Source organism: Corynebacterium sp. KPL2895 (assembly GCF_040225815.1).
Classification (GTDB): Bacteria; Actinomycetota; Actinomycetes; order Mycobacteriales; family Mycobacteriaceae; genus Corynebacterium; species Corynebacterium rhinophilum.
In genome coordinates, this window is the sequence record NZ_JBEHFY010000011.1 from 1 (window position 1) to 86,940 (window position 86,940).

At 59.3% G+C, this 86,940-nt stretch carries 84 protein-coding genes and 7 tRNA genes; 30 read left to right on the forward strand and 61 right to left on the reverse strand.

Features of this window, described 5'->3' with window-relative positions:
* Nucleotides 1-108 precede the first annotated feature (108 nt).
* From ABRP95_RS06280 to ABRP95_RS06320, 9 genes are all read right to left on the reverse strand, one after another.
* The gene (locus tag ABRP95_RS06280) at nt 109-363 is read right to left on the reverse strand and encodes a hypothetical protein (protein WP_284770209.1); all 255 of its coding nucleotides are present in this window, start codon (nt 361-363) and stop codon (nt 109-111) included.
* A 160-nt stretch (nt 364-523) separates the two neighbouring features.
* Complete coding sequence (locus ABRP95_RS06285; protein ID WP_284785765.1) at nt 524-814, reverse strand: hypothetical protein; 291 nt, start codon at nt 812-814, stop codon at nt 524-526.
* A gap of 3 nt (nt 815-817) precedes the next feature.
* Nucleotides 818-2,122, reverse strand: coding sequence for an inorganic phosphate transporter (locus ABRP95_RS06290; protein WP_296090952.1), 1,305 nt, complete (start codon nt 2,120-2,122; stop codon nt 818-820).
* A gap of 323 nt (nt 2,123-2,445) precedes the next feature.
* Nucleotides 2,446-3,948, reverse strand: coding sequence for a peptide MFS transporter (locus ABRP95_RS06295; RefSeq protein WP_284853605.1), 1,503 nt, complete (start codon nt 3,946-3,948; stop codon nt 2,446-2,448).
* 271 nt (nt 3,949-4,219) lie between these two features.
* Complete coding sequence (locus tag ABRP95_RS06300; protein WP_349839131.1) at nt 4,220-4,846, reverse strand: ATP-dependent Clp protease proteolytic subunit; 627 nt, start codon at nt 4,844-4,846, stop codon at nt 4,220-4,222.
* A gap of 17 nt (nt 4,847-4,863) precedes the next feature.
* Nucleotides 4,864-5,475, reverse strand: coding sequence for an ATP-dependent Clp protease proteolytic subunit (locus ABRP95_RS06305; RefSeq protein WP_023023580.1), 612 nt, complete (start codon nt 5,473-5,475; stop codon nt 4,864-4,866).
* A gap of 190 nt (nt 5,476-5,665) precedes the next feature.
* Nucleotides 5,666-7,021: a trigger factor gene (gene tig / locus ABRP95_RS06310; protein WP_349839110.1), complete on the reverse strand. Its 1,356-nt coding sequence runs from the start codon at nt 7,019-7,021 to the stop codon at nt 5,666-5,668.
* A 94-nt stretch (nt 7,022-7,115) separates the two neighbouring features.
* Nucleotides 7,116-7,189, reverse strand: a tRNA-Pro gene (locus ABRP95_RS06315).
* Between the two features lie 133 nt (nt 7,190-7,322).
* A complete protein-coding gene (locus ABRP95_RS06320; protein ID WP_284796440.1) occupies nt 7,323-8,171 on the reverse strand; it encodes a DUF1542 domain-containing protein in 849 nt (282 codons plus the stop codon).
* Between the two features lie 121 nt (nt 8,172-8,292).
* Between ABRP95_RS06320 and ABRP95_RS06325 the strand changes: the two genes are divergently transcribed.
* Together ABRP95_RS06325 and ABRP95_RS06330 are read left to right on the forward strand one after the other, a co-directional pair.
* Nucleotides 8,293-8,364, forward strand: a tRNA-Gly gene (locus ABRP95_RS06325).
* Nucleotides 8,365-8,516: 152 nt separating this feature from the next.
* Nucleotides 8,517-9,350: an aldo/keto reductase gene (locus ABRP95_RS06330; protein WP_284796441.1), complete on the forward strand. Its 834-nt coding sequence runs from the start codon at nt 8,517-8,519 to the stop codon at nt 9,348-9,350.
* An 88-nt stretch (nt 9,351-9,438) separates the two neighbouring features.
* On the opposite strand, the gene ABRP95_RS06335 is transcribed toward ABRP95_RS06330, so the two are convergent.
* Entirely contained in the window at nt 9,439-9,918 is a 480-nt protein-coding gene (locus ABRP95_RS06335) for a ribose-5-phosphate isomerase (RefSeq protein ID WP_005277878.1), read from the reverse strand.
* A 120-nt stretch (nt 9,919-10,038) separates the two neighbouring features.
* On the opposite strand from ABRP95_RS06335, the gene ABRP95_RS06340 reads away from it, so the two are divergent.
* On the forward strand, nt 10,039-10,440 hold the full coding sequence (locus ABRP95_RS06340; RefSeq protein ID WP_284796444.1) for a hypothetical protein: 402 nt from the start codon (nt 10,039-10,041) through the stop codon (nt 10,438-10,440).
* Here the strand turns inward: ABRP95_RS06340 and ABRP95_RS06345 are convergent, their stop codons facing one another.
* Nucleotides 10,441-11,064, reverse strand: a complete 624-nt coding sequence (locus ABRP95_RS06345; protein ID WP_284796446.1) for a mycothiol-dependent nitroreductase Rv2466c family protein — start codon at nt 11,062-11,064, stop codon at nt 10,441-10,443.
* Between the two features lie 98 nt (nt 11,065-11,162).
* On the opposite strand from ABRP95_RS06345, the gene pepN reads away from it, so the two are divergent.
* The gene (gene pepN / locus ABRP95_RS06350) at nt 11,163-13,679 is read left to right on the forward strand and encodes an aminopeptidase N (RefSeq protein ID WP_349839111.1); all 2,517 of its coding nucleotides are present in this window, start codon (nt 11,163-11,165) and stop codon (nt 13,677-13,679) included.
* Between the two features lie 4 nt (nt 13,680-13,683).
* Here pepN and ABRP95_RS06355 read toward each other — a convergent pair whose 3' ends face one another.
* The gene (locus tag ABRP95_RS06355) at nt 13,684-14,373 is read right to left on the reverse strand and encodes an SDR family oxidoreductase (RefSeq protein WP_349839112.1); all 690 of its coding nucleotides are present in this window, start codon (nt 14,371-14,373) and stop codon (nt 13,684-13,686) included.
* Between the two features lie 79 nt (nt 14,374-14,452).
* Between ABRP95_RS06355 and ABRP95_RS06360 the strand changes: the two genes are divergently transcribed.
* On the forward strand, nt 14,453-16,324 hold the full coding sequence (locus ABRP95_RS06360) for an FAD/NAD(P)-binding protein (RefSeq protein ID WP_349839113.1): 1,872 nt from the start codon (nt 14,453-14,455) through the stop codon (nt 16,322-16,324).
* Nucleotides 16,325-16,344: 20 nt separating this feature from the next.
* On the opposite strand, the gene ABRP95_RS06365 is transcribed toward ABRP95_RS06360, so the two are convergent.
* Entirely contained in the window at nt 16,345-17,502 is a 1,158-nt protein-coding gene (locus ABRP95_RS06365; RefSeq protein ID WP_284796450.1) for a cystathionine gamma-synthase, read from the reverse strand.
* Nucleotides 17,503-17,656: 154 nt separating this feature from the next.
* Here ABRP95_RS06365 and ABRP95_RS06370 point away from each other — a divergent pair, with 154 nt between their 5' ends.
* Nucleotides 17,657-18,661 carry a mechanosensitive ion channel family protein gene (locus tag ABRP95_RS06370; RefSeq protein WP_284852541.1) on the forward strand — a complete coding sequence of 335 codons (1,005 nt, stop codon included), beginning with the start codon at nt 17,657-17,659 and terminating at the stop codon, nt 18,659-18,661.
* The gene (locus tag ABRP95_RS06375; protein WP_005277863.1) at nt 18,662-19,045 is read left to right on the forward strand and encodes a globin; all 384 of its coding nucleotides are present in this window, start codon (nt 18,662-18,664) and stop codon (nt 19,043-19,045) included. It begins immediately after the preceding gene.
* A gap of 135 nt (nt 19,046-19,180) precedes the next feature.
* Here the strand turns inward: ABRP95_RS06375 and ald are convergent, their stop codons facing one another.
* The 6 genes from ald to ABRP95_RS06405 form a co-directional block, all read right to left on the reverse strand.
* Nucleotides 19,181-20,272 (reverse strand): alanine dehydrogenase, encoded by a 1,092-nt coding sequence (gene ald, locus ABRP95_RS06380; protein ID WP_284771296.1) that lies wholly within the window; start codon nt 20,270-20,272, stop codon nt 19,181-19,183.
* Between the two features lie 258 nt (nt 20,273-20,530).
* Nucleotides 20,531-21,169, reverse strand: coding sequence for a DUF8185 domain-containing protein (locus ABRP95_RS06385; RefSeq protein WP_284771297.1), 639 nt, complete (start codon nt 21,167-21,169; stop codon nt 20,531-20,533).
* A 42-nt stretch (nt 21,170-21,211) separates the two neighbouring features.
* Nucleotides 21,212-21,625: an acyl-CoA thioesterase gene (locus ABRP95_RS06390; protein WP_284771298.1), complete on the reverse strand. Its 414-nt coding sequence runs from the start codon at nt 21,623-21,625 to the stop codon at nt 21,212-21,214.
* 11 nt (nt 21,626-21,636) lie between these two features.
* Nucleotides 21,637-23,307, reverse strand: coding sequence for an energy-dependent translational throttle protein EttA (gene ettA / locus ABRP95_RS06395; protein ID WP_005277855.1), 1,671 nt, complete (start codon nt 23,305-23,307; stop codon nt 21,637-21,639).
* Nucleotides 23,308-23,416: 109 nt separating this feature from the next.
* On the reverse strand, nt 23,417-24,013 hold the full coding sequence (locus ABRP95_RS06400; RefSeq protein WP_284852644.1) for a single-stranded DNA-binding protein: 597 nt from the start codon (nt 24,011-24,013) through the stop codon (nt 23,417-23,419).
* 192 nt (nt 24,014-24,205) lie between these two features.
* A complete protein-coding gene (locus tag ABRP95_RS06405) occupies nt 24,206-26,257 on the reverse strand; it encodes a bifunctional copper resistance protein CopD/cytochrome c oxidase assembly protein (RefSeq protein ID WP_485875695.1) in 2,052 nt (683 codons plus the stop codon).
* Between the two features lie 66 nt (nt 26,258-26,323).
* Here ABRP95_RS06405 and ABRP95_RS06410 point away from each other — a divergent pair, with 66 nt between their 5' ends.
* The 3 genes from ABRP95_RS06410 (at nt 26,324) to cmrA (ending at nt 28,284) form a co-directional block, all read left to right on the forward strand.
* Nucleotides 26,324-27,247, forward strand: a complete 924-nt coding sequence (locus ABRP95_RS06410) for a LysR family transcriptional regulator (RefSeq protein ID WP_349839115.1) — start codon at nt 26,324-26,326, stop codon at nt 27,245-27,247.
* A 40-nt stretch (nt 27,248-27,287) separates the two neighbouring features.
* Nucleotides 27,288-27,361: transfer RNA gene (locus ABRP95_RS06415), tRNA-Arg, on the forward strand.
* Nucleotides 27,362-27,483: 122 nt separating this feature from the next.
* Nucleotides 27,484-28,284: a mycolate reductase gene (gene cmrA / locus ABRP95_RS06420; RefSeq protein ID WP_284796695.1), complete on the forward strand. Its 801-nt coding sequence runs from the start codon at nt 27,484-27,486 to the stop codon at nt 28,282-28,284.
* Here the strand turns inward: cmrA and ABRP95_RS06425 are convergent.
* Nucleotides 28,281-29,825, reverse strand: coding sequence for an alanine/glycine:cation symporter family protein (locus tag ABRP95_RS06425; RefSeq protein WP_284785846.1), 1,545 nt, complete (start codon nt 29,823-29,825; stop codon nt 28,281-28,283). The genes cmrA and ABRP95_RS06425 overlap by 4 nt on opposite strands.
* A 161-nt stretch (nt 29,826-29,986) precedes the next feature.
* Between ABRP95_RS06425 and orn the strand changes: the two genes are divergently transcribed.
* Nucleotides 29,987-30,628, forward strand: a complete 642-nt coding sequence (gene orn / locus ABRP95_RS06430) for an oligoribonuclease (RefSeq protein ID WP_284785848.1) — start codon at nt 29,987-29,989, stop codon at nt 30,626-30,628.
* Nucleotides 30,629-30,677: 49 nt separating this feature from the next.
* Nucleotides 30,678-30,753, forward strand: a tRNA-His gene (locus tag ABRP95_RS06435).
* A 27-nt stretch (nt 30,754-30,780) separates the two neighbouring features.
* Here the strand turns inward: ABRP95_RS06435 and ABRP95_RS06440 are convergent.
* The gene (locus ABRP95_RS06440; RefSeq protein WP_349839116.1) at nt 30,781-31,725 is read right to left on the reverse strand and encodes an MsnO8 family LLM class oxidoreductase; all 945 of its coding nucleotides are present in this window, start codon (nt 31,723-31,725) and stop codon (nt 30,781-30,783) included.
* 20 nt (nt 31,726-31,745) lie between these two features.
* A complete protein-coding gene (locus tag ABRP95_RS06445) occupies nt 31,746-32,951 on the reverse strand; it encodes a L,D-transpeptidase (protein ID WP_349839117.1) in 1,206 nt (401 codons plus the stop codon).
* 209 nt (nt 32,952-33,160) lie between these two features.
* On the opposite strand from ABRP95_RS06445, the gene ABRP95_RS06450 reads away from it, so the two are divergent.
* Nucleotides 33,161-33,233 (forward strand) — tRNA-Lys (locus ABRP95_RS06450).
* A gap of 100 nt (nt 33,234-33,333) precedes the next feature.
* Here the strand turns inward: ABRP95_RS06450 and ABRP95_RS06455 are convergent.
* The 6 genes from ABRP95_RS06455 to ABRP95_RS06475 all read right to left on the reverse strand — a co-directional run bounded on the left by ABRP95_RS06455 (nt 33,334) and on the right by ABRP95_RS06475 (nt 38,045).
* Entirely contained in the window at nt 33,334-34,095 is a 762-nt protein-coding gene (locus tag ABRP95_RS06455) for an ABC transporter ATP-binding protein (RefSeq protein ID WP_349839118.1), read from the reverse strand.
* Nucleotides 34,086-35,141: a FecCD family ABC transporter permease gene (locus ABRP95_RS06460; protein WP_005284482.1), complete on the reverse strand. Its 1,056-nt coding sequence runs from the start codon at nt 35,139-35,141 to the stop codon at nt 34,086-34,088. The genes ABRP95_RS06455 and ABRP95_RS06460 overlap by 10 nt, the downstream gene beginning before the upstream one ends.
* Nucleotides 35,141-36,013 carry an ABC transporter substrate-binding protein gene (locus ABRP95_RS06465; RefSeq protein ID WP_502880363.1) on the reverse strand — a complete coding sequence of 291 codons (873 nt, stop codon included), beginning with the start codon at nt 36,011-36,013 and terminating at the stop codon, nt 35,141-35,143. The genes ABRP95_RS06460 and ABRP95_RS06465 overlap by 1 nt, the downstream gene beginning before the upstream one ends.
* Complete coding sequence (locus tag ABRP95_RS12080) at nt 35,985-36,347, reverse strand: hypothetical protein (protein ID WP_502880364.1); 363 nt, start codon at nt 36,345-36,347, stop codon at nt 35,985-35,987. Before ABRP95_RS12080 ends, ABRP95_RS06465 begins: the two co-directional genes overlap by 29 nt.
* A gap of 83 nt (nt 36,348-36,430) precedes the next feature.
* Nucleotides 36,431-37,708, reverse strand: a complete 1,278-nt coding sequence (locus ABRP95_RS06470; RefSeq protein ID WP_284854047.1) for a glutaminase — start codon at nt 37,706-37,708, stop codon at nt 36,431-36,433.
* A 58-nt stretch (nt 37,709-37,766) separates the two neighbouring features.
* Nucleotides 37,767-38,045, reverse strand: a complete 279-nt coding sequence (locus tag ABRP95_RS06475; RefSeq protein ID WP_239269889.1) for a DUF3618 domain-containing protein — start codon at nt 38,043-38,045, stop codon at nt 37,767-37,769.
* Between the two features lie 97 nt (nt 38,046-38,142).
* On the opposite strand from ABRP95_RS06475, the gene bcp reads away from it, so the two are divergent.
* From bcp to ABRP95_RS06490, 3 genes are all read left to right on the forward strand, one after another.
* Nucleotides 38,143-38,610, forward strand: coding sequence for a thioredoxin-dependent thiol peroxidase (gene bcp, locus ABRP95_RS06480; protein ID WP_349839119.1), 468 nt, complete (start codon nt 38,143-38,145; stop codon nt 38,608-38,610).
* 4 nt (nt 38,611-38,614) lie between these two features.
* A complete protein-coding gene (locus ABRP95_RS06485) occupies nt 38,615-39,232 on the forward strand; it encodes a TetR/AcrR family transcriptional regulator (RefSeq protein WP_284771061.1) in 618 nt (205 codons plus the stop codon).
* Between the two features lie 84 nt (nt 39,233-39,316).
* Nucleotides 39,317-40,303 carry an HNH endonuclease signature motif containing protein gene (locus tag ABRP95_RS06490; protein ID WP_349839120.1) on the forward strand — a complete coding sequence of 329 codons (987 nt, stop codon included), beginning with the start codon at nt 39,317-39,319 and terminating at the stop codon, nt 40,301-40,303.
* Between the two features lie 21 nt (nt 40,304-40,324).
* Here the strand turns inward: ABRP95_RS06490 and bioD are convergent, their stop codons facing one another.
* Together bioD and ABRP95_RS06500 are read right to left on the reverse strand one after the other, a co-directional pair.
* A complete protein-coding gene (gene bioD / locus ABRP95_RS06495) occupies nt 40,325-40,999 on the reverse strand; it encodes a dethiobiotin synthase (protein WP_349839121.1) in 675 nt (224 codons plus the stop codon).
* Nucleotides 40,996-42,270 carry an adenosylmethionine--8-amino-7-oxononanoate transaminase gene (locus ABRP95_RS06500; RefSeq protein ID WP_284771070.1) on the reverse strand — a complete coding sequence of 425 codons (1,275 nt, stop codon included), beginning with the start codon at nt 42,268-42,270 and terminating at the stop codon, nt 40,996-40,998. Before ABRP95_RS06500 ends, bioD begins: the two co-directional genes overlap by 4 nt.
* A gap of 41 nt (nt 42,271-42,311) precedes the next feature.
* Here ABRP95_RS06500 and ABRP95_RS06505 point away from each other — a divergent pair, with 41 nt between their 5' ends.
* A complete protein-coding gene (locus tag ABRP95_RS06505; RefSeq protein WP_284771058.1) occupies nt 42,312-43,706 on the forward strand; it encodes a peptide MFS transporter in 1,395 nt (464 codons plus the stop codon).
* Nucleotides 43,707-43,710: 4 nt separating this feature from the next.
* On the opposite strand, the gene ABRP95_RS06510 is transcribed toward ABRP95_RS06505, so the two are convergent.
* Genes ABRP95_RS06510 through pflB form a run of 5 tightly spaced genes read right to left on the reverse strand, consistent with a single transcriptional unit; the run spans nt 43,711 to nt 49,157 of the window.
* A complete protein-coding gene (locus ABRP95_RS06510; RefSeq protein ID WP_284771057.1) occupies nt 43,711-44,616 on the reverse strand; it encodes an SPFH domain-containing protein in 906 nt (301 codons plus the stop codon).
* A gap of 56 nt (nt 44,617-44,672) precedes the next feature.
* Entirely contained in the window at nt 44,673-45,911 is a 1,239-nt protein-coding gene (locus ABRP95_RS06515; RefSeq protein WP_284771056.1) for an alpha/beta fold hydrolase, read from the reverse strand.
* Between the two features lie 11 nt (nt 45,912-45,922).
* A complete protein-coding gene (gene pflA, locus ABRP95_RS06520) occupies nt 45,923-46,792 on the reverse strand; it encodes a pyruvate formate-lyase-activating protein (protein ID WP_005277788.1) in 870 nt (289 codons plus the stop codon).
* Between the two features lie 2 nt (nt 46,793-46,794).
* Nucleotides 46,795-47,046: an autonomous glycyl radical cofactor GrcA2 gene (grcA2, locus tag ABRP95_RS06525; RefSeq protein ID WP_255716700.1), complete on the reverse strand. Its 252-nt coding sequence runs from the start codon at nt 47,044-47,046 to the stop codon at nt 46,795-46,797.
* A 23-nt stretch (nt 47,047-47,069) separates the two neighbouring features.
* Nucleotides 47,070-49,157 (reverse strand): formate C-acetyltransferase, encoded by a 2,088-nt coding sequence (gene pflB / locus ABRP95_RS06530; RefSeq protein ID WP_284850420.1) that lies wholly within the window; start codon nt 49,155-49,157, stop codon nt 47,070-47,072.
* 310 nt (nt 49,158-49,467) lie between these two features.
* On the opposite strand from pflB, the gene ABRP95_RS06535 reads away from it, so the two are divergent.
* A complete protein-coding gene (locus tag ABRP95_RS06535) occupies nt 49,468-51,375 on the forward strand; it encodes a solute carrier family 23 protein (RefSeq protein ID WP_284771054.1) in 1,908 nt (635 codons plus the stop codon).
* Between the two features lie 52 nt (nt 51,376-51,427).
* Here the strand turns inward: ABRP95_RS06535 and ABRP95_RS06540 are convergent.
* A tRNA-Leu gene (locus ABRP95_RS06540) sits at nt 51,428-51,509 on the reverse strand.
* Between the two features lie 96 nt (nt 51,510-51,605).
* Here ABRP95_RS06540 and ABRP95_RS06545 point away from each other — a divergent pair.
* Nucleotides 51,606-52,118 carry an MreC domain-containing protein gene (locus ABRP95_RS06545; protein WP_284783362.1) on the forward strand — a complete coding sequence of 171 codons (513 nt, stop codon included), beginning with the start codon at nt 51,606-51,608 and terminating at the stop codon, nt 52,116-52,118.
* A gap of 3 nt (nt 52,119-52,121) precedes the next feature.
* Nucleotides 52,122-52,472: a DUF3817 domain-containing protein gene (locus ABRP95_RS06550; RefSeq protein WP_284783350.1), complete on the forward strand. Its 351-nt coding sequence runs from the start codon at nt 52,122-52,124 to the stop codon at nt 52,470-52,472.
* Here ABRP95_RS06550 and rdgB read toward each other — a convergent pair whose 3' ends face one another.
* The 8 genes from rdgB to clpS form a co-directional block, all read right to left on the reverse strand.
* Nucleotides 52,473-53,075 (reverse strand): RdgB/HAM1 family non-canonical purine NTP pyrophosphatase, encoded by a 603-nt coding sequence (gene rdgB, locus ABRP95_RS06555; protein WP_284864796.1) that lies wholly within the window; start codon nt 53,073-53,075, stop codon nt 52,473-52,475.
* Nucleotides 53,069-53,797 (reverse strand): ribonuclease PH, encoded by a 729-nt coding sequence (gene rph / locus ABRP95_RS06560; protein WP_237801525.1) that lies wholly within the window; start codon nt 53,795-53,797, stop codon nt 53,069-53,071. Before rph ends, rdgB begins: the two co-directional genes overlap by 7 nt.
* A gap of 15 nt (nt 53,798-53,812) precedes the next feature.
* Nucleotides 53,813-54,574 (reverse strand): MBL fold metallo-hydrolase, encoded by a 762-nt coding sequence (locus ABRP95_RS06565; RefSeq protein ID WP_284785554.1) that lies wholly within the window; start codon nt 54,572-54,574, stop codon nt 53,813-53,815.
* Between the two features lie 72 nt (nt 54,575-54,646).
* Complete coding sequence (gene murI / locus ABRP95_RS06570) at nt 54,647-55,426, reverse strand: glutamate racemase (RefSeq protein WP_284785553.1); 780 nt, start codon at nt 55,424-55,426, stop codon at nt 54,647-54,649.
* Complete coding sequence (locus ABRP95_RS06575) at nt 55,426-56,058, reverse strand: rhomboid family intramembrane serine protease (RefSeq protein ID WP_349839122.1); 633 nt, start codon at nt 56,056-56,058, stop codon at nt 55,426-55,428. The genes murI and ABRP95_RS06575 overlap by 1 nt, the downstream gene beginning before the upstream one ends.
* A gap of 13 nt (nt 56,059-56,071) precedes the next feature.
* Nucleotides 56,072-56,986 (reverse strand): P1 family peptidase, encoded by a 915-nt coding sequence (locus ABRP95_RS06580; protein WP_284785550.1) that lies wholly within the window; start codon nt 56,984-56,986, stop codon nt 56,072-56,074.
* Nucleotides 56,986-57,522 (reverse strand): DUF2017 domain-containing protein, encoded by a 537-nt coding sequence (locus tag ABRP95_RS06585; protein WP_284783340.1) that lies wholly within the window; start codon nt 57,520-57,522, stop codon nt 56,986-56,988. The genes ABRP95_RS06580 and ABRP95_RS06585 overlap by 1 nt, the downstream gene beginning before the upstream one ends.
* 4 nt (nt 57,523-57,526) lie before the next feature.
* Nucleotides 57,527-57,826, reverse strand: coding sequence for an ATP-dependent Clp protease adapter ClpS (clpS, locus tag ABRP95_RS06590; protein ID WP_034654354.1), 300 nt, complete (start codon nt 57,824-57,826; stop codon nt 57,527-57,529).
* 143 nt (nt 57,827-57,969) lie between these two features.
* On the opposite strand from clpS, the gene ABRP95_RS06595 reads away from it, so the two are divergent.
* Nucleotides 57,970-59,298, forward strand: coding sequence for a nicotinate phosphoribosyltransferase (locus tag ABRP95_RS06595; protein ID WP_284783339.1), 1,329 nt, complete (start codon nt 57,970-57,972; stop codon nt 59,296-59,298).
* 18 nt (nt 59,299-59,316) lie between these two features.
* On the forward strand, nt 59,317-61,278 hold the full coding sequence (locus tag ABRP95_RS06600) for an ATP-dependent DNA helicase (protein WP_349839123.1): 1,962 nt from the start codon (nt 59,317-59,319) through the stop codon (nt 61,276-61,278).
* Here the strand turns inward: ABRP95_RS06600 and ABRP95_RS06605 are convergent.
* The 4 genes from ABRP95_RS06605 to nrdF all read right to left on the reverse strand — a co-directional run bounded on the left by ABRP95_RS06605 (nt 61,244) and on the right by nrdF (nt 66,175).
* Entirely contained in the window at nt 61,244-61,966 is a 723-nt protein-coding gene (locus ABRP95_RS06605; RefSeq protein WP_284783334.1) for a peptidyl-tRNA hydrolase, read from the reverse strand. The genes ABRP95_RS06600 and ABRP95_RS06605 overlap by 35 nt on opposite strands.
* On the reverse strand, nt 61,959-63,080 hold the full coding sequence (serB, locus tag ABRP95_RS06610; protein WP_349839124.1) for a phosphoserine phosphatase SerB: 1,122 nt from the start codon (nt 63,078-63,080) through the stop codon (nt 61,959-61,961). The genes ABRP95_RS06605 and serB overlap by 8 nt, the downstream gene beginning before the upstream one ends.
* A gap of 81 nt (nt 63,081-63,161) precedes the next feature.
* Nucleotides 63,162-64,856, reverse strand: coding sequence for an aa3-type cytochrome oxidase subunit I (gene ctaD / locus ABRP95_RS06615; RefSeq protein WP_284771047.1), 1,695 nt, complete (start codon nt 64,854-64,856; stop codon nt 63,162-63,164).
* A 329-nt stretch (nt 64,857-65,185) separates the two neighbouring features.
* Complete coding sequence (gene nrdF / locus ABRP95_RS06620; protein WP_239269910.1) at nt 65,186-66,175, reverse strand: class 1b ribonucleoside-diphosphate reductase subunit beta; 990 nt, start codon at nt 66,173-66,175, stop codon at nt 65,186-65,188.
* A 130-nt stretch (nt 66,176-66,305) separates the two neighbouring features.
* On the opposite strand from nrdF, the gene ABRP95_RS06625 reads away from it, so the two are divergent.
* Nucleotides 66,306-66,992 carry a FadR/GntR family transcriptional regulator gene (locus tag ABRP95_RS06625; protein WP_349839125.1) on the forward strand — a complete coding sequence of 229 codons (687 nt, stop codon included), beginning with the start codon at nt 66,306-66,308 and terminating at the stop codon, nt 66,990-66,992.
* On the opposite strand, the gene nrdE is transcribed toward ABRP95_RS06625, so the two are convergent.
* The 5 genes from nrdE to ABRP95_RS06650 all read right to left on the reverse strand — a co-directional run bounded on the left by nrdE (nt 66,989) and on the right by ABRP95_RS06650 (nt 71,870).
* The gene (gene nrdE, locus ABRP95_RS06630; protein ID WP_284771045.1) at nt 66,989-69,151 is read right to left on the reverse strand and encodes a class 1b ribonucleoside-diphosphate reductase subunit alpha; all 2,163 of its coding nucleotides are present in this window, start codon (nt 69,149-69,151) and stop codon (nt 66,989-66,991) included. The genes ABRP95_RS06625 and nrdE overlap by 4 nt on opposite strands.
* Nucleotides 69,152-69,205: 54 nt before the next feature.
* Nucleotides 69,206-69,637 carry a class Ib ribonucleoside-diphosphate reductase assembly flavoprotein NrdI gene (gene nrdI, locus ABRP95_RS06635; RefSeq protein ID WP_284771044.1) on the reverse strand — a complete coding sequence of 144 codons (432 nt, stop codon included), beginning with the start codon at nt 69,635-69,637 and terminating at the stop codon, nt 69,206-69,208.
* Between the two features lie 24 nt (nt 69,638-69,661).
* Nucleotides 69,662-69,901 (reverse strand): glutaredoxin-like protein NrdH, encoded by a 240-nt coding sequence (gene nrdH / locus ABRP95_RS06640; RefSeq protein WP_284771043.1) that lies wholly within the window; start codon nt 69,899-69,901, stop codon nt 69,662-69,664.
* A 369-nt stretch (nt 69,902-70,270) separates the two neighbouring features.
* Nucleotides 70,271-70,393 (reverse strand): type B 50S ribosomal protein L36, encoded by a 123-nt coding sequence (ykgO, locus tag ABRP95_RS06645; protein ID WP_003847162.1) that lies wholly within the window; start codon nt 70,391-70,393, stop codon nt 70,271-70,273.
* Nucleotides 70,394-70,520: 127 nt separating this feature from the next.
* Nucleotides 70,521-71,870, reverse strand: a complete 1,350-nt coding sequence (locus ABRP95_RS06650; RefSeq protein WP_284771042.1) for a sugar porter family MFS transporter — start codon at nt 71,868-71,870, stop codon at nt 70,521-70,523.
* A 27-nt stretch (nt 71,871-71,897) separates the two neighbouring features.
* Between ABRP95_RS06650 and nadE the strand changes: the two genes are divergently transcribed.
* Nucleotides 71,898-72,719, forward strand: a complete 822-nt coding sequence (nadE, locus tag ABRP95_RS06655) for an NAD(+) synthase (RefSeq protein WP_284771041.1) — start codon at nt 71,898-71,900, stop codon at nt 72,717-72,719.
* Here the strand turns inward: nadE and ABRP95_RS06660 are convergent.
* Nucleotides 72,716-73,453, reverse strand: coding sequence for a fructosamine kinase family protein (locus ABRP95_RS06660; RefSeq protein ID WP_349839126.1), 738 nt, complete (start codon nt 73,451-73,453; stop codon nt 72,716-72,718). The genes nadE and ABRP95_RS06660 overlap by 4 nt on opposite strands.
* 167 nt (nt 73,454-73,620) lie before the next feature.
* Here ABRP95_RS06660 and ABRP95_RS06665 point away from each other — a divergent pair, with 167 nt between their 5' ends.
* Both ABRP95_RS06665 and ABRP95_RS06670 read left to right on the forward strand, forming a co-directional pair.
* Nucleotides 73,621-74,466: a GDSL-type esterase/lipase family protein gene (locus tag ABRP95_RS06665; RefSeq protein WP_284771039.1), complete on the forward strand. Its 846-nt coding sequence runs from the start codon at nt 73,621-73,623 to the stop codon at nt 74,464-74,466.
* Between the two features lie 44 nt (nt 74,467-74,510).
* Complete coding sequence (locus ABRP95_RS06670) at nt 74,511-75,308, forward strand: GDSL-type esterase/lipase family protein (RefSeq protein ID WP_284783333.1); 798 nt, start codon at nt 74,511-74,513, stop codon at nt 75,306-75,308.
* A 61-nt stretch (nt 75,309-75,369) separates the two neighbouring features.
* On the opposite strand, the gene ABRP95_RS06675 is transcribed toward ABRP95_RS06670, so the two are convergent.
* The 4 genes from ABRP95_RS06675 to ABRP95_RS06690 all read right to left on the reverse strand — a co-directional run bounded on the left by ABRP95_RS06675 (nt 75,370) and on the right by ABRP95_RS06690 (nt 77,733).
* The gene (locus ABRP95_RS06675; protein ID WP_349839127.1) at nt 75,370-76,218 is read right to left on the reverse strand and encodes a cutinase family protein; all 849 of its coding nucleotides are present in this window, start codon (nt 76,216-76,218) and stop codon (nt 75,370-75,372) included.
* 149 nt (nt 76,219-76,367) lie between these two features.
* Nucleotides 76,368-76,440: transfer RNA gene (locus ABRP95_RS06680), tRNA-Ala, on the reverse strand.
* A gap of 76 nt (nt 76,441-76,516) precedes the next feature.
* Nucleotides 76,517-77,233 carry a DsbA family protein gene (locus tag ABRP95_RS06685; protein ID WP_284771036.1) on the reverse strand — a complete coding sequence of 239 codons (717 nt, stop codon included), beginning with the start codon at nt 77,231-77,233 and terminating at the stop codon, nt 76,517-76,519.
* 53 nt (nt 77,234-77,286) lie between these two features.
* Nucleotides 77,287-77,733: a MauE/DoxX family redox-associated membrane protein gene (locus tag ABRP95_RS06690; RefSeq protein WP_284771035.1), complete on the reverse strand. Its 447-nt coding sequence runs from the start codon at nt 77,731-77,733 to the stop codon at nt 77,287-77,289.
* Nucleotides 77,734-77,818: 85 nt separating this feature from the next.
* Between ABRP95_RS06690 and ABRP95_RS06695 the strand changes: the two genes are divergently transcribed.
* From ABRP95_RS06695 to ABRP95_RS06710, 4 genes are all read left to right on the forward strand, one after another.
* Nucleotides 77,819-78,121, forward strand: a complete 303-nt coding sequence (locus tag ABRP95_RS06695; RefSeq protein WP_239270137.1) for a fluoride efflux transporter family protein — start codon at nt 77,819-77,821, stop codon at nt 78,119-78,121.
* Entirely contained in the window at nt 78,118-78,477 is a 360-nt protein-coding gene (locus tag ABRP95_RS06700; protein WP_239270136.1) for a fluoride efflux transporter FluC, read from the forward strand. Before ABRP95_RS06695 ends, ABRP95_RS06700 begins: the two co-directional genes overlap by 4 nt.
* A 74-nt stretch (nt 78,478-78,551) precedes the next feature.
* Nucleotides 78,552-79,739, forward strand: coding sequence for an alpha/beta hydrolase (locus ABRP95_RS06705; protein WP_349839128.1), 1,188 nt, complete (start codon nt 78,552-78,554; stop codon nt 79,737-79,739).
* Nucleotides 79,726-81,861, forward strand: coding sequence for a bifunctional lysylphosphatidylglycerol flippase/synthetase MprF (locus ABRP95_RS06710; protein WP_349839129.1), 2,136 nt, complete (start codon nt 79,726-79,728; stop codon nt 81,859-81,861). The genes ABRP95_RS06705 and ABRP95_RS06710 overlap by 14 nt, the downstream gene beginning before the upstream one ends.
* On the opposite strand, the gene ABRP95_RS06715 is transcribed toward ABRP95_RS06710, so the two are convergent.
* The 3 genes from ABRP95_RS06715 to ABRP95_RS06725 all read right to left on the reverse strand — a co-directional run bounded on the left by ABRP95_RS06715 (nt 81,858) and on the right by ABRP95_RS06725 (nt 86,610).
* Nucleotides 81,858-84,401 (reverse strand): ABC transporter permease, encoded by a 2,544-nt coding sequence (locus ABRP95_RS06715; protein ID WP_284783330.1) that lies wholly within the window; start codon nt 84,399-84,401, stop codon nt 81,858-81,860. The two genes, ABRP95_RS06710 and ABRP95_RS06715, sit on opposite strands and share 4 nt — an antisense overlap.
* On the reverse strand, nt 84,402-85,130 hold the full coding sequence (locus tag ABRP95_RS06720) for an ABC transporter ATP-binding protein (RefSeq protein ID WP_284771031.1): 729 nt from the start codon (nt 85,128-85,130) through the stop codon (nt 84,402-84,404).
* A 124-nt stretch (nt 85,131-85,254) separates the two neighbouring features.
* Complete coding sequence (locus ABRP95_RS06725; RefSeq protein WP_349839130.1) at nt 85,255-86,610, reverse strand: HNH endonuclease signature motif containing protein; 1,356 nt, start codon at nt 86,608-86,610, stop codon at nt 85,255-85,257.
* Between the last annotated feature and the right edge of the window lie 330 nt (nt 86,611-86,940).

Below are 86,940 nucleotides of genomic sequence, written 5' to 3' on the forward strand. Positions count from 1 at the left end.
ATGCAATATCGGAATCAGACCCTTGAACCCCTCATCACCTAGAATTAAACCAGTCCAACTTTCGGGGGCCAGTTCAACGGTGCGTGGCGGGGTTATTTAGTACGGCTCTTATTGCAGCCAGTCAAAGTCGAGCAAGAATGCCTCGACATCGAGCATGTCCAGCTCATCTGGCGCGTGGCCAACAACGAATGCGAAGGACTCAGCGACGTCCTTGGTCGTCGCGGGAGTAAGTCCCGCGTCAACGAGATTTTCCGCTACGCGGGCAGAAACCGGTGTCTGAGACACGGTATCCAAACCCGTACCCGTGGTGGAGTCCTTGAACATATCGCTAATGCCACCAAAGAAGGTCCGCATCGTGTTCATCTCTCTCACCTCTCAAAGTTGCTCTGTTGATAGGTATAAATATACTTGGTATTTACCCACTAAGCAACACTTAGGCCACTTAAAGTTAACCTTTTGTTAACTTTAAGTGGCTGTGAGGCATATTATATAATCTCGGGCTCGCCCGGCCCGCGGGCTACTCTTAAAGGTCCCCAAATGGTGCGAAGCCAAAGTAATGATCCAGGGAATCGCGCGCGATCCACGCGATTGCCACCACGATGACGGCACCCAATACGGCATAGACGGTCCACCCCAGCACCTTCATTTGCCGGCTAGCGGGAGTATCTCCTACCACCACGCCGTTATCGTCCCGAATGGGATCCCCCGTCATGGAACGCATACCCAAGGCGAAGAGCAAGGGAATACCAGCGCCGAAGACGAGGGCTAGGCCAGCGACGCGGAGTATAGATTCGAAGATTTCTGCAATAGTCATGATCTAGCGCTCCTCGTGTGGATTAGATGAGGTGGAGTTATTGTCCCCATTAACCGCCGATACTGGGGTCATGCCGCCTGCGGCCGCGACAGTCTCTTTCGCGCCAACGCGCGGCTCCAAGGACGAATCCACGGACTCAGCGTTTTCGTCCCAATCATTATTGACGTTGGAGGCATCGACTGGGTTCATACGGGAGCGGATGACGATGAGCGCCGTCATAGCCAAGAGCAGAACGAAGTCCACGATGGCACCGGTAGCCATCGTCGTGGCAGAGGAGACGCCGTGCGCCAGCCACCACGAAGCGAAGCCAACGAAGGCAGCACAGGGCAGCGTAATGAGCCAGGCGGCCACCATGCGCATCGCCACACCCCAGCGCACGTCCGCGCCGCGGCGACCCAAACCAGTACCAAGGATGGAACCGGTGGACACGTGAGTCGTAGACAGTGCCATACCACCAGATGCGGAGGTCAAGATGATGGCCGCGGACGTAGCCTCGGCTGCCATACCCTGTGGGGATTCGATCTCAACCAAGCCCTTGCCCAGGGTGCGAATAACACGCCAGCCACCGGACAAGGTACCGGCCGCAATGGCAACCGCACAGGAGATAATGACCCAGGTGGGAATACGGGCATCAGCAACCGCATGACCCGAAGCCACGAGGGCGAGGAAGATAACGCCCATGGTCTTCTGAGCGTCACCGGCACCGTGGGCCAGCGATACCAAGCAGGCGGTAACAATCTGGCCGTGACGGAAGTGCTCGTTCTTTTCCTTATTCGGAATGGTGTTGGTCACCCAATAAACGAGGAAGGTGGCGCAGGCGGACACCAGCGCGGCGATAATCGGGGACGCCACCGCCGGGATAATGATCTTGGCCATAATGGAGGTCCACTCCACTCCCCCAGTACCCATGGCAGCGAAGGCTGCACCGATAAGGCCGCCAAAAAGGGCGTGGGAAGAGCTAGACGGCAGTCCGAGCAACCAGGTGAAAAGGTTCCACAGAATACCGCCGATAAGGCCGGTAAAGACCACCATCAACAGGGCCTGGCCGTCTGAGTCAGCGGCTGCACCCGAAAGGTCATAGGAATCGAGGTTGACGATACCCTTAGCCACCGTTGCCGCGACATTCACGGACAAGAATGCGCCAATGAGGTTAAGTGCGGCAGAAATCGCTACCGCAGTAAATGGCTTCAGCGCGCCCGTAGCAATGGAGGTTGCCATCGCATTGGCAGTGTCGTGGAAACCATTGGTGAAGTCGAAGGCTAAGGCGGTAACCACCACAATGCCCAAGATAATCAGAGTCGCTGTCACAGCATTGGCCCCTTGTAAGCAATTAACAAATGAGAAGAAAGTGTAATTGCGGCGCCGTCACGCGTCGCGTACGAAGTGCAGCGTACTCCGCAATAATAAGCTAAGCCAATAGCGTTTCTTAGAAGTAAACTACACTTTGCCTAGTGTTAACCTTCCGCCCATGCCCTCATGTCAGCTACTTATCGAAAATCTGCGGTTTACCAGTATTTTTTAAGAAACCTAATCTATTTTCAGCCTTTAATACCGTGGCGGAAAACACTAAGAGAGGTGCGCCGGCTTCACGCCAACGCACCTCTCGAAATAAAGGGTTTTAACTCCCCTTTTTAGCGGAAGGTAGCAAACTTCTTGACCACCCAGCGGCTCAGCACGAGCAAGACGATGCCCAAAGCGATGGAGCCGACGCCCAAGGAAATAAAGAAGGTGTTTTCCGCAGCCGCATCCTCTGGGTTGTAGAAGCTAGCCAGCGAACCGGCAAGCGCGGTACCCATGGCCACAGCCATCATCCACACGGCCATCATGCGCGATGGGAACGCCTCTGGTGCCACCTTGGTGGCAAGAGAGTTGCCCACCGGAGACAGCATCAGCTCACCCATGGTGAACAGGAAGAGGATCCAGATAATGACATACATTGGCGTGGAGTTCGCGCCCGAGCCGGAGAACGGCAGGAAGAAGAACAGCGAGACACCGATGATGATATTGGCCACGCCGAACTTCACCGGCGTGGACCACTGACGGTCACCGAGCTTCGTCCACATAGCTGCGAAGATTGCAGAGAAGATAACGATGAAGATCGGGTTAATGGACTGCACCAATGACGGCGGAATCTCGATACCAAAGATGTGGCGGTCCAGGCGCACATCGGCATAAATGGTCATCACGGTAAATTGCTGCTGGAAGATACCGAAGAACAGTACACCGGAAATGAACATCGGAATAAAGCCCAAGAGGCGGTTCTTTTCTTTCCGGCTTACCAAATCAGAGGTGTACATCTGAATCCAGAAGTACACGGCGGCGATCAGGGCAACGGCGGTGACGATATTGGACAGCCACTCCACCTTGATGATCCCAGTACCCAGGCCGATGACCATTACGAGGATGACGACGACAATCGCACCAAGGCCCATCAAGCGCTGCTTGGAGTCCGCCGGATTCGGAATATTGTGGCCGGCATCTTTAATGGTGGTCTTACGCATGATGGTGTACTGGATAAGGCCGAGGGCCATACCGACGGCAGCGATGCCGAAGCCCCAGTGGAAGCCCTTCCAGCCCCACATTGCGGTGGTAAGAAGCGGTCCGAAAAGGGCACCAATATTAACGCCCATATAAAAGACAGAAAAGCCGCCGTCACGGCGAGGATCGTCACGACTATACAGCGAGCCAAGCACCACCGAGGCGGTGGTCTTTACACCACCGGAACCAACGGCGATGAGGATCAGGCCGATAGCCAGGCCGGTCACGGCAGGAACGAAGGCCAAGACGAGGTGCCCAGCCATCACCATGATTGCGGAGTAGAACAGGGTGCGCTCCGCACCGAGGATGCGGTCAGCTACCAACGATGCCAACAGGCATGCCATGTACACCAAACCGCCGTACGCGCCAACGATTGACGTCGCATCGGCACGGTCGAGGCCTAGGCCGCCATCGGTGGTGGCGTAGTACATGTACAGCAGCACAATGGACTGCATGCCGTAGAAGCTGAAGCGCTCCCACATCTCCACGCCGAACAGGTTAGCCAGTCCCCACGGGTGACCAAAAAATGTGCGCTCCCCACTCGAAGCAGTGGGTGCGGAGGTCCGATCCTCCGCCTCTGGTTCCATATTTGTCATAGCATAATACGACCACTCAGAGGCCTAATTCACAAATCGGGCATTATACGTGAAACATCGCACAAATAAATCTGCCTAACGACCTGCAGATATTTCTCTGAAAGATTCACCCCGTTTGGGGTACATGCCCACGCGCCACTACCCTCTCCGTCACACCGCTCATAAGCATATACCGAGCCACTGATATGCGAATAATAAAAGCCCTGCGAAGGCTCCTCTCGAAGCTGCCTCGCAGGGCTTCCTCTGATGGATTTAGTCCATCAGGACCGAATTAAGAATTGAGCTTGCGGTACTCAAAGACGGTATCGATGATACCGTATTCCACGGCATCTTCCACGGTCAAGATCTTATCGCGGTCGGTGTCGATGCGGATTTGCTCAGGCGTACGGCCGGTGTGCTCCGCCAAGGTGTTTTCCATCAAGGTGCGCATACGCTCGATCTCTGCGGCCTGGATCTCCAAGTCCGATACCTGCCCCTGGGTTCCCTGGGTTGCAGGCTGGTGGATCAATACGCGGGAGTTCGGCAGCGCCGCACGCTTGCCCGGAGCACCAGCGGCCAACAGCACTGCGGCAGCGGAAGCTGCCTGGCCTAAGCACACGGTCTGCACATCAGGGCGCACGTAGCGCATGGTGTCATAAATGGCCATCAAGGCAGTAAAGGAACCACCCGGCGAATTGATGTACATGGTGATGTCACGGTCCGGGTCCTGGCTCTCAAGAACCAGCAGCTGGGCCATGATGTCATTGGCAGAGGTGTCATCGACCTGGGTGCCCAAGAAGATGATGCGCTCCTCAAAGAGCTTGGAGTACGGGTTGGTTTCCTTCGTCCCCTGAGCGGACTGCTCAATAAAGGAGGGCAGTACGTAACGGGAACTTGGCATCTGCGACTTATTCATAATGATTTTCTCCTTATTCCCTAGTTGCTCAGTGGGCCGTTCACGGACTCGATGACGTGGTCAACAATGCCGTAGTCCTTGGCTTGCTGCGCAGTCATCCAGCGGTCGCGGTCAGAGTCCTTGGTGATCTGCTCGAAGGTTTGGCCGGTGTGCTCTGCAATGAGCTCAGCCATCTCGCGCTTGGTCTGGGCGAATTGCTCCGCCTGGATGGCGATATCGGCAGCAGTACCGCCCACACCAGCGGAAGGCTGGTGCATCATGATGCGAGCGTGCGGCAGCGCATAGCGCTTGCCCTTCGTACCACCGGAGAGCAGGAACTGGCCCATGGAAGCAGCCAAGCCCATGCCATAGGTGGAAATATCGCAGGGCGAGTACTTCATCGTGTCATAAATTGCCATGCCCGCGGTCACGGAGCCACCCGGGGAGTTGATGTAGAGCGAAATATCGCGCGTGGGATCCTCTGCGGAAAGCAGCAGGATCTGTGCGCACAACTTATTGGCAATTTCATCGTCTACCTGGGTGCCCAAAAAGATAATGCGCTCGTGCAACAGGCGCTCGTAGACGCTGTCACCCAAGTTCAGGCCGGAGCCTGCTGGGGTGGTCATCTGAAGCTGGTCAGATTTCTTAGACATTCGAAAAGTCTCCTTGAGGACGGTTAATCTCTAATGCCACCACATTACTTAATGTGGCGATAATTGTGGGGTCTGTTCGCTATCAGCGTTTGCACCGAACTTTGTCTGCGTTTTCGACCCGGCGATGAGAAAAGCCCAGCCAGACTTCCTCGTGTATGCGAGGAGTCAAGCTGGGCTTTAAGAAGAGGATTTACTCCGCGTCGGTAGCTTCGTTTTCGTCTTCATCTGCTTCACCGAAGTACTGCTCAACGTCAACGTCGTTGCCCTCTTCGTCCTTGACGGTGGTACGGCAAATGGCGGCAGCCAGTGCCTTGCCACGGCGAACGTCAGAGAACAGGTTGGCAATCTGGCCGTTGGACTGCAGCTGCTGGATGAACTGGTTCGGGTCCATGCCATAGGACTGAGCGGTGAACAGAATGTGATCCGAGAGTTCCTGCTGGGAAACTTCCGGCTCTTCCTTTTCTGCCACGGCATCCAAGAAGATCTGCGTGCGCACGGACTCTTCAGCCTGCTCGCGGGTCTGCTTATCAAACTCTTCGCGGGAGGTGCCTTGCGCCTCGAGCAGCTGTGCCAGTGCCTTCTCATCGTGTGCCAGCTGGCCCAAGATCTGGTGCAGCTGGGCGTGAGCCTGCTCGTCGACGACGGACTGAGGCAGTTCAAAGTCGACATCGGCAAGCGCAGCCTTCAGAACCTCATCGCGGATCTGGCCGGCCTGCTCAGCTTTCTTGGACTCCTCGACCTCGGTCTTGGTAGCTTCGCGCAGCTCCTCGATCGTGTCGTACTCGGAGGCCATCTGGGCGAACTCATCGTCCATGTCCGGCAGCTTGCGCTCCTTGGTCTGCTGCACGTGGACCTTGAAGGTAGCTTCTTCGTCCTTGTGCTCACCGGACTGAATGGTGGAGGTGAACTCGTTATCCTCACCGGTCTTCATGCCGCGCAGTGCTGTGTCCAGACCCTTGATGAGGTTGTCGTCACCGATGGAGTAGGACAGGCCTTCGGTGGAAGCATCCTCGATCTTCTCACCGTCTACCTCGGCGGTGATGTCGATGATGGCGTAGTCACCAGTCTTCATCTTGCGCTTGGTGTCCTTCAGCTCACCGAAGCGCTCTGCAAGATCCTCGAGGGCCTTGTCCACGTCTTCTTCGCCGGCCTTGATGGCGGGGACGGCGACGGAGATTTCGGAGAAGTCCGGAACCTCGAACTCAGGGCGAACATCAACCTCGGCGGTAAACTCGACGAAGTCCTTGTCTTCAATCTTGGAAATGTCCACGTCCGGCTGGCCGATGACCTTCAGGTCTTCCGACTGAACAGCCTGCTCGTAGCGGGAAGGCAGCATGTCGTTGACGACCTGCTCCAGAATCGGGCCGCGGCCGAAGCGAGCGTCGATCAGCTGGCGCGGAGCCTTGCCCTTACGGAAACCTGGAATAGAAACCTGCTGCGCGATTGCCGCGTAAGCTTCATCGATTTCCTGGTCCAGCTCCGCAAACGGAACGTTGACGGTGAGCTTAACGCGGGTATCGCTCAGCTTGTCTACGGTGGTCTTCACGAGTGAATCTCCCTGGCTTCATTGTTTTTCTACGTACATAAAAATTAAAGGGGGTCTGAAAAACCTTATTAGGGCATTTTCAGACCCCCATACGTCGGGGCGACAGGATTTGAACCTGCGACCCCCTGCTCCCAAAGCAGGTGCGCTACCAAACTGCGCCACGCCCCGTATGTAGGCCACCAAGTTGCCTTGGCTGCGTTGCATACCTGAGCCAGTTTAGCGTGTTGGTTTTAAATCTCCTAAATCAGCCCCCTGTTAAGGGCGTAGCCGCAGGTTAGCGGCATAATTCCCGGAAGCTGGATTAGAAATCGAAATCAAACATGCCGTCAAAGAATCCGCCGCCATCACCGTCAGATAATCCGTCGAAGAAGCCGCCACCGTCACCTGCGTCTCCCCCTCCGGCACCGCCGCCCATATCGCCGGCATCCCCGGCGTCTCCGGCATCTCCGCCGCCGTCGGCTCCGTCCATTCCTTCGCCACCCTCGGCGCCGCCCCAGTCGCCGTTTTCTGCGGCGGCTGCGGAATAGCCCACGCCGGACATGCCAGCAAACATGGCGTTAAACATCATGGAATAACCCATCATCCACACGCCCGTTTGCAGGGCATCCGCCCACCAAGAGCGGGAGTACCAACCGGCCGGAACGGGGCGGCCGGCTACGGTTCCGCCTGGGTAATAGTTCGGAGTTTCCTCGGAGGCGTATGGGGACGCAGTCAGCTGCTCGCCATTCGCATCCACCGTGCGCTTCTCGGTGACCTTACCGGCGGCGCGCTGTCCCTCCAGCGGCGGCAATTCCGGGCCCGGGTTCATGTCCATAATCTCGCGAGCGGCATTGACGTAATGCATACCCTCAAGCGCCGATTCGCGGGCCAAATTGGCTTGCTTGACCGTGGTGGCCTGCGAAATAGCGGAATTAGCCGCGGTAAAACGCTCTGATGCGTCCGCCATTGCCTGCTGCGAGGCGGTATCCGTGCCGGAGATTTGCATGACCTGACCGCCCAGACGCTCAATCCAGCGACGCGCATCCGCTTGGGCATCCGCTAACTGCTGCGCCTCTCGCTCCTCCCTGTTCTTTTTTGAGCTGCGCGAGGATAGATACCACGCGCCACCACCGAGTACGACTACAAGAAGTAGGAGTTCCACAACAATCATCGCTTTCTTTGCCGGAATTGGTTCTATCTATTTTAACGGCCTATCCACTGCGTGTGTTCCCTATTTTCGTTTTGGGGCGCACATGCGCTAAAGTAGCCGACAGCGTTCGAGGTAACGCTGTGGGAATGTCGTATAGTGGCTAATACCTCAGCCTTCCAAGCTGAAGACGCGGGTTCGATTCCCGTCATTCCCTCGCTTTAACCCACCGTATGGTGGGTTTTTCCATATCTGCAGCTAGGCCCCTCCTTGCCGATGCCCCCTCCATCCCGCTGCCCATCTCCCGTTAAGCGCGGCCGTGAATACATCACATTGGGGCGGTGGCCAGAAAAGCGTAATCTGGTGTGCATGACCGTACCTAATATTACTTTGAATGATGGAAATACAATCCCCCAGCTGGGCTTTGGTGTATTCCAGATGGACCCGGAAAAGACCGAGGAATACGTAGCCGAGGCGCTACGCGTGGGCTACCGCCACATCGATACCGCAGCTATTTACGGCAATGAAGAAGGCGTGGGCAAGGCCATTGCTAACTCCGGCATCCCGCGTGAGGAGCTCTTCATCACCACCAAGCTGTGGAATGACCGCCACACCGATGCCGCTGCAGCGCTGGATGAATCCCTGCAGAAGCTGGGCTTTGACTACGTAGACCTATACCTCATCCACTGGCCTACCCCGGCCAAGGGCACCTACGTGGAGGCTTGGAAGCAGCTCATTGAACTGCGCAAAGAGGGCAAGGCAAAGTCCATCGGTGTGTCCAACTTTGAGCCGGAGCACTTAGATCAGCTGGAGGTGCACACGGACGTCGTCCCCGCGATTAACCAAGTGGAGCTGCACCCTTACCTGCAACGCTGGCGCGAACTGGACGCGGGACGCGCACACGGCATCGCCATCGAGGCTTGGGGCCCGCTGGGTCAGGGCAAGAGCGATATCTTGGAGGCACCAGAGGTGACTGAAGCAGCCGAGGCACACGGTGTTTCCCCAGCCCAAGCCATTATTCGCTGGCACCTGCAAAATGGGGTCATCCTCTTCCCCAAGTCCTCGACGCCATCGCGCATTGCAGAAAACTTCGATGTCTTCGGCTTCGAGCTCACGGATGCGGAAATGGCTGCCATTACCTCGTTGGAGGAAGGCGAAGACGGCCGCGGTGGGCACCACCCCAATGACATGAACGACGCATAATGTGCTCGGCATAATCACCACATAAAACGCCGCGTGGCCCAAATGGCCCGCGGCGTTCATTTATGTCTGTGCAAGGAACTTGGCGGCTTTAGCGCGGGTCCTTAGGCAGCTCAGGTGGGATATTGGTGCGCTCGTATTCTGCGAGGATATCGATGCGGCGCTGGTGGCGCTCGGCGCGGGACCATTCTTGATCCAAGAAGGCATCCACGATTTCTAGGGCCTCTTCTTGCGAGTGCATGCGCCCGCCGATGCCGATGAGCTGCGCATTATTGTGCTCGCGGGCCAGGCGCGCGGTTTCTGGCGACCATGCCAGCGCGCAGCGCGCGCCCTTGACCTTATTGGCGGCAATCTGCTCGCCATTTCCGGATCCGCCCAGCACGATTCCCAGAGAACCTGGATCGTTGACGGTGCATAGGGCCGCTTCAATGCAGAATGCGGGGTAGTCATCCTCGGCGTCATAGGTATGAGCGCCGCAGTCGATAACGTCATGGCCTTGTTTGGTGAGGTGTTCAGAAATCAGGTTTTTAGTCTCAAAACCTGCGTGGTCAGCTCCAAGATATACGCGCATAACCCCTACAGTACCGGCACCGCCGCCTTCTAGGCACCACTTTGCACAACCTATTTCGCCCATAGCCCAGCACTGTTAAGCTAAAGCGCAGATTACGTGCTGCACAGAAAGGCGATAAAAATGAACCCTCGCGTCCTCGCACTCTACGGCAGCATCCTTGCTATCGCGGTGCTGTTATTTGCGGCGAATATTTTCTTAACCAATAAGAACTACCTAGTGCCGCTTATTCATACCGCACTTTTCACAGTCGCCCACCTAGTACTGGGGCTGTGGTGGCTGAACCAGAGGGCGATAAAGAAAAATCGCCCCGGCGGTTTGGCCGCGGTGATTGGGATTTTATCCCTGCTCACCGCGGCCTCGTGGGCCACGTGGGTGGCCGCCGCTTGGTCAGAATTCCAGGCTCAGGCGGCCCTGCCCATCATCAATATCGCCGGGGTACCGGCGTTTTTACTCACGCCGGTAATCGCGGTGTGCTGCCTTGCCGCCGCGGTAGGCCGCAGGCAAGACCAGCAGCGCTTATAACTAGTCCTCTTCTACCTGTGGCATCTCCGTGCGGGAGCGCTTGATTTCGAAGAAGTAAGGGAACTGAGCCAGGCGCACGGAGGCATCGAAAAGCTCACCGGCTTCCTCACCCTTGGGAACGCGGGTGATAACCGGGCCGAAGAAGGCGGTATCGCCCAGCTTAATAACCGGGGTTCCTACCTCATCGCCCACGGAAGAAATTCCGTTGTGGTGGTACTCGCGCAGCTTCTCGTCGTACTCCTCGGTGTGGGCCACCTCTGCAAAGTCTGCGGGGAGGCCAACCTGCTCTAATGCCTGGGCGATGATCTCGTCATAGCCACCATCGCCCTTCTTGCCGCCGTTGCCCTTGGCGTGAATCAGGGTGCCCATGGCGGTATAAAGCTCATCAACCTTTTCTGGCTGCTCGGTCTTAACCTTGGCGAATACGCGGGCAGGGCCCCAGTTGGCCTCCATCATTTCCATGTATTCGGGATCAAGATCGCGGCCATCATTAAGCACCGACAGGGACATCGGCTCGAATTCCACCGCAATATCGCGGACCTTTTCTACCTCTTTTATCCAGCGGGACGTTGCCCATGCGAACGGGCAGGAAGCATCGAACCAAAACTTAACTGGGGTAGTCATTATTCCTCCTTGAAATAAGTGCAGTTTGCCCCACCACTGTAAACCCGCTGCTAACCTTGATGCATCACTATTTTCGTTAGCAAAGGAGAATCTAGGCAATGACCTCTGTAAACCTCACGTGGGAGGAAGCAAAAAATCGCTCCCAGATGCTCAAGGTTGACCATTACGATGTCACTTTAGACCTTAAGCATTCCGATACCCACTTCCTGTCCACCACCACGGTGCGCTTTAGCACCCAGGAGGCCGGTTCTACCTTCATCGATCTGCGCGCGGACAAGCTGCACGAGGTGCGCCTGAATGGAAACCCGCTGCCCACGCAGTCTTATGACCCCACCTGCGGCATTCCCCTTTCCGGGCTGCAGGTAGCGGAGTACACGCTCGAGGTCACCGCTGAGATCCCCTTCTCCCGCACCGGCGAAGGCCTACACCGCTTCGTGGACCCTGCCGATAACGAGGTCTACCTCTACACCCAGTTTGAAACCGCCGATGCCAAGCGCGTTTTTGCCTGCTTCGATCAACCGGATCTGAAGGCCACCTACTCCCTGCACTTTAAGGCTCCGGAGGAGTGGACCATTATCACCAATGGCCCGGTCACCCGCGAGGGCGATACCACCCACTCCGAAATCGACTACCCGCTGTCGACCTACCTGGTTGCCTTGTGCGCAGGCCCGTACCACGAGGTCACCGATATCTGGCGCGGTGAGCTGACCGAGCACCCCGAGGGCAAGCCGGCCCAGCAGCTCGAGGTCCCGCTTGGTATTTACTGCCGCGCCTCTCTGGCAGATTCCCTCGATGCGGAGCGCCTCTTTACTGAGACCAAGCAGGGCTTTGACTTCTATCACCGCAACTTCGGCTTCCCCTACCCCTTTGGCAAGTACGACCAGATTTTCGTCCCCGAGTTCAACGCCGGTGCGATGGAAAACGCCGGCTGCGTGACCATCCGCGATGAATACGTCTTTACCTCGCAGGCCACGCACTACAAGTACGAGCGCCGCGCCGATACGGTCCTCCACGAGCTCGCCCACATGTGGTTCGGTGACCTCGTGACCATGCAGTGGTGGAATGACCTGTGGCTCAACGAGTCCTTCGCCACCTGGTCCGCTGCCATTTCGCAGGCGGAAGAAACCGAATACGATACCGCCTGGGTCACCTTCGCCAACGTGGAAAAGTCCTGGGCCTACCAGCAGGATCAACTGCCTACCACCCACCCCATTTCCACCGATGCCAGCGATATCGAAACCGTGGAGCAAAACTTCGACGGCATCACCTACGCCAAGGGCGCCTCGGTGCTCAAGCAGCTGCAGGCTTATGTCGGCCGCGAGAACTTCCTCGCTGGCGTGCGCCGCCACTTCGCCGCCCACGCGTGGGGTAATGCCACCTTCGACGATCTGCTCCGCCACCTCGAGGAGGCATCCGGGCGCGATCTGTCTTTCTGGGCGCAGCAGTGGCTCAAGACCACCGGCATCAATACCCTGGCGGTTGCCACGGAGGCCAATGATGACGGCACCATCACCCAGGCGCAGCTTACCCAGCGCGGCGATACCCTGCGCACCCACCGCATTGCAGTGGGCCTGTACGGCACGCAGGACGGCAAGGTCGTGCGCACCGAGCGCCTCGAGATGGACGTGGATGGTAAGGCCACCGAGATTCCAGAGTTGGTCGGGCGCAACCTGAACGACATCGATTTCATCCTGCCCAACGATGACGATCTGACCTACTGCCTTATCGATTTGGATGCAGGCTCGCTGCTATTCCTGCTGGATAATATCGAGAAATTCGACGACCCCATGGCGCGCACCCTCTGCTGGTCCACCGCCTGGGAAATGACCCGCGCCGGCACCATGCGCGCCCGCGACTTTATTCGCTTGGTGGCCCGCGGCATAAAGGCGGAAACCGAGCTCGCCGTCCTCGAGCGCATCGTCTCGCAGGCTTCTACCGCGCTGAAGAACTACGCCGATCCGGCGTGGGCGAAAGAAAGCACGGTTTTGGCGCAGGCGCTTGTCGATGGCGCCCGAAGCACCGATGCACAGCGTTCCATCATCTGCACGCAGGCGCTGTCCAGGATTCCGCTGCACCAGCCGGCCCGCGACTACCTGCACGATCTCCTCGCGGATTCCGATGATGCCGGACTGCGCTGGTCCGCCGTCGCAGCGCTTGCTGCCGCGGGCGCGCTTGCCGATGCCGAGGCCGCCATCGCCGCCCAGCTCAAGCGCGATAATTCCGCTACCGGCCACTACTCTTCCCTGCGCGCCCGCGCCGCGATTGCCACTGCGGATAATAAGCGCGCGGTATGGGAAGAGATCGTCGCCGGGGATCTCACCAACCGCGAGCTCACCTCCAAGCTGGAAGGGCTAAACTACCCGCACTCCGATGATCTCTTGCCCACCGGGGAATTCTTCGAGGTGGCCGAAAAAATCTGGGATTCCCAGTCCTCCGAGGTGGGCCTTACCACCGTTACGGGGCTATTCCCATCCTGGGATATCACTCAGGACGGCCTCGACCGCGCCGACGCTTTCCTGCAAAAGGATCTGGCAGGCGGCCTGCGTCGCGCGATTACCGAGCAGCGCGATCGCGTGGCCCGCGCCCTGCGCAACCGCGGGGTCGACGCAAACTAAGTGCCTATTTCTTGCGGAGGTTCAGTTCGATGCGCGGGCGCACCTGGATCTCCGTGAGCTGGGTCGTGGGCCCAGCCTCCACGACGGTGCGGATGGCGCGCGCCACCTCTACGGGCGCAATGACCTCGTTCGGGTTATAGTCCTGCAGGCCCTCCAGCATCGGGGTGTCGGTGGGGCCTGGCGCCACGGTGGAGACGCGGATGCCGGGTTCGGAGATACGCAGGGCATCGGCAAGCGCATACAGCGCGTGCTTAGTCGCGGCATAAACCACGTTATCGCCGTAGCTCTTGCGCCCCGCGCCCGAGTTGATGAAGACGACGGTGCCCTCTGCCTTGCGCAGCTGCGGCAAGAGCGCGCGAGTGACCTCCGCTGGCGCGTGAACGTTGAGATCCATGTGGGCGCGCCAATCTTGCGGGGTTGCCTCTTCCACCGAGAACTTCGTGGCGCGCGCCGCGCCGTGCACGAGGACATCGACCCGCTCTAGCTCGGGAAACTGCATGCCCTCGTCCAAACCGGCGACCAAGTCGCTGGAAACCGGCGTGATATTCGCGGCCTCTGGCAGCTCTTCGGCGCTGCGACCCAGCGCATACACGTGGTGATCGCGGGCGAGATCCTTGATAATCTCGCGCCCCATGCCACCGGTGGCACCGGTAACGACGGCGATTTTCTCTGGCACATTCGTGGTATCAGTCATGCCACCCCATCATAGGGAAAATGGATGCTAGCGGTGCGCGGCATCCGTCCCCGTTCCGCAATGTGGAACGATAGGGGCTATGGCTACTCCTGCAATCGCGATCGTCGGCATGGGCCCGCGCGGCATCTCTATCTTGGAACGCCTCGCCGCCCGCATGGATGATTCCAGCTCCCCCGTTACCGTTCATCTCATCGATGAGGCCCAGCACGGCGCCGGCCGCGTCTGGGAAACCGACCAAACTAAGACCTTGTGCATGAATACGCGCGCGGGGGCTGTCACGCTTTTTACCGAGCCCGGCGCGACGGTGGTTGCCCCCGTGCTCGAGGGGCCGACGCAATACGAGTGGATCCAACTGCTGCGCGGCGAGGGCGAAAAGATCGCTACTGCCAAGCGCGAGCTTTTTGCCCAGCACCCTCCCGCCCCGCGTATTGCCACCGAGTACCACGCGGAGCTGGCCGCTACCCGCCCGGAGTCCAACCCCACGCGCGCTTTATACGGCGAGTACCTGGGCTGGGTCTATGACGCAGTGCTGGCGCGCTTGCCGGAGAGCATTTCTACGGTCAGCCACCACCACCGCGTCGAGACTATTACCACGGACGGCGCGGCCGATATCCTGCACCTGGACGACGGCTCGCAGGTGCGCGCCGATGCCACGGTCCTAGCCTATGGATGGATGGCGCCGCGCTTTAATGATGAGGAGCAGCGCTTGGCGGAGTCTGGGCTGCGGTGGATCGCACCGGGCAACCCCGTGGAACAAGACTATGCCGCCATTCCTGCCGGCGAAGACGTGCTGGTGCGCGGTCTTGGCATGGGCTTTTATGACATCATGGCGCTGACCACCATCGAGCGCGGCGGCAGGTTCATCGAGGATTCCACCACTCGCTCCGGCCTGCGCTACGAGGCGAGCGGGAAGGAACCACGTTTCATCGTCTCATCCGGCCGCGGTTATCCCTTCCATCCCAAGTCCGAGTACAACGAGCTGCCGCCCACGATGCCGCGGCGGCGGTTGTATGAGGTCATCGACAAGCTCCAGGGCACTGAGGACATCGACTTCGACGCCCAGGTCTGGCCCGCCATCGCCCGCGATAGCTACGAGGCGTATATCACCACGCTGGAACGGGTGAATCCGGCGGCGCTGCTCCGCCCGCGGGAAGAGATCCTCGCGGTCATCGATGCCACCGCGCCTGACGATCTCGGCGCCGCTCTTGCGCCCCTGGTCACCCAGCCGTGGGATATGACCGAGCTGATGTACCAAGTCGCTGGTTTTACCGGCGATCTTTCGGCGTTGACTGCCCACATCGCGGATAGCCTGGCGGGCGATATCCAGGAGGCTGCGGCGGGCCACGATTCGCCCATGAAGGCCGCGCTGTGGTCACTGTCCCAGTCGCGCAAGCCCGCCTCCATCCTCGGCGCGGAAGGCCGCTATACCCGCGAGTCCCGCACGGGCCGCTACGCGCAGTTCATGTCCTTTGGGCAGATGGTGGGCTCGGGACCTCCGCTTTTCCGCGTGCGCCAATTGCTCGCGCTTGTCGATGCCCACCTAGTCCACTTCCTCGGCGATCACCCCACCCTCGCCATCGAGTCAGACCATTTCACCCTGACCTCTGGCCCGCGCTCGGCATCCGCGCCCACGCTTGTCGATGCCTTTATGCACAAGCCCGATATCCGCGTCGCCGACGATCCGCTCACCCGCGGATTAGCCGAGAATGAGCGGGTGCGTCCGTTTGCTGATCACGGGCAGGACACCGGTTCCCCCGAAACCGATGGTGCCACGCGGCGCACCGTCCATCCGGACGGCAGCCTGGATGAACGCCTGCATATCGTGGGCATCCCCACCTATGCGCAGTGGCCGGATACAACGATTTCCCCCATGCCGGGCACGGATCCGCTCATGCTGCAGGAAACAGATAAGACCGCCGGTTCCCTCTTAAAGGTTGCCGGCGGCCACTAAGTACGCGTTTTAGAGCGCTTTTAAAGGGCGTCGAGGGCCTGCTGCAGATCCGCTAGCAGGTCATCGATGTCCTCGATGCCGATGGAGATGCGCACCATGTCCTCCGGCGGCACCAATTCGGAGCCTTCAGCCGATACGTGGGTCATATTCTGCGGGTGCTCGATGAGCGATTCCACCCCACCCAGCGATTCCGCTAGGCAGATAAGCCGCGTATTCAAACAAATCTGCTTGGCGTGCTCTGGGTTGTGGAAGCGCACGGACATCATGCCGCCGAACCCGCGCATCTGCTGCGCCGCCAGCTCGTGGCCCGGGTGCTCCGCCAATCCCGGGTACCGCACCTGTTTGACCTCTGGGCGGGCCTGTAAGAATTCCGCCACCTTTTGCGCATTGGCGCAGTGGCGGTCCATGCGCACGCCGAGGGTCTTAATACCGCGGGCGGTCAGGTAAGCATCGAAAGGCGAGGCGACCGCGCCCACATTGCCCTGGAAATACAGCAGCTGCTCATCCACCTCGGGGTCATTGGTAACTACGGCGCCACCGAGGACATCGGAATGCCCACCCAAGTACTTCGTGGTGGAGTGCAGGACGTGGTCTGCGCCGAGTGCGAGCGGGTTCTGGAGGTACGGTGTGGCGAAAGTATTATCCACCAGCACCTGAGCATTGCCCTTAACCTTGGCCACTGCCGCAATATCGGTGATATTCAGCGCCGGGTTGGTCGGGGTTTCTAGCCAGATGAGCTTGGTATTGTCCTTGACCGCAGCGGCGACGGCATCGACATCGCAGGTATTGATAATGGACATCTCCACGCCCCACTCCGTGAAATCATTAAGCAGGCGGTAGGAACCGCCGTAGGAGTCATTGCCCAAGATGACGTGGTCGCCGGGGCGCACCAGAATGCGCACCATCGTATCGGCGGCTGCCATACCAGTGGCAAAGACGCGGGCGTAGTCCGCGCCCTCCAGCGCAGCCAAGGTCTTTTCAAGGGATCGAACCGTCGGGTTGGCCACGCGCCCGTATTCGAAGCCGCCGCGCAGCTGCGCGAGGCCATCTTGGGCGAACGTGGTCGAGGCGTAGATCGGCACGTTAATGGATCCCATGTGCGGATCCGGGTGATATCCAGCGTGAATGGATCGGGATGAAAATCCTTTTGCCAAGTTATGCGCGCTGTGTTCAGTCATGCCTCCCAATCGTAGACTAAGCGGTTCATCCACACCGGCCATTCGGCAATTTATATTCGGTTCCGCCCGCGCTGCAATTTCTGCGCTGTCAGTGAGATTTCAGGATTCTTCTCTACAATGGGTGCGGTTAGCTTGTGTCTACGATCAAGAAAGAATGATGAGTACGAACTTATTTATCACGGCTCAGGGCGCTGCAGAGAAAAAAGACGATGCAGTCGAGTCCGTATCGAGCTTCTGGAACGACGAAAACGTTCAGCTTTGGCTTATCGAGCGGCCCATTCGCATCGGCCTCATTATCATCTTGGCCTTCATTGCGCACTGGGCGCTGCGCCACCTCATCAACCGGCTGGCGAAAAACAGCATTAAGGCCTCCACCCTCAAAAAGCCCAGCCGCAGCCGCAGCAGGTCTGGAGAGGACGGACAACCGGATGACACCCTGCGAGAAACAAGGGAGGCCCGCCGGGCCTCGAGGATTAAGACCCTCGCCGGCGTGGGGCGATCGGCGGTTGCCATCGTGGTCTGGGTTTCGGCCGGCATCGCCATCCTGGATGAATTGGAAGTCAACGTTGCCCCGCTGATCGCGTCTGCCGGTGTAATCGGTGTCGCCCTCGGCTTCGGTGCACAGGAACTGGTCCGAGACTTCCTCTCCGGTATTTTCATGCTCATTGAGGATCAATACGGCATTGGCGATGTCATTGACTTAGGCAACGGCGTCTTCGGTGACGTCGAGTCCATTTCCCTGCGCATTACCACCGTCCGCGATATCGACGGTGCCCTGTGGTACGTCCGCAATGGCGAAATCTTGCAGGTGGCTAACCACTCCGATGAGTACTCCGTTGCCCGCATCCAAATCCCTGTCGGGCTATCCAATGACCCTGAGGTTGCTGGCGATGTCATCGACAAGGCTGTCAAGGATGCCGTCAAGGACGAAAAGATCCGCAAGATGGTGCTCAGCACCCCGCGCATCGACGGCATGTCCAAGTTCGAGCCGGACTACGTATCCTTCCGCGTGTCCACCAAGACGCTGCCGGGCCGCCAGTGGGACGTCCAGCGCTTTGTCCAGTCCCGCGTCCTCAACGTCATGCACGCAGAGGGCATTACCACCCCGTACCCACACGGCATCGGCATTGCCAATCCTCACAAGAGAGACGATGCCTAAATGAATTCCGTCTATGAAGCCATCGGTGGGACCCCTACCTTTGAGCGCCTCGTGCATGGCTTTTATGACCAGGTCAAAGAAGATGACGTGATTGGTCCCATGTACCCGGATCAGGATTGGGAAGGCGCGGAACAGCGCCTAACCTGGTTTCTGATTCAGTACTGGGGCGGTCCCCAACACTTCTCCGAAAACCGCGGCCACCCGCGCCTGCGCATGCGGCACGCGACTTTCCCCATTGACATGGAAGCCCACGACCGCTGGCTCGAGCTCATGGGAAAGTCCCTCGATAGCATCGAGGAAGACACCATCCCGCCGGCGTATCGCACCATGATTTGGGACCACATGCAGCGCGTCGCCGCCATGCTCATCAATAGAGCGCCTTAATTTTCACCTGCTTGTAACGCTGCTTTTGCAAGCGTTTCAAGCCACAAACAGGGGCCCTCGCACTTCCGTATTAGGTAAGTGCGCGGGCCCCTTTACTGTGTATCAGCACTAGCACCGGCTAGCGCTAGCAACTATCTAGTCCTGCCAGTCGAATGCCTGGCGTACCGGCTCGGATACCAGCTTGCCGCCGCGGGTCATGACGCCGGAGCGCAAGCCTGGGAAGCGCTCGATTGCGGCATCCAGGTTGTCGTTGGCTACCGCGCGGATATACGGCAGCGTCGCCGAAGCCAAGGCGCGGGCCGAGGTATTTGCCACCGCACCAGGCATATTGGCCACGCAGTAGAAGAGGGTGTCGTGGACCTTGAAGGTCGGCTCGTCGTGGGAGGTCTTGCGCGAGTTCTCGAAGCAGCCGCCTTGGTCGATGGCGACATCGACAAGCACTGCGCCCTCCTTCATCTTCTTCACGGTCTCCTCGCGGACCAGCTTTGGTGCCGCCGCACCTGGAATCAGTACGGCGCCAATGACGAGATCGGCCTCCTCCAACTCCTTATCCAGCGTGGACGGATCAGAGATCAGGGTGCGCACGCCGCCGGCGTACTGGTCATCAAAGCGCTGCAGGACGTGCGGATCCACGTCCAAGACTGTGACTTCTGCGCGCAGACCGTGTGCCATCGCAACGGCGGACGCGCCTACCTGGCCACCGCCGATGACCACCACGCGCGCAGGCTGGGTGCCCGGGATGCCAGAAACCAAAAGGCCGCGGCCACCCTGGGTGGACAAAAGGTGGTGTGAACCCTCAATGACGGCCAAGCGCCCAGCGACCTGGGACATAGGGGTCAAAAGCGGCAGGGTGCCGCGGCGATCAGTAACGGTTTCATAAGCAATCGAGGTCGTCTTCGATTCCGTCAGCGCCTCCGTCAGCGGGCGATCCGCTGCCAAGTGCAGGTAGGTAAAGACGGTGAGATCCGAACGCAGGTACTGATACTCGGACTCGAGCGGTTCCTTTACCTTCAGCAGGAGCTCGGCCTTGGCCCACGTCTCGTCCGCAGAATCAACGATGGTAGCGCCAGCCTCTACGTACTCCTCATCGGGGAAGGACGCGCCTACGCCTGCGCCCGTTTCGATGAAAAGCTCGTGCCCATCAGCAACCAAGGTCCGCACCTCAGTTGGGGTGAGGGCAACGCGGCTTTCATTATTCATGATTTCTTTAGGTACAGAAATGCGCACGGAGGTTCTCCTTCATGTGTTGGTTACAGTGGCGAAAATTTACTTCTCGCTGTCAGGTTAACGCAGAATGCAAAGGAGAATATAAGTTTGTGTATATTTCACGAACGGGGGTGACAGCAATAATCGCACTTTCCCCGATACCGCAGTGTATAGGGTTAAAAATCCACACCCGGAAAATAACTACCACCCCCGACTATTGGGTTATAGATATTACTTACTGTCTGTTTTGGGCGGTAAGATCCCAGATTCGGGGAGTGATTACAGGACCGATAGCCGCGTGGAACGGTAGATGCTGCCAAACGGTGCATCAAGGCGCACCCACCGGCCAAGACTCGACACTCGCAGGTGCCGCGGAATATCCATGGAGGCAGAGAACCCCGGAATTAGCCCCAAGTTGGTGCAGGCAAAGATCATCCGCATCGGGATTTCCACCGTCTGTCCATTGCCTTCAACCGTGACCACGGTCTGATTAAGCAAACTGGGTGGCGGGCCCATAGGACCGGAAAACTCCCGGGTCAGCTTTTGACCTTGGTCCGAAAGGTCGCGAACCACCGCCACCGGCAGGGTATCCACCACGCTAAAGCCGGTGGCCGGGGGCAATGCGCCCGGCCACGACGCATCGCGAGCTGGGCCGAGTTCCATAATGCCGGTGCCATCGTGTTCCGCGAGCTGTTGCTCCAGCGTCTCCGCGGATACCACTGCCCCATCGCGGGAGACCACCCCCTGCACCCGCCGGGAGGCGACGACCTCGAAGGGGGTGGTGACGAAGGCATCGACGACGTCATCGGCAAGCTGGCGCAGGCGCACCGACGCATTCGCGTCTACCCCAACTGCGCGCGCAAGAAGGGCCCGTAAGCCAGGTCCTCCGCTGCGAACTTCAAACGACTCGGTGACCATGGCTAACGGGCCCTACCTTTCTTCATGTGCCTAGTGCGCCACTTAGGAGGCGCTCATCTGCAGAATATCCTTTTCCTCATCCGTAAGCGGGCGCGGGGTGTGCTTCTTCTTGTCAATGACAACCTGCACACAGTTCACCGTGGCCGCTACCTCCCCAGCAGCGGTCTTGACCTGCTGGGTCGTGGTAAAGGATGACGAACCGATCTGGGAAACGGAGGTTTCCACGATGACGTGGGCATTGCCTTCAAAGGGAATGGGCCGCATATAGTCCACGTCGAGATGACGCACCAAGGCCATGAAATCGATGCCCTTGGCATAGATATTCTCCTTGGCAAAAGCCAAGCGTGCTTCCTGGGCAACCTCAATATAGTTGGCGTTCATCATGTGGCCGTACATATCGAAATCGCCCCAGCGGGTGGGCACTTGGTGGGTATGCGCGTTATCGGTCGCCATCATTCTCCTCAGGATTATCGGGTGAGCTTGCGGTGAGTTACGCGAGAAGGACGGGCGGCGTCTTCTCCCAGACGCTCCACCTTGTTCTTCTCATAGTCACCAAAGTTACCCTCAAACCAGAACCATTGCCCCTCGGCAACGTTGCCTTCCCACGCCAGAATGTGGGTACAGGTGCGGTCCAAGAACCAGCGGTCGTGGGAAATAACAACGGCGCAGCCAGGGAATTTCTCCAAGGCGTTTTCTAGCGAACCCAGGGTTTCGACGTCCAAGTCGTTGGTTGGCTCGTCAAGAAGGATAAGGTTGCCTCCCTCTTTCAAGGTCAGCGCCAAGTTCAAGCGGTTGCGCTCACCACCGGAGAGCACCTTCGACGGCTTTTGCTGATCCGGGCCCTTGAAACCGAAGGCGGAAAGGTATGCGCGCGATGGCATCTCATTTTGGCCAACGTGAATATAATCCAGCCCGCCGGAAACGACCTCCCACACGGTAGCCTCTGGGTCGATATTCTCGCGGTTCTGGTCCACGTAGGACAGCTTGACGGTCTCGCCGACCTCAACGGAGCCATCATCCGGTTCTTCCAAACCGACGATGGTCTTAAACAGCGTGGTCTTACCCACACCGTTCGGGCCGATAACACCGACGATGCCGTTGCGCGGCAGGGTGAAGGACAGGTCCTTAATCAGGGTTCGATCATCGAAGCCCTTGACCAGGTTCTTCGCCTCGACGACCTTATTGCCCAAGCGCGGCGGCGTAGGAATCTGGATTTCCTCGAAGTCCAGCTTCTTGTACTTCTCCGCCTCGGCAGCCATCTCTTCGTAGCGCTCCAAACGCGCCTTGTTCTTGGCCTGGCGAGCCTTGGCACCGGAGCGTACCCATTCCAGCTCGTCCTTCAAGCGCTTGCGCAGCTTGGCGTCCTTCTTACCGGCAACCTGGAGGCGCTCTTGCTTCTTATCCAGGTAGGTGGAGTAGTTGCCCTCGTACGGGTACAGCTTGCCGCGGTCCACCTCACAGATCCAGCCTGCCACGTGGTCCAAGAAGTAACGGTCGTGGGTGACGGCCAAGACGGCACCTGGGTAATCCGCCAAGTGCTTTTCCAGCCACTCCACGGACTCGGCGTCCAAGTGGTTGGTGGGCTCGTCCAAAAGCAGCAGGTCCGGCTCCGTCAACAGGAGCTTGGCCAAGGCCACGCGACGGCGCTCACCACCGGAGAGGTTGGTCACCGGGGCATCGGAAGGCGGGCAGCGCAATGCTTCCATTGCCTGCTCGATCTTGGAATCAACCTCCCATGCATCGGCAGCATCCAGGTCCTCTTGCAGCTTGCCCATTTCTGCCATGAGCTCGTCGCTGTAATTGGTCGCCATTTCTTCGGCGATTTCCTCGAAGCGCTGTTTCTTTTCAAAGATATCGCCGAGGCCCTCCTCGACGTTGCCGCGCACGGTCTTTTCTTCATTCAGCGGCGGCTCCTGCTGCAGGATGCCCACGGTAGCGCCCGGGTCGAGGAATGCCTCACCATTGGAGGGCTGATCCAAGCCGGCCATGATCTTCAGAATGGAGGATTTACCGGCACCATTGGGGCCGACCACACCAATCTTGGCGCCCGGGTAGAACGCCATCGTGACATCATCAAGGATGACCTTATCGCCAATTGCCTTGCGCACGTTTTTCATCGTGTAGATGAATTCGCCCACTTTTACCCCTTTGCAAAAATTTGGGAGACGTATTTATCTACACAAACACTACATCAGAAAGCGTGCCTAGGTGCCTCGGGTCGGGTGAACCCGAGGCGGATGGCTGGCGCTATGCATGCACGGTTTCGGCGGTCTCCTCCTCTTGCGTTGCTACTTCCTCACTGTCCTGGGCTGCCACGCTATTTCCCGCTTGGATGCGGTCTGCAGCGGTATCGGCGGCGGTATCTCCCGGCGCGGAGTTATCCACGTCGGGCTCAACTTCGTTATCACCAAGCTCCGGAATAGCGATGTTTTCCTGGTTATATTGCGGCGCCAAGCGCTTTGCACCAATGACGTGGCGGTTTAGGTCCAAGCCCACATACTGTGCCTTGATAAAGGTGCGGTAGTGGTCCTTGCCCTCATCATCGCGCCACTGATCAGAGACGATCGAGCCACAGACGAGCAGTGGCATCCCTTTAGCCAGGGATTTCTTGACGTTGATGGCAAATTGGTTCCACATTTCCACGTCAATAAAGAGGTGGTCTACATCGCGCCACTGCTGCTGGCCGCGCTGGTTCTCCGCCTCGGTGCCGGTATCGGCGGGACGGTCAGGAACGCGCCGTGAGGATGCGATGCGCAGTTTGGTTTTATATGCGCCGGTCGAGGTCTTGGTCAAGATCGGGTCTTGGGTAAGGCGGCCGGTGAGCATCACTGGGTATTGAGACATGGTACTGAAATTCCTTTACTAGGTTGTGAGTTCGCGAGTGGTATGTCCCTCGCTCGCCTTCACATCCTGCTGCCGCAGCGCAACCCGCACCATGCTATGACCATCAGCGCTGTGGATAACTTGTTGTTCTCTTCAACAAAGTGGCGCCAGGATGGTCACTTTCGGGTGGGTTTTCCACAAGTGGCCGGCTATTTAGTGCCCGCGGAACCCGCTTTCATCGCCGTGGCTCATATTCTCCAGCATCGCGTTATAGCGGGCGAGCTCAGCGTCATCGTCCGCCTCCGCCTGCACGTCGTGGCGCCGTGCGGTCGCGCGGTCATCGCGCAGCCAATCCAAGAAGAGCTTGCCAAAAACAATGACCAAGGGGAATTGGCCAAAGCCCCAGGCGATGCCCCCACCCACGCGCTGATCCTGCAACAGGTCCTGATCCCAGGGCAGCTCGAGGTACTGATAAAAGTCGAGGCCAAGCACCGTTTGCAGCTGCATCAGGTACACGCCGGCGAAGAGGTGGAAGGGCATCGACAAGAAAAGCATGCCAAGCCGGAAGGGCGTGGAATGGCGCTTGGGCAGGGGATCTGGGCCGATGACCTCCCAGAAATAGAAGTAGCCGGAAATGAGGAACACGTAGTTCATGATGAGGTGGCCGGCGTGCTCCGAAATGGCGAATTCGTACAGGCTCGGGAAAAGATAGAGCACGTAGAGGAAAAAGAGGTACTGCGCCAAATTCACGAAGGGATTGGTAATGACCCGCACGAACGTGGATTGGGTCAGTGCCAAGGCATAATCGTGCGGGCTGGGCTGGCCCTTCGGACCCGGCTCGTAGGCCTCCATGACCAACGTGACGGGCGCGCCTAACACCATGAGCAGCGGGATGGTCATAGACAAAATCATGTGCACCAGCATGTGGATGGAATACATGGCCGGCATGTACAGACCGAGGCCCGTAGACATGACGAGCGTAAGTCCCAGCGAGCCCACCATAAACCACGCGGTGCGCCCCTTGTCCCAGCTCAACCCGCGCTTGTGCACGCGGTAGACCAAGTAGCCGTATGCCGCGGCCAAGAGTAGGCCAATCGTGCCAAACATGATGTCAAAGCGGAACATCGTCCAGATATTGAATACCGTGGGCGCCTCATGCAGGTTATAGCCCATAAGGATCTGCATGGAGCTCAAATTTGGGTCCCGCGGCGGTGGTGGCACGGTGCGCCCCAGGGTGATGGCTACGCCAATCGTTCCCGCCATGACTGCGAGCTCCACGATGGCGATACGGATAAAGAGCCGCGGGTTTCTATCTAACTGCGGAATGGTGAGCTCACGGTGGATAAGCCCCATAATGCCCAGCAGAATGGTGAGCACGAATTTGGTAATCAGGATAATGCCGTAGGGTGATTGCGGCAGGTCCGAAATATCCATCCGGATGAGCGTATTGACCAGGCCGGATACCGCCAGCACGACGATGGCCATGAACGCGATGGTGGAATAGCGCTTGACCGCAAAGGCGAGATTCGGGCCCAAGCGCCGGCCGTGCGCGATAAGCGCCATGAGGCCGCCTACCCAGAGCATCACAAATACCAGGTGCCACAGCAGCGAGTTCGTGCCGTAATCGTGGTCGCCGCCGGTCGCCGAGTGGCCCTCAAGTCCGATGGGAACTACTTGCAGGATGGACAGCAACAGCAGAACCGGCTGCATGGCCCAGGTGCGACTGAGTCTGCCAATAATTCCCACGGTAAGGGCGATGAGCACCGCAATCCCCCACACGATGGTGGAGGAAATTTCCGTAAAGGCCATTTTCAGAATGGTCAGGTTGAAGACCTTAAAAAACGGCGTGCCGGTAAGGTCCGACATGATCATCGGGATTTCTACCAGCCCCACGGCCGCAACGCCGAAGGCCGACCACGTACCGGTGCGGGCGGCGATATGGCCGTCAACCGATAATGGTGCCCCGATGAGGGAATCGTTCTCGCCACGCGGGGCGATAAGAAACGACGAGGCCAAAAAGGAGCCCACAGAAAGCGCCATCAAGAGCCACGCCAGCCCACGAAACAGCGGCAGGCCAAAGGTGGTAATCCGCCCAGGGTCCGGAATGCCCAAGGCAGCCAAGGAATCCGCCAATAAGAATAAGGAAATGAACCCGGCAACCAAGCCAGCAAAAAGCATTGCTGCAATAAAAATTCCCCAGGAAGGACGGGGTTTTTGCGTTCCAGACTGCGTGCTTTTGACCAGCTTATTGACCATAGCTCGCATTCTATAGGGCCACCCTAATGCAAAGCGAACGCATATTTTTCCCCTGGATATGCCATGATAGAGCCTATGGACACCCGTCAACTTCTTTATTTCCGTGCCGTTGTAGACAATGGGTCCTTTACCCATGCCGCCGCAGCCCTCGAAATGACACAACCCTCCCTGAGCCTTTCCATCCGCAAATTGGAAAAGGAGCTCAATACCCAGTTGCTGTCCCGGGGTCGTTCGGGCGTAACTACCACGGAGGCGGGTGATTATGTCTATGACACCGCCCTTAAGGTTGATGCCCTGCTTGCCGATGCCCAGCGCCACATCAGCGAAATCACCGGCGATAACGCCAATACCGTCTCCCTGACGTCGTGTCCCATTTTGAACTGGGAATTTACCCCTTCCATCCTCTCCGAGCTCACCGAAATCCACCCCTCGGCTCGCATTAGCTTGGATGATTCCACCGCGACCACCGCCATTAAGCGACTATTGGAGGGCCAGGTGGACCTCGCGCTCTTGCCGACGTCCGACCCCAAAGCCTTCATTCGTCGCTACTCGCCCGAACTGACCATCCACGACGTCGCCGAGTTCGACTACACCCTCGCGGTGCCAGAAAGCCTGTCACGCCTCCCCTCTCCGATCTCCTTGCGGGACTTGCGTGAGGAAACCTGGCTGGTGCCTCCCCACTGCCGCGAGCTTCCCGGCATGGCAGAGCTCTACGATGAACTGTGGGAGAACCACCCCTCCTACAAGCCGAATCACATTCAAGACGTGTCATCGCTGCACGCTGCCATTCCGATGATTTCCAGTGGCTTTGGCATCAGCTTCATGCCACGGTGCGCCCCCGCGCTGCATCCGCAGGGCATCGCTTCGCTAACGGTCAAAGAGGAACTTCCGCGGTTCCACGCCATCGTGGCGTACCGCTCCGACCGCGAACTGACCCCAGCCGCCCAAGAATTGGTCGATATTTTGCGCACGCACAATTCCGCCCGCCCCCTGGCTTAGAAATCACCGTGGCCGTGGGCTAATATGAGTGTGCTGTCCAGCCCCCATAGCTCAGCGGATTAGAGCAGTGGGTTTCTACCCCATGTGTCGCGGGTTCGAGTCCTGCTGGGGGCACCGTGTGAAGTCTCGAGACATCGTTCCTTTAAGCTACGATGCCTCGAGACTTTTTTCGCAGCGTGCCGGATTTTTGTCTACGCTGGGGTCTTTAGTACCTGGCTCCTTCGAAAGGCTCGACAATGTCACTTCCGGCACCATCTCGTACCTCCTACGCCCTGGTTACGGGCGCTAGTCAGGGCATCGGCAAGGCAATGGCCCACGATTTCGCGGCGATGGGCTATAACGTCATTCTCGTTGCCCGGCGCGGCGAAATCCTGGAAGGCATCGCCGCAGAACTTGAGCGCCGCCACCACATCGAGGCCATTGCCTTGCCCGCGGATTTGGCCACCGATGAGGGAGTCGAGGCAGTCATTGATGCCATCTCCTCCAAAGAAGTCTCCATCCTGGTCAATTCCGCCGGCATCGCCAGCTTCGGCCCCTTCATGGACCAAGACTGGGGCTACGAGTCCTCCCAATTCGCCCTGAACGGCACCGCCGTGCACCGCCTGACCCGCGCCGCGTTAAAACACATGCTCCCGCGGCGCACGGGCGCTATTTGCAATGTGGGCTCCACGGCCGGCAATATCCCCATTCCCAATAACGCGACCTACGTTTTTACCAAGGCCGGGGTGAATGCGTTTACGGAGGCGCTGCACTATGAGCTGAAGGGCTCTGGCATCAGCTGCACCTTGCTTGCTCCTGGTCCGGTGCGCGAGGCCACCATCGCCGAGGAAGACCAGACCATTGTGGATAAGGTCGTGCCCGATGCGCTGTGGACCACCTATGAGTCCTGTTCCAAAGAGACCATCGCGGCCATGCAAAAGGGCCAGCGACGCGTGGTCCCTGGCCCCTTATCAAAGGCGATGAACGTGGTCAGCAAGGTGCTGCCGACCCCGGTCATCGCGCCGCTTATCGGGCGTTTTTATTCCCAGATGGGTTAGCTTTCAGTATTCTTGCCGGCTGCTTGACTACCGGCCACTTGTGCCGCCGCGCGAGCATTTTTGCGGTCCACCCAGAAGTCCGCATTCTTGATGCCCACTGCTTCTGGGTCGAATTCCGGTTCCTTGCCCGCCTTCTTTTGCTTCTCGTAGTCCTTCAGGACCTTAAGCGCCGGAACCTGCAGGAAGAGGATGGCGATGATATTTAGCCATGCTGTGGTGCCGACACCGATATCGCCCAGCGCCCAAGCAGAGCCCGGAGTCGTGGTAGCGCCCACGATGACCGAAACGATGATGAGGATGCGCAGCGCCCACACCAGGCCGCGGCGGATTGGGCGGGACTTAACCCAACGGTTGAAGTAGGTCAGGTTGACCTCGGACATGTAGTAGTACGCCAGCACGGTGGTAAACGCGAAGAAGGCAATGGACACGGCGATAAACGTCGGGCCCCAGCCGGAAAAGACGCTATCGAGGCCGGATTGGACGAAGCCGGGGCCGACCGCGACGTCATCGGGAAGCGAGCCTTGGTAAACAACCTCGCCGTCCTCGGATTCGCCGCGGAAGACGGTGTACATATCCGTGGAGATGATCATGAACGCCGTAGCGGAGCAGACGAAGAGGGTGTCGATGTACACGGCGAAGGACTGCACGAAACCCTGCTTAGCCGGGTGGGAGACCTCAGCGGCGGCAGCAGACTGCGGGCCGGTACCCTGACCAGCCTCGTTGGAGTAAATACCGCGCTTAACGCCCCACATGATGGCCACGCCCAGCATGCCGGAGAACCCGGCCTCGAGGTTGAAGGCAGACTTAAAGATGAGGCCAAAGACCTCTGGAATCTGCGAGTAGTTAATGAGCATCACGACGATGGAGATGCCGATGTAGATCACGGCCATAAACGGCACGACCAGGGTGGCGAAGTTAGCGATGCGCTTGACGCCACCGATAATGATGATGGCCAAAATGCCGGCCAGGACTACCGCGGCCCAGGTGGAGTTAATACCCCACGCGGTATCGGCAGCCGCGGCCACAGCATTTGCCTGAATGCCCGGCAGGAAGTAGCTGGTCGCCAGAATCATGGCGATGGCAAAGAGGATGCCGTAGACCATCATGAATGGCGCGGCCTTGGTGTGCTTATACGCCTTTTCGATGTAGTAGGCCGGGCCACCGCGGTACTCGCCGGTGTCCTGGTCCTTTTCTTTATAAATCTGCGCCAGGGTGCACTCGATGAAGGAGGTGGACGAGCCCAAGAGGGCCACCGCCCACATCCAGAACACCGCACCAGGGCCACCGAAGGCAATGGCCGTGGACACGCCGGCGATATTACCCACGCCCACGCGGCCAGATAGCGAGACCATCAGCGATTGGAAGGAAGAAACACCGTCGTCGGATTTTTCGCCCTTAGAAATTTGTCGCAGCATATCTGGAATGCATCGGACCTGCAGGCCCCGCGTTACCACGGTGAAATAAACACCCGCACCCAAGCACAAAAAGACGAGGGCGGGCGACCAAATTATGGAATTGAGGGCATCGAGAAAGTTTGCCATCGAGAAACTCCTTAGTGATTCGCACCTCCCTTGTGAAGCACGATATAGAAAGTATGCCGTAAATCACTTCCCCGTGTCGGTAAAACGATAGGTAAATTTTTCTTTCCGCTTTATGGGATGCAGATCGGGGCGCGCGGAGGGCCCTGCCGCCCGGGGTTAGAATGGAACGCATGTCTTCTCCCGAAATCGCCGCAAAATATGATCGCCTCGTGTGGATCGACCTGGAAATGACCGGCCTCGACCCAGAACGCCACGTAATCGTCGAGGTGGCCGCCGTCATCACGGACGGCAATCTCAACATCCTTGGCAAGGGCATCGATCTTGTCGTCCACGCCACCGAAGAGGAACTATCCCAGATGGATTCCTTCGTCACCGAGATGCACGCGAACTCCGGCCTCGATAAGGAAATCCGCCAGTCCACCACGACCATCCGCGAGGCCGAGGACGCGGTACTAGCGCTTATTAATGAGCACTGCGAGCACCCCACTCCCCTAGCAGGCAATTCCATCGCCACCGACCGCACCTTCATCCGCGCCTATATGCCGCGGCTGGATGAGGCGCTGCATTACCGCATGATCGACGTCTCCACCATCAAGGAGCTCGCTCGGCGCTGGCACCCGCGGGCCTACTATAACCAGCCCGATAAGGGCATGGCCCACCGCGCGCTGCAAGACATCATCGAGTCCATCCGCGAGCTGGATTTTTATCGCCGCAGCGTCTTTCGCACCGACGAAGGCCCAACCTCCACCGAAGCCGAGGACCTCAAGGCCGAAACCACCGCCGATTACCAGGCGTTTTTGTAATTTACGCGGCGTGAGTTAACCTATATCTCGTTGCTTTCGCGCAACGATGGTGGCTGTAGTTCAGCTGGTAGAGCACCAGGTTGTGATCCTGGTTGTCGCGGGTTCGAGTCCCGTCAGCCACCCCAACGTCCCGAGCCTCGCGCTCGGGATTTTTATATCTCCACCACCATTTCCTCCGAGCGGGCCCTGCCAGCGAGATCGGGCATATCTCCGGTAATCAGGAACTCCTCGACGCCCAGCCGCTTGCCGATGCCCCTTAGATCCTCCCCCACGTCCTCCACCGTCCCCCAAATATCGTGGCTCAGGGACTCGTCGATGCGGCGCTGCTGTTGACTCGTCAGCCCCTCTAGGTCCAATTCGCGGGCCGGGCGAAGCGGCGCGAATTCCCCGGTGGACTGGGCCATGACCTTTGCATAGGACTCTGGCAGCAAAAGATCGCGGGCCTGGTCCGCGGTATCGGCTACGGCGATATTGAGGGAGGAGATGATAGGTGGGGCATCGGCAAGCGCATGCTCGCGGTAGAGCCGTGCCGCCTTTTCCTGCATCTCTACAGGCCCGCCTAGGATGACGCCCAAGCCCAAGCGCGCGGCCACCGTAACCGACCGGAACCCCGCAAGGATATAGATGGGCGTGCCCGCGTACTCGGGCCGCACCGTCACCGCTTCCTCGCCGCGCAGGTACCGCAGCAAAGTCTCGACCTCGTTCTCGAACTGCGGCTTGAGATCTAGCGGATCGCCCTGGCGCAGCGCCTTGCGCACCGGCTCCGTAAAGCCCACCGAGGAGCCCAACCCAATATCAATCCTGCCCGGGTATAGAGCTTCCAAGAGGTTGATTTGTTCCGCAATCAGAAACGGTGGATGGTTGAGCACCATGATGCCTGCGGTACCCACGCGAATGCGCTGCGTGCGCGCCGCCACGTGCGCAGCCAACATGCCCGGCTGGCCCGCGGGGATGCCCGGCACCCCGTGGTGCTCGGCGAGGAAAAACCTGTGAAAACCCAGCCGCTCCACATGCTGCGCATGCTCGGCTACCCCTTCGAGTGTGCCTGCCGCTCCGCGGTCCAAAATAGAAAAGCGCATGGCCACCACTGTAGCCATGCGCCTAAAAATTGTACGGATTATTGATTAGCGTCCGCGTTGCCCTTGGACCATTTCTCCCAGGACATATTCCAATCGCCCAAGCCGTCCATAGGGTTGAGCGTTTCGCCATAAGTATTAAATACGTGGACGATATCGCCGCGCTTGACGGTGTTCTGGAACCACTGAGCGGCCTCTGGCGTGACGTTGATGCAGCCGTGGGAGGTATTGGAATTACCCTGCGCCCACACGGACCACGGTGCAGCGTGCACGTAGATGCCCGAATAAGACATTTGGGTAGCCCAGTCCACCTCGGTGCTGTACCCGCCCGCCTCGTGCGGCAACCCGAAGGTCTCAGAATCCATCAGCAGCGACTGGTGTTGATCACCAATGACGTAACGCCCATTCGGGGTGTCAAATTGGTAATCGCGCCCCAGCGATACCGGAATGGTGCGCAAGAGCTCCTTGTTCTTGTAGACCTTCATGGTCTTGGTGGCATTATCCACCAGCGTGACGGTGCGATCCCCGATGGTGAAATCCGTCCCGGTATTTTCCCCACCGTAGATGCCGCCACCGAGATCCTTGCCATACTGATCGACCTTGACCTCAACCTTGGTGCCCGGCTCCCAATACTCCTTGGGGCGCCACCGCACCTCCTGGTTGTTCACCCAGTAGAACGCGCCTTCCACCTCTGGGTTGGTCTTGACCGTAATCGTGTCCTCTGCCGCCTTGCGGTCGGTGATATAAGTACCGAAATTGACGCCGATTACCTGGCCCACGCCCACCTCGGAGCCTGGGATAGGCGTCATCGCCACCTGGGCGACGCCTGCCGCCTGGGAGGTAGAAAAGCTCACGTTCTTCTTATTTCCATCCTTATCAGTGGCCACGATGGAATAAGTGTGGTTATAGCCAAGTTCCTCAGCCGTGGTCCACTTCTTGCCGTCCTCAGAGAGCTTTTCTTCTACTTCCACGCCCAACTCATTGGTCATGGTCACGCTCTTGAGCTCGGTAGTGGATTCCACGGTGACGGGCTTGGATGGATCGACATCCTGCGCCCCATCCTTCACGGAGGCGGAAAGCTTAGACTTTTCTTTCTGCTCAGATTTCTCTGCTGAGCTCGAGGTGGTTTCCTGCTCCTCCGGGCGGTTTTCAGCGGCGGAATTAACGGAGCACGAGGCTACTACCAGGGAAATGCACGCAATGCTCGCAGCAGCAATGCGGCGGGAATTAGGGAGGGAGATAATCACTAAGTAGACCTTAGAAATACAGTAGTTCTTTCAAGACCAATCCAGCCTATCGTCTTGCCACTCCAAATACCAGAACCAAGCTCACCATTATCCAAACTGTTATATTCCCCCAGAAATGCACTATGAGCAGGCGATTTTACAGTTTTTCAACCGGGGTGCTAGAGTTTCTACTCGTTGCACAGAGAGCCACACGGCAGGATGTCAACACTGCGCCATTAGCTCAATTGGCAGAGCAACTGACTCTTAATCAGTGGGTTCGGGGTTCGATTCCCTGATGGCGCACAACTGCAAAATCGCGAGGCACGCACCTCGCGATTTTCTCGTTTTCAAAACTAGCAGTTCAAGGCTAGCAAAAAGGCCGAGCACTTCGCTCGGCCTTTGCTTATTTCACGCGTTGGGGCGCAACGACGGGAACGCCGCGGTGCTCCACGATGTCCGCCTCTACCCCATAGACACTTTCCACCAGTTCGCGCGTGAGCACGTCTCCAGGCGTGCCCTGGGCACGAATACAGCCTGATTTGAGCACCACCAGCTGATCACACATGCGCGCGGCTAGATTGATGTCGTGGATGGCCACCAGCCCCAGGCTACCCTCGCGCTTCGCCTTCTCACGCACTTCCTCGAGGACGAAGAACTGGCGATGTAAGTCGAGCGCGGACGTCGGCTCATCCAAGAGCATCAGCCCCGGATTGCCCACCAGCATTTGCGCCACGGCCACGAGCTGACGCTGGCCGCCAGATAACTCGTTGAGGTAGCGCGAAGCAATGGCATCCAGCCCCATCGCGTGCAGCACCTCGCCGCTGCGGGTGATGGGATCCTCGCATGCTTCCCGACGCGCCGCGATCAACACCGTCTCAAACGCCCGCAGCGCCGCGGTGCTGGGCAGATCCTGCGGGACGTAGCCGATGAGCTGGCGGCGGTGCTTGCCCCGCGGGCTTTCGCCATCCACCAGAAAATCCACCTCGCCTTTGTACCCGCGGTGCACGCCGGCAAGGGACTTGATCAGCGTGGTCTTGCCGGAGGCGTTGGGCCCTAGCAGGCCAACCAACTGGCCGCCTTGCAGCGTATCCACGTCGACCGCTTCGAGCACGGTGTGCTTGCCGTAGGCTGCGCTAATACCGCGCAGGGTGAGTTCTACGTCCACAGCGCCCTCCTTCGAGTCATCACGATGGCAATAAAGAACGGCACTCCCAAGAGCGAAGTCACAATGCCGATCGGAATAGCCAGCCCAGGCTTAATCATCAGGCTCGCCGCGTGCGCCGCGCACATCACGGCCGCACCGGCAGCCATGGAAGCAGGCACGAAGTAGCGCTGATCCTCGCCCACCAGCATGCGGGCGATGTGCGGGCCCACGAGGCCGATAAAGCCGATGATGCCGGCGAAGGCCACCGTCGTTGCCGCCACGAGGGAGACTACGATGAGCACCACCACGCGCAGCCGCGCGGTATTAATGCCCATGGCGGCGGCGCGGGCATCGCCAAGCCGCAAGGCGGTAAGCCGCCAAGACAGCGCCCACAAAATGGGCAAGGCAACCAGCAGCACGCCCGCCAGCACGCCGTTGGCGACCCAGTTGGCGCGCGTAAGCGAACCCATGGACCAAAAGACGATCTGCTGCAGCGCCTCGGCCGAAGACTGGTATTGGATGAGCGCGAGCATGGCCTGGAAGAAGAAGACCAAACCAATGCCGAGCAGCACCATCGTCTCTGCCTTCGCACCGCGGATAATGGCAGCCACGACGATGATCGCCGTCGCCACCGCCGCCGACAGCCACGCCACCAACGCCAGGTTGAACTGCGGCTGGGTCAGCAGCTGCCACTTCAGCACGATGGAACTTGCGCCACCGAAAGCCGCCGCGGCGGAAATTCCGAGGGTAAACGGCTCCGCCAACGGGTTATTCAAAATGGTCTGCATCTCCGCACCGGCCAGCGAGAGGCTGACGCCGATGAGCAGGGCCATGACGGCCATCGGCAAGCGCAGCTTCCACAGCACCGTATGCGTCTGGTCATCCAGGCTCGAGGGATTCACAATGCCCCTGATGACCTCGCCGGGACTGATGTCGATGGCGCCGACGAAGTTGCTGACCACAAACGCCACCGCCGCGATGAGGCACAGGCCCGCGACGATGCTAATGCGCTGCCAGGTGAGCTTTTTGTGTTGCTGCGTAAGGGCAGCTACCTCCGCGCTTACCATTAATTCGTGCTAAAGAAGGTTCCCTCGCCAGCAACCGGCGAGTACTTTTCTTGCGCTTGCATCCACTCCTTGTCGACGTCCATATCCTCATACGCCTCCGGGTTGATCCACTTCGCGATCTGCAGCAGCGCTAGGTAGTTGAACGGCGAGTTGTAGAACTGGTGCCACATACCGTGCAGCTTGTGCTCCTTGACCGCGCGGAGGTTCTCAAAGCCCGGCTGGTTGCTCGGCAGCTTAGCGATGCTTGCCTCCGCCTCATCTTCGCCGATGCCATAGCCCACCGCGGCGTAGCCGACGGGGTTGCCCTCATCGTCCTTCTTCTCGGACCAGTCGCCGCCGGTCGCAATCACCATGTCTGGGTCCGATTCGAGGACCTTTTCTGGGGTCACGGCACCGACCTCGCCCGGGATGACGCCGTCGGCTACGTTTTCGCCGCCGGCTTCGTTGACCAGCTGCGCGATATTGGAGTTATTCCAGGAGCCACAGCAGTCCATGACGCCGGCCGCGCGCCAGACGAAGGTCTTGGGCTTATCCTTTACCTTGTCCGCGCGCTCCTTGACCAGGTCCACGGTCTTTTGCCACTCTTTGTTGAATTCCTCGGCGCGCTCTTCTTTGCCGAAGATCTCACCGAAGATTTCCATGGACTTGGTGGTGTTTTCCAGCGGCTTGGCGCGGAAATCGGTCACGGCGTACTTGAGGCCCGCCTGGTCCATCTTTTCGGTCAGGCCCGCCTCTTGCGAGGCGTCATACTGGTCCTTGGACAGCACGATGAGGTCCGGGTCCAGGCTCACCAGGTTTTCCACGGTGACATCGCCCTTGCTGATGGCGCCGACTTCCGGCAGTTCAGTGACCTTGGGCAGCTTTTCTTCCAAGATGTTGTATGGGCAGCTTTTCTTCCAAGATGTTGTAGTAGTCCGGCACGTTCTTCTTCAGGTCAGATCCGATGCCCACGACCTTATCCAACGGGTTTTCGGTGTTGAGGATGCCGGTGGCGAAGAGGGAGCGGCCCTCGCCCAGCAAGACGCGCTCGGGGGCCTTGTCGAGTTCTACGTCGCGGCCCGCGAGGTCGGTGAAGGACAGGGCGGCATCGTCGCTGCCGCTGCTGCTGTTGGTGTTGTTGGTGGTTTCTTCGGCGGCGCTGCAGCCTGCCAGTACGGTGGCGGAGGCCGCTACCACGGCCAATACCTTGGGGAATCTATATGCCATTTTGAGTCCTTGGTCGATCGGGATCCTCGATACGAGGATAAGGGCGAACCTATCCTAGCCTAACCAGGTAAGGTGACCCAAACCTAAACTGCTTCCTCGGCAATTGCGTAATCTTCCGGCTCGCCCTTGGGCACCTCAGTGCCGTCCGCCATGGTGCGGTTCTCCAATTCGCCCTCCGGATCCACGATGGCGATATCGAAACCGGCCTCGCGGATGCGCCGGAGGCCCTCCTTTAGCATGCGCCGGCCCATCCGGTTGGATCCGGTGATATGGGATAACTCCAACACCACCGTGCCCTCCCCGAATTCACATTCGGTGAGCTGATGCAAGATGGTCTCCGCCGCGTTGAAATTGATAAGCCCCTGCAGGAAGATCACCGTGAGGTCGTCCTCGGTTTCCATCCTGCGCACCGGGTGCACGCCGTAGCGCTCATCGGTGGACATCAAGTGCAGCCCCATATCCTTTGAGAGCAGGGTCAAGGCATCCACCCCGCGGACGGAATTGCCCTCTTTATTAAGCCGCGGCGAAAACGTCGCTACCCCCAATTGGCCAGGCAACGTACCCAGCAGGCCGCCCGAAACGCCGGATTTCGCTGGGATGCCAACCTCGGCCATCCAGCGCCCAGCGCCGTCGTACATGCCCGCAGAGCTCATGACAGAAAGCGTCAAGCGGCAGACATCGGCATCCAAGATCTTCTCCCCCGTTACCGGCTGCGTGCCACCATTAGCCAGGGTGGCAGACATCACGGCGAGGTCACGCACCGTGACCTTAATCGAGCACTGCTCCACGTAGGTCGAGACCGCATCATGGGCCTCGTCCTGGATGATGTCGTAATTGCGCAGCATGTGCGCCAAAGACAGGTTCCTATCGGAGACCTGCAGCTCGGAATCGCGCACTTTTTCATCAAGTTTCAGCTCGCGGCCCGCCAGCCTTGAAAAGTAGGTGCGCAGCTGTTCCACGCGCTCGGCTGGATCCGAATCCACGCCATTAATTAGCTGCGTTACCGCGATCGCGCCCGCATTAATCATCGGATTCACCGGCCGGTGATCATCGCGGTTGAGCGAAAGCTCATTGAAGGCCTCACCGGACGGTTCCATGCCGACGATCTCGCGCACCGCATCCAAGCCCAGTTCCTGCAACGCTAAGGCATATGCAAAAGGCTTCGACACGGACTGCAGGGTGAATTCCACCTCTGCATCGCCGGCGGAATACACATGCCCCGTCGTGGTACAGATGGCCACGCCGAGATAGTCCGGTTCCGCCTTCGCGAGCTCGGGAATATAGTCCGCCACCGCGCCACTGCGATTTCCTCGCACCCGAGTCAAAATTTCCTGCAAATAAAAAGGAATTGGAGTTTTCATCGCGACCTAGCATACGAAAAAAGCCCCCACGGCGCGCGTGGGGGTAAGGCGGGGAAAATTAGTGGCGCTCAGACAGCAAGCGCTGCAATTCCTTCAGGTCGCTCTTGCGACGACGCGAGCGGAACACGGAAAAGGCAATCAGCCCAACGACGGCAGCGCCGACGCCACCGAGTACCAGCTGTACGTTGCGGTCCTGCAACTTTTCGGTGGCGGCATCCTTGGCGTCATCGACGAGGTTTTGCGGCTTGCTGCGATCCGCAATTTCATCCAGGGTGCTAGCCAGCTGGCGCCGGGTGCGTTCGATATCGCGTTGAATATCTTCAATATTGCGTGCCACGGAATTCTCCTCTTAGCTTAAGTTTCGCTCTTAACGAGCTTATCTTACCGTGCAGGGCCTCCACCGCGCAGGCCGGGGAGCACGTAAAGTGGGACCCATGACTGAAACTCGTTTGAACGTAGGAGATACCGCCCCCGCTTTTTCGCTTGCCGATGCCACCGGCAACACCGTTTCCCTTTCCGATTACGCAGGCCAGCGCGTACTGGTGTACTTCTACCCGCGCGCCAATACCCCAGGCTGTACCAAGGAAGCCTGCAATTTTCGCGATTCCCTAGAAGAGCTCAATGAGCTCAATATCGCGGTGGTGGGCATCTCCCCCGATAAGCCCGAGGCGCTGGCGAAGTTCCGCGATGACCACGATCTCAACTTCCCGTTACTTTCTGATCCAGATAAGTCCGTCATGACCGCATACGGCGCCTTTGGGGAGAAGAAGAACTACGGCAAGGTGGTCCAGGGCGTTATCCGTTCCACCTTCCTCGTGGAGCCGGATGGCACCATCGGCCAGACCCACTACAACGTGAAGGCCACCGGGCACGTCGCGCACGTGATGAAGGGCCTCGAGTAAGCCGGTGGAGGAAATCCTCGTCCCGCGGCGTCGGCCAGCGCAGGCGCGCAGCCGGGAGCGCTTTGCACGCATCGTACAGGCGGCGCGCGCCGTGCTTGTCGATGTCGGCTTCGAATCCTTCACCTTCGATGAAGTAGCCCACCGCGCCGAGGTTCCGATCGGCACGCTGTATCAATTCTTTGCCAATAAATACGTGCTCATCTGCGAGCTCGACCGGCAAGATACCGCCACCAGCCTGGCCGAAATCGAGCGCTTTTCGCGCCTCGTGCCAGCCCCACAGTGGCCGGATGTCTTGGATGAATTCATCGACCACCTCGCGCGGATGTGGCGCGAGGACCCCTCCCGGCGCGCCGTTTGGCACGCCATCCAGTCCACCCCAGCGACGCGGGCCACGGCGGCCGATACCGAGCTGCAGCTCTTGGAGCCGCTCGCCGAGATCCTTCGCCCGCTGGCCACCGAGCACAGCGATGCGCAACGCATTGAGCTGGCGCGCTTCCTTATCCACACCGTGGTCTCGCTGCTTAATTACGCCATTTCGGGCGATCCAGACAAGTTCGATTCCGTGGTCATGGAGCTAAAGCGCATGCTGATTTCGTATCTCTTTGCGGTGGCCGCGGGATAAGTTTGTAGACGTTTATACAAGTTATCCACAGGCGGGCGCTGGGCGCGATTGGCGCCGCGGCAGCGCGCGCCTAGATTTGCAGGCATGAACGCACTGCAGGCCTATGCCACCCAGATTTCCTCGGCGATGGATATCCTCGCCGAGGCCCACGGCATGCCTGAACGCGACCTCATCGAGCTCGGCCTGCCGGATGTCGAGGCCCGCGAACTGCTCACGCTGGCTGAAGTTTATTTCGGCACCACCTCCTTTAGCCGCAAGCAGCGCCTTGCCGCCGCGGGCGCGCGCCACCACGATCTGGTGACGCTGAAGCTCATAGAGAAGTACGCCACCCGTGCTGCCACCAAGCGCGCCGCGTGGAACCTGCGTGTAGAGCTGTGCCGGCAACACGGACCGGCTTCTGAGATCGCCCGGCTCGCTAAGAAGCGCCTGCGCGAATGGCGCCCGCGCCGCCGGCCGCCGCGCGAGGGCGTACAACTCCTGCGCCGCCCGGAAGGCCCGTGGACGATGCGCATTACCGCGCCCTCATCCTTCCTCGCGGATATTGATTCCGCCCTCGACCCCGATGACCCACTCGCGTCTTTCCGCGAGCTCCTCCGCGGCGAGGGCGCTGCCACGGTACAGACCACGACGAACGTAATTATCCCGCTCAACGCGCTGGATCAGATTTTGGATGGCGATGGCGACGAGGTCACGCTTCGGCTGACCAACGGCTCGACCATTACCGGCGCGCAGCTCGTCGAGCGCACCTTCAGCGAACACGGGCTAGCCACGCTTATCCACCCGGTGAAGGGCCCGGTCAACCTGTATCGGACCTCGCGGTTCGCCTCAGAAAAACAGCGGCTGATGGCCGCCGCCGAAAACCCCACCTGCCCGTGGCCGCCGTGCAATCACCCGGCGGATAAGTCTCAGATCCACCACCTACAGGCGTGGAAGCACGGCGGGATGACCAACGCGGACAACCTCACCGTGTGCTGCCCGTACCACAACGGGGTGAACCAAGACGATCCGAACGCCCCTCCCCTGCGCGGCCGCCTTGCCCGGGTAAACGGCAAGGTCCGCTGGATCCGCTAGCGCTGCCTCACCGAGGTAGCGCTACTCGGCGTGCGCAAGCAACTCCGCGCACATATCAGCGGGAAAGTGCGCCCCAGCCATCAGGGTGAAGTCCTCCCGGCCCAGCGCTCCGGCGCCCTCTGGCACGCTGCCCCACAACCGGCAGTCCGTGACCGCTGGAAGCTCGTCCACGTTCAGCCTCGTCGCCAAGTCCGGCTTCTCGGGCAAACTGCCGCCGATAAGCCCCATCACGTTAATCCCGCGCCGCTGCGCCTCGCGGACGGTGAGCTCGGCGGCGTTGAGGCTGCCGAGTCCGAGGGAGGTGACGATGAGGAGATTGGTGGCAACATCGGCAAGCGTGTAATCATCGGCCAAACGCACTAGCAGCCCACCGGCGCCTTCCACCAGCACTACGCGGCCTGGTGCGTCCAACCCCGCCACCCAGTCACTGAGCTCCTCTTTAGTCGGCGGCGTCATGCCCGCCCGGCGCGCCGAAAGGTTTGGTGCTAGCGGTTCGGGAAAGCGCGCCATCTCCGTAACCTCGACCCCGGCCAGGGCCCGCACCGTCGCCGCATCGCCGCTATTATCCGGCTCCCCAGTCTGCAGGGGCTTGGCATAAACAACCTCGCGCCCGCTCTGGGCAAAAGCACTGGCGATGGCCGCGGTCGTCACGGTCTTTCCCACGTCGGTATTGGTGCCGGTGATAAAGATAATCATCGCTTTCCTCCTGCCACCGCGGCGCGCACCCCGCGGCAAATCTGCGCAACCTCGTCCTCGGTGCTGATAAACGGCGGCATGGTATAGATAAGGCGGCCAAACGGGCGCAGCCACACGCCCTGCTCCACCGCCGCATCCGTGGCGCCTGCCATATCGACATCGCGCTCCATCTCCACCACGCCAATAGCGCCCAGCACGCGCACGTCTGCCACGCCCGGCTCATCCTCCAGCCCGGCAAGCCCCGTACACAACTGCTTCTCGATGCTCCCAACCTGCCCCCGCCACGTTCCTTCCAGGATCATGGCGGTAGCCTCGGCCGATACCGCGCAGGCCAGGGGGTTGGCCATAAAGGTAGGGCCGTGCATCAGCGCGCGCGGGTGCATGCCCTCGGCAACGCGGGCGGTAGCAAGCGTGGCCGCCATCGTCATGAATCCACCGGTCATCGCCTTGCCCACGCACATGATATCCGGAACTACACCCGCCGCCTGGGTAGTAAAAAGGTCCCCGGTGCGGCCAAATCCCGTGGCGATTTCATCCGCGATCAGGACGATTCCGTGGCGGTCACAGATTTCGCGCGCCCCGCGCACCAACTCGTGATCGTGGAAACGCATGCCGCCGGCGCCTTGGACGACGGGCTCGATGATCAAGGCCGCGACCTCGTTCGTAATGCAGCCTTCCAACTCCCGCAGGTAATCCGCGCGCATCTTCTCGCTCGCCCCGCGCGTGGGCGGTGCCGGGGCGAAAATCTGCTGCGCCAGGGTGCCGGTCCACATCGAGTGCATGCCGCCATCGGGATCGCACACGCTCATCGCGGCAAACGTATCGCCGTGATAGCCCGAGCGCCACGTCAACATCTTCGTGCGCTCTGGGTGGCCGATCCCCTGCTGGTATTGCAGGGCCATCTTGATGGCGACCTCCACCGAGACCGATCCCGAATCCGCATAAAAGACCTGCGCGAAGTCGTGGCGCGTGAGCTCCATGAGATTGGCCGTCAGCCGCGCAGCCGGTTCGTGCGTAAGCCCGCCGAACATCACGTGGCTCATGCGGTCGATCTGTTCCTTGGCAGCAGCGGTAAGCCGCGGGTGGCTGTGGCCATGGGCGGCGGCCCACCAGGAGGACATGGCGTCGATGAGCTGGGTGCCATCGGCAAGCGTGAGGTGGACGCCCGCGGCAGACTCGACCACGCGCGTGGGCGCGCCGGGTTCGGCGTAGGGGTGCCAGATGTGGTGGGCATCGATTGTCGCTATGTCTTTAGTAGAAATATCCACCAAATTAGATCTAGCACACACTCTCGGCCGCTATAGTCCTTTTTATGAAAGTTCTTGAACGGCGTTCAATTCGCCGCTTACCCGTGGTTTTGCCGGCAATTGCGGGCATCGAAATGTGGGAGCGCTTCAGCTTTTATGGCATGCAAGCCATCCTCGCGTACTACCTCTACTCCACCTCCGGCGGGCTCGGCATGGAGCAAACGCAGGCCACCGCGCTCGTCGGCGCGTACGGCAGCCTGCTCTACCTCTTTACGTTTGTGGGCGGCTGGGTTAGCGACCGGCTCTTGGGCGCCAAGCGCACCCTACTTACCGGCGCCGGGCTGTTGGTGTGCGGGCACTTTGCCCTCTCGCTCGTCCCCGGCACGGCGGGGCTCATCATCGGGCTTTTGCCGCTCGCTCTCGGCTCGGGGCTGCTCAAGACCGCCGCGATTACGATTCTGGGCGCCGCTTTTCCCGCCGAGGCCGGCGCGCGCGACGGGGCCTTCCAGATTTTCTACCTCGGCATCAATGTCGGCGCGCTCTTTGGCCCCATGCTCACTGGGTGGCTGGCCGAGGAATACGGCTACCACGCCGGATTCTTCGCCGCAGCGGTGCTCATGTGCTGCGGCTGCGCCACCTACGGCGCACTGCGGAAAAAGATAGACGTTCCGTCGCGCCCACCACACCCCACCCAGGCCCCGGGTAAGGCGGGGCTGATCGCGCTGGCGGCGCTTGTAGCCGGCGTGCTGCTCGTCATCACCGTCTCCCCAGGCACGCTGACCGTGCTGCTTCTTATCGCCACGGTAGCGGCCGCGGCCAGGCTTTTTGCCAGCATGCTGCGATCCCCGCAGGTCACCGCGGATGAGCGGCGCCGCATCCTGGATTTCATTCCGCTCTTCGCCTGCTCGACAGCCTACTGGACCCTGCAACCACAAATCTACGGCGTGCTTGCGGTCTATTCGGATCAGCGCCTCAACCGCACCATCGGCGGATTCGAGATCCCACCGGCTTGGACGCAATCGCTCAACCCGCTATTTATCCTGCTGCTCTCGCTGCCCTTGGCCGCGGGCATGACGCGCTGGGCCAACTCGCGGCGCGCGCTCATGGGGTGCGGCATCATCTTCGCCGGTGCCGGCATGTTCCTCCTGCTGCCATTCGTGGGCGGCGGAGAAAATTCCACGCCGTTTTTGGTACTAGCGGGCACCATCTTTTTGATGTCACTCGGTGAGCTCTTCATCGGCCCAGTGGGCATGGCCGCATCCGCCGCCCACGCACCGCGGGCCTATGCCACCCGCTTTTCCGCGCTGTACTTCCTCACCATGGCCATAGGCACCTCGCTGGCCGGATCGATGTCGCAGCTGTACGATCCCACCTCGGCATCCGCCGAAACGACCTACCTCCTCATCATGGGCGGCGTCCCCATCATCTTGGGGCTAATGCTCCTCCTGCGGCGCAGGTAGGCCCTTAATGCCCGGCGGACTCATCCAGCGCGCGGTCCGCCATCAGCACGTCACGCATGCCGCTGAACAGATCGCCCATTCCCTGCGGGTTGGACGGCATGTAGAGCACGGAGGCTTGGCCGTTATTCGAGACATCCACCATCGCGTCAAGGTACTGCGACACCAGCATGAGGACCTCGGGAGATTCCTGCACCCCGGCATCGCGTAGTAGCTCGTATTGCTGAGCGATGCCCTCGACGATCTCCTTGCGCTGCTCTGCAACGCCCCTACCCTGCAGCTTCTTCGCTTCTGCAGCACCCTCGGCTTCTTTGACCACGCGGATCTTTTCCGCCTCCGCCTGGGCGATGGCCGCCTCGCGCTCGCGCTGCGCCGCGTTAATGGAGTTCATGGACTCGCGCACCCGGGAATCCGGGCGGATATCGGTCACTAGCGTATTGACGAAGTTCCAGCCGTATTCGGCCATATTATCCCGCAGTGAGGCCGCCACGTTCTGCGCGATGGTGTCCTTAGAGGAAAAGGACTCGTCCAAGCCCATATTCGCCACCGACGAGCGCACATTATCTTGCACATAGGCCACGATCTGCTGCTCGTGGTTGGAGAGCATATAAAAGGCCTCGCGTTCGCGGCCTTCTACCACCTCGTACTGCACCGCGACCGGAATTTGGACGAAGACATTGTCCTTCGTCTTGGTTTCCACCATTACGTCCAGTTGGCGCACCTGCAGCGAAATCTTATCGCGCACGCGGTCAATCCAAGGCATCTTGAAGTGCAACCCCGCGTGGGCGACCGTCTGGAATTTACCCAACCGTTCCAAGATGGCCGCCTCGCGGGTACGCACGATGTAGTAGCCATCAAATACGGTGGCGAGAACCAGCAAGATGATGATTCCGATGATGATTAAGCTAAACATTCCCTCTCCCTAACTACGAGTGTGAAATTAATTTTCGCACAGGCAGAAAGCATTCGCTAGTGGTCATCGATAAGCGCAAAGAGCTTGCCCATCACCTCCGCGCCGTTCTCGCCGATGCCATTGTGCTGGTACTCATTCGTCACCCACGGGCGCACATCGCCCAAATGTGCCGCGGTGGCCAAGGATTCCTCCAGCGGAACGAAGATATCGTCGAGGTAGATGGCGGCGGCGGAGGTGGGGGCATCGGCAAGCGCATAAGGCGCCGTAAATTCCCGCTCCGCCAGCCCCTGCGCTCCCTCCTTGAAGGCCTGCAGCGCCGGATCCTCATCAAACTGCCACGGGAAAATGTGCTCACCGGTCAGCCAGGTGCCGGACTCGGCAAATTCCGGGAACTCCTCCCGCACGCGGTGCGCCGACCACTGCGTCGCCGCCTGCCCGCCGCTGCCGGCATAAATGGACTCGTGGATAGCCGCATAAAGCGGCGCCTCCGCAAAGCTCACGCGCTCGCCGATGCCCCACAGGAAATCATCCCGCAGCACCTTCTCTCCCCGCACGGTGCGGAAGGGCTCTTCCAGGAGGTAGGCCAATCCGTCGAAGCCCGTGCCCCGCCCCAAATCGGTGCCGATGGTGCGAAAGCGCAGCGAGGACAGCCGCTCGCCGGTGTGCAGGCGCTCATCGGAATTATCAAGGTGGGCGATGATTTCCTCGACGCGCCGCTGCACCCAAGGGAACTCGCGGAAGAAACGCTCCTGGCGGGCTTTGAGCTTGCTAAAAGTCGCGCGGTAAAGGTGATCCGCGCCCTGCAGCGTGGGGATGCCGCCGGTGAAAAACGCGTGCTTGACGGACTCGGGCGCCTGAGATAGGTACGCAGTGATGCAAAAGCCGCCAAAAGACTGGCCAAATAGGGACCAAGTCTCCAGCCCCAGGTGTTCGCGCAGGCGCTCGGCATCGCGCACGATATTGTCCTGGCGCAGCAAGGCCAGGTGTTCTGCGCTGCGCTCTTCTGCGGGGCTCAGCCTATCGATGCGGTGCGAACGCCCCGTGCCGCGCTGGTCGAGGAGGATGACGCGATAGCGCTCGAGCGCCTTGCCGATAAGCCCCGTCGGTTTGACTGGCCGCGGGGCCGGAAAGCCAGGGCCACCCTGCAGATACAACAGCGCCGGCAGGTCCTCGCCGCCGGGCGGGATTATTTCGCGGGCATAGAGAGCAAAAGTCCCGCGCGGATTGTCATAATCCCACGGGACTTCCAGGGTGTGTTCAATAATATCGTGGCCGAAGCGGCGGTAGTGAGTCATGCCCACCCAGGTTAGTAAACCTCTAGGCCCTTCGCGCGGAAAACGTCGCGGACTTTTTCCACGTCCTCCGGTTTCGGTGGCTTGGTATCTGCCAAGTGGTAGGTCATATCGAGCCCCTCCCACTTGTCCTTGCCCATATTGTGGAAGGGCAGGACCTCGACGCGCTCCACATTGGATTTCCACCGCGCCACGATGGAGGCGACGTTTTCGACGTTCTCGGCCGAATCCGTCAGGCCCGGTACGACGACGAAGCGAATCCACACCGGCTTGCCTATCGCGTTGAGGCGGTCACCAAAATCGAGCGTGGGCTGCAACTGCCGCCTCGTTACGCGCTGATAGGTTTCCTCATCGCCCGACTTCACGTCCAGTAGCACCAGGTCGATATTGTCTAGATCCTCATCGCGCAGGCGCGAGCCTAAGAAACCGGAGGTATCGATGGTGGTGTGGATGCCGGCGTCGTGGACTTCCTTGAGGACGCGGCGAGTAAAGGCAATCTGGAAGAGGGGCTCACCACCAGAGATGGTCAGGCCGCCACCGGAAGCTTGGAAGATGGGCTTATAGCGCTTAATACGTTTGACCACATCGTCGACCCGCTCCAAGGTGCCGGTCTTCATCTCCATGGTGTCCGGGTTATGGCAATACTGGCAGCGCAGGGGGCAGCCGGACATGAACATGGTCATGCGGGTGCCCGGGCCGTCGACGGCGGTTACCAGCTCCCAAGAGTGCACGAGGGCAATATCGCCGGTGCGGCGCGCCTCCATGAGCTCGGGGCGGGTAATCTCATCGAGTTCGTGGTCGGTTCCCAGGCCCGCGGCAACACCGCGAACGCGCTCGCCGGATTCCGGCGACAGGGTGACCACACCAGTAATGCCATCAGCCATGATTATGAACCCTGGTGGAAGGTGCGGGAGATGACGTCAAGCTGCTGCTCCTTGGTGAGCTTGACAAAGTTGACCGCGTAGCCAGAGACGCGAACGGTGAGGTTCGGGTACTTCTCTGGGTGCTCGACGGCATCTTCCAGCGTGGACTTATCCAACACGTTGATATTGGCGTGGTACAGGCCAGAGTTCATCTTGTGCTCGTCGCGGCTGGCCTTCATGTCTGAAAGGCGTTCTGCAAAGGTTGGGGTTGCCATAATGGTTCTCCTTGTCGTGATTCTTATTGTTCCATGATGAAGCCGGCATCCAGCACGCCGACTAGGTTGGTGATGCGCTCTTCTGGGGTGCGGCCCAATCCGGACGGGGTGATGGTATTGGTCAGCGAGATGCCGTCCAGGGCATCCTTGTAATCCAGCTTGCCCACCGACAGCATGGAGGCGACCATGCCGTGGTTATCCGCACCGTTTTCGGGGTTAGCCCCCGGGGAGAAGGGAGTGCCGGCCTTGTGGCCTGACGGGAAGGAACCTGTTGCCTTGCCGTAGACCACGTTAGAGGTAATGGTCAGCACGGACTGGGTGGGGATGGCATTGCGATACATCGGGATGGCCTTAATCTTTTCCATCACGGTGTGCACGATGGTGGCAGCGATGTCATCGGCGCGGTCATCGTCGTTGCCGTAGAACGGGAACTCGCCCTCAGTGATGTAATCCGTAATCAGTCCGGTCCCATCGCGGACCGGGGTGACCTTGGCGTACTTGATGGCAGAAAGCGAATCGGCAACGATGGATAGTCCCGCGATGCCGCAGCCCATGGAGCGGATGATATTGGAATCATGCAGCGCCATCTCCACGGCCTCGTAGGCGTACTTATCGTGCGAGTAGTGGATGATGTTCAGGGCCTCGACGTAGGTGCCAACCACCCAGTCCAGCATCTCCTCGTACTTTTGCCAGACCTCGTCGAAATCCAACGGGCCATCGCCCTGAATCGGCTCATAGCCTTCGACGACTTGCTTGCCGGAGACCTCATCCCGGCCGCCGTTCATGGCGTAGAGCAGAGCCTTGGCGGCATTGACGCGGGCGCCGAAGAACTGCATCTGCTTGCCCACTTCCATCGGGGACACGCAGCAGGCAATCGCCGCGTCATCGCCCCACTCGTCGCGAATCTGGCGGTCAGACTCGTACTGGATGGAGGAGGTTTCGATGGAGATGTGCGCGCAGAATTCCTTGTAGCCTGCAGGCAGCTCCGGATCCCAGAAAATGGTGATATTCGGCTCCGGTGATGGCCCCAGGTTGATTAGGGTCTGTAGGAGGCGGAAGGAGGTCTTGGTGACCATGTGGCGGCCATCGCTGCCGAAGCCGGCATCGGACCAGGTGGCCCAGTACGGGTCGCCGGAGAAAATCTGGTCATAGTCGATGGTGCGCAGGAAGCGGACAATGCGCAGCTTGAGCACGAGCGCGTCGATGATTTCCTGTGCTTGCTCCTCGGTGATGATGCCAGCGGCCAAGTCGCGCTCAAAGTAGCAGTCGAAGAACGCAGACAGGCGGCCGATGGACATGGCGGCGCCGTCCTGAGACTTGATGGAGGCGAGGTAGCCAAAGTAGGTCCACTGCACGGCCTCGTGGGCGGTGCGCGCCGGCTCGGAGATGTCAAAACCGTAGGACTCGGCCATCGCCTTGAGCTTCTTCAGGGCCTTGATCTGCTCGGAGTGCTCCTCGCGGTAGCGGGCCCAGTGCTCGGAAAAGCCGGCATCGGCAATGGCATCGCGGGCCTTAATCTTTTCCTGGATGAGGTAGTCCACGCCGTACAGCGCCACGCGGCGGTAATCGCCGATGATGCGGCCACGGCCATAGGCATCAGGCAGGCCGGTGATGATGTGTGATGACCGGGCGGCGCGGATGCGCGGAGTGTAGATATCAAAGACCGCATCATTGTGGGTCTTGCGGTAACGGGTGAAAATCTTCTCCACCTCGGGGTCTACCTCTTTGCCCGCCTCGCCGATGGCCTGCTTGACCATGCGCCAGCCGCCGAACGGCATCATAGCGCGCTTGAGCGGCGTATCGGTTTGCAGGCCGACGATGACGTCATCGTCTTCTGAGATATAGCCAGCCGGGAAGGCATCGATATCGGTCGGGGTGTGCGTATCGACGTCATAAATGCGCTTTTCGCGCTCGACCGACAGGTAGTTCTTTTCCAGGGTGTCCCACACGCGCAGCGTCTTATCGGTGGGTCCAGCGAGAAAGCTGGAATCGCCGTTAAAAGGCGTGTAGTTGCGCTGAATGAAATCGCGGACATTGATGCCCTCGGTCCAAGGGCCAGGCGCAAAACCTTCCCACCCTTGATACTGCTGGGGCTTAGTTGCGGTAGTCATAATTCCCTTCTTCTGGGTCAAATTTCCCGGGGCACATGCCGCCTTTTCATCCCGCAGCATCAAGCCCCGTCACCTCTTCATTGTCGGCTCGATTCACGAAATTAACAACCATAAACATTGCCGTGAGCACCAGTTATAAACCGGTCATCATGCTTTGCTGGTAGCTCGATTCATATAAACCACCCGTACGTTTTTGTTCGGGGGCAATCCAGCCCCGATCGTGGCTTTGCTCACGTACACTTTGGCGCCGACTTGTGTCTACCTCTACTGTTAAGGCGGTCAGCTTCGCTTCCGTAACAAGGAGGACTTCGTGGCGTCCCAGCCCAAGCACCCCGTAGACATCGTTCCCCCCGCGCCGAAACTCGCCGCCCTTGGGCTGCAGCACGTCCTCGCGTTTTATGCCGGGGCGGTCATCGTCCCGCTGCTCATCGCCAGCTCGTTGAACCTGGATGCGGAAACGACCATCCACCTCATCAATGCCGACCTTTTAACCTGCGGTATTGCGACGATTATTCAGTCGGTGGGCATCGGCAAGCATATTGGCGTGCGCCTGCCCATCGTGCAGGGCGTGACCACGACGGCGGTATCGCCCATCATCGCGATTGGCCTCGGCGCCACCGATGGCGAGGGCGGGGTGGCTTCGCTGCCCACGATTTACGGCGCCATCATCGTCGCAGGCCTTTTTACCTTCTTCGCCGCGCCGGTCTTTGGCAAGGTGCTGCGTTTCTTCCCACCGGTGGTTACCGGTTCAGTGCTGCTGGTGATGGGTACTTCGCTGCTGGCGGTATCGGCCAATGACTTTGTCAATTATGCCGAGGGCGTGCCGGCCACGCGCGATTTGCTCTATGGCTTTGGCACGCTCGCGGTCATCATTTTGGTGCAGCGTTTTTCCTCCGGCTTCGTGGGTACGTTGGCGGTGCTCATCGGCTTGGTGCTGGGCACGGGCGTGGCGCTCGCGCTTGGCGATGCCTCCTTTAGCGAAGTCTCCTCCTCCCCCGCCCTCGGCATTACCACACCGTTTTATTTCGGCATGCCGCAATTCGACCTCGTGGCGATTTTCTCGCTGATTATCGTCATGATCATCACCATGGTGGAAACGACTGGCGATGTGTTTGCCACCGGTGAAATCGTCAAAAAGCGCATCCGCCGCGATGACGTGGTGCGCGCCATCCGCGCCGATGGTGTCTCCACCCTAGTAGGCGGCGTGATGAATTCGTTCCCCTATACCTGCTTTGCGCAAAACGTTGGCCTGGTGCGCTTGACCAACGTGAAATCGCGCTGGGTGGCCGTGGCGGCTGCGGGGTTCATGATTGTGCTGGGTCTTTTGCCGAAGGCCGGCGCGGTCGTTGCTGCGATTCCGTCGCCGGTGCTCGGCGGCGCATCGCTAGCGCTTTTTGCCAACGTGGCGTGGGTGGGCCTGCAGACCATCGCTAAGTCAGATCTCAGCGATGGCCGCAACTCCGTCATCGTCACCTCCGCACTGGGCCTGGCCATGCTGGTGACCTTCAAGCCGGAGGTAGCCAGTGCCTTCCCGGAGTGGGCGCAGACCTTCGTTTCTTCTGGCATGTCCATCGGCGCGATTACCGCAATCGTGCTCAACTTGTTGTTCTTCCACACCGGCAGCGCGAGCGCGCAGGTCTCGCGCGCCGATGGCAAGGGCGTGAGCCTTAACGAGCTTAATGAGGCCTCGCGTGAGGAGTTTACCGCCGCGCTGCGCCCGCTATTCAATAATGAAACCTGGCCGCTCGAGCTGGCCTGGCAGTCCCGGCCGTTTAGCGATGTCAACGAGCTGCGCGCCGCCGTCCAGGTCGCCGTGCTGACCGCGGATGCGGACCGGCGCGATGCGCTCATCCACGACTACCCAGCCATGGACGAGCTGCTACTGGCCTCGTCTGATGAGGCAGCGAATATTTCCGCTGACCGCGGATCGCTCGGGCTGAGCGAGCTCGACGACGTGCAAACCGAACGCATTACCGAGCTGTCCGCCGCCTACCGCGAGCGCTTTGGCATGCCGTTCGTCGCGTACCTCGATACCAACGACACGGTGGAGCGTGTGATCGACGCCGGCGTGCGGCGCCTCGCTAATTCCGATGCGCAGGAATACCGCATTGCGTTAAGTGAAATCGTCGAGATCGCCAATGACCGCTTCGATATCCTGCTTGCCGATGCCAACCCCGTCCGCTCCTCCTGGGACCGCAAGTTCACCGAGGTAGATTAGGATCCACAAAAGCACCGCAGTCCTTAGAACAAGTACTGCGGTGCTTTTCTTGTGCGCCCGGTGAGACTTGAACTCACACGTCATAAGACACTAGAACCTAAATCTAGCGCGTCTGCCAATTCCGCCACGGGCGCAAGCAACGTTGAATAGTGTACACGGCGCGTCGATAAACGAGAAACCAGGGTCATTCCGTATTGCGGCGGTGGATAGGTAGGGTGGGTGAAGTGAGTATGCAAGAGGAACAGAAGAAACGGCGCGTGAAGGTGCGGTGGTGGCACATCGCCCTCGTCATATTTTTCGTGGTGCTTTTCCTCTTCCTCGCCTATTGGCAGTGGACGCGCTTCCGCTCCGGCTCGGGCACCTTTCAAAACTTGGGCTACGCCTTTCAGTGGCCTCTATTTGCGGTATTCGTGGTCTATGCTTATCGCACCACCCTGCGCTATGAAAATGAGCGCCTTGCCGCAGAAAACGAAGCCCGGGAGATGGATTCGCTGCAGGCCTCAGAAAACGCCCCTGAAAATATCGGCGAAACCGCCAGCGCAGGATCTGATTCGCCCGATGGTTCTGAGGTGAGGGGCTCGGCAGCTAGCTCGGCGGAGAAAACCGCCATCGATGAGGATTTCTTGCCGCAGCGCCCGCAGCTGAATGTGGAAGAGTTTAATGCGTTGAATCAGCCTCGGCGCCGCCGCGGTTCCCCCGCAGAGGGTCGCGACGAGGGCCCAACAGATAAAAGGAGAAACTAAATCATGACAAACCAGGTACACCCAGACCGCAAGGCGCGCATCCGCGGCCCGCTGAAGTTCTTTTCCATCGCGGCCACGGTGACCGGTATCTTCCTGATCATCCTGGTCATCCGCATGTTCTTCCAGTACGTCTTGGGCGCGGAGATTCCGGAGTGGGCGACCTACATCGCCATCGTGCACGGCATCGCGTACATGGCCTACCTACTGTCCATCCTGATTTTGGGCCCGCGCGCGCTGTGGCCAGCCGGAAAGCTGATTACCACCGCGCTGGCCGGCGTGGTGCCTTTCCTCTCGTTCTGGATGGAGCACAAGCGCCGCAAGGAAATCGAGGAGCAATTCCAGCTCAACGCTTAATTAGCCGGCCAGCTCCGCGATGAACGGGGCCAGCTGGGAAAGGGCGCGGCCGCGGTGCGAGACCGCGTTCTTTTCTGCGGGCGACATTTCCGCCGCAGAACGCGACTCGCCCTCTGGCTGGAAGAGCGGGTCGTATCCAAAACCATTGGCACCGCGCGGCTCGCGCAGTAGCTGGCCTTCCCAGCGGCCCTCGGCCACGCGCTCGGTGCCCTCGGGGGTGACGAGGGCACACACGGAGACGAAGGCGGCGGCACGCCGTTCGTCCGGCACATCGATCATCTGCGCCAAGACCAGGTCATTATTGGCCTGGTCATTGCCATGTTCGCCTGACCAGCGGGCCGAGAGTACGCCTGGCATGCCGTTGAGCTCCTCGATGGCCAGCCCGGAATCATCCGCGATAGTCACCAGACCCGTGGCGGCGGCGCCGGCGCGGGCCTTGATGAGCGCGTTATCGGCAAAGGTGCGGCCATCTTCGACGGGCTCGGGGTAGGGTTCGACCTCGGAAAGCAGGCGCAGATCCACGCCCTCGATGCCCGCCTCGGACAAGATGCGATCGAGCTCGGCCAACTTCTTCGGATTACCGGAGGCGACGAGGATTACCATCCCAGCGCCGCTTTCTGCGCCGCGATGAGCTCGCTGCAGCCCTTCTGGGCCACATCTAGCATGCCGTTGAGCTGCTCGCGGCCGAAGAGGCCGTGCTCGCCGGTGCCCTGGATTTCTACGAAGTCGCCGGATTCCTGCATCACCACGTTGAGATCCACCTCGGCGCGGGAGTCTTCCTCATAGGGCAAATCCAGGCAGATTTCGCCGTCGATGATGCCCACGGAGACCGCAGCGATGGGATCGAGCAGCGGCTCGCCGGGGACAACACCTTCGGACTTGAGGTGGGCGATAGCATCGGCAAGCGCAACGTAGGCGCCCGTGATGGAGGCGGTGCGGGTGCCACCATCGGCCTGCAGCACATCACAGTCGAGCTGGATGGTGTTTTCTCCTAGCTGCTCCAAGTCCACAGCGGCGCGCAGGGAGCGGCCAACCAGGCGGGAAATCTCATGGGTGCGGCCCTTCACCTTGCCACGCATGGATTCGCGCGGCATGCGGTCGTGGGTGGCGGATGGCAGCATGGCGTACTCGGCGGTCAGCCAACCCTCGCCGGAATCGCGCTTGAAACGCGGCACTCCGAGTTCGACGGAGGCAGTGCACATCACGCGGGTATTGCCAAATTCCACCAAGACGGATCCAGCCGGGTTGGTGGTGAAATTGCGGGTAATGCGGACGCTGCGCATTTGGTCAAGCGCACGCCCATCGGCACGAGTAAATTCAGTCATGCCCTCCAGCGTAACTTAGAACTGCATGCCCGCAGTACCCAGCACGATCTCGCCGTCGAATTCCTCCCGCGCCGCCGCCACGGTGGCCTCCGCATCGCCCCAGGGCTGGATGTGGATTAACACCAGCGTACGAACGCCGGCTTCCCGCGCCGCGCGCCCCGCTTCCGCGCCCGACATATGCATGCCGGGTGCCATGCCCTCGGAGGAAGCACCCCAGGTGGCCTCGCAGAGGAAGAGATCGGCGTCCCGGGCGGCATCGACAAGTGCGGGCGTATAGGACGTATCGCCGGAATAGGTAATGATCTTGCCGGTCTTCGCGTGCTCGATGCGCAGCGCATAGGCCTCTACCGGGTGATTAACGGGGAAGGGGGTGATAAAGACGTCATCGACAAGCTGGCGCTCCCCTGCCACCCATGGGCTAAACGCCAAGGTATCGGACATATCGTCGATCCCATCCACTTCGTCCGAAGACAGGCGGCCCAAGTGCGTCGGCGTGGCAGACGGGCCGAAGCAGAAGTTGCGCGAGGCGGCCGGGGCGATGGGATGGAAGCGGCGCCACACCATGAGGGAGGGAAAATCCGCGCAGTGATCCGCGTGCAGGTGGCTAAAGGCCACGTGGGCATCGCACGGATCCTGCAGTTTAGCTAGCTGGCCCAGCGTGCCCGATCCCATATCCAGGATGATTGACGGTGCATTATCGAAGGACACGACATAGCCGGAGGCAGGATTGTCTGCGGTGGGTACGCTACCGGAGCAGCCTAGGATGGTCAGCTTCATGGAACCAATAGTTCCATGAATCCGGCCCAAATGCTGGTACCGCGCGCAAAAGGGGGAGGAATTTCGGCCGTCTTAGCCGATCTGCGGACCCAAAAAGCGCGTAGCCAGCTGGGCAAAAACCTCAGGATCGCCGGTGGATTCGAAGGAATGGACCGGTTGGTTACCCTCTGGGGCGAGCATGTCCGTTTCCGTGAGCAGGCGCATGACGTCCTTCGTGGTCTCCTCCGAGGAGGTCACCAGGGAAACGTTTTCGCCCATGGCGAGCTGGATAATTCCGGTAAGTAGCGGGTAGTGCGTACAACCCAGCACCAAGGTGTCCACACCCTGGGCCTGCAGGGGCGCGAGGTAGCCCTCGGCGACGCCGAGGATCTGGCGGCCCGCGGTAATCCCGCACTCGACAAAGGGCACGAAGTCCGGGCAGGCGGTGGCTACCGCCTCAACATTGGGGTTGAGCGCGAAAAGGTCCTGGTATGCACCGGATTTAATGGTGCCCTCAGTGCCGATGACACCGATTTTGCCATTGCGCGTGGTGGACATGGCGCGGCGCACGGCCGGGTGGATGACCTCTACGATGGGGATATCGTAGCGCTCGCGGGCATCGTGCAAGAATGCCGCGGTGGCGGTATTACAGGCGATGACTAGCATCTTGCAACCGCGTTCTACCAGCTTATCGGCGATGTCCTGGGAAAAAGCGCGCACCTGCGAGATGGGCCGCGGCCCGTAGGGGCCGTGGGCGGTATCGCCCATATATATAACGGATTCTTGCGGTAGCTGCTCCATCACCGCGCGGGCCACGGTCAGCCCGCCGACGCCCGAGTCAAAGATGCCGATGGGAGATGATGCGTTAGGCATTATTTCCTCCCTGCCTTTGCCGGATCATCGGAGGTGATGAACATGCCGGCCAGTACGCCGCCCAGGGCGCCGAAGAGGTGGCCTTGCCAGCTAATGCCCTCCGCGACGGGCAGCACGCCCCAAATCAATCCGGAATAGGAAAAGCCCAGGATAATGCCCAAGAGGATCTGCAGCAGGGAGCGATTGAATACGCCGCGCACCACGAGGTAGGCCAGCCAGCCATAAACCAGCCCAGACGCGCCGATATGCGAGGTTCCGGCCCCGCCCAGGAACCACGTGCCAAAGCCCGCTACCACGGTGGTGATCAAGGTGACCTCCCACCACACCCGGCGTCCAGACAAACCGATCAGGAAGCAAAACAGGGCGCCCGGCAGAGAGTTGGACATCAAGTGCTCCAGGTTGCCGTGCAGCAACGGCGCCGTGATAATGCCCCACAGGCCATCCACGTCGAATGGGCGGATGCCGTAGTTAGACAGCCCGCCGCCGAAGACGACGGCGTTAATCAGGTGGACCGACCACTCCACCGCCAGGAACCCCAATGCCAGGGTTAGGCCGGTGCTGATGCGGCCGCGGCCGCGGTTGGTCGTACTTGTCGGCGCCGGCTGATTACGCGAAGTTCCACCCATAGTCATAATGGGCAATATCTTAGCCGAGCAAGTCGCGATACGCGCGAAGCCCCAGGCCAGGGCGCGCGGCGGTGACCGCGGTGACGATGGCTTCCTCCACCACGTCGGCAGCCGCCGCGCACAGCTGGACCATATCCACCTCACCCGGTTCCTGCGCCGTCGACAAGGCGAAAATGGTATCGCCATCCAGCGGTGAATGCGCGGGGCGAACGGCGCGCGCAATGCCATCGTGGGCCGTCATGGCGAGGCGTTGGGCCTGGGCGGTGGTTACGGGGGCATCGGTAAGCACGGCGCCAATCGTCGTATTCAGCTTCGCCGCAGGGTGCGGCAGGTCGCGGTAGGCGTCCGCGTTGACCGGCGTGCGGCCCGGCGCGCCGTAGAGGCGGCCTGTGTGCGGGTCGATGACCTCGCCCACGGGATTGGCCACCATTGCGGCGCTGACCTCGTAGTTTCCCACTTTGCGGGTAGCCAGGCCGAAGCCGCCGCGCAGCTTACCCGCCGTGGCGCCGACGCCCGCGCCGACAGTGCCAACCGTCTCGTCGTGGCCGGCCATGGCCGCCCGCAGCGCCGCCGCGCCGTCTTCCGGTCCGGGGCGAGAGGGGCCCGCCAGCAGATCGAAAATCACCGCCGCAGGCACGATGGGCACGCGCGGGCCGGGCTTATCCTCGCCAAAGACGGGGAAACCGACCCCGTGCGCTTCCAATTCGCGCATGACGCCATCCGCAGCGGCCAGGCCAAAGGCGGACCCTCCCGCAAGCACGATGGCGTGGACGCGTTCCACGGTATTGTGCGGCTGCAACAGATCGGTCTCGCGCGTGCCTGGCCCGCCGCCACGCACATCCACGCTGGCTAGCGCACCCTTCGGCCCGCAGTACAGCACAGTGGCGCCGGTATCTTCGCCGGAAAAATGGCCGATGCTAATTCCGTCAATCATTAATCCATCAACACTTCCAGCAAGGAATCCTGGCAATAGGCCAGCCATTCCACCAAGGTATCGCGGTCCGTCATGAGGTTTTCGTCGGTCGCGTCCCCGGCCGCGACGTATAAGCGCAGGTCATTGAGCCCCGCCACGAAGGCCTGGGCTTCCTGCTCCGAAATGGAGACCTCTACCCCGCCGGTGGGGCCGAGCGCATTGCCGATGACCTGCAGGTTCCGCAGCTTGGCCCGCGCGATGTCATTTTCGTGCAGCGAGCGCAAAAGGGAGGCATCGCCGTCGTATTCCTCATCGCCAGGCTTTTGGAAGTCTGGGAATAACCGCGCCAAAGAGGGATCCTCTGGGGCTTCGGTATGGCCGGTGGGCATGTCCAGCATTTCCGCCAGCTCGTCTTTCGGTGCGGACTGGGCGCGGCCGATGATCGCTTCAGAGACAGTGGCGGTGAGGTTGCCAATGACCTCGCGCTCCATGGGCTCGAATACCGCCGTGATTTTGGGCCCGCGCATGAGCGATTTCTTCTTTTTCCACGGTTTCATCTATCTACCCTGCCTGTTGCATCGTCGCCCACAGACCCGCGATCTGGAGCTTTTTTACGTCCGCCTCGACCTTGTCCTTCTCGCCGCTGGACACGGCGGCTTTGCCTTCTGTGTGGACCTGCATCATCAGTTCGTTGGCCCGCTTTTTGTCGTAGCCCAAAACGGTTTGGAATACGTAGGACACGTAGCTCATCAGGTTGACGGGATCGTCCCAAACGATGCACATCCACGGCAGGTTCTCGCTCGCGGCCACATCAACTTCGATTCCTTCATCCAAGTCGGGCGTGGCCATGGGAGAGCTCATACGGACTTCGGGGTGTTGCGGCTTCATGCCTTATAGCCTAATCATTTTTCGCTGGCATTTTGGGCATAGGGTCGCCCCGCAGCTCACCAAGGTGGTGGCTAGGCATGCTGAAAGCTTCTTAAGCTGTGAGTAGTATCAGGCTCATGAATGACATAGCACGCCCTATCGATCGCTCCACCGCCTTGCTCACGGATAAATACGAGCTCACCATGCTGCAAGCCGCGCTTCGCGATGGCACCGCCCACCGCAACGTGACCTGCGAGGTCTTTTCCCGCCGCCTGCCCAATGAGCGTCGCTACGGCGTCGTCGCCGGCACAGACCGCGTGCTGCGCGCCGTGGAAGATTTCCGCTTCTCCCCTGAGCAGCTAGAACAGATGGATTTCCTGGATGAAGATACCCGTCAGTACCTGCGCGACTGGCGCTTTTCCGGGCAGATCGATGGCTACCGCGAGGGCGAGCTGTACTTTCCCAACTCACCCATTTTGACGGTGCGCGGCACCTTTGGTGAGTGCGTGGTGCTAGAAACCATCGTGCTGTCCATCTTGAATGCCGATTCCGCCGTCGCCTCTGCCGCATCCCGCATGGTCACTGCCGCCGACGGCCGTCCCATTTTGGAGATGGGTAGCCGCCGCACCCACGAGTACGCCGCTGTGACCGCCGCTCGCGCCGCCTACCTCGCCGGTTTTACCGCCACCTCCAATTTGGAGGCAGGCTTCCGCTACGGCATCCCGGTATCTGGCACCGCCGCCCACGCCTGGACCTTGGCGCACACGAACCCGGATGGCACGAGCAATGAGGAGGCGGCCTTCCGCGCGCAAATCGATACCCTGGGCATCGATACCACCCTGCTGGTGGATACGTATGACATCACCAAGGGCGTCGAAACCGCGGTCAAGGTCGGCGGACCAGAGCTTGGCGGGGTGCGCATCGATTCCGGTGACCTAGGCGCGGTGACCCGCCGCGTGCGCAAGCAGCTCGATGAGCTGGGCAATCACAATACCAATATCGTGGTTTCCTCCGATTTGGATGAGTTCGCCATCGCGGGCCTGCGCGGTGATCCCGTTGATGTCTACGGCGTAGGTACCTCCGTGGTCACCGGCTCAGGTGCCCCAACCGCGGGCATGGTCTACAAGGTCGTTGAGGTTGACGGCGTGCCGGTGGCCAAGCGCTCGTCGTCCAAGCAATCGGTGGGCGGGGCAAAGCGCGCGCTGCGCACCTACCGGTCTTCCGGCGTGGCGGTCGAGGAAGTCGTCTACCCCTTTGCCGCAGACGCGCCGGATACAGGCCAGCTCACCACCCGCGAATTGACCATTCCCTTGATGCGCGATGGGCACATCGTGGAGGATCTGCCGGATTTGGAGGCCTCTCGCACCTACTTGGACGAGGCCCGCAAGACCCTGCCGTGGGAGGGACTGGCGCTTTCGCGCGATGACGCCGCCGTGCCCACGCGAATGGTGGGCTTTAAGGACTAGGTCGCTAGACTGTGTGGGGTGAGTGACCCCGCAGATGAGCCCCTAAACCACGACACGGAAACGCTGCTAAGCGCGGCGGTGGACGCGCTCGGCGGCTCCCGCCGCGAGGGCCAGGTTCGCATGGCCAACGCGGTATCTAAGGCCTTAGAAAAGGAGCGCCACCTCGCCGTCCAGGCGGGCACGGGTACGGGTAAATCCCTGGCCTACCTGGTTCCGGCCATCCGGCATGCGATGAACTCGGGTTCCACCGTCGTCTCCACGGCCACGCTGGCGCTGCAGCGCCAGTTGGTGGAGCGCGACCTCCCGCGGCTAACGGAGGCGCTAGCCGATGTCATGGAGCGCACCCCCACCTTCGCCATCATGAAGGGCCGCAATAATTACGTATGCCTGAATAAGATTGCGGCTACCCCGGATGACCCGGAGGCTCTTATCGATGAATCCGATATCTCCTACCGCGGCAAGGCCGTGCGCCGCATCCACGACTGGGCGCAGGAGACCGAGACCGGCGACAGGGACGATTTAGAGCCCGGCGTTCCGGATCTGGTGTGGCGGGCGGTATCGGTGACCTCAAATGAATGCTTGGGAGCCGGGCGCTGCCCGCATGGTGCGGATTGCTTCGCCGAAGAGGCCCGCAGGGCTGCTGCCGATGTCGATATCATCGTCACCAACCACGCCATGCTCGCCATCGATGCCATCTCTGAGGCCAGTATCCTGCCCGAACATGATGTGGCGATCATCGATGAGGCACACGAGCTCGATGGGCGCATTACCTCCGTTTCCACCGCGGAGATTACCTCCCGCGCCATTAAAATGGCGGCGAACCGCGCAAAGTCACTGGGCAATGCCGGAAACCTAGCGGAGTTGGCCGATGAATTCGATGATCTGCTGCGCGTCCAGGAGCCCGGCCGGTGGACGGATTTGGATGAGACCTCCCAGGCGCACTTGCGCGCGCTTGCCGATGAGTTCTTGCGCGTTAAATCCCTCATCTCCCGCGCCCCAGAAGGCGAGGCCAACGATGACCCCGAAAAGAACGCCGAGCGCCAAAATTTAAGTAATCACCTCACGGACTTGGCCGAGGCGATCCGGCGGATCCTGGAAGTCTTCGCCACCGACGACCCCGCCGCGCAAGACGATGTGGTGTGGCTGGAAGGCACCGATACCCTCGCCGTCGCGCCGCTGTCTATCGCGCACATGCTGCGCGAGAACCTATTTGGGGAGCAAACGGTGGTGCTTACCTCGGCCACGCTGGCGCTGGGCGGGCGTTTCGACGCCATGGCGGCACAATGGGGCCTGCCGTCCGGTACGTATGACACGCTCGATGCAGGAACGCCCTTTGACCCGGCGAAGGCCGGCATCTTGTATACCGCGAAACACCTCCCCGCGCCGGGGCGGGATGGCCTGTCCTCCGAAACCTTGGAAGAAATATACGAGCTCATCATGGCCGCCGGCGGGCGCACGCTGGGGTTATTCTCCTCGCGCCGGGCGGCGGAAGAGGCCGCGGAGGCCCTGGCGCCGCGTTTGCCGTTTGACCTGTATGTGCAGGGCGAAGATGCCATCGGCACGCTGGTAGATAAGTTCTCCACGAAGGAGAACTCCTGTCTCTTTGGCACCTTGACGCTTTGGCAAGGCGTGGATGTGCCGGGGCCATCGTGCTCGCTAGTCCTCATTGACCGCATCCCCTTTCCGCGACCCGATAACCCACTGCTGCAGGCCCGCTCCCAGGCAGCCGACGCCGCCGGCCGCTCCGGGTTCATGGAGGTCTCCGCCAATCACGCGGCGCTCCTCATGGCGCAGGGATCCGGGCGGCTTTTGCGCCACGTAACGGACCGTGGGGTCGTCGCCGTGCTGGATAACCGGCTGGAATACAAGCGCTACGGCGCATTCCTCAAGGCATCCATGCCGCGGTTCTGGCAAACCACGAACCCAGAAACGGTGCGCGGTGCCCTTAAGCGATTGGTCGCCGCAGCGCACACACGGTAGCCGAATCCGGGGCGATCTCAGTAAACCCGGCATCGATGATGACTACCGCGTCCTCCTGCGCGCAGGCGGTGCGAAATGTCTCTGCGTCCGCCTCGCGGACAGAGAGCGGAAAACCTTCTGCCGCCCAAGCCGCAGCCTCCTCTTGGCTCATGGCGGCGGCGAGCATCATCGAGCCGTGGCCCACTTGGGCGGCGGCCTTGCCCGCGGTCATGGCGAGGCTGCGGTCGACGTAGATAATGGGGGCATCGGCAAGCGGAGGCCCTGACTCGTCCATCGCGAGGTCGGTGTGGCCGATCTGCAGCTTGCTAATGAGCGGGTCCACCTCCCCCACCGCTGAAGGTGCAAAGGCACGCGCGCGGTCATCCACGGTGACACCAGGCAGCAGCTGCACATCGCGCCACGCCTTATTGCGCGCCCGGCGGGCAATCTTGCGGATGCGGTGGCCGTACCACTGCGCGAGCGCCGCGGCGAAGGCACCGTCCTCGCCGGCGCGGTCATCTAGACAGGCGGCCACCACGGCGCGGGCGGCCGCGGTAAGCACCTCGCTGCGCGCCGGGGGATCCTGCTTGGGGAGGTGGAGGGCTATCTGCATCGCCTGCACGGTCGACGGATCCGCGGGGTCCTCGTGGGAATCCCGAGCGGTACAGGCGGCAACGAGGCGTTGGTGCGCTATCTCGAACTTAGACATTGGCAATTCCCAACATCGGTAGGACGGCGTCGAGGCGGCGCGGTGTGATGCAGGCATCGGCGGCCTCGCGCAGCGCCGGCTTCGCATCAAAAGCGACGCCCAGCCCGGCGGCGGTGACCATGGCGATGTCATTGGCGCCATCGCCCACCGCAACGGTGGACTCCATCCCGATTCCGGAATCCGCGGCGAATTCGCGCAGAAAGTCTTCCTTGGCCTGGCGGTCGACCACCTTCCCAATGACCTTACCGGTCAGCTTGCCATCGCGGATTTCCAGAGTATTGGCCCGCACGTAGTCGAGCTGGAGGTCTGTGGCCAAGCCCTCGAGCACCTGAATAAAGCCACCCGAGACCACGGCGGTGCGGTGGCCCAGACGGTGGAGGGGTCCGATCGCTTCCTTAGCGCCGGGTGTCAGCTCGATATCGCGGGCGACCTCATCGATAATCGAGGCATCCAGGCCCTCCAGCACCGCGACGCGCTCGCGCAGGGACTCCTCAAAGTCCAATTCGCCGCGCATGGCGCGCTCGGTTACGGCGGCCACTTCTGCTTCCTTGCCTGCGTGGGCGGCGAGCATCTCGATGACCTCACCTTCAATCAGGGTCGAATCGCAGTCGAAGCACACCAAACGCTTGCCGCGATGGCCTAGGCCCTCGAGGGAGATATCGATACCGCGTTCAGCGGCAATCTCCCGCAGAGCCCGCCGCGCCGCGGCGGCATCTTCTAGTGCCACGGTAAGTTCCACGGCGAAAAGGGAATCCAGCGCTATCCGGCGCATGCGGACCGTCTCCCCATTCACGGCGCTCTGCACCGCGCTAATATCCCCCGCGTTTATCTCCTCACCAATAATGGCAACAGCATAGCTTTGTGCAATAGACACCTCATGCTCGAACGGCGCCATGGCCTCGCGCACGCGATCCCCTAGTGCTGCGGTATCGGTGCTGGACAGATCGCACTGCGCGGTGAGGGCGAGGTGGTTGGAGGCGGTGGCGAGGTGGACATCGGCAAGCGGGACGGGAAAATCAGCCAACGCAGTAAAGAAAGCGGCGGCCGCTCCGGGAGCGTCTGGTCCGAGACTAGTAATGGTCGTGGTGTCAGCTTGAGTATTCACAACGACCATTATCCCACACGCGCCAAAGCCGCCCTCCCTACCTCTAAGAGGCTGGGGAAGGCGGCTGTAGTCAGGAGTTAAAGTGCGGCCTTAGTGCTTGCCCACGTGAGCTTCCTCGCGCATGCGCTCAACCATGTGCGGGTAGTGCAGCTCGAATGCCGGACGCTCGGAACGGATGCGTGGCAAGGAGGTGAAGTTGTGGCCCGGAGGCGGGCAGGAGGTTGCCCACTCCAGAGAGTTGCCGTAGCCCCATGGGTCATCCACGGTAACGACCTCACCGTAGCGCCAGGACTTGAAGACGTTCCAGACCAGCGGGATAACGGAAGCGCCGAGGACGAAGGAGAAGATGGTGGAAATCTGGTTGAAGACCGTGAAGCCATCGGACTCCAGGTAGTCGGCGTAGCGACGCGGCATACCCATGTTGCCGACCCAGTGCTGAATCAGGAAGGTGCCGTGGAAGCCGATGAAGGTCAGCCAGAAGTGAATCTTGCCCAAGCGCTCGTCCAGCATGCGGCCGGTCATCTTCGGGAACCAGAAGTACAGGCCACCGAAGGCGGAGAACACAACCGTACCGAACAGGGTGTAGTGGAAGTGCGCAATCAGGAAGTAGGACTCAGCCAAGTGGAAGTCCAGCGCCGGAGAAGCGAGCATAACACCGGTCATACCACCGAAAAGGAAGGTAGCCATGAAGCCCATGACCCAAATCATCGGGGTATCCCAGGTGATGTGGCCCTTCCACATGGTGCCGACCCAGTTGAAGAACTTCACACCGGTAGGCACCGCAATAAGGAACGTCATGAACGAGAAGAACGGCAGCAGGATGGCGCCGGTGACGAACAGGTGGTGTGCCCACACGGCCATGGACAGCGAGCCGATGGCCAGAATGGCGAAGACCAAGCCGATGTAGCCGAAGACCGGCTTGCGGGAGAAGACCGGAACGATTTCGGAGACAACGCCGAAGAACGGCAGTGCGAGGACGTAGACCTCAGGGTGGCCGAAGAACCAAAACAGGTGCTGCCACAGGATGGCACCGCCGTTAGCTGAATCGTAGATGTGGCCGCCCAGCTTGCGGTCATACAGCACGCCCAAGGCGGCTGCGGTCAGCAGCGGGAAGATCATCAGCACGATGGCGGAGGCGGTGAAGATGCCCCAGCAGAAGACCGGCATGCGGAACATGGTCATGCCCGGTGCGCGCAGGGTCAAGATGGTGGTGATCATGTTGATGGCGGAGGCAATGGTACCGACACCGGTAGCGCCCACACCGACGATCCACATATCGGCGCCGATGCCGGGGGTGTGTACGCCATCGGCAAGCGGCATGTACATGGTCCAGCCGAAGTCAGCCGCACCACCAGGAGTGATAAAGCCCAGCAGCATGACGACACCGCCGAGCAGGGTTACCCAGAAACCAAAGGAGTTCAGACGTGGGAAGGCCACGTCCGGCGCGCCGATCTGCAGAGGCAGGATGTAGTTACCAAAGCCCCAAACAACTGGCGTAGCGAACAGCAGCAGCATCACGGTGCCGTGCATAGTGAACAGCTGGTTGAACTGCTCATTGGACAGGAACTGCAGACCCGGGGTGAAAAGCTCCGCACGGATCAGCAATGCCATAAAGCCACCAAGGAAGAAGAAGCTGAAGGCCATGATCAAGTACATGATGCCGAGCTGCTTGTGGTCGGTGGTGGTTAAAAATACCCAAGCCTTTGAACCGGTCTTTTCCCTACCGGTTGGCTCTGGACGTGTGGGAGCGACGTAATCGTCGACCCGTGGCGCCACAGCGGTCATAGAATCCTCCTGAATAACAAAGTGTCAGCGGACTGGGTCCACCTACACCTAGGTTTACTTCGATTATATTAGGACATTTTCCCCCGTTCTTGCCAGCTTCTCTTAATGGTCCTCCAGCTTGGGGGTATTCCCTCAATAACCACAACCGTCACATACCCCCTGCACGTGGGGCGGGCACGATTTAAGGTTTAAATTCTTTAGGGCAGGCAGGGGTGTCATATGTCACAACGCCTGCGAGATGTGCAGGTCAAAAACCGAAAAACGCACCCCCGCTCGTTATCAACCTTTCGGTTGAGTCCGAAGCGAAGGTGCGCGGGGACTAAGAACGGCTAGAAGTCCCAGTCATCGTCCGTGGTGTCCTCGGCCTTGCCAATGACATAGGACGAACCCGAGCCCGAGAAGAAGTCGTGGTTCTCGTCGGCGTTGGGAGAAAGAGAGGACAGGATAGCCGGCGAGACGCGGGTCTCATCGGCTGGGAAGAGGCCCTCAAAGCCCAAGTTATTCAGGGCCTTATTGGCGTTATAGCGCAAGAAGCGCTTGACGTCTTCGGTCCAGCCCAGCTCGTCGTAGAGGTCCTCGGTGTAGTCGATCTCGTTGTCATAGAGCTCAAAGGCCAGATCAAAGGTGTAGTCCTTCAATTCTTCCTGGCGCTTTTCATCCAGCTTCTTGTATTCCTGCTGGAACTTATAGCCAATGTAATACCCGTGCACGGCCTCATCGCGGATGATCAGGCGGATGATATCGGCAGTATTGGTCAGCTTCGCCCGGGAAGAGAAGTACATCGGCAGATAGAAGCCGGAGTAGAACAAGAAGGACTCCAGCAGCGTAGAGGCCACCTTCTTCTTCAACGGATCATCACCGTTGTAGTAGGCCAAGATGATCTTCGCCTTCTTCTGCAGGTTCTCGTTTTCCTCGGACCAGCGGAAGGCATCATTGATCATCGGGGTGGAAGCCAAGGTCATAAAGATATTGGAATAGGACTTGGCGTGCACCGACTCCATGAAGGCGATATTGGTATACACCGCCTCCTCGTGCAGGGTCTGCGAATCCGGAAGCAGGGAGATCGCACCGACCGTGCCCTGGATGGTATCCAGCAACGTCAGGCCAGTAAAGACCCGCATGGTGGTTTCTTTTTCCTTTTCCGTCAGCGTCTTCCAGCTGGGGAGATCATTAGAGACTGGGACCTTTTCCGGGAGCCAGAAGTTACCGGTCAACCGCTCCCATACCTCGAGGTCTTTGTCATCGGGGATGGTATTCCAGTTGATAGCTTTTACCGGGCTGTCATGACTAGCAACGTAGTCATCGTATTCGTGCGACACGCGATGTCACTCCAATGCTTCACTGTGTAGAATTTCGAGTCCCAGCATACCCAATGCCAACCCGCATCATCCCGCCGCACCGCACCTATAATAAAAGCGCAGTACACAGCCAGGAAAGGACGCCCGCGCCATGGCAGAAACCACTCCCCTTTTAGGCCCTGTAGTAGACCAGCTGGGCACGGATATCGTCAGCGGGGAAATGGCGGAGGGCACGCGGTTTCGCCTTGGGGACATCGAAAAGCGCTTTGGCATCTCCCGCACCGTAGCGCGCGAGGCCATGCGTACCCTCGAGCATCTGGGGATGGTTTCCTCCGGGCGCCGAGTGGGGCTCAAGGTGCTGCCGCGCAGCAGTTGGGCGGTCTATGATCCCGCCGTTATTTCGTGGCGGCTGGCGCACGATAAGACGCACGCGGAACAGGTGGCGCGACTCAACGAGCTGCGCCTTGGTATCGAGCCGGTGGCGGCGCAGCTTGCCGCGCGCAATGCCAGCCCACAGCAGCGCCGCGAATTGCTGCGACTGGCGGGCCGGCTCAGCGAGCTCGAGACCACCCCTTCCCCCCGGGTAGGCGAAGAACTCGAAACCGACCTGCAATTTCATACCCTTATCTTGGAGGCCTCCGGCAATGAGATGATCGCGGCGCTGGCACCGGCGTTGCTGACTATCTTGAAGGGCAAATCCGTTTTTGGCTCCCGCAAACGGGATCCAATTCGCGGCACCACTCAGCTACATATGGATTTAGCGCGGGAGATTGACGCCGGCGAGGCCGAAGCCGCCGAGCGCACCTCCCGCGCTATCCTGGACCGCGCCCGCGCTTAGAGCATGCAGGAAACGCAGCCCTCGATCTCGGTGCCTTCCAGCGCCATCTGGCGCACGCGGATGTAGTACAAGGTCTTAATGCCCTTGCGCCAAGCGTAAATCTGCGCCTTATTCACATCGCGGGTGGTAGCGGTGTCCTTGAAGAACAGCGTCAGCGATAGCCCCTGGTCCACGTACTTGGTGGCCTCAGCATAGGTATCAACGATCTTCTCGTAACCAATTTCGTACGAGTCCTTGAAGTACTCCAAGTTGTCGTTATCCATATGCGCAGCCGGGTAGTATACGCGGCCGATCTTGCCTTCCTTGCGGATTTCAATCTTGGAGGCAATCGGGTGAATGGACGAGGTGGAATTGTTGATATAGGAAATCGAGCCCGTCGGCGGCACCGCCTGCAGGTTGCGGTTGTAGAGGCCGTGCTTGGCAACGTCCTCCTTCAACTCCGCCCAGTCCTCTGCGGTGGGAGTGTAGATGGAGGAGGCATCGAAAAGAGCCTTGACCTTCTCCGTGCGCGGCTGGAACTCCGCCGGATCGTAGGAGTCAAAGAACTCGCCACTGGCGTAATCGGATTCGGGGAACTCGGTAAAGGTCGTGCCGCGCTCGCGGGCAATCTTATTGGAGGCGCGCAGGGCTGCGTACATGATGGCGGCGAAGTAGGCGTTGGTGAAGTCCAACCCCTCCTCGGATCCGTACTCGATGTTCTCGCGACCCAAGTAACCGTGCAGGTTCATCTGGCCCAAGCCGATGGCGTGTGAGTCATCGTTGCCCTTGCGCACGGATGGAACGGAATCGATGGAGGTCTTATCCGCCACCGAGGTCAGCCCCCGAATCGCGGTCTCCACCGTTTGGGAGAAGTCCGGCGAGTCCATGGTCATGGCGATATTCAGCGAACCCAGGTTGCAGGAAATATCGTTGCCCACCTGGTCATAAGAAAGATCCGCGTTGAGCTCGGAAGCGGAGTTGACCTGCAATATCTCCGAGCACAGGTTGGACATATTGATGCGGGAGGTCTTGACCGGGTTGGCGCGGTTTACCGTATCTTCATACATGATGTACGGGTAGCCGGACTCGAACTGCAGCTCCGCCACGGTTTGGAAGAAGTGGCGCGCGTTGATCTTCTTCTTCCGGATGCGCGGATCCTCCACCATTTCTTCGTAATGCTCGGTAACGGAGATATCGCCGAAGGCCTTGCCGTAGACGCGCTCGACGTCGTACGGCGAGAACAGGTACATGTCGTCGTTGTTCTTGGCCAGCTCGAAGGTGATATCCGGGATCACCACGCCCAAGGACAGGGTCTTAATGCGGATCTTTTCATCCGCGTTCTCGCGCTTGGTGTCGAGGAAGTTCATGATGTCCGGGTGGTGGGCGTTGAGGTACACCGCGCCCGCACCCTGGCGCGCACCGAGCTGGTTAGCGTAGGAGAATGCATCCTCCAGCATCTTCATCACAGGGATGACGCCAGAAGACTGGTTCTCAATGTGCTTAATCGGCGCGCCGGATTCGCGGATATTGGACAGCAGCAGGGCCACGCCGCCGCCGCGCTTGGACAGTTGCAGCGCGGAGTTGATGGAACGACCGATGGATTCCATATTGTCTTCGATGCGGAGCAGGAAGCAGGAAACCAATTCGCCGCGCTGCTGCTTGCCGGCATTCAGGAAGGTTGGCGTAGCCGGCTGGAAGCGGCCGGTCATGATCTCATCGACGAGGCGCTCTGCCAGCTCACCATCGCCATCACCAAGGAAAAGCGCCGTCATGGAGACGCGGTCCTCAAAGCGCTCCAGGTACCGGCGGCCGTCGAAGGTCTTCAGCGTATAGCTGGTGTAGTACTTATAGGCGCCAAGGAAGGACTTGAAGCGGAACTTATAAGAGTAGGCGCGCTTGAATAGGGACTTGATGAACTCGAAGTCATAAGCCTCAATGACCGCTGGGTCATAGTACTTATTGCGCACCAGGTAATCGATCTTCTCTTCCAAGTCGTGGAAGTAGACCGTGTTCTGATTAACGTGCTGCAAGAAGAACTGATTGGCGGCCTCGCGGTCCTTATCAAATTGAATCTTGCCGTCTCCGTCGTAGAGATTCAGCATTGCGTTGAGCGCGTGGTAATCCAGCTGCTCTTCCTGCGATACTGGCTCTGCTACGGTCTTTCCCAATTGCGTACTCACAGCTGACGCGACCTTTCTTAAAATCAGGATTCTATTAGGTGTGTCGCACCGCGGCTAGGCTGCCCCATCCAGTCCCAACTGGGAAGCATTAGCCAGCAGGCCTTCGCGACAAATTTTTATATCTTCATCGTTTCCGAGCAATTCGAAACGATATACATAGGGCACCTTACATTTGGCGCTGATGACGTCACCAGCCTTGCCAAAATCGGCGCCGAAGTTGCTATTTCCTCCGGCGATAACCGCCCGAATAAAACTGCGGTTGTGCTCATTATTAAGGAATCTAATTACCTGCACCGGTACGGGCCGGGAGTTTTGGTGGCTAATGGAAGCTCCTCCGCCGTAGGTGGGACACACCAAGACGAAAGGCTCGTTGACCACTAGCGGCTCATCGGTGCGGCGCAGGGGGATTCGCGCGCTAGGGAAACCTAGCTTCTGCACGAACCGGTGCGTATTTTCCGTAGTAGAGGAAAAATACACGACCAACATGACGGCACCTCCCTCCTCGGCTACTTACGCAGAGGCGGCTAGCTCGGCAAGGTTCTTGATGCGGTCGGGGCGGAAGCCGGACCAGTGCCCGCCGTTGGCTTCTACGACGGGTGCTTGGACGTAGCCCAGAGCCATAATGTAGTCACGGGCCTCATCGTCCACGGTGACATCTACCACGTTGTAATCCAGACCCGCGCGGTCAAGGGCCTTCTTGGTGGCATTGCACTGAACGCAAGCAGGCTTGGTGTAGACGGTGATAGACATAATAACTCCCTAAAATCCTTTTGCGAGATAGCTTTTGCTCGTAGAAAGCGGAGGTTCTGACCCCTTTTCAGGCCACTTCCTGCACCGCTCTGAGCGACACCAACGACACTATACTTTGGGGGAATTGACCGCAACTAACACAACATATAGTAGTTACACCCATGATATTCCCAGGAGGGCCAGGGGCGAGACCCCACATGTTGACCGCCCCGGCACCCAACCGTGAAACTACACGCCTGACATTCCTGCGGGTTTACCTTCTATTCACCTAAACATGTGGCAAAGTTCACATTCTGGCGTCGAAGCGTAGAAATAAAAAATCCGCCCCGCTCCAAATTCTCGGAGGAGGCGGACTTTCTTAAGTTTCAATTAGCCCTGACGGGCCTTGAAACGGGGATCCTTCTTGTTGATCACGAAGACCTTACCGTGGCGGCGAATAACCTGGGCGCCCGGCTTCTTCTTCAGCGACCGAAGGGACTTACGGACCTTCATCGGGCGCTCCTTTCGTTATGCGCAATCTACATGCGGTTGAGTAAATAAAGCACGGACTGGGAATCCCCAGCCATGACACGAGGAATAATTTTACCTCACGCGGCCATTAAGACCAAAACACTAGGACTTAATGGGGTGCGGATTCCCGCGAGTAGCGGGATTTCATCTCCTCGCCTACCTCATCCAGGCTACGTCCCATGGTCTCTGGTACCAAAATGCGGGTGTAGCCGATGGCGATGAGCCCCAGCACGCCAAAGACTCCAAAGGCCACCGGGCCGGTGAGCCACTCCACCAGCGGCAGGAAGTACTGGGCCACGGCCCAGTTGGTGGCCCACAGCGAGAGCCCGGCGATGCCCATGCCCAAGCCGCGTACCTGCAGGGGCACGAGCTCCGAGATGAGCAGCCAGGTCGTCGGCGAGACCGCTGCTTGCTGGAAGGCAATGAACGAGGCCATGAATACCAGTGAGACCATCGCCATCGTGGTGGAATCGGCTGCGTGCGAGTACGCCACGGACAAGATGAATAGCGAAATCACGTTGCCGGTCAGGCCGATAAGCAGCAGGCGCTTGCGGCCAATACGGTCGACCACCTTGAGGCCCACCCAGCAGGCGATGACGGAGACCACACCAATGACAATCGAGGTATAGACCGAGTTGGTGGTGGAAATTCCTACCTGGCTCATCATGGTGGGCGCGAAGTAGACGATGGCATTAACGCCAGTAATCTGCTGGGTCAGGCCCATCAGCATGGCGAGCAATACCGTCACTTGCATCCAGCGATTGGCCTTCAGCGCCTTCCACTCGGAGCCGCTGGAACGACGCGCCGTCTCCTGGGAGGTAAGCTCCGCCAGATCCATCCCGGCGCGGCTTGCGACCTCGCGGGCCCGCGACATCTTATTGTGCGTGGCCAACCAGACTGGGGTTTCTGGCAAGAAGATCATCCCCACAGCCAGGGCCGCACCCGGTACGGCCGCAAGTCCCAGCATCCATTCCCAGCTTTCAGTGGGCGCGAGGGCCGAGTTCACCAGGTAGGCCAGCAACTGGCCTACCACGATCAACAGGGTATTCAGGGAGACCATGCGTCCGCGGATCTTGGCTGGCACCATCTCCGAGATATACATGGGCGAAACAATGGATACCGCACCGACGGCAAAGCCCAGGAAGGTACGGGCCGTGGCTAGCATGGTCACCGAGCCCGCCAGTGCACACCAGATGGAGCCCAAAACAAAGATGATGCCGCCGGCAATCAGCGTAAAGCGGCGGCCAAACCGGTCCGCAATGCGGCCTGCGGTCAAAGCACCTACCGCGGCACCTACCAGCAGCATGGAGGTCACCCACCCCTCTTGGTGGGCTGTCATATTAAATTCCGGGGTGATATACAGCAAAGCACCGGACATCACGCCGGTGTCGTATCCAAATAATAAACCGCCAAGGGCGGCAATTGCTGCAACTACCTTGACATAACTTTCTTTATTCACAGCACGCAATTGTGTCAGGAGACTACGATGAACGTCATGTCACCCGATGCCGAAAACTTGCAACAATCCATCATAAAACAGCTGGATGTACGCCCCTTTATCGATCCAGAAGAGGAAGTTGCCCGCCGCGTAGATTTCCTCGTGGAATACTTGGAACTGACCCGTGCCAAAGGCTACGTGCTAGGCATTTCCGGCGGCCAGGATTCCACCTTGGCGGGAAAGCTCGCCCAGATGGCAGTAGAGCGGGTAGAAGGCGCCGATTTTTGGGCCGTACGCCTGCCCCACGGCACGCAGGCCGATGAGGACGATGCCCAGATCGCCCTTGATTTCATCCACCCCGATCACCGGGTCACCGTTGATATTCAGCCGGCCACCGCGGCGCTGAGCCAAGAAGTGGCGCGCGCGGTGAACCAAGATTCCTTGAATGATTTCAATCGCGGCAATGCCAAGGCGCGCCTGCGCATGACCGCGCAATATGCCATCGCCGGCGAGGTGGGCGCGCTGGTTGTAGGTACGGATCACGCAGCCGAAAACGTCACCGCGTTCTATACCAAGTGGGGCGATGGCGCAGCGGATCTCCTCCCTTTGGCCGGGCTAAATAAGCGCCAAGGCGCGGCATTGCTCAAGCACTTAGGTGCGCCAGAGTCCACGTGGTCCAAGGTCCCTACCGCGGATTTGGAAGACGATAAACCGCAGCTTCCCGATGAAGAGGCGCTCGGCGTCACCTACGCCCACATCGATGACTACTTAGAGGGCAAGGCGGTTCCCGATGCCTCCCGCGAACGCATCGAAACCTTGTGGCACCGAGGTGGCCATAAGCGCCAGATGCCACAGGGTCCAACCAGCTAAGCCAGCGCCTCTAGCGTGGCGAGCGCCGCGCGCTCTAGCGGCCGGTTATACGCCGAGCCGTGGGTGAGCGCGTGTACTGCCAGTGGGTGCAGTTGGTGCATGGGAATCCAGGTCTCAATATCCTGCGGCGCCCCATAGCCGCGGAAGATTTCCTCTATATAGGGCGCGCCGAATAGCGCCAACATGCCCAAATCCGTGTGGGGATGTCCGCCGTGAGCGGCGGGGTCGATCATGATGCCACCCTGGGCATCGAAAAGCAGGTTGCCCGCCCACAGGTCACCGTGGATGCGTGCGGGGGCCACATCCCAGCTGCGGGCGGCGATCGCATCGCAAGCGCGCTTAACCAAGTCCCTTTGCGCGGTACTTATTCCGGTCGGCTCCGCAAAGGGCAGCACGCGCTGCTGGGCATAGAATTCACCCCAGTTATCGGTGGGCGTGCACTCCTGCTCGATGGTGCCGATGAAGTTTTTGCCTTCCCACCCCTCCGGCGCACTGCCAAAGGCCGGCGCCCCAGCGCGGTGCACGCGCGCGAGCTCTGCACCAAATTTTCGCGCGGCCTCTGAAGTGGGCACTACCTCGTTGATGCGTTCTGTAACGATTTCCTTGTCGTCGGCGCTAATTACTGTGGCTACCGCATCCGTGGCTTCACCCAACCACCGGAGGCCGGCAGCCTCAGCACCAGCTTGGTCTTTATCGCTTACTTGCTTCGCAAAGGTCTGCATATTGACCAGCATAACCGCTTCAGTAGCACACCAGGTTAGGACGGAAAAGTGATTACATATCCCACACCCTAATTGACAGCTTTTACCATTTAGTTTATTGGCCTACGGCGCACTAAGATGCTGCATATAAAGCATTTACCGAATGGTAAATTGTCTCTCTCGAATTGAAAAGGATAACTATGATCGGAATTAACAGTATTAAAAAGAAGATCGCCGGTGGTCTCCTCGCACTTGGTGCCGCCTTGACGATGGCCCAGTCTGCCAACGCAGCAGAGCCCCACGGAAAGGAAATGGTCACTTTCGGCGACTCTTTTTCCGCTAACGGCGGCGCCCCTGGGGACCGCGCAGCAGTCAGCCCCTTCTCTATCCCTGGTATTCCAGTCCACACGTGTGGCAATGACACCCACAACTGGCCACACCAAACCGCCCGGAATCTCGGCCACAGCCTTGCGGACTACACATGCAACGGAACCAGTTATTGGGTAGCTGCCCACGTCGAACACGCGATCCGTACCGGAAATATCGGCCCCGATACGAAAGAAGTCGCCTTCATGTATGGCGGCTTACAGCCTGGCTCCTATGTCGATGCACTGGCTAACGCCGCCGCCCCAAATATCCCTAAGGGCTCAACCTACCGCGGATTACTGACCGCACAATTCGATAAAATTCGGTCCGTCGCCCCGAATGCCCGCATCACAATGGTCAACTACATCCCGATGACGGTTAATGACACCCTCTGTGTGATCAATGACGACCGGATGCAGCTGCCACTGTCCATCCCTGGTGTTACTGGCGCCGAAGAAGAGTTCAACCGCGAAATCGGACGTGCCGCAGACTCCCTTGGCGTGAACTTCATCGATCTACACAACCAAGCGAAAACGCACGATCCTTGCCAGCCGGATACCAACCACCGGTGGGCTGTCATTGCTAAGACCCCCACGGCTCCTTCCGTGATGCCTATGCACCCAACTGATGTAGGGCACACAGGAATGGCAGGTATTATTACCAATGGTCTAAGGAACTAGGCCCTACCCCTCCCCTATTCCCAGAAAATAAACGCGGAATAAAAGTGAAGCGTATTAATAAGCTCGCCGCAGCTGCTACTTTCATCACAGCGCTTGTGGGCACGAGTACCGTTGGCACAGCTGCAGTCCCAGGAAACACTGTTCTCGTTGGTGACAGTATTGTAGCCAACCCAACCTTCACCGACCATGCACTGAACAAGGCACATAAGAAGGCCAATACCGGAGTAGGTTGCGTTACCGATAACGCCATTGCCACTGAGATGAACAATGTTTCCGGTGCACACGTTGACCAGTACCAATGCGCAGGTGCCTCTTTAGCCACTGGCGGTATTCACGTCGATAATTCTCTCCGAAAGGCAGCAGAAGACGGCAACCTCAACCACGAGACCAAAAATGTCGTCATCGTTGCCGGCGCAAATGACACTTACCCCTACAAATCGGATATCGAGGCTTCCGACCGTGCGATTCGCGGTGGTCTCCGCAGTGCACTCGATATAGCCCACCAACATGCGCCAAATGCCAAGGTGACTGTCGTAGGTTACCCGCACATTACCCGGGAGAACACCACTTGCCTGACCTCTTCGATCATTCCCCTGCCTATCGCAGCCGTCTCTGATACAGAGCAGCGCCTGCAAAACACCCTGCGCGAAGTGTCCGAGCAAAACGGCGCAACATTCTTAGATGCACAGCCCATATCTGAAGGACATGACATGTGCTCCCCAGACCGCTGGTGGGTTAACCTCGTTGACCCAGTACCACCAGCTCCCGGCAACCTACCACTGCACCTTAATGCCCACGGCACCGCAGCTTATGGCCAGTTCATCGGCCACGCTCTGCAGTAAGTAGGAAGAAAATATCCCGCATAGTTTTGAACTATGCGGGATATTTTTATGAGTTTTCTGGTTAGTGGTTATTGATCCAATCGATGCCTGCCTGAAATTCAGCACCACCGTACTGCAGGTGCGCAAGTTGTCCGCGCAACAGGTTTATATTATCCATTGGGCCATGCTGCGCAGCCTCACCTACGATCTGCTGCAGAGGAAGCTTGCCGTGTACCGCGTCCACTTCCATGGACGGGGATACCAATCCCAGATATTCCTGTGGGTAGTTACAAATAATATCCTGCGGGTTGCAAACCTCAAGCACGTCAGCCCCCAGTTCGCCGTACCCACCGCCGAGGTGGCCTAGCGCGCCGGTCGCATTGGACATGTCATCGTGATACTGCGCAGCACCATTACCGCCTTGATACGGGTTGGCATAGAGGGCTGCAGATGCAAACCTATCTTTATCAAGTGGTCCGCGCCCGTGCGCTGCATCGTTGATGATGCGTGCGGAAATATCTGCTCCCTCGGAGTAACCGACCAAGGAAATCTTACTATTCGGGCAATCATTCTGGATTTGCTGGATCTTAGCTGCCGTGCGGTTATATCCTTCGTTAGAAGAGTCAGAATATTTCGACACAGCAAATGGGAAGGCCTGGTAGCCCACAAAGGTGGCGTTCGTATCCGGCTGGAGTCCGAGCTTTACGCCCATCTGTCCGGTAATCAGACCGTGCGGAACATCCGAAGGTGCTGACGGAATAGTATTCGCTCCGCCAGGAACAAAAACGACCTGCTGATTAGCACACGTCGGAGCAGACATTGGGTTCCCAGGAATCGCCGCAGTGGCGGCGGGAGCAGAAAGTGCAAGTGCGGCTGCAGAGATTGCGCCAGCAGCCGCAGCTTTCACAGTAAGATCCATATGATTTCCCATTTTCAAAAAGGTTCCAACGGTTTACACGGGTTACATTACATGATTCTTTGTTAACAGGCGACACCACCAACACACGGTGAACCAGACGTGTTTTCGCATAAAAAATCCCGAGTCACCGTTCTTCAACGATGCCTCGGGACACTATATTGTGGAGCTAACGGGATTCGAACCCGTGACCCCCACACTGCCAGTGTGGTGCGCTACCAGCTGCGCCATAGCCCCATATACGAGGTGCAACCCTGTGGGCCGCAACTCGTATGAATATACATGGCGAGTATTTAACTCACCAAATCGCCTGCTACTTGGTGGCGACGTCTACCCAGTCATTCAAAGACTGACCAGAATCCTTATCCGGAATATCCTTGCCGTTTTGGACAACGCGCGGCGAGGAAACGGAGTCGGTTTCCTTTTTCAGCTTGTCTGAGTTTGCCTTGCCAACCTTATTACCTTGCTCGATATCCACGTTCTTGATGGAATCAACCACGGCATCCTCGGCGCCGAGCTCCTTCGCTTGGTCAGCGATGTCCTCGATGTCCCACTTGGTGGCAACGCTCTGCTGGTTCTGCATCATGTAGTCGCGCAAATTCCAGTAGGTCTTCACATCGCCGGACTTAGCTAGTTCCGACAAGGCTGCCGCAGCCTTAGTGGAGTAGCCATCATTGTTTTCATCACGCACCTTGTCCAAGAAATTCAGTGTGCGCACGTGGACGACCAGCTTGCCATCCTCAATCGCCTGCTTCATCTCCTCATCGGTGCTTTCCGCCAACTCCGCGCAGTGGGGGCAGGAGAAGTCTTCGTAGAGATCTACTTCTGGAGTATCGTCATTGGCCGCATCGGACTTCAGGGTAATCGCGTTGTCCTTATAGTCCATGGACATATTGACCTCGATTTCATTGGCTTGCTTGCCATTCCACACGATGTAGCCAATGACCACGGCGATAATAACGAGGAGGACGCCGACGCCCCAGATGAAACCATTGCCAGACTTGGCATTTGGGTCACTTACTTTGCTCATTTAAACCTTGCCTGTTGATACTTTCGGACTCTTTCAACCTACTGTGCCCACCACTACGGGTGGAGCGCAAATTTCGTGAACGGGCGTTTGATGGTCCATGCGGTAAGGGCGAGGAAGGCGGCATCGCGAAGCAGCGTCAGCCCGTAGTTCATGCCGGGCTCCGCAGCAGCATCACCAGCACCAAAGCACCCGCAATCGATGTCCAGCCCACGCAGCCATGCCTGGAGAATGCCGACCATGAAAAGCACCATGACCACGGCCGCAACTTTGGAGGACTCGCGGAGGAAAATCCCCAGCAGAAGGAGCATTCCGCCCACCAGCTCTAGCGGGCCAATGAGCTGGACCAAATACCCAGACCATTCGGGCGTGAAAATCTCATAGGCCTCGATAGATTGCATGGTGTCCAGCGGGTGGGCCATCTTCTCTACGCCGGCGATGATCCACACCGCGGCCATGCCAAAGCGAGCAATAAAGCTCACCACATCAAACGTCTTGTTCACGCCGATTAGTTTAGCGTTTAACCTCCCTTTTTCAGATACAATGCCCTGTGCTTTTCCTGAGACTTCGCCCACTATGATGGGCCCCATGCCTCACTTCCTCATCGCCGGGTCCGGTGCCGCGCTCGGCGCCGGTGCCCGCTATCTCTTAACTATCGCGCTCGGCGGCGGGCTGATCCCGCTGCTTATCCTCAACATCGTCGGCAGCGCGCTGATGGGATATACCCGCCCCGGGCCTTTCTGGGGCACCGGATTCTTGGGCGGTTTTACCAGCTTTGCTGGCTTTGCTTTCTTCACCGCAGATTCCCACTGGAGCATCGCCCTGGCCTATGTCGCGGCCACGCTCGTGGGCTGCACCGCCGCCTACCTCGCTGGGGATAAGCTGCGATGAACCTGCTCTTCGTCCTTATCGGCGGTTTTCTCGGCGGCGCGGCGCGCTACGGTTTTACCCGCCTGCTGCCCTCGCCGTATTGCACCTTCGTATCCAATATCCTGGGCTCCTTGGTTTTTGGCTTGGCGGTGGGCTTTTCGCAGCTTGCCGATGCCCCCTTCACCCATCCCCTCTTCGCCCTCGGCCTCGCCGGTGGACTTTCCACCTGGTCCACCATGGCGAAAGAGCTAGGGGAAATGGTCAAACAGCGGCAATGGTGGCCCCTATGCAAATACCTCTTTTGGACCATCGGGATCGGAGTGGTTTTAGCCTGGCGCGGGGTGATGTGGGCTGGACTTATCTATCACGGGATCTAGGTACGCAATTCCCAGCTCGCTCCTAGATAGATTGGACCAGCGCAGGCCTACGATTTCTCTGTGTGAACTTCTTTATGAACCTGCCATTGGCCGAGCCCGTCAACGGCGTCATATTCCTCCTCATCCTCGCGGTAGCGGCGATCGTTGTTATCACCCAAAAGAAAATCTGGCCGATACTTTTCGCCCTCGTCCTCTGCGCCATTGGGTGGTTCTTCCTCCGGCACTGGGAAGTACCCTGGCACATCTATCTAGCCGCGGTAGTTCCCTTGGCCGCACTCCTGCGCAGGCCCAAGGTGATCACGGTCGTGGTGGGAATCTTTTCCCTCTTGGCCACCGTCGGGCTAGTCAATATGGAATATCAAACCTATCCAGACGTCGGCTCCCTCGACCCGCGCCCTGTGGCGAAGGAAATGGACTATGACGAGTTCACCACCACCCATTCCGGCGCCGCCCTCGTCCACGTCGATCTGCCCAGCGCAACGTCCCACTTCTCCGCGCGCACCGCCACCGCGTATATCCCGCCCGCATACTGGACGGATCACAACCTCCCGGTTCTGGTCCTTCTCCACGGCAACCCCGGCGGCCCGGATCAATGGTTTGGTTCGGGCGAAGCGGACGAAACCGCCGATCAATTCCAAGCGGCCAATGGCGGGCGCAGCCCCATCGTCATCGCCGTCGATGCCACCGGTTCCGAGACCGCGAACCCCATCTGCGCCGATAGCGATGTCGCCCAAGTCATGACCTACCTCACCCGCGATGTTCCCAAAGATATAAAGTCAAAGTTCCAAGTCAACAACGATCAGCACACCTGGACCGTTGGCGGGCTAAGTTATGGCGGCACCTGCGCGCTGCAAATAGCTACCACCCATCCGAATGCCTACGGCTCCGTTATCGATATCTCCGGCGAGGCCGAGCCGACCATTGGCAACCATTCCGCCACCGTTAATAAGTTTTTCCACGGCGATGAATCCGCCTATAACAACCAAGACCCCGCCTACCTCTTGGAGCGCAACCGCTACGACAACCTTCAGGCCATCTTCATCGCCGGTGATGACGATGCCGCATCCGTCAACGCCCTGCGCTCGCTATCAGATAAAGCTCGGGCAGCCGGAATGAAAACCTATTACGGCACGCGGCCGGGTGGGCACTCCTTCCAGGTCTGGCGCCCCGCGCTACGCGAATCCTTTGCTTGGGCCGCTGCCCGCGGCGGCATCAAGGTAGAAACAGATCCGTTCGATGGGATTAACAATGTCCATTCTTAAAAAGCTTCCCGTTTCCATCGCTCTGCTGGCCATCATGTGGTCGCTACACCTCGTCGATTTTCCCCTCAAACCGTGGCTTGCGCTCACCACCGCTCACCCGGGTGCTTCCATCATCATTACCGTGCTCATCGCCACCTGGCTCGCCCCGGCCGAGTGGCTCCTCGGTTCCACCTATACCCTCACCACCGGGCTGGCGGCGACGGCGATTGGAGTGCCGATAACGCTGGGCATCGCCAAGCACTGGCCCAATAGCACCGACTTCCTCAGTCCGATTGGATTCATCGTAGGCGCGGCCGGGTTCGCCTCCGCGTTCATGCCCCGCCTGTGGCGCCGCCGCCTCCGAATTTCCATTCTTTCCCTGACCGCCACGTACGTGCTGTACGCGGGCGCGCTTTCCGATGTCCTCGGTATCACTACCGCCGCCCTATCCATCGCCGCCGGCCAGCTGCTCGCCAAACCCGCACCCGGTACGCCGACCGTCCGCGAACAACGCGTGCTCATCGCCGTCTGCGTCGCCTGCGTTGCGATAGGCCCCGCCTTCATCGCCCTGGATCCGTTGGCGCAAGGCCCATTTTCCGATGTCACGCGCCTGCTCTGGCAAGATAGCCGCGGAATCGGGCCCGTGGTAGCCAACCTGTTGCCACTCATCCTGCAACTCGTCTTTTGCTTCGGCCTCGTGCGCGGGCGCATCACCGCCTGGAGGCTCGCGGTCTTATCGCAGGTAGCGGCCCTTGCCCTGCTTGCCTATAGGCTTTCTTTCCTCCCCGAGCTCATCCCTGTCACGCTGCCTTGGCTTAGCGTGCTCGCAATCCTGCTCATTAACCGGCGGCTGTTTCCCACCCACGAAAACCGCGCCTATCTCCTGCGCACCGCTCTGTTAAGCGCTGGCATCGCCGCATGCGGTTCGGTGCTCTGGATTCTCATCGCGCAGCTGCACGCCCCGCTGCCGAACGTGCTCGCTGAAACCCCGTTGCGCTTCCTGCCCACCGTGGTGGCCCTGATACTTCCCCACCACGTAATCCCCACGTCCTCCCTTACCTGGTTTCTCTACGAGTGGATAGGAAATGCCTTTTGGATCTTCGTGGCCTTCCGCCTCTATCGCGGCTTCTCCCGGCCCACCGATCCAGCAAACGCGGCAGATATCCGCACCGCGCGCCGCCTGCTCGAATCCGGCACGGGCGACCACCTCTCCTTTATGACCCTGTGGAAATCCAACCGCTACTTCTTCCACGGCGATTCCTACGTGGCCTACCGCGTCTCCAACGGCGTCGCCCTCACCCTAGGCACACCCGTGGGCCGCGATATCAGCACCGAATTCGCCACCTTCGCCTCCAACCAGGGTTGGTCCGTGGCTTGGTATTCCGTCAACGCGGACTTCGCCGCCGCCCACCCAGAACTCAAGCGCGTCCACGTTGCCGAAGAGGCCGTCTTGCCCTGCCGCACAGAGTTCAAGGGAAAGAAATTCCAGAACGTGCGCACCGCCCGCAATAAAGCAACCAAGGAAGGAATTCGCACCCGCTGGACCAGTTGGGCTGAACTCGACCTGACCACCATCGCCAAGATCACCGCGCTCAGCGAGGAATGGGTAGCAGAAAAGGCGCTGCCCGAAATGGGATTTACCTTAGGCGGGCTAGAAGAGATGAAGGTCCCCGGCACTCGCCTGCTGCTTGCCGAAGCCCAGGACGGCACCCTCCACGGCGTCACCAGCTGGATGCCTGTCTTCGAAAACGGCTCCATCGTGGGCTATACCCTCGACGTCATGCGCCGCAACGAGCACGGTTTCAAGGGAGTTATGGAACTGCTCATCTCAGAAGCCTTGCTCATCGCACACTCCGAGGGCTCTACCTGGATCTCCTTATCCGGCGCCCCTCTGGCCGGGCAAGCACCGTCGCCCTCCTGGCTCGACAATCTCTTGCAGCGCCTAGGCAATGAGGTCGAGCCCTTCTACGGATTCCACAGCCTGGCGGCAAGCAAAAAGAAGTTCCAGCCCGAAGAGCACCCATGGTTCCTGTGCTACGACGACGAGCTGAAACTTCCTAATATCGGTCTAGCGACGATGCACGCCTACCTTCCAGACCTCAAGACCACGGATGCGGTCAAGGCCTGGATATCCAGGCATTAATCCGCAATCGCCTCCAGCGGCGGCGTCTTTGCCGCGCGTTGCGATGGCCATACCGCTGCAATGATGCCCACAACTGCGGATCCCAGCAGCATGGTTACCAACATGCCCCACGGAACCTCGGCGCCGCCAAGGCCCTGATCATTCAAGATCTCAATGAAGGACCACCCCAAGCCGAGGCCAATGAGAATGCCCATGATTGCGCCGAAAAGCGAAATCTGGACCGACTCCAGAGTGATCATCCTGCGAATTTGGCGGCGCTGCGTACCCACCGCACGCAACATGCCGATCTCCTGGCGGCGCTCGATAACGCCCAAGGTCAAGGTATTGACAATGCCCAGTACCGCGATGATCACGGCTAGTGCAAGAAGACCGTAGAGAATGGCCAGCATCTGGTCAATGAAGCCAGCAGCCTGACCCGCATATTCCTTACCGGTATTGACCTGTACCACCACGAGATCCTTGACAGCATCCTCGAGGTTCTGGCGCAACTCTTCCTTGTCATAGCCTTCTTGGCCTAATACGCCCACCATCTGCACGGAGAATTCACCGTCAGCGGCGACCTGTTCTGCCACGTCCTGCGAAACCACCATATTTTGAATGGTCTCGATGGGCTCAAAGGTACCGACCAGTTTCGCTTCCGCGGTCTTGCCTGGTTCGCTTCCGGTGACCTCGTAGGTTTCTCCTACCTTCCAGCCATTTTCTTTGGCGAAGTCTTCTGTGGCGGCAAAGCCACCTTCAATATTGGCATCGCCTTCCACCATGTTCATCGCCAGCATCGCGGTCGGGTCAGCATCTACCGTCACGGTGAACAAACCGCCGGCGCCAAAGTCCAAGGAGGCCTGACCGTCCACGGCAACCGGGGCCGAGCCAACGGTAATGACCTTATCCACACCGTCTGCCTCTGCGGCACGCGCACCGGTTTCCTTCGGCGTCGGGAAGCTTCCGGAGCTTGGACCGGACAAAATATAGTCCGATGTAATAGTTTGGTCCACCGTATCCGAGATGGAAGCCTTCATCGTCTGCCCCAGCATGCCGATGCTCGTGACCAATGCCACACCCAGGGTTAGGGCAAAGGCCGTAGCGGCGGTGCGGCGCGGGTTACGCCGCGAGTTAGTAGCAGCCAGCTTGCCGATGGACCCGAAAGGCGCACCAATAGCCTTGCCCAGTGTTGGCACCAGTGGCAAAGAGAGCGCGGGCCCAGCCAGGAAGAAACCAATAATTACTCCGACGGCGCCGAGGCCGACGAGAATGGCGCGGACGTTCGTTTCGGCATCGCTAAGCACGCCCGCAAACGCCGCAATAATACCGCCGATCATGAGGATCGCACCGAAAATCGTGCGGACCTTTAAAGAAGAGCCGGAGGCAGACTCCGTCGTGCGCATCGCCTCGACCGGTTCCACAGCACCCGCGCGCCGCGCAGGAGCCCACGCGGAGACCACGGTGACAATCGTGCCCAAAATAATGGGGACCACCACGGCCGCAACACTCAAGCCCAAGCCGCCGCCGATGTCCATACCGTTGGCGCCCATAATTGCCTTGATAACAGCGACTAATCCCACGCCGGCAAGAACACCGACGATGGAACCCAGTACGCCAACGATGACAGATTCCACCACAACAGAATTGGTGATCTGGCGACGCGAAGCGCCCAAAGCGCGCAGCAGAGCAAACTCCTTAATGCGCTGGGCCACGATCATGGAAAACGTATTGGCAATAATAAAGGTACCCACCAACAAGGCGATAAGACCAAAGGCAACGAGGAAGTAGTTCACAAACTTCAAGGCCTCAGTCATTGCTTCACTGGTTTGCTCTGCCAGACGCTCGCCGGACTCGGCTTTGATGTCGAACTTGTCATTGAGGTCATCGACAAGCGCATTCGCATCTACGCCATCAGCGGCAGAGACCTTCAGCTGGGAGGGATCACCAAATCGTCCTAGGTAATCAACCTCGCCCATCCGCAGCTCGATGCTATCGCCCTGCTCCACCGGCGGCTCCACGATGCCTGTGACCCTAACCTCATCCTGGCTATCCGGATGAACCACCAAAAGCTTCTGGCCAACGGAAATATCGTATTTCTCCGCAGCAGAGGAATTGATCGTTACCTCATCTATGGCTTTTGGCTCATCGCCTTCAACCAGCTCACTAGATCCACCGACGGTTTTATCCGCGGGGTAATACGGCACAAGGCTCGCAGTACCACTTTGGGTTTGGAAAGCCTCCGAATTTTCATCGGCAACAACCACGGTCTGCGAGTCAGCGACGTTGATGTTTTTAACCGCGGGATCATCAAGCAGCTGTTGGCGCAGCACTTCATCCAGCTTCTGGTCACTATCATCGTTCTCACTAACTACTGCGTCTACACCGCGGAATTGGTTATCCACCGCGGAATCAAAAGTAGCCTTCAAAGAGTTAGTGAACATGAAAGAGCCAGCAATAAAGGCGGTGCCTAAAACCACCGCCAAAATTGTCAGCCCAAGGCGCAACTTATGCGCCAAAATATTGCGCACGGACACCCTGCGCATTGCGTTTCCGCGTGCCATTTAACCCTCAATCTCTGCCATTACATTGTGAATGGCCTCCATCGTCGGATCCTGCAGTTCGTTAACGAGCTTGCCGTCAGCAAGGAAAACTACGCGATCAGCATAAGACGCCGCCTTGGCATCATGCGTCACAATGACCACAGTCTGGTCATCCTGATCCACCGCAGTGCGCAGAATATCCAGCACCTCAGCCGAAGAATTGGAGTCCAAGTTACCCGTAGGCTCATCTCCAAAAATAATCTCCGGCCGCGACACTAAAGCGCGAGCACATGCCACACGCTGCTGCTGACCACCAGACAATTCCGCCGGACGGTGCTCCAAACGCTCCGCCAGCCCCAAGCGGCGGGTGACTTCTTCAAACCATTGCTTGTCGACGTCCTTACCTGCAATGTCCGTCGGCAGCGAAATGTTTTCCGCAGCCGTCAAGGTAGGAACCAAGTTGAAAGACTGGAAAATGAATCCCAGGCGATCACGGCGCAGCGCCGTAATGTCTTTGTCATTGAGATGAGACATATCGGTATCCCCGATGAACGCCGAACCAGAAGTAGCAGAGTCTAAGCCTGCCATCGTGTGCATCAACGTCGACTTGCCCGAACCCGAGGGGCCCATAATGGCCGTGAATTGGTTCTTTCCAAACTCGATGGACACGTGATCAAGGGCGATAACGGCTGTGTCATCGCTTCCGTATTGTTTAAACAAGTCAACGGCGCGTGCCGCGGCATCAGTCATAAAGCGTGTTCTCCTTGTAAATGGGAAATTACCTTTCTACATAGTAACCCGCTCATTCGCTGCGTCCCATCATCCCATGGGCTGAATTGGGCGCACTGGTGTGGTGGTGCTGGGTTGGTGGTTCTTATTTTTTGTTGTTGTGTTTGTTTCTTTTGTGTGTGAGGAATTGTTTCCAGGTGTAGTGCCAGTGTGTGTTTGTGGTGGCTAGTGGTCCTTTCGGGTGGTCTGTTTGGTAGGTTCCGTCGGTGTGTAGCCAGGCGATGGTGCCGGTTATTGGGTCCATGATGTAGTGGACTCGTTTGTCGGTTTTGATGTTGTGGTGGTGTTGGCACAGGGTGACGAGGTTGTCGGGGCTGGTGGGTCCGCCGTTGTTGTATTCGATGCGGTGGTCGAGTTGGCATTTGTGTGCTGGTGTGGTGCAGCCGGGCCAGCGGCAGGTGAGGTCTCTGCCTTGTGTGTAGGCGCGGATGTGGCTGGTGGGCTGGTAGCCCGGGGTTTCTTCTGGTTTAAGTTGTCGGGTGAAGGTGTCGATGTTTTCTAGGTTGGTGATGCTGGACCAGCCGTAGCCTGGGAAATACACTTTCGCCTCACCAGCACCAGCACCGGCACCGGCGGCGTTATTGTCGCCGGTGGTGTCGGTGGTGAAGGTATTAATCGCGACTTTCGTCTGGGTATTGTCCAGGATGAGTTGAATTAAAGCTTCACCGGCACCGCACCTGTTGTTGTCTGCTTGGTTGTCGATATGGCGGGCGATGATGGCAGCAGTAGCTTTATCACACGTCAAACTAATCGTGGCCCGGTTATTATGCACAGCTACGTTAAGGGCAGGCTCGACCTCGTCAATATCGTCGACTGCTAGCTGATGGGCGTCGATGAAGTCGCGGATAAACCGGCGGATATCCGCCACAGTGGGCACATGCTGGCTGGGTGCTGTCGGTGTGAGAAAATCTGCCAGGGCGGCATCGACTAGGCCTATGTGTTCGTGGTTGTCGCCTACACGTTCTATTTCCCGGTCGATAACCCTAAGGCGTGGTGTATCTAGTATCCATTGCTGCCTGTTGGTGGCTGTAACCAGCGGTAGTTCCTGCATGCGGAAGTGTGCCCTAATAATGCCAGATAGGATGCTATAGGTTAGGCCTAGGTCTTTAGCCAAGCTGGTCAGTGTCAGATCCACGTCATCATCTAAGTCCGGAAGTAGTGATTGGTAGAACAACCAGGAGTTCTTCCTAGCCTTAACTCCAGCTGCAGCAATAGGGTTATGTGGTGTGTTGGTGGCATAAAAGACTACCGGTACATCTGCCTCATCACCTACTGCAACCCCGTCATCCGCGGCGACAGTACTGGTTGCTCTACTGTCTATGCCATCGGCACAGGGATCGTGTGCCTGATGGCTGCCGCCGGCTGCATGGGCATCCCCCGTTATGATGTCGTCTACTGGATCGTGGCCTGTTGTGGTGGGTGGTGGTGTGCTACTTGTCATCGTGTTAGTACCCCGATTACTCCACATGAATGGTCGAATGTGTTTTCGTCTAACTAGGCATCAGACTACCCACCCGAAAAGACACCAGGGGTAAAACCCACACACCCGACACGCATAACCCCAGCTCGGCAGAGTACAAGTCACAAATATCAGCGGGGGTAAAACGACGGAAAATCCCCGAAACACCAACCACCCACAGTTATTCGGAGTGGTGGTCTTTCGGGGACTACCAGTAACAGTATGTAGTTATCTTTTTGTTGTTTGGTGTCGGCGGTGACTTACTCTCCCACAACCTCCCGGTTGCAGTACCATCAGCGTGTACAGGCTTAG

Coding starts and splice junctions, on each gene's coding strand:
- ABRP95_RS06280 (WP_284770209.1), bottom strand. CDS start 363: ATGAACACGATGCGGACCTTCTTTGGTGGCATTAGCGATATGTTCAAG.
- ABRP95_RS06285 (WP_284785765.1), bottom strand. CDS start 814: ATGACTATTGCAGAAATCTTCGAATCTATACTCCGCGTCGCTGGCCTA.
- ABRP95_RS06295 (WP_284853605.1), bottom strand. CDS start 3,948: ATGACAAATATGGAACCAGAGGCGGAGGATCGGACCTCCGCACCCACT.
- ABRP95_RS06305 (WP_023023580.1), bottom strand. CDS start 5,475: ATGTCTAAGAAATCTGACCAGCTTCAGATGACCACCCCAGCAGGCTCC.
- ABRP95_RS06320 (WP_284796440.1), bottom strand. CDS start 8,171: ATGATTGTTGTGGAACTCCTACTTCTTGTAGTCGTACTCGGTGGTGGC.
- ABRP95_RS06330 (WP_284796441.1), top strand. CDS start 8,517: ATGACCGTACCTAATATTACTTTGAATGATGGAAATACAATCCCCCAG.
- ABRP95_RS06335 (WP_005277878.1), bottom strand. CDS start 9,918: ATGCGCGTATATCTTGGAGCTGACCACGCAGGTTTTGAGACTAAAAAC.
- ABRP95_RS06340 (WP_284796444.1), top strand. CDS start 10,039: ATGAACCCTCGCGTCCTCGCACTCTACGGCAGCATCCTTGCTATCGCG.
- ABRP95_RS06345 (WP_284796446.1), bottom strand. CDS start 11,064: ATGACTACCCCAGTTAAGTTTTGGTTCGATGCTTCCTGCCCGTTCGCA.
- pepN (WP_349839111.1), top strand. CDS start 11,163: ATGACCTCTGTAAACCTCACGTGGGAGGAAGCAAAAAATCGCTCCCAG.
- ABRP95_RS06355 (WP_349839112.1), bottom strand. CDS start 14,373: ATGACTGATACCACGAATGTGCCAGAGAAAATCGCCGTCGTTACCGGT.
- ABRP95_RS06360 (WP_349839113.1), top strand. CDS start 14,453: ATGGCTACTCCTGCAATCGCGATCGTCGGCATGGGCCCGCGCGGCATC.
- ABRP95_RS06365 (WP_284796450.1), bottom strand. CDS start 17,502: ATGACTGAACACAGCGCGCATAACTTGGCAAAAGGATTTTCATCCCGA.
- ABRP95_RS06370 (WP_284852541.1), top strand. CDS start 17,657: ATGATGAGTACGAACTTATTTATCACGGCTCAGGGCGCTGCAGAGAAA.
- ABRP95_RS06375 (WP_005277863.1), top strand. CDS start 18,662: ATGAATTCCGTCTATGAAGCCATCGGTGGGACCCCTACCTTTGAGCGC.
- ABRP95_RS06385 (WP_284771297.1), bottom strand. CDS start 21,169: ATGGTCACCGAGTCGTTTGAAGTTCGCAGCGGAGGACCTGGCTTACGG.
- ABRP95_RS06390 (WP_284771298.1), bottom strand. CDS start 21,625: ATGATGGCGACCGATAACGCGCATACCCACCAAGTGCCCACCCGCTGG.
- ABRP95_RS06400 (WP_284852644.1), bottom strand. CDS start 24,013: ATGTCTCAATACCCAGTGATGCTCACCGGCCGCCTTACCCAAGACCCG.
- ABRP95_RS06405 (WP_485875695.1), bottom strand. CDS start 26,257: ATGCGAGCTATGGTCAATAAGCTGGTCAAAAGCACGCAGTCTGGAACG.
- ABRP95_RS06410 (WP_349839115.1), top strand. CDS start 26,324: ATGGACACCCGTCAACTTCTTTATTTCCGTGCCGTTGTAGACAATGGG.
- cmrA (WP_284796695.1), top strand. CDS start 27,484: ATGTCACTTCCGGCACCATCTCGTACCTCCTACGCCCTGGTTACGGGC.
- ABRP95_RS06425 (WP_284785846.1), bottom strand. CDS start 29,825: ATGGCAAACTTTCTCGATGCCCTCAATTCCATAATTTGGTCGCCCGCC.
- orn (WP_284785848.1), top strand. CDS start 29,987: ATGGAACGCATGTCTTCTCCCGAAATCGCCGCAAAATATGATCGCCTC.
- ABRP95_RS06440 (WP_349839116.1), bottom strand. CDS start 31,725: ATGGCTACAGTGGTGGCCATGCGCTTTTCTATTTTGGACCGCGGAGCG.
- ABRP95_RS06460 (WP_005284482.1), bottom strand. CDS start 35,141: ATGGTAAGCGCGGAGGTAGCTGCCCTTACGCAGCAACACAAAAAGCTC.
- ABRP95_RS12080 (WP_502880364.1), bottom strand. CDS start 36,347: ATGGCATATAGATTCCCCAAGGTATTGGCCGTGGTAGCGGCCTCCGCC.
- ABRP95_RS06470 (WP_284854047.1), bottom strand. CDS start 37,708: ATGAAAACTCCAATTCCTTTTTATTTGCAGGAAATTTTGACTCGGGTG.
- bcp (WP_349839119.1), top strand. CDS start 38,143: ATGACTGAAACTCGTTTGAACGTAGGAGATACCGCCCCCGCTTTTTCG.
- ABRP95_RS06490 (WP_349839120.1), top strand. CDS start 39,317: ATGAACGCACTGCAGGCCTATGCCACCCAGATTTCCTCGGCGATGGAT.
- bioD (WP_349839121.1), bottom strand. CDS start 40,999: ATGATTATCTTTATCACCGGCACCAATACCGACGTGGGAAAGACCGTG.
- ABRP95_RS06505 (WP_284771058.1), top strand. CDS start 42,312: ATGAAAGTTCTTGAACGGCGTTCAATTCGCCGCTTACCCGTGGTTTTG.
- ABRP95_RS06510 (WP_284771057.1), bottom strand. CDS start 44,616: ATGTTTAGCTTAATCATCATCGGAATCATCATCTTGCTGGTTCTCGCC.
- ABRP95_RS06515 (WP_284771056.1), bottom strand. CDS start 45,911: ATGACTCACTACCGCCGCTTCGGCCACGATATTATTGAACACACCCTG.
- pflA (WP_005277788.1), bottom strand. CDS start 46,792: ATGGCTGATGGCATTACTGGTGTGGTCACCCTGTCGCCGGAATCCGGC.
- grcA2 (WP_255716700.1), bottom strand. CDS start 47,046: ATGGCAACCCCAACCTTTGCAGAACGCCTTTCAGACATGAAGGCCAGC.
- pflB (WP_284850420.1), bottom strand. CDS start 49,157: ATGACTACCGCAACTAAGCCCCAGCAGTATCAAGGGTGGGAAGGTTTT.
- ABRP95_RS06545 (WP_284783362.1), top strand. CDS start 51,606: ATGCAAGAGGAACAGAAGAAACGGCGCGTGAAGGTGCGGTGGTGGCAC.
- ABRP95_RS06550 (WP_284783350.1), top strand. CDS start 52,122: ATGACAAACCAGGTACACCCAGACCGCAAGGCGCGCATCCGCGGCCCG.
- rdgB (WP_284864796.1), bottom strand. CDS start 53,075: ATGGTAATCCTCGTCGCCTCCGGTAATCCGAAGAAGTTGGCCGAGCTC.
- rph (WP_237801525.1), bottom strand. CDS start 53,797: ATGACTGAATTTACTCGTGCCGATGGGCGTGCGCTTGACCAAATGCGC.
- ABRP95_RS06565 (WP_284785554.1), bottom strand. CDS start 54,574: ATGAAGCTGACCATCCTAGGCTGCTCCGGTAGCGTACCCACCGCAGAC.
- murI (WP_284785553.1), bottom strand. CDS start 55,426: ATGCCTAACGCATCATCTCCCATCGGCATCTTTGACTCGGGCGTCGGC.
- ABRP95_RS06575 (WP_349839122.1), bottom strand. CDS start 56,058: ATGACTATGGGTGGAACTTCGCGTAATCAGCCGGCGCCGACAAGTACG.
- ABRP95_RS06580 (WP_284785550.1), bottom strand. CDS start 56,986: ATGATTGACGGAATTAGCATCGGCCATTTTTCCGGCGAAGATACCGGC.
- ABRP95_RS06585 (WP_284783340.1), bottom strand. CDS start 57,522: ATGAAACCGTGGAAAAAGAAGAAATCGCTCATGCGCGGGCCCAAAATC.
- clpS (WP_034654354.1), bottom strand. CDS start 57,826: ATGAGCTCTCCCATGGCCACGCCCGACTTGGATGAAGGAATCGAAGTT.
- ABRP95_RS06595 (WP_284783339.1), top strand. CDS start 57,970: ATGAATGACATAGCACGCCCTATCGATCGCTCCACCGCCTTGCTCACG.
- ABRP95_RS06605 (WP_284783334.1), bottom strand. CDS start 61,966: ATGTCTAAGTTCGAGATAGCGCACCAACGCCTCGTTGCCGCCTGTACC.
- serB (WP_349839124.1), bottom strand. CDS start 63,080: ATGGTCGTTGTGAATACTCAAGCTGACACCACGACCATTACTAGTCTC.
- ctaD (WP_284771047.1), bottom strand. CDS start 64,856: ATGACCGCTGTGGCGCCACGGGTCGACGATTACGTCGCTCCCACACGT.
- ABRP95_RS06625 (WP_349839125.1), top strand. CDS start 66,306: ATGGCAGAAACCACTCCCCTTTTAGGCCCTGTAGTAGACCAGCTGGGC.
- nrdI (WP_284771044.1), bottom strand. CDS start 69,637: ATGTTGGTCGTGTATTTTTCCTCTACTACGGAAAATACGCACCGGTTC.
- nrdH (WP_284771043.1), bottom strand. CDS start 69,901: ATGTCTATCACCGTCTACACCAAGCCTGCTTGCGTTCAGTGCAATGCC.
- ykgO (WP_003847162.1), bottom strand. CDS start 70,393: ATGAAGGTCCGTAAGTCCCTTCGGTCGCTGAAGAAGAAGCCGGGCGCC.
- nadE (WP_284771041.1), top strand. CDS start 71,898: ATGAACGTCATGTCACCCGATGCCGAAAACTTGCAACAATCCATCATA.
- ABRP95_RS06660 (WP_349839126.1), bottom strand. CDS start 73,453: ATGCTGGTCAATATGCAGACCTTTGCGAAGCAAGTAAGCGATAAAGAC.
- ABRP95_RS06665 (WP_284771039.1), top strand. CDS start 73,621: ATGATCGGAATTAACAGTATTAAAAAGAAGATCGCCGGTGGTCTCCTC.
- ABRP95_RS06675 (WP_349839127.1), bottom strand. CDS start 76,218: ATGGGAAATCATATGGATCTTACTGTGAAAGCTGCGGCTGCTGGCGCA.
- ABRP95_RS06685 (WP_284771036.1), bottom strand. CDS start 77,233: ATGAGCAAAGTAAGTGACCCAAATGCCAAGTCTGGCAATGGTTTCATC.
- ABRP95_RS06695 (WP_239270137.1), top strand. CDS start 77,819: ATGCCTCACTTCCTCATCGCCGGGTCCGGTGCCGCGCTCGGCGCCGGT.
- ABRP95_RS06700 (WP_239270136.1), top strand. CDS start 78,118: ATGAACCTGCTCTTCGTCCTTATCGGCGGTTTTCTCGGCGGCGCGGCG.
- ABRP95_RS06705 (WP_349839128.1), top strand. CDS start 78,552: ATGAACCTGCCATTGGCCGAGCCCGTCAACGGCGTCATATTCCTCCTC.
- ABRP95_RS06710 (WP_349839129.1), top strand. CDS start 79,726: ATGTCCATTCTTAAAAAGCTTCCCGTTTCCATCGCTCTGCTGGCCATC.
- ABRP95_RS06715 (WP_284783330.1), bottom strand. CDS start 84,401: ATGGCACGCGGAAACGCAATGCGCAGGGTGTCCGTGCGCAATATTTTG.
- ABRP95_RS06720 (WP_284771031.1), bottom strand. CDS start 85,130: ATGACTGATGCCGCGGCACGCGCCGTTGACTTGTTTAAACAATACGGA.
- ABRP95_RS06725 (WP_349839130.1), bottom strand. CDS start 86,610: ATGACAAGTAGCACACCACCACCCACCACAACAGGCCACGATCCAGTA.